General features: G+C 45.2%; 91 protein-coding genes, 2 tRNA genes and 3 pseudogenes (1 of these 96 running past the window's edge). 42 read left to right on the forward strand and 54 right to left on the reverse strand.

The features are described from left to right. Positions 1-466 precede the first annotated feature (466 nt). Positions 467-892 (reverse strand): annotated as a pseudogene (locus R7040_RS13525) (Tn3 family transposase); the annotation flags it as partial. Positions 893-947: 55 nt separating this feature from the next. After that, positions 948-1652, reverse strand: coding sequence for an IS6-like element IS26 family transposase (locus R7040_RS13530; RefSeq protein WP_001067855.1), 705 nt, complete (start codon positions 1650-1652; stop codon positions 948-950). A 185-nt stretch (positions 1653-1837) separates the two neighbouring features. Here R7040_RS13530 and R7040_RS13535 point away from each other — a divergent pair, with 185 nt between their 5' ends. Together R7040_RS13535 and R7040_RS13540 are read left to right on the forward strand one after the other, a co-directional pair. After that, the gene (locus R7040_RS13535) at positions 1838-2479 is read left to right on the forward strand and encodes a type A-2 chloramphenicol O-acetyltransferase CatII (RefSeq protein ID WP_011751353.1); all 642 of its coding nucleotides are present in this window, start codon (positions 1838-1840) and stop codon (positions 2477-2479) included. 673 nt (positions 2480-3152) lie between these two features. Next, positions 3153-4085: an IS5-like element ISKpn13 family transposase gene (locus tag R7040_RS13540; protein ID WP_004235553.1), complete on the forward strand. Its 933-nt coding sequence runs from the start codon at positions 3153-3155 to the stop codon at positions 4083-4085. A gap of 470 nt (positions 4086-4555) precedes the next feature. Here R7040_RS13540 and R7040_RS13545 read toward each other — a convergent pair whose 3' ends face one another. Together R7040_RS13545 and R7040_RS13550 are read right to left on the reverse strand one after the other, a co-directional pair. Continuing rightward, entirely contained in the window at positions 4556-5260 is a 705-nt protein-coding gene (locus R7040_RS13545; RefSeq protein ID WP_001067855.1) for an IS6-like element IS26 family transposase, read from the reverse strand. 70 nt (positions 5261-5330) lie between these two features. Further along, positions 5331-5531: pseudogene (locus tag R7040_RS13550) on the reverse strand (Tn3 family transposase); the annotation flags it as partial. A gap of 274 nt (positions 5532-5805) precedes the next feature. On the opposite strand from R7040_RS13550, the gene umuC reads away from it, so the two are divergent. Continuing rightward, the gene (gene umuC / locus R7040_RS13555; RefSeq protein ID WP_001142611.1) at positions 5806-6978 is read left to right on the forward strand and encodes a translesion error-prone DNA polymerase V subunit UmuC; all 1173 of its coding nucleotides are present in this window, start codon (positions 5806-5808) and stop codon (positions 6976-6978) included. Between the two features lie 10 nt (positions 6979-6988). Here umuC and mobI read toward each other — a convergent pair whose 3' ends face one another. Next, the gene (gene mobI / locus R7040_RS13560; RefSeq protein ID WP_000348526.1) at positions 6989-7432 is read right to left on the reverse strand and encodes a conjugative transfer protein MobI(A/C); all 444 of its coding nucleotides are present in this window, start codon (positions 7430-7432) and stop codon (positions 6989-6991) included. Between the two features lie 464 nt (positions 7433-7896). On the opposite strand from mobI, the gene R7040_RS13565 reads away from it, so the two are divergent. The 3 genes from R7040_RS13565 to R7040_RS13575 are packed head-to-tail and all read left to right on the forward strand — an operon-like array spanning position 7897 to position 10386. Then, a complete protein-coding gene (locus R7040_RS13565) occupies positions 7897-8871 on the forward strand; it encodes a ParM/StbA family protein (RefSeq protein ID WP_000497805.1) in 975 nt (324 codons plus the stop codon). Between the two features lie 2 nt (positions 8872-8873). Further along, entirely contained in the window at positions 8874-9143 is a 270-nt protein-coding gene (locus tag R7040_RS13570) for a hypothetical protein (RefSeq protein WP_049874722.1), read from the forward strand. A 1-nt stretch (position 9144) separates the two neighbouring features. Further along, positions 9145-10386: a tyrosine-type recombinase/integrase gene (locus R7040_RS13575; protein WP_008845652.1), complete on the forward strand. Its 1242-nt coding sequence runs from the start codon at positions 9145-9147 to the stop codon at positions 10384-10386. Positions 10387-10402: 16 nt separating this feature from the next. On the opposite strand, the gene R7040_RS13580 is transcribed toward R7040_RS13575, so the two are convergent. The 4 genes and pseudogenes from R7040_RS13580 to R7040_RS13590 all read right to left on the reverse strand — a co-directional run bounded on the left by R7040_RS13580 (position 10403) and on the right by R7040_RS13590 (position 12426). After that, entirely contained in the window at positions 10403-10597 is a 195-nt protein-coding gene (locus R7040_RS13580; RefSeq protein ID WP_040523226.1) for a helix-turn-helix transcriptional regulator, read from the reverse strand. A gap of 596 nt (positions 10598-11193) precedes the next feature. Next, positions 11194-11271, reverse strand: a pseudogene (locus R7040_RS30620) (peptide chain release factor 3); the annotation flags it as partial. Between the two features lie 285 nt (positions 11272-11556). After that, on the reverse strand, positions 11557-12012 hold the full coding sequence (gene rimI / locus R7040_RS13585; protein WP_005386430.1) for a ribosomal protein S18-alanine N-acetyltransferase: 456 nt from the start codon (positions 12010-12012) through the stop codon (positions 11557-11559). A 12-nt stretch (positions 12013-12024) separates the two neighbouring features. Further along, positions 12025-12426, reverse strand: coding sequence for a DNA polymerase III subunit psi (locus tag R7040_RS13590; protein ID WP_005380121.1), 402 nt, complete (start codon positions 12424-12426; stop codon positions 12025-12027). 159 nt (positions 12427-12585) lie between these two features. Between R7040_RS13590 and R7040_RS13595 the strand changes: the two genes are divergently transcribed. After that, positions 12586-13032 carry a hypothetical protein gene (locus R7040_RS13595; RefSeq protein ID WP_054574829.1) on the forward strand — a complete coding sequence of 149 codons (447 nt, stop codon included), beginning with the start codon at positions 12586-12588 and terminating at the stop codon, positions 13030-13032. A 62-nt stretch (positions 13033-13094) separates the two neighbouring features. Here the strand turns inward: R7040_RS13595 and R7040_RS13600 are convergent, their stop codons facing one another. Beyond that, the gene (locus R7040_RS13600) at positions 13095-13598 is read right to left on the reverse strand and encodes a GNAT family N-acetyltransferase (protein ID WP_005380119.1); all 504 of its coding nucleotides are present in this window, start codon (positions 13596-13598) and stop codon (positions 13095-13097) included. Next, positions 13582-14109 (reverse strand): ubiquinone anaerobic biosynthesis accessory factor UbiT, encoded by a 528-nt coding sequence (locus R7040_RS13605; protein WP_054574856.1) that lies wholly within the window; start codon positions 14107-14109, stop codon positions 13582-13584. The genes R7040_RS13600 and R7040_RS13605 overlap by 17 nt, the downstream gene beginning before the upstream one ends. A gap of 363 nt (positions 14110-14472) precedes the next feature. Between R7040_RS13605 and R7040_RS13610 the strand changes: the two genes are divergently transcribed. The 3 genes from R7040_RS13610 (at position 14473) to R7040_RS13620 (ending at position 18558) form a co-directional block, all read left to right on the forward strand. Next, entirely contained in the window at positions 14473-16512 is a 2040-nt protein-coding gene (locus R7040_RS13610) for a bifunctional diguanylate cyclase/phosphodiesterase (protein ID WP_005380112.1), read from the forward strand. Between the two features lie 133 nt (positions 16513-16645). Further along, the gene (locus R7040_RS13615; protein ID WP_005380110.1) at positions 16646-17659 is read left to right on the forward strand and encodes a ubiquinone anaerobic biosynthesis protein UbiU; all 1014 of its coding nucleotides are present in this window, start codon (positions 16646-16648) and stop codon (positions 17657-17659) included. Positions 17660-17679: 20 nt separating this feature from the next. Next, a complete protein-coding gene (locus tag R7040_RS13620; protein WP_064354271.1) occupies positions 17680-18558 on the forward strand; it encodes a U32 family peptidase in 879 nt (292 codons plus the stop codon). Positions 18559-18609: 51 nt separating this feature from the next. On the opposite strand, the gene R7040_RS13625 is transcribed toward R7040_RS13620, so the two are convergent. The 17 genes from R7040_RS13625 to rlmE all read right to left on the reverse strand — a co-directional run bounded on the left by R7040_RS13625 (position 18610) and on the right by rlmE (position 36668). After that, the gene (locus R7040_RS13625; protein WP_170890505.1) at positions 18610-19956 is read right to left on the reverse strand and encodes an MATE family efflux transporter; all 1347 of its coding nucleotides are present in this window, start codon (positions 19954-19956) and stop codon (positions 18610-18612) included. 103 nt (positions 19957-20059) lie between these two features. Then, complete coding sequence (locus R7040_RS13630) at positions 20060-20482, reverse strand: MarR family winged helix-turn-helix transcriptional regulator (RefSeq protein ID WP_005380103.1); 423 nt, start codon at positions 20480-20482, stop codon at positions 20060-20062. Between the two features lie 99 nt (positions 20483-20581). Continuing rightward, the gene (gene nlpI, locus R7040_RS13635) at positions 20582-21502 is read right to left on the reverse strand and encodes a lipoprotein NlpI (protein ID WP_064354273.1); all 921 of its coding nucleotides are present in this window, start codon (positions 21500-21502) and stop codon (positions 20582-20584) included. 178 nt (positions 21503-21680) lie between these two features. Continuing rightward, positions 21681-23816 (reverse strand): polyribonucleotide nucleotidyltransferase, encoded by a 2136-nt coding sequence (gene pnp / locus R7040_RS13640; RefSeq protein WP_054574827.1) that lies wholly within the window; start codon positions 23814-23816, stop codon positions 21681-21683. Between the two features lie 292 nt (positions 23817-24108). Further along, positions 24109-24378: a 30S ribosomal protein S15 gene (gene rpsO / locus R7040_RS13645; protein WP_005380094.1), complete on the reverse strand. Its 270-nt coding sequence runs from the start codon at positions 24376-24378 to the stop codon at positions 24109-24111. A gap of 141 nt (positions 24379-24519) precedes the next feature. Then, positions 24520-25473, reverse strand: a complete 954-nt coding sequence (truB, locus tag R7040_RS13650; RefSeq protein ID WP_017820421.1) for a tRNA pseudouridine(55) synthase TruB — start codon at positions 25471-25473, stop codon at positions 24520-24522. Further along, complete coding sequence (gene rbfA / locus R7040_RS13655) at positions 25473-25868, reverse strand: 30S ribosome-binding factor RbfA (RefSeq protein WP_005380087.1); 396 nt, start codon at positions 25866-25868, stop codon at positions 25473-25475. Before rbfA ends, truB begins: the two co-directional genes overlap by 1 nt. Before the next feature lie 114 nt (positions 25869-25982). Beyond that, positions 25983-28694, reverse strand: a complete 2712-nt coding sequence (infB, locus tag R7040_RS13660; RefSeq protein WP_005380086.1) for a translation initiation factor IF-2 — start codon at positions 28692-28694, stop codon at positions 25983-25985. Positions 28695-28716: 22 nt separating this feature from the next. Further along, positions 28717-30204 (reverse strand): transcription termination factor NusA, encoded by a 1488-nt coding sequence (gene nusA / locus R7040_RS13665; RefSeq protein ID WP_005380084.1) that lies wholly within the window; start codon positions 30202-30204, stop codon positions 28717-28719. Positions 30205-30240: 36 nt separating this feature from the next. After that, positions 30241-30696, reverse strand: coding sequence for a ribosome maturation factor RimP (rimP, locus tag R7040_RS13670; RefSeq protein ID WP_005386424.1), 456 nt, complete (start codon positions 30694-30696; stop codon positions 30241-30243). Positions 30697-30921: 225 nt separating this feature from the next. Then, positions 30922-30998, reverse strand: a tRNA-Met gene (locus tag R7040_RS13675). A 56-nt stretch (positions 30999-31054) separates the two neighbouring features. Continuing rightward, positions 31055-31138, reverse strand: a tRNA-Leu gene (locus tag R7040_RS13680). 16 nt (positions 31139-31154) lie between these two features. After that, positions 31155-31493: a preprotein translocase subunit SecG gene (secG, locus tag R7040_RS13685; RefSeq protein ID WP_318081468.1), complete on the reverse strand. Its 339-nt coding sequence runs from the start codon at positions 31491-31493 to the stop codon at positions 31155-31157. A gap of 220 nt (positions 31494-31713) precedes the next feature. Then, on the reverse strand, positions 31714-33054 hold the full coding sequence (gene glmM / locus R7040_RS13690) for a phosphoglucosamine mutase (RefSeq protein WP_005388992.1): 1341 nt from the start codon (positions 33052-33054) through the stop codon (positions 31714-31716). A 19-nt stretch (positions 33055-33073) separates the two neighbouring features. Then, on the reverse strand, positions 33074-33904 hold the full coding sequence (gene folP / locus R7040_RS13695) for a dihydropteroate synthase (protein ID WP_064354275.1): 831 nt from the start codon (positions 33902-33904) through the stop codon (positions 33074-33076). Positions 33905-33956: 52 nt separating this feature from the next. Next, positions 33957-35930, reverse strand: a complete 1974-nt coding sequence (gene ftsH, locus R7040_RS13700) for an ATP-dependent zinc metalloprotease FtsH (RefSeq protein ID WP_017635895.1) — start codon at positions 35928-35930, stop codon at positions 33957-33959. A gap of 108 nt (positions 35931-36038) precedes the next feature. After that, complete coding sequence (gene rlmE, locus R7040_RS13705) at positions 36039-36668, reverse strand: 23S rRNA (uridine(2552)-2'-O)-methyltransferase RlmE (RefSeq protein ID WP_005388985.1); 630 nt, start codon at positions 36666-36668, stop codon at positions 36039-36041. Between the two features lie 138 nt (positions 36669-36806). Between rlmE and yhbY the strand changes: the two genes are divergently transcribed. Beyond that, positions 36807-37103, forward strand: coding sequence for a ribosome assembly RNA-binding protein YhbY (yhbY, locus tag R7040_RS13710; RefSeq protein WP_005380066.1), 297 nt, complete (start codon positions 36807-36809; stop codon positions 37101-37103). A gap of 84 nt (positions 37104-37187) precedes the next feature. On the opposite strand, the gene greA is transcribed toward yhbY, so the two are convergent. Continuing rightward, positions 37188-37661 (reverse strand): transcription elongation factor GreA, encoded by a 474-nt coding sequence (gene greA / locus R7040_RS13715; RefSeq protein ID WP_005380065.1) that lies wholly within the window; start codon positions 37659-37661, stop codon positions 37188-37190. A gap of 545 nt (positions 37662-38206) precedes the next feature. Between greA and R7040_RS13720 the strand changes: the two genes are divergently transcribed. After that, a complete protein-coding gene (locus R7040_RS13720) occupies positions 38207-39229 on the forward strand; it encodes a porin (RefSeq protein ID WP_005380064.1) in 1023 nt (340 codons plus the stop codon). Between the two features lie 186 nt (positions 39230-39415). Further along, entirely contained in the window at positions 39416-40837 is a 1422-nt protein-coding gene (gene dacB / locus R7040_RS13725; RefSeq protein ID WP_213896076.1) for a serine-type D-Ala-D-Ala carboxypeptidase, read from the forward strand. Here the strand turns inward: dacB and R7040_RS13730 are convergent. Continuing rightward, positions 40816-41661 carry a magnesium transporter gene (locus tag R7040_RS13730; protein WP_005380062.1) on the reverse strand — a complete coding sequence of 282 codons (846 nt, stop codon included), beginning with the start codon at positions 41659-41661 and terminating at the stop codon, positions 40816-40818. The two genes, dacB and R7040_RS13730, sit on opposite strands and share 22 nt — an antisense overlap. 418 nt (positions 41662-42079) lie before the next feature. Continuing rightward, a complete protein-coding gene (tyrS, locus tag R7040_RS13735) occupies positions 42080-43267 on the reverse strand; it encodes a tyrosine--tRNA ligase (protein ID WP_017820416.1) in 1188 nt (395 codons plus the stop codon). Between the two features lie 130 nt (positions 43268-43397). Between tyrS and R7040_RS13740 the strand changes: the two genes are divergently transcribed. Then, a complete protein-coding gene (locus tag R7040_RS13740) occupies positions 43398-44690 on the forward strand; it encodes a peptidoglycan DD-metalloendopeptidase family protein (protein WP_005386530.1) in 1293 nt (430 codons plus the stop codon). A gap of 64 nt (positions 44691-44754) precedes the next feature. Here R7040_RS13740 and vmeK read toward each other — a convergent pair whose 3' ends face one another. The 3 genes from vmeK to erpA form a co-directional block, all read right to left on the reverse strand. Then, a complete protein-coding gene (gene vmeK, locus R7040_RS13745) occupies positions 44755-47859 on the reverse strand; it encodes a multidrug efflux RND transporter permease subunit VmeK (protein ID WP_017820415.1) in 3105 nt (1034 codons plus the stop codon). A gap of 9 nt (positions 47860-47868) precedes the next feature. Continuing rightward, positions 47869-48984, reverse strand: coding sequence for an efflux RND transporter periplasmic adaptor subunit (locus R7040_RS13750; RefSeq protein WP_318081470.1), 1116 nt, complete (start codon positions 48982-48984; stop codon positions 47869-47871). 105 nt (positions 48985-49089) lie between these two features. Next, positions 49090-49431 carry an iron-sulfur cluster insertion protein ErpA gene (erpA, locus tag R7040_RS13755; RefSeq protein WP_005380031.1) on the reverse strand — a complete coding sequence of 114 codons (342 nt, stop codon included), beginning with the start codon at positions 49429-49431 and terminating at the stop codon, positions 49090-49092. A 246-nt stretch (positions 49432-49677) separates the two neighbouring features. Between erpA and hemL the strand changes: the two genes are divergently transcribed. The 14 genes from hemL (at position 49678) to R7040_RS13825 (ending at position 72449) form a co-directional block, all read left to right on the forward strand. Continuing rightward, the gene (gene hemL / locus R7040_RS13760) at positions 49678-50973 is read left to right on the forward strand and encodes a glutamate-1-semialdehyde 2,1-aminomutase (RefSeq protein ID WP_054576317.1); all 1296 of its coding nucleotides are present in this window, start codon (positions 49678-49680) and stop codon (positions 50971-50973) included. Positions 50974-51318: 345 nt separating this feature from the next. Further along, a complete protein-coding gene (locus tag R7040_RS13765) occupies positions 51319-52404 on the forward strand; it encodes an AI-2E family transporter (protein ID WP_005386541.1) in 1086 nt (361 codons plus the stop codon). A gap of 76 nt (positions 52405-52480) precedes the next feature. Beyond that, positions 52481-53506 (forward strand): 16S rRNA (guanine(1207)-N(2))-methyltransferase RsmC, encoded by a 1026-nt coding sequence (rsmC, locus tag R7040_RS13770; RefSeq protein WP_017820412.1) that lies wholly within the window; start codon positions 52481-52483, stop codon positions 53504-53506. Positions 53507-53731: 225 nt separating this feature from the next. Beyond that, complete coding sequence (locus R7040_RS13775; RefSeq protein WP_005380036.1) at positions 53732-57118, forward strand: response regulator; 3387 nt, start codon at positions 53732-53734, stop codon at positions 57116-57118. 782 nt (positions 57119-57900) lie between these two features. Further along, positions 57901-59583, forward strand: coding sequence for an ABC transporter substrate-binding protein (locus tag R7040_RS13780; RefSeq protein WP_005380037.1), 1683 nt, complete (start codon positions 57901-57903; stop codon positions 59581-59583). Between the two features lie 167 nt (positions 59584-59750). Further along, positions 59751-60737, forward strand: a complete 987-nt coding sequence (locus R7040_RS13785) for an ABC transporter permease (protein ID WP_005380038.1) — start codon at positions 59751-59753, stop codon at positions 60735-60737. A gap of 2 nt (positions 60738-60739) precedes the next feature. Then, complete coding sequence (locus tag R7040_RS13790; RefSeq protein ID WP_047102642.1) at positions 60740-61765, forward strand: ABC transporter permease; 1026 nt, start codon at positions 60740-60742, stop codon at positions 61763-61765. Between the two features lie 2 nt (positions 61766-61767). After that, a complete protein-coding gene (locus R7040_RS13795) occupies positions 61768-62751 on the forward strand; it encodes an ABC transporter ATP-binding protein (protein ID WP_005386550.1) in 984 nt (327 codons plus the stop codon). Between the two features lie 47 nt (positions 62752-62798). Beyond that, positions 62799-63794, forward strand: coding sequence for an ABC transporter ATP-binding protein (locus tag R7040_RS13800; protein ID WP_005380041.1), 996 nt, complete (start codon positions 62799-62801; stop codon positions 63792-63794). A gap of 63 nt (positions 63795-63857) precedes the next feature. Beyond that, on the forward strand, positions 63858-65597 hold the full coding sequence (locus tag R7040_RS13805) for a glycoside hydrolase family 9 protein (protein ID WP_318081473.1): 1740 nt from the start codon (positions 63858-63860) through the stop codon (positions 65595-65597). Positions 65598-65599: 2 nt separating this feature from the next. Then, positions 65600-66490, forward strand: a complete 891-nt coding sequence (locus tag R7040_RS13810; protein WP_206959606.1) for an N-acetylglucosamine kinase — start codon at positions 65600-65602, stop codon at positions 66488-66490. A gap of 8 nt (positions 66491-66498) precedes the next feature. After that, on the forward strand, positions 66499-68418 hold the full coding sequence (locus tag R7040_RS13815) for a beta-N-acetylhexosaminidase (protein WP_025768196.1): 1920 nt from the start codon (positions 66499-66501) through the stop codon (positions 68416-68418). Positions 68419-68502: 84 nt separating this feature from the next. Beyond that, the gene (locus tag R7040_RS13820; RefSeq protein ID WP_193838121.1) at positions 68503-70911 is read left to right on the forward strand and encodes a GH36-type glycosyl hydrolase domain-containing protein; all 2409 of its coding nucleotides are present in this window, start codon (positions 68503-68505) and stop codon (positions 70909-70911) included. A gap of 125 nt (positions 70912-71036) precedes the next feature. Then, a complete protein-coding gene (locus R7040_RS13825; RefSeq protein WP_005380053.1) occupies positions 71037-72449 on the forward strand; it encodes a phosphoglucomutase/phosphomannomutase family protein in 1413 nt (470 codons plus the stop codon). Positions 72450-72606: 157 nt separating this feature from the next. Here R7040_RS13825 and R7040_RS13830 read toward each other — a convergent pair whose 3' ends face one another. The 10 genes from R7040_RS13830 to hrpB all read right to left on the reverse strand — a co-directional run bounded on the left by R7040_RS13830 (position 72607) and on the right by hrpB (position 88933). Next, positions 72607-73638 (reverse strand): ABC transporter ATP-binding protein, encoded by a 1032-nt coding sequence (locus R7040_RS13830; RefSeq protein WP_005380055.1) that lies wholly within the window; start codon positions 73636-73638, stop codon positions 72607-72609. Continuing rightward, positions 73638-75263 carry an ABC transporter permease gene (locus R7040_RS13835; RefSeq protein ID WP_025768193.1) on the reverse strand — a complete coding sequence of 542 codons (1626 nt, stop codon included), beginning with the start codon at positions 75261-75263 and terminating at the stop codon, positions 73638-73640. Before R7040_RS13835 ends, R7040_RS13830 begins: the two co-directional genes overlap by 1 nt. A gap of 99 nt (positions 75264-75362) precedes the next feature. Next, the gene (locus R7040_RS13840) at positions 75363-76376 is read right to left on the reverse strand and encodes a Fe(3+) ABC transporter substrate-binding protein (protein ID WP_005386566.1); all 1014 of its coding nucleotides are present in this window, start codon (positions 76374-76376) and stop codon (positions 75363-75365) included. A 152-nt stretch (positions 76377-76528) separates the two neighbouring features. Next, positions 76529-77758: an ammonium transporter gene (locus R7040_RS13845; RefSeq protein WP_005386568.1), complete on the reverse strand. Its 1230-nt coding sequence runs from the start codon at positions 77756-77758 to the stop codon at positions 76529-76531. Positions 77759-77785: 27 nt separating this feature from the next. Beyond that, positions 77786-78124, reverse strand: coding sequence for a P-II family nitrogen regulator (locus tag R7040_RS13850; RefSeq protein WP_005386570.1), 339 nt, complete (start codon positions 78122-78124; stop codon positions 77786-77788). A 188-nt stretch (positions 78125-78312) separates the two neighbouring features. Beyond that, positions 78313-78681: a YacL family protein gene (locus R7040_RS13855; RefSeq protein WP_064368753.1), complete on the reverse strand. Its 369-nt coding sequence runs from the start codon at positions 78679-78681 to the stop codon at positions 78313-78315. 99 nt (positions 78682-78780) lie between these two features. Further along, positions 78781-81378: a bifunctional aconitate hydratase 2/2-methylisocitrate dehydratase gene (gene acnB / locus R7040_RS13860; RefSeq protein ID WP_318081475.1), complete on the reverse strand. Its 2598-nt coding sequence runs from the start codon at positions 81376-81378 to the stop codon at positions 78781-78783. Between the two features lie 268 nt (positions 81379-81646). Continuing rightward, the gene (locus R7040_RS13865; RefSeq protein ID WP_033905586.1) at positions 81647-83977 is read right to left on the reverse strand and encodes a patatin-like phospholipase family protein; all 2331 of its coding nucleotides are present in this window, start codon (positions 83975-83977) and stop codon (positions 81647-81649) included. Positions 83978-84099: 122 nt separating this feature from the next. Beyond that, the gene (gene mrcB, locus R7040_RS13870; protein WP_318096889.1) at positions 84100-86472 is read right to left on the reverse strand and encodes a penicillin-binding protein 1B; all 2373 of its coding nucleotides are present in this window, start codon (positions 86470-86472) and stop codon (positions 84100-84102) included. Further along, complete coding sequence (gene hrpB, locus R7040_RS13875) at positions 86465-88933, reverse strand: ATP-dependent helicase HrpB (protein WP_318081476.1); 2469 nt, start codon at positions 88931-88933, stop codon at positions 86465-86467. Before hrpB ends, mrcB begins: the two co-directional genes overlap by 8 nt. A gap of 66 nt (positions 88934-88999) precedes the next feature. On the opposite strand from hrpB, the gene sfsA reads away from it, so the two are divergent. The 7 genes from sfsA (at position 89000) to panC (ending at position 94946) form a co-directional block, all read left to right on the forward strand. After that, positions 89000-89716 carry a DNA/RNA nuclease SfsA gene (gene sfsA, locus R7040_RS13880; RefSeq protein ID WP_017635909.1) on the forward strand — a complete coding sequence of 239 codons (717 nt, stop codon included), beginning with the start codon at positions 89000-89002 and terminating at the stop codon, positions 89714-89716. A 136-nt stretch (positions 89717-89852) separates the two neighbouring features. Beyond that, positions 89853-90299, forward strand: coding sequence for an RNA polymerase-binding protein DksA (gene dksA, locus R7040_RS13885; protein WP_005386584.1), 447 nt, complete (start codon positions 89853-89855; stop codon positions 90297-90299). 95 nt (positions 90300-90394) lie between these two features. Further along, positions 90395-91258, forward strand: a complete 864-nt coding sequence (gluQRS, locus tag R7040_RS13890) for a tRNA glutamyl-Q(34) synthetase GluQRS (RefSeq protein ID WP_005386586.1) — start codon at positions 90395-90397, stop codon at positions 91256-91258. 102 nt (positions 91259-91360) lie between these two features. Further along, on the forward strand, positions 91361-92728 hold the full coding sequence (gene pcnB, locus R7040_RS13895; RefSeq protein WP_005386589.1) for a polynucleotide adenylyltransferase PcnB: 1368 nt from the start codon (positions 91361-91363) through the stop codon (positions 92726-92728). After that, positions 92725-93210, forward strand: coding sequence for a 2-amino-4-hydroxy-6-hydroxymethyldihydropteridine diphosphokinase (gene folK, locus R7040_RS13900; protein WP_054579080.1), 486 nt, complete (start codon positions 92725-92727; stop codon positions 93208-93210). The genes pcnB and folK overlap by 4 nt, the downstream gene beginning before the upstream one ends. Before the next feature lie 24 nt (positions 93211-93234). Then, entirely contained in the window at positions 93235-94029 is a 795-nt protein-coding gene (panB, locus tag R7040_RS13905; protein WP_054579079.1) for a 3-methyl-2-oxobutanoate hydroxymethyltransferase, read from the forward strand. An 11-nt stretch (positions 94030-94040) separates the two neighbouring features. Next, positions 94041-94946 (forward strand): pantoate--beta-alanine ligase, encoded by a 906-nt coding sequence (panC, locus tag R7040_RS13910; RefSeq protein ID WP_053304121.1) that lies wholly within the window; start codon positions 94041-94043, stop codon positions 94944-94946. Between the two features lie 53 nt (positions 94947-94999). Here the strand turns inward: panC and R7040_RS13915 are convergent, their stop codons facing one another. The 4 genes from R7040_RS13915 to R7040_RS13930 all read right to left on the reverse strand — a co-directional run bounded on the left by R7040_RS13915 (position 95000) and on the right by R7040_RS13930 (position 99665). Further along, on the reverse strand, positions 95000-95929 hold the full coding sequence (locus R7040_RS13915; protein ID WP_053304122.1) for a Kdo(2)-lipid IV(A) acyltransferase: 930 nt from the start codon (positions 95927-95929) through the stop codon (positions 95000-95002). Between the two features lie 127 nt (positions 95930-96056). Next, positions 96057-96827 carry an ABC transporter permease gene (locus tag R7040_RS13920; protein WP_005386598.1) on the reverse strand — a complete coding sequence of 257 codons (771 nt, stop codon included), beginning with the start codon at positions 96825-96827 and terminating at the stop codon, positions 96057-96059. Then, positions 96828-97745: an ABC transporter ATP-binding protein gene (locus R7040_RS13925; RefSeq protein WP_206954813.1), complete on the reverse strand. Its 918-nt coding sequence runs from the start codon at positions 97743-97745 to the stop codon at positions 96828-96830. A gap of 249 nt (positions 97746-97994) precedes the next feature. After that, positions 97995-99665: a SulP family inorganic anion transporter gene (locus R7040_RS13930; protein ID WP_054579101.1), complete on the reverse strand. Its 1671-nt coding sequence runs from the start codon at positions 99663-99665 to the stop codon at positions 97995-97997. A 281-nt stretch (positions 99666-99946) separates the two neighbouring features. Here R7040_RS13930 and can point away from each other — a divergent pair, with 281 nt between their 5' ends. Further along, complete coding sequence (can, locus tag R7040_RS13935) at positions 99947-100615, forward strand: carbonate dehydratase (protein WP_005379996.1); 669 nt, start codon at positions 99947-99949, stop codon at positions 100613-100615. Positions 100616-100693: 78 nt separating this feature from the next. Here can and hpt read toward each other — a convergent pair whose 3' ends face one another. Next, positions 100694-101224, reverse strand: a complete 531-nt coding sequence (gene hpt / locus R7040_RS13940; RefSeq protein ID WP_005379995.1) for a hypoxanthine phosphoribosyltransferase — start codon at positions 101222-101224, stop codon at positions 100694-100696. A 319-nt stretch (positions 101225-101543) separates the two neighbouring features. Here hpt and opaR point away from each other — a divergent pair, with 319 nt between their 5' ends. Beyond that, a complete protein-coding gene (gene opaR, locus R7040_RS13945; protein ID WP_005379994.1) occupies positions 101544-102158 on the forward strand; it encodes a transcriptional regulator OpaR in 615 nt (204 codons plus the stop codon). Between the two features lie 138 nt (positions 102159-102296). On the opposite strand, the gene lpdA is transcribed toward opaR, so the two are convergent. The 5 genes from lpdA to ampD form a co-directional block, all read right to left on the reverse strand. After that, on the reverse strand, positions 102297-103724 hold the full coding sequence (lpdA, locus tag R7040_RS13950; protein WP_005379993.1) for a dihydrolipoyl dehydrogenase: 1428 nt from the start codon (positions 103722-103724) through the stop codon (positions 102297-102299). Positions 103725-103991: 267 nt separating this feature from the next. Next, positions 103992-105896, reverse strand: a complete 1905-nt coding sequence (gene aceF / locus R7040_RS13955; RefSeq protein ID WP_318081477.1) for a pyruvate dehydrogenase complex dihydrolipoyllysine-residue acetyltransferase — start codon at positions 105894-105896, stop codon at positions 103992-103994. A 19-nt stretch (positions 105897-105915) separates the two neighbouring features. Further along, a complete protein-coding gene (aceE, locus tag R7040_RS13960; RefSeq protein WP_318096890.1) occupies positions 105916-108579 on the reverse strand; it encodes a pyruvate dehydrogenase (acetyl-transferring), homodimeric type in 2664 nt (887 codons plus the stop codon). A gap of 48 nt (positions 108580-108627) precedes the next feature. After that, the gene (gene pdhR / locus R7040_RS13965; RefSeq protein WP_005379989.1) at positions 108628-109395 is read right to left on the reverse strand and encodes a pyruvate dehydrogenase complex transcriptional repressor PdhR; all 768 of its coding nucleotides are present in this window, start codon (positions 109393-109395) and stop codon (positions 108628-108630) included. Between the two features lie 405 nt (positions 109396-109800). Continuing rightward, positions 109801-110352, reverse strand: a complete 552-nt coding sequence (gene ampD, locus R7040_RS13970) for a 1,6-anhydro-N-acetylmuramyl-L-alanine amidase AmpD (RefSeq protein ID WP_167415436.1) — start codon at positions 110350-110352, stop codon at positions 109801-109803. A 92-nt stretch (positions 110353-110444) separates the two neighbouring features. On the opposite strand from ampD, the gene nadC reads away from it, so the two are divergent. The 5 genes from nadC to R7040_RS13995 all read left to right on the forward strand — a co-directional run. Further along, a complete protein-coding gene (nadC, locus tag R7040_RS13975) occupies positions 110445-111332 on the forward strand; it encodes a carboxylating nicotinate-nucleotide diphosphorylase (protein ID WP_054700461.1) in 888 nt (295 codons plus the stop codon). A gap of 262 nt (positions 111333-111594) precedes the next feature. After that, on the forward strand, positions 111595-112038 hold the full coding sequence (locus tag R7040_RS13980; protein WP_064354289.1) for a pilin: 444 nt from the start codon (positions 111595-111597) through the stop codon (positions 112036-112038). 6 nt (positions 112039-112044) lie between these two features. Continuing rightward, positions 112045-113730: a type IV-A pilus assembly ATPase PilB gene (gene pilB, locus R7040_RS13985; protein ID WP_064354290.1), complete on the forward strand. Its 1686-nt coding sequence runs from the start codon at positions 112045-112047 to the stop codon at positions 113728-113730. Between the two features lie 23 nt (positions 113731-113753). Beyond that, positions 113754-114977, forward strand: a complete 1224-nt coding sequence (locus tag R7040_RS13990) for a type II secretion system F family protein (protein WP_017635918.1) — start codon at positions 113754-113756, stop codon at positions 114975-114977. Positions 114978-115041: 64 nt separating this feature from the next. Beyond that, on the forward strand, positions 115042-115343 hold the start of the coding sequence (locus R7040_RS13995; protein ID WP_171345765.1) for a prepilin peptidase. It continues 568 nt past the right edge of the window; the window shows 302 of its 870 coding nt (coding positions 1-302); the start codon lies at positions 115042-115044; the stop codon falls past the right edge of the window.

Consider the following 115343-nt stretch of genomic DNA (forward strand, 5'->3'; position numbering starts at 1 on the left):
GACCAGTATCCCGATCCCGGCTGGCCGTCCTGGCCGCCACATGAGGCATGTTCCGCGTCCTTGCAATACTGTGTTTACATACAGTCTATCGCTTAGCGGAAAGTTCTTTTACCCTCAGCCGAAATGCCTGCCGTTGCTAGACATTGCCAGCCAGTGCCCGTCACTCCCTGTCGTCTGGGCGTTCCTCTGGGCTAAACATCGACATGATCCGGCGCTTAATATCGCCGTCCTTGTTGACCAGCGTCTTGGTCACGAAGGCCGCGTATTCTTTGGCGTTGTCGTACCCTTTCCAGACCTCGTGGGGGTCAAGAGCGTAGGCGCAAACCCGCCCAGCGACTGGGATTCTGACCAAGGCGCGTTCTGTCTCAAGGTGGGGTTCTAGGGATTTTCCCCTCTAAAAAGACATAATCCTCTGTAGACCACACCAATAAATGGCTGCGGAGGTGGTTTACTTTCAGCTTGGAGCCTAATCATCCACTATCGGCCTTGTTATTTCGCCAATATTGGGCAATTTCCCAGTATTAGTGAAGTTATACGTTCCGCTTAAGTTGATATTTTGCCACGCAACGGGCGAAACAGCACGAGTGATACCCGCTTTCTCTTCATCTCCTCTCGCTTCAAAGTGTCCCAGAAGATGACTCAGTATCGCGGAGTTGAAGTAGATGATCGCGTTGGCAAGCAATCTTGCGCATTCATTCCAGATAGCGATTTCAGACTCGTTTTTGCCACGGAACTGATCACCATTCACCGACGCAATGGCTCGTCTAAGGAAGTGCCATGCTTCTCCCCGGTTCAGGGCACGTTGCACGTACTGCCGCAAACTGGCATCGTCGATGTAGTCAAGTAAATATTGCGCTTTAACCAGTCGATTATACTCCGTCAGAGCCTGTAATATGGCACTGTTGCAAAGTTAGCGATGAGGCAGCCTTTTGTCTTATTCAAAGGCCTTACATTTCAAAAACTCTGCTTACCAGGCGCATTTCGCCCAGGGGATCACCATAATAAAATGCTGAGGCCTGGCCTTTGCGTAGTGCACGCATCACCTCAATACCTTTGATGGTGGCGTAAGCCGTCTTCATGGATTTAAATCCCAGCGTGGCGCCGATTATCCGTTTCAGTTTGCCATGATCGCATTCAATCACGTTGTTCCGGTACTTAATCTGTCGGTGTTCAACGTCAGACGGGCACCGGCCTTCGCGTTTGAGCAGAGCAAGCGCGCGACCATAGGCGGGCGCTTTATCCGTGTTGATGAATCGCGGGATCTGCCACTTCTTCACGTTGTTGAGGATTTTACCCAGAAACCGGTATGCAGCTTTGCTGTTACGACGGGAGGAGAGATAAAAATCGACAGTGCGGCCCCGGCTGTCGACGGCCCGGTACAGATACGCCCAGCGGCCATTGACCTTCACGTAGGTTTCATCCATGTGCCACGGGCAAAGATCGGAAGGGTTACGCCAGTACCAGCGCAGCCGTTTTTCCATTTCAGGCGCATAACGCTGAACCCAGCGGTAAATCGTGGAGTGATCGACATTCACTCCGCGTTCAGCCAGCATCTCCTGCAGCTCACGGTAACTGATGCCGTATTTGCAGTACCAGCGTACGGCCCACAGAATGATGTCACGCTGAAAATGCCGGCCTTTGAATGGGTTCATGTGCAGCTCCATCAGCAAAAGGGGATGATAAGTTTATCACCACCGACTATTTGCAACAGTGCCCCCGAATCTGATATCATTATTCTGTACCAAGCGGCTTACGGAGGACGGGATGCTGCCCATTGAGACAACCAGACTGCCTTCTGATTATTAATATTTTTCGCTATTAATCAGAAGGAATAAACATGAATTTTACCAGAATTGATCTGAACACCTGGAACCGCAGAGAACATTTTGCTCTTTATCGTCAGCAGATAAAATGCGGATTCAGCCTGACCACAAAACTCGATATTACAGCTTTGCGTACCGCACTGGCGGAAACGGATTATAAATTTTATCCGGTGATGATTTATCTGATCTCCCGGGTTGTTAATCAGTTTCCGGAGTTCCGGATGGCAATGAAAGATAATGCACTGATTTACTGGGATCAGACCGATCCTGTATTTACTGTTTTTCATAAAGAGACTGAAACATTTTCTGCGCTCTTCTGCCGTTATTGTCCGGATATCAGTGAATTTATGGCGGGCTATAATGCGGTGATGGCAGAATATCAGCATAATACTGCATTGTTCCCGCAGGGAGCGTTACCAGAGAACCACCTGAATATATCATCATTACCCTGGGTGAGTTTTGACGGATTTAACCTGAATATCACCGGTAATGATGATTATTTTGCTCCGGTGTTTACTATGGCGAAGTTTCAGCAGGAAGATAACCGCGTATTATTACCTGTTTCTGTACAGGTACATCATGCCGTTTGTGATGGCTTTCATGCAGCCAGGTTTATTAATACACTTCAGATGATGTGTGATAACATACTGAAATAAGTTAATTAATACTTTATTTAAGCCACTGTATCCGGAAGGAATGGTGGCTTTTTTTTATCTTTTCGTCGTGATGTGTAATCTCGTTTCAGAATGGTTCAGGATCACTGTACGATAATGCTCCCGTAGTTTGGTAATATCCTTAATAAGAAAAAACAAGCAAAGACGAACAGCAATAGTAATAAAGAAAGCAGTAACAATAACAGTAATAAGTTAGTAACAACACCAGATGCAGTTATAACAATAATAGTATTTATAGTAATAGCACTTACAATAATAGTATTTACAACACCAGAAAGACTGCTGCGACAGTCGTTTTAAACAATACCAGAATGCTGTAAAAGCACCTGTAGTATTAACATTAGTATTAATACCAGTAGTAACACCAGTGAAAACATCATGATGGTATAGAAATATGCCTGAATATGTTTAATTAAACAATAAATAAACCGCCATGTATAACAGAAGATAATATTCTGGTTGGCATTCTTTCTGTTCAGTATAAACATATCGTCCGGCTTCATCAGGAAGGTATATAATAAGTTAAGCTGAACAGGTATATATTTTAGTTTTATTTTTTGATGTTATAAATAAAGTAAGACGATCTGCTAAGGAAGGTGCGATTTAATCGTCATATGTGAGAACATAAAGCTTTCTTTATCATGAGCTGTTTACAATGCCTGCCATTTCCAGCTATTCCTCCCGTAAATCCCGTTTTCTTGACCGTATGAATGTTCTGGTGCCGTGGCAGGATATTGCTGATAAGCTGCTTCACGTCTATCCGTCATCCCGTCGCGGCCGACGGCCTTTCCCCCTGGTGCTTATGCTCCGTATCCACTGCCTGCAACTCTGGTTTGACCTCAGTGACGGAGCGGCTGAAGACGCCCTGCATGATGTCCTGCCGTTCCGTCAATTTGCGGGGATCTGTGACACGGTGCCAGATCGCACAACCATCATGAATTTCCGCCATTTTCTGGAGAAACATCATGCAGGAGAACAGATACTGGCACTGATTAACCAGAAACTGAAGCAGGCCGGACTGATGTTACGTCAGGGCATCATTATCGATGCGACCATTATTTCCGCTCCCTGTTCCGTAAAAAATAAAGCCGGTCAACGGGATCCTGAAATGCATCAGACCCGCAAGGGAAATCAGTGGTACTTTGGTATGAAAGCTCATATTGCTGTTGATGCGGCCACAGGCTTGACGGAAAAAGTAGTGACCACGGCGGCAAATGTGCATGACCTGAATGCGGCGGATAGCCTGATTACGGAGCCGGTAGCAATTGTCTTCGCCGATGCCGGATATCGCGGGGCAGAAAAACGGGACTCTCTGACACATCGGGTTAAAGAGTGGTTTATTGCCAAAGGTCCTCATGCCGTAAAAAAGCTCAGACAGCATCCCCGGCTGAATAAGCAGGCGCTGCATGATGAATATGTGAAAGCAGGTATTAGGGCAAAGGTTGAGCATCCTTTCCGGATACTGAAGTGCCAGTTTGGTTTCAGCAAAACACGATTACGGGGACTGATGAAGAACCACAACCGGCTTTCAATGCTGTTTGCAATGTGCAATTTGGTGCGGGCGGGACAACTGGCGGGGATGTCGTGAAAATCATTGTAATATCAGTGGAGCAGTGACATTTTGCTTACCCTGAGTTGATGGGGGAGATTAAATATTGTCCAAACTGGGGTGCTTACTTTGCCGCGTAAGGAGGATATCCAGGCTCTGGATCGTCATGACTGATTAAATCGCACCTTCCCTAAGATCTGAAATCCTGATTTGCATTAGCCTGGCCGTATCTTCCAAACCCAATAATTGCTCCCAATAATCGCCAGATGCCCTAGAACGCCTTCCAATCTCTGACAATGCCTTTCCATCAATGGAACCCATTAAGCAACCTCCCTGGTAATTAAAGAGTGTTTACCATGTCAGCCGGTGACAATAGGCCGAGCAGCAGATCATAAGCCCAAGCCAACAAAGCGGCGGTGACTCCCATCATCACGAACCCCGGCAGCATTGAATAATCGGCACTGTTGCAAAGTTAGCGATGAGGCAGCCTTTTGTCTTATTCAAAGGCCTTACATTTCAAAAACTCTGCTTACCAGGCGCATTTCGCCCAGGGGATCACCATAATAAAATGCTGAGGCCTGGCCTTTGCGTAGTGCACGCATCACCTCAATACCTTTGATGGTGGCGTAAGCCGTCTTCATGGATTTAAATCCCAGCGTGGCGCCGATTATCCGTTTCAGTTTGCCATGATCGCATTCAATCACGTTGTTCCGGTACTTAATCTGTCGGTGTTCAACGTCAGACGGGCACCGGCCTTCGCGTTTGAGCAGAGCAAGCGCGCGACCATAGGCGGGCGCTTTATCCGTGTTGATGAATCGCGGGATCTGCCACTTCTTCACGTTGTTGAGGATTTTACCCAGAAACCGGTATGCAGCTTTGCTGTTACGACGGGAGGAGAGATAAAAATCGACAGTGCGGCCCCGGCTGTCGACGGCCCGGTACAGATACGCCCAGCGGCCATTGACCTTCACGTAGGTTTCATCCATGTGCCACGGGCAAAGATCGGAAGGGTTACGCCAGTACCAGCGCAGCCGTTTTTCCATTTCAGGCGCATAACGCTGAACCCAGCGGTAAATCGTGGAGTGATCGACATTCACTCCGCGTTCAGCCAGCATCTCCTGCAGCTCACGGTAACTGATGCCGTATTTGCAGTACCAGCGTACGGCCCACAGAATGATGTCACGCTGAAAATGCCGGCCTTTGAATGGGTTCATGTGCAGCTCCATCAGCAAAAGGGGATGATAAGTTTATCACCACCGACTATTTGCAACAGTGCCCAAAAAACACCTTTTTCATTTTCGCGTATCGAGGGGCGAATGTGTAACCAAAGAAATCTAATATAGCGAAGTTAACATTATTGGTACCATGCGTATCGGTCGATAAGGTATTAGGCTGTATATCTGAAGAGTTGTTATAGAGTAAGTCAAAAGCAAAGTGACCTTCATATTCGTTAGCGCCAATGACTTGCGTACTCACCGGAACATGACGTGGTCAACCAAAATTGACCAACCCAGTTAAGCTACTTTTTTCAATTTCTTCATGTCCGCCTCATATTGATTTGAAATTTCCATACTTTATCTAATTCATGTTTTTCTAAATTAGCTAAAATGCAACTCAGAAATGTCCAGAAGTGAGTTGTGTGGTGTCGAGTGGAGATTGTACGATTAAGCCCCTAAGTAATTAGTCCGTCAGTCTCCCTCGGTAATCAAATTAGTACATCTTAGCGATCAAATTGGTAAAAAATTAGACATGTAGATGAATGCCCACCTTAAAAAATAGACAGCGGGTTGGGCTGGGTGATTTTTCTGGTGTTAGACGCCAGCAACCCATGCGGCAGAATGGTTGCTCACTTACTCGTCTATTTTTAGCGGGAATTCTTAGCCAACTGTATGAGCTGTATGCGGATTTAAGCAGTCGAGTGATGCGCACTTTGGAGGAGATGGCACCACGAGTAGAGGTTTACTCCATTGACGAAGCGTTTTTGGACTTAACCGGTATTGAGTCTGCCATATCTCTTGTCGAGTTCGGACAACAAGTGCGAGAGCGCATAGGCCACTGGATTGGGATCACCGTCTGTGTAGGCATTGCACCGACTAAAACACTCGCCAAACTGGCAAACCATGCCGCTAAAAAGTATCCAGCCACTCAGGGCGTTGTAGACCTGACCAATCCAGAACGGCAACGTCGATTGCTCGCATTAGTTCCGGTTGATGATGTTTGGGGCGTTGGTAGACGGCTTTCTAAGCGTTTAAATGCGTTGGGTATCACCACAGCCTTAGATCTCGCCAATGCCTCTCCTAGAGCCATCAGAGACCAGTTTTCGGTGGTTTTAGAAAGAACCGTCAGAGAGCTCAATGGTGAGTCGTGCATTGAACTTGAAGAGATCCCGCCAACTAAGAAGCAAATCGTCTGTAGCCGTTCATTTGGCGCAAAAGTAACGCAATTTGAATTGTTACGTGAGGCCGTATGCGAATACGCAACCCGCGCCACTGAGAAGCTACGCAAAGAACAGCAGCAAGCCAAAGTGATGACCGTGTTTATACGAACCAGCCCCTTTAAGGACAACGAGCCGCAGTACAGCAATTCCGCATCCGGTGAGTTACTGATCCCCAGTTGCGATACGCGGGATTTTATCGAGCTGGCCAATCACTTACTCAAGCGAATTTGGAAGGATGGTTTTCGTTATGCCAAAGCGGGCGTCATGCTGTCTGACTTTTACGATCCTGGCATGTTTCAACCAGGACTATTCGATGACGTATCGACCCGCGCTAATAGCCAACAGTTAATGTCTGTATTGGACACCATTAACCAAAGTGGTGCCGGAAAGGTTTTCTTTGCTGGACAAGGTACGAAGAAAGATTGGTCGATGAAGCGAGAGCATTTGTCTCCCGCTTATACAACACGCTGGGACCAGTTACCACGAGTGAAGTAGCGCAGTTGACTCAATATGCATTCACTCTGCGACGCAGCATGTTGAGCTTATCAACCTGGCGTCGAATATCACTGAAGAATTCTTCTTTCTCCATGGCCAGCGCTAACTCCCATTCTTTGGCTAGACCTTGGCAGTCCAAAAATGCGTATCTCAGCTTCGTCTTTGATATACGCAGCCCCTTGCTAAAGACTACGCGCTTGCCTCGTTGACCGTGAAAACTGTTGATGTACCACTCTATGCCAAAGCCATACTTAAAGTCTCTGATACGGACACCAAGCAGACCCCAGTCTTTAAAGGGCTCATTCTCTCGAACCTTGTAATGGGTAACCCAAAAGTCATCAACTTCAGCTCGTGCCAGCGCTTTTAGCCTGTCTGTTTCTTGCTGAAGTAAATCTGATACCTCTGCTTTCCATTGTTCATTGACGATTTCTACCAAACCAATTTCCCCATCCAATTAACCCCAAAAGCCAAAACCACTATCCGTTTGGCTTTTGGATCGAAACGCCAAACGTAAAACTGCCGTAACAATCACTGTTTGGCGTCTCGATATAAATCAACTCGCGCAATCCCATACCTGACAAGGGATACAGCCCGATTTCACTTAAAAACGCCTAAAACGACGTATCGTCATGAAGATACAAACCGTTTGGCGAGTTCAGGCCAGAATGCAAACGACGTTTGGCGTCTCGATTTTTTTGACTAGGTCATCCGCCGCCAAACAGAGCCTATTCTCATACTTTTGCGAAAATGCAACAGGCAGATAGATGAAAGGATTTGTCACCTTTCTGCCCACCGCCAGTGCACCGAATCCTGATAATGACATTTGAGTGAACCGCCAGAGCACTTGGAAATGCCCAAGCGTGGCCAGTGCGGTTGATTGAAAACCGTTAGAGCACTTTGAGTGCACAGGAGATAAGTATGTTTGTACTAGGCGTAGATATCGGTTACTCAAACCTGAAGCTGGCAATTGGCCAATCAGGCAGTGAACCGAAAACCATTATTCTGCCTGCGGGTGCCGGTCCTGCGGATCGTATGCCAGAGCGTATCGGTGGAGGCGATGATGAAACTTGTTTGTATGTGTCAGTCGATAATGAGCGCTGGGCCGCTGGTGTTCCTGCTGGACGCCTTCAAGGCTGGGAACGAGAGCTTCACCCGGAATATCCCACCACAAAAACCTATAAGGCACTTTTTCATGCCGCCTTGTTAATGGCTGAAACAGAATCCATCGATTTGGTTGTCACTGGATTACCGGTTTCCCAGTTTCATGAACCACAACGTAAATCTGACCTTGTGAAGCGCCTAAAAGGTGTCCATCAAGTGACGCCTAAACGCAGCATCACCGTTCATGACGTCAAAGTGCTGCCGCAGCCTGCCGGTGCCTATATGGATCTAGTTCAAACAGGTGGTGATTTGGGCTTGATTGAAGAAGGTCGCGTCGTCGTCATAGATCCAGGCTTTTTTTCTGTTGACTGGGTTGCCCTTGAGGCCGGAGAAATTCGCTACAGCTCATCAGGAACCAGTCTTCAGGCAATGTCCGTGCTACTGGAAACCATCGATAAGCTGATTTCAGAAGATCACGGTGCCAAAGTCGGAATGGATCGACTTGAAAAAGCCATGAGAACTGGCGACTTACAGGTCCTGCTATTTGGAGAAAAAGTCGATATTTCACCTTATCTGAATGCTGCCATGAAAAAGGTAGCGCCTGTTGCTCTTACAGCCATGCGCCAATCCATGCGTGACGAAAGCATCAATGCGGACTTGGTATTGATCGCCGGAGGTGGAGCCATGGCTTATAAGGAAGCGGCCAAGGAGATTTTTTCACGAAGCAAGATAATCGTGCCGGAACAGTCTGTTTTGGCGAACGTCCGAGGCTTCTGGTTTTATGGGGCCTGATTATGAGAGTTGTCGTCAACATTCCCCCAGGGAGCCACCCTGAACTACTCAAAGAATTGGAAAAGACGCCGCCACGGGAACGCGCTGAGCGTCTGCGGATGCTGGCCACCTTTGGGTTAATTCAAATGAGCCAACCCAATCTATCCACGACATCTGCACCGGTGGATGGCCATGCACCAGATGGTGAAGTGACTTCTATGAGTACAGCGCCAGAACCCAAAGCAGAATCACGTAAACAATCATTAAAATCAAAACTAGGGCTGGGCTTATAACATGGCGTTATCAGTTAGCTGGCTCGATGCCAGGTTAAATAAAGAAGCAAAAGAAACCGTAGTAAAAGCCGACCGAGATGGGCTAAGTGCTCGGGTATCACCCAAGGGCAAAATTGTTTTTCAGTTTCGTTATCGTTTCGATGGCAAGCAACAACGGGTAGACATAGGTACTTACCCACTTATGAAGCTTGCTGAAGCCAGGAATGAGCTAGATAGGTTAAGGGCAGTACTTGATCAAGGCCGAAACCCCAAGCTCTACCTACAGCAAGAACGGGCCAAGTATTCTGCCAATCAAAGCTTCGAATCGATTTTTCGAGACTGGATAGACTCTGCCGGTAAGCAAGGGCTAAAGGAGAAAACGTGGCACTACCAAAAACGCAGCAGTGAAATATATTTGCTGCCCCGACTTGGTAAGTACCCATTAACTGACATCAATGAATTGTCCTTAAGAAACTGTCTTCGTGAGGTTTCGGAAGCGTCTCCGTCAAACACAGAACGTCTAGTGTCTGTGCTGCATAAGTTTTATGACTGGCTGATAGATGAACAGATTTTGGAAATTAACGCTGCCGCTGGGATCACTGCAAAGAAGGTCGGCGGTAAGAAAGGCAAACGAACTCGGGTGCTAAATGACAACGAGATCAGGATACTTTGGCGCTATTTGCATGAGTCAAAAATCACTGAGAAGAATCGCATCTACATAAAACTGCTTCTCTTATTGGGAGGGCGCAAGGGCGAACTCATTCAAGCTGAAAAGCATCACTTTGACTTGCAATCTGCAATGTGGACAGTGCCCATAGAGATCCGCAAACAAGGTGAGAAAATTGGAGCGCCGATCATGCGGCCATTGATTAAGCCAGCTATTGAGCTGATTGAACTAGCGATGCAGATGAGCAAATCAACTTACTTGTTTCCCGCGAACGGACAAGAAGAGCTTGCCACAAATGGCTTTGATACCACTATTCCTAACAATGTGAAAATCTGGGCTCGCAGATCGCTTAGTGTTGAGATGGAACATTGGTCTATGCATGATCTTCGCAGAACGATGCGAACGCGAATGTCAGCCATCACCACGCAAGAAGTTGCCGAGTTGATGATTGGCCACAGCAAAAAAGGGTTGGATGCTATCTACAACCAATATCAGTACCTGGATGAAATGCGTCATGCTTACGACGTTTGGTATCAACAGCTAGAGACCATCATCGAGCCGACAGGCTTTTCATTCAACTGGCGTTTCGGACAATAAAATAAAAGAAAGAGGCTCAGTCCTCTTTCTTCTCATACTCCTCCAAGTCTTCAATGTGCCACAGCTTGTTTCGTGTATTTCGGTTGATGCGAGGTTGCGGCAAGCTGCCATCTTTTATTCTTCGCCAGAGCGTCGTATAGCTAATGTGGTAACGAGCCATCACTTCGTAAGATGTTAGAAAAGGGGTTGCCTGGTGCGCTACTGCTGTCATCTGCATTCTCCTGAAAATCAATGTAAAGCTATCATCGCCTGATTCATCACTAGTTGATGGTCAGAAAGATGCATGATTTGTTCAGAAGATCAGCCTTATCGAAACACAAATGTTGCTATTAGGTACTTTTCAGCTCAAACCTATGAATAACAAGGGCTACAAGGCGGTTTGTGTCATGAATAGCAATCAACATGCCTAACGAGAAAAATTTGTACACACTGTTTGTACACTCGCAACGATGACACATCAAAAACCACAATGACGAACCCTTTAAATTCATAAGCTTACAAACATAAAACTAGAGATGATCGCATTTATTCCGCTTTTGTAATGTCGAAACCAAAGTACCAAAAGCAGAAGGCACTTTCTTCATCAAACCCAGTAACCACAAGGCCTACAGCCAGATTTGTGTCATGGAATTTTCGCCAAAGGCCTCTAAAACGGAATTTGTACTCAAGTTTGTACACACTTTCCGAGGTTACGCTTGAACATCATTGAAAAGCAAAGAAACGAGAAAAAGACAAAAAGCCTTTAAATTCAGTACGTAGAGATGTGATTGTGGTGTGCAATGAAAGGTGGTTTTAAGCGTTGAAAGGCTGGGCGGCATCAGGGTGCGAAATAATAGCGAACGTTCTGCGCTTAGACACTTCGCCTAAAAAAAGGGGATTTGACATTAGTTAATCTTCTAAATTACTTTCATGCTCACAAAATAGGCAAGCATATCTACTATTCGATATTGTGCGGTATTCTCGCTTATTATCGCTGTGCTAGCAAACTGGAAAGACATGAACTGAATTTACTCGGCTCACCAGCCTTTACCTGCAACTAACAAGGGAAAGCCAGCTCCACACAAAGAGATGTAAAAATTCAAAAAATTATTATTACATATTCAAAAGCCTCGAATCCGGATACGCATTTAAAGCATAAGTGTTGATGAGGTAATTAGTAACGGCCTAAAACTAACTCAAAAATAAGTAACTCATGATAATGGCGTCTTCCTTACCATTTCCCGATTTAGCTGGGTAATAGTTGTAACGACGGTCCACTTCATTAAAACCTGCTTGCTCATAAATATGGATAGCTGGGTGATTACTTTCACGCACTTCTAACCAAGCACTCTCTGCTTTGGCTTGTTCACAGTGTTCAATAAACGCGTCCAGCAATTTTTGCCCTAGCCCTCTGCCCTGTTGAGAAGGCGCTACTGCAATATTTAATAGTGTCACTTCTCCAACAATATTCTGTCCATAGAAGTAACCAACCACTTGAGAGCCTTCCAGCATCACATGATGGCAAGCACCGCGACTGGATAAGTCACGAACCAAAGATTCGGCCCAAGGGTGAGAATGTGCTTGCTGCTCGATTTGCCAAACTTGGTCGAGGTGCTCTGCACGCATCGGCGTAATTTCAATTGTCACGCATTAGCTCCGTTAAGAAGAGTACGAACAGATTTGTTGCCACAATGCGCGGCGCTGTTCGTTATTACCATCAATATCTTGTAATAGTGGCGAGGTCAGGTGCTTTGCCTTGATGCTTTGATCAGCCTCACAGCCTGCAAACCACACCCACTCTAGCTGATGTTCACCCAGCATGGATAAGCGCTCAGGCTCTAGGTGTAGCGCATCATCAAGCGTGAGCTTAATGCTTTTTAATACGCGCTCAAACATCAATGCCGTCTCGTTTTCTGGACATATTGGCGATACCAATAGGAGTTTACATGAACTTTGCAAATCCAATAATGGCGATTGATAGCCTTCCAGTCTTTCAGGGTGTACCAGCTCCCATGTGCTGATCCCCATTTCACGTAAATACTGTTTCTCGTTAATTGACATTTTCCGTCACCTATTTGAACGAGGGCAATCCTATCAAATTATCGCGATTATACCTAAAGGACTTCAAGGAACACCTGAACACAATGAGATGATTTGGATATTCCTGAACATAGCGTTTTGCCAACGGCCACACATTGGGTATGACATATGAGGTACATTATGAAATTCTTAAATACGCTACTACTTTGCACACTGGTAGCCGCCACCAGCGTGAGTGTTTTTGCTAATAACAGCGATGAGTGGGAGCTGATTGCAACGAAAACCGTTAACTTTCATACAGAAACAGATACCGTGACACCAAATAGCCTATTCCGAAACCGAAGCTTCAGTAAAATAAAACTAAAATGTGTGCAAGGAACGGTAGACATGAATGGTTTAAAAGTCGTCATGACAGATGGTAGTGAGAAAAAGCTTTCCTCTATGGGCGTACTAACAAGCGGATTGTCGACTCGTGCCTGGAGCCTTCCAGGTACAAAAGAAGCCAAGCTAAAACAGATTGAAATGACTTACAGTAGCTGGGGAAGCACAAAACTCAGCCTGCTAGGGGTAAGTAAAAAAGCGAAAATAGAGGTCTGGGGCAAAAAGAAAAGTAACCAGTCATCCTAACCTCCCTATCTCAGTTTTCAGTGAATAAGAAAGAAGCCCACTTAGTCGTGGGCTTCTTTCATTTACAGTTCAGAGAACTCTGGCGCATAGTCTATGCGTCCGGAGCGTCCAGCACATTGACCTTCGACCAACTCTGCGACTCGAAATGCACCTTTAGGGACATCCCAAGCACATTCAAAGCCCATCTCGTCGCATGATTGAAAACCCTGGCGCGCGTAATAATCAGGATCGCCCAACACCACACACACTGGGTAGCCAAAATCACGCAGTGAATCGAAACCTTCTTTGATCAACTCTGCAGCGATGCCTTGGCGACGGTAATCTTCATGAACAGCTAATGGCGCTAGCCCTTGCCATGACAAATCTTCACCATTTAAGGTCACAGGGCTAAATAAAGCATGGCCTATCACCTCTCCCTCATCTGTACACGCGACTAAGGAAAGTGTGAATTTGCTGTTTTCGCGCAAACGCATCACAAGCTCAGCTTCAGCTTCCGTTGGGAAGGCGTGTTTCAATAAGCGGTCAATGGTAAGAATGTCCGCAGGGGCTTCAGTTCGAATAAGCATTCGCTACTCCGGTTGGTTGTGCAGGCGCTTGAACTCCTTTCTGAACAAAATCAGCCAATTGATTCAAAGCGACTTGCATTGCTTTCGGTAACTGCTCTAAGTCGACACTGTCCATTAAGTTTTTCACTTCTAAGCCAAGCTCAGTATCACCTTCAATTGAAAGGCGACGTTGGAAGAACAGTGTGTCAGGGTCTTCTTTACGACCAGCAATCAGTACTAGGTCGTTTAGATTACCACTAAAACTCACATCTTCCTGAACTGGTTTTTCAGCTACCACCAATTTTTCGTCTTGATAGCTGATGTACCATGCTAAGTTCAAGTCTTTAATCGCAACTTTTAACCACTTGTCTTCAAGGAACTCAAAGTCACCATCTTCCAAGGCTTCTTTAAACACCATTTTTAGCCCTTCCAGCAACGCTTTTTGCTGAATTGGCTGTGGAAATAACTGGACTGGAGAACGCAAAATATTAGCTGCGTTCTTTACTAGTTGACTGCGAATCTTGTTTAACACGTTCATTATCCGTTACTTTGTCATTAGGTTGCTTATATTAAGCAATCGTGGCGATGAGATTACTGTTATGTATCAATAAAGTGCTTATTTTAGATTGGTGGTTTATTGCTCACTAACGCTTCTTTTTTTGAACTTACGTGTATTATTGATGCGAACAGGTGGATAAACACTTTTACAACCGTATTTTCAAAGTTATAGTTATCTGAGCGTATCCATGTGATTGTCGACTGCACAGCTAAAACCGCGAGCCCTTTAATGGCAAGTAACACTTTAGCTTGGTGGTAGACCGCCGCAGGCTTATCAGGGTGTCGCTTTTTATACACGGACGAATAATCTGGCTCATTGGAGATCGGTAATACCCTAATGCCTTCCCAGCAATTAAAACATTGGTTTGCCACGCTAACCTCAAATAGCCCTTTCTTCTTTGCCATTCTTGATAAAAAACACAATTATCGAATGGTAAGTGACCGTTACTGCGATATCGCAGGTTTAAGTCATGAGGAAATCGTCGGCTTAAACGATTGCCAAGTGCTGGGTGAGCAGTTTTATAAGAAGCTTGCACCATACTATCAGCGCGCGTTCAAAGGGGCACATGTCGAAGCCGAAATCACGCTCGATGAAACCGACCTTGAAACCAGCCTTCACTTTAGTCTTTCGCCAGTTTTTGAAGGTAACGACATTCGCTTTGTTGTTTTTCACGCTGTCGATACTTCAGAAAAGCAGATACTCGTTCGCTCCTTAGAAGAGTCCGAAAGTAAGTTTGCGAAGTTAACACAACTGCTACCAGACGGCTTACTGCTTATCGAGGATGATATTGTCATCTCTGCGAACCCCGCATCAGCGCGCCTTCTCGGACTTAACTCTCCTCATGAATTGTTGGGTGAAGAGCTAAGTCGTTTATTCATCGATGAAAACAGTAAAAAGGTATTTAGTCATCGATTGAGTACATTAATTTCTGACAAACCTTTTGTCTGCTTAACCAGCGCAAGATGCGGCTTTGAACGGAAAGTTCAGCTACACGCGGATTCCACGGCGATATTAGGTAGCGAATCTCAAATTATCCTAATCCAAGATGCTGATGATGCGCCCAAAAACCTGTCTTCTGCATCGAATGAAGACATACACATTGACTCGCTCACCAAACTCTACAACCGCTTTGGCTTCACCAAACGTTTGGAACAGCTGATCAAAAAGCAAACACCGCTTCTGGTATTCTATTTGGATATCGATAACTTCAAAAACATTAATGACTCACTTGGTCACCATATTGGCGATAAAGTGATTCAAGAGGTATCGGCCCGTCTTAAACGGTTACTGCCAAACCAAGCGATTATTGGTCATTTGGGTGGCGATGAGTTTGGCGTCATTCTGCCGGAGCCAGAAAACACCCGCATGGCTGAAATTTTGTCCGATCGCATTATCTCGTTGATCAACCAACCTTTCGACTTGCACCACTTCAGTAAACGCCTTGCGTGTTCAATTGGTAGCGTTCGATACCCTGAAGACGGACAAGATGCGCGAATCCTACTACAAAATGCCGATACTGCGATGTATGAAGCCAAAGATCGTGGTAGAAATCGTCTGATCAAATTTAACGATCAAATGAACAAAGAAGCGCGTATGCGTTTGTGGCTTGAAATCGAACTGCAAAAAGCATTGCAGCAGAACGGTTTGGAAGTGTGGTATCAACCTAAGGTTAACGCGCGAGACTTCAGTATCAACGGCGCAGAAGCGCTCGTTCGTTGGAAGCATCCAGTCGAAGGGTACATTAGTCCTGGCTCATTCATTCCTGTCGCCGAGCGCGCTGGGTTAATAGAACACCTTGGACGTGTCGTGATGCGTGATGTTTTCAATACGGTAAAACGTTGGAAGCAACAAGGCATACTGCCAGGCCGTGTCGCCATCAACCTCTCTCCCGAGCAATTTGGCAACCCACAGCTGATCGACTTTATGGAAAAGCTGCTTCGCACTACCGAGCTTGATCCAAGCTGCATTACCTTCGAGCTAACCGAAAGTGCCGTGATGAGTGATAGCGAACATACACTGCAAATGTTGAATGCGATTAAAAAGCTTGGCTTCGCTCTCTCTATCGATGACTTTGGTACCGGCTACTCTTCTCTTTCTTACTTAGCGCGTTTCCCTATTGACGAGCTAAAAATCGACCGCGCTTTTATTAATGATATCGACACACTACCGAAACAAGTCACTGTGATTGAAAACATCATTAATCTGGGTAAGTCGCTCGACTTAACTGTCGTTGCCGAGGGGGTGGAAACCCATCAGCAAGCGACCCTGCTCTCTAACCTTCAATGTAATGCGATTCAAGGATTCCATTTTTATCGCCCACAGCCAAAACACGAAATTGAAGAGCTGTTTGTACAGAATCGTCGTCACAAGAACTAACCCCGACCCGATACCCTTACTCGCAAGGGGTAAATATCGACTTTATTGAGCTAAACCTAACTTAGGTCAATTTCGCTATTCATAATTCTTCATAAAATGCGGACACCTTTTTATTCTCAATGATTGTGAGCATATGGAACTCTTGTGTCCCGCGGGTAACCTGCCTGCGTTAAAAACTGCGATTGATTGCGGTGCCGATGCCGTCTACATTGGTTTCAAAGATGATACCAACGCCCGTCACTTTGCTGGCCTCAACTTTAACGGCAAAAAGTTAGAAAAAGCGGTGCAATACGTTCATGACCGCAATAAAAAAATTCATGTCGCGTTGAATACCTTCGCTCATCCCAATGGCTTCGAGCGCTGGACGAACGCAGTAGACAATGCAGCGGCACTGGGTGTAGACGCGCTGATTGTTGCAGACATTGCAGTGCTGGAGTACGCGGCTCGCAAATATCCCGATCTGGAACTACACCTTTCAGTGCAAGCATCAGCGACCAACGTCGCAGCCATTGATTTTTACAAACAAAACTTCAACGTAAAACGGGTAGTGCTACCCCGCGTTTTATCGATTCATCAGGTCAAACAGCTCTCACGCAACATCACTAGCGATGTCGAGTTAGAAGTCTTTGCTTTTGGTAGCCTTTGCATCATGTCTGAAGGTCGCTGCTACCTATCGTCATACATGACAGGCGAGTCTCCAAACACTGTGGGAGCATGCTCTCCAGCTAAGTACGTTCGCTGGCAAGAAACAGAAAATGGTCTGGAATCCCGCCTTAACGACATTTTGATCGATCGCTACAGCACCGGTGAAAATGCGGGCTACCCTACCTTGTGTAAAGGTCGTTTCGAAGCAGAAATCGAAGGCGAGAAAAAACGCTACCACGCACTGGAAGAACCAACCAGTTTGAACACCCTCTCTATGCTGCCAGAACTATTTGCTGCAAATGTGGCTTCTGTAAAAATTGAAGGTCGCCAACGTAGCCCTGCTTACGTAGAACAAGTCACTCGAACATGGCGAGCCGCGATTGACCGTTACCAAGCAAACCCAGAAGCTTACCAAGTCGAAGCGGCTTGGGATGCCGCATTGGCAAACGTGTCTGAAGGTACGCAGACCACACTTGGTGCTTATCACCGCAAATGGCAGTAGAGGTTAAGATGGATAATTCAATGAAATACGCGCTTGGCCCGCTGTTGTACTTCTGGCCAAAACAAGACATCGAAGCGTTTTATGAACAAGCGAAATCAAGCTCCGCGGACATCATCTATCTTGGGGAAACCGTATGTTCAAAACGTCGAGAAATGAAGCCTTCGCATTGGCTTGAAATCGCAAAAGAGCTGTCTGCATCTGGCAAGCAAGTGGTGCTATCAACAATGGCACTACTAGAAGCTCCGAGTGAAGTAAACATAATGAGGAAGTACATCGACAACGGTGACTTCGCGATTGAAGCAAATGACGTATCTGCTGTTCAATTGGCATCAGAGCATAAAGTGCCTTTCGTCGTTGGCCCTGCAATCAATACTTATAACGCACACACGCTCAACTTATTTTTGAAGCAAGGTATGATGCGTTGGTGCATGCCTGTCGAACTCTCTCGCGAATGGTTAAACGATACTTTAGTTCAGTGTGACGAGCTTGGTATTCGTAACAAGTTTGAAGTTGAGGTATTTAGCCACGGTTATTTGCCTTTAGCGTATTCCGCTCGCTGTTTCACAGCCCGAGCTGAAAACCGAGCGAAAGACGATTGCGAAACCTGCTGTATCAAATACCCTACGGGTATCCAGGTCAGCAGCCAAGAAGGGCAAGAAGTCTTTAACCTTAACGGCATTCAAACACAGTCAGGGTATTGCTACAACCTCATCAATGACTTACCAAGTATGAAAGGGCTGGTTGATGTGGTCCGGTTAAGCCCTCTTGGTATCGACACTTTTTCAGAGTTAGAGCGTTTTCGCTCAAACGAATACGGCGATAATCCTGAAAAGCTCGAAAGCCGCCAATGCAATGGCTATTGGCATCAACTAGCGGGCTTAGAAGTAAAAACCATTTAATCCTTAAAGATAAAAGCGAGGCCTAGCCTCGCTTTTATCTGTTAGCTTTTGTTAGCAGGCTTGCACCCTTGGTTCGACAGAACTCTCATTAAGCAGCTTTTTCACATCTCGCCACAACATACTGATCACGACCAAACTCAATGCAATGTTAGACAATGGGAAAGCTAACCAAATACCTGTCACGCCGAAAAGTTTCGGCATAATGAATAAGAATGGCAACTGGACCAGCATGTTGCCTAGTGTTACAAACATAGCTTTGCTGCCTTTGTTTACTGATTGATAGTACGCGGCCGCCACAACTAAAAAACCATCTAAGAACAACGCAAACATGTGTAAACGAATCCCGATTACGGTGCTATCAATCAACTGTTGGTCTGCATTATTAAACACCGCAACCAGTTCGTACGGGAAAAGGTTCATCAAAACAACGAACGCCACCCCGCCAAGCACAGATGTCCCCATCGCGACCTTTAATAACTTTCTAATGTTCTCCTGATTACGCGCACCGTGGTTGAAGCTCACTAAAGGCTGCATACCATTCGCAATTCCTTCTGCTATCAGATAGTAAACCGTCACGATGTACCCCAAAATGGCGTACGCTCCGATCAACATTGCACTTCCGTATTGAGAAAATAACGCGTTGTGCAGTGCCACCATCACAGAGCCGTAGGCGTACATAAAGAAACTTGATGTACCTATCATGATAATCTTTGGTGCAGCATCAACCTGAACTTTGAAGTCGCGGATACTAAGGCGTAATGTTGCTTTTGAAGTAAAGAAGTAACCAATACCTAGCACAGTGACCACTAATTGTGCAAGTGCAGTGGCAATAGCGGCTCCGGTTAACTCCCACTCCAACCAAGCAATAAATACGTAGTCTAATACAATGTTAATAACGGCACCGATGACCATCAAAATCGTTGCTAAGTTCGGGCTGTCGTCATTGCGTAATAAAAACGGAACTGCGATAGAACCCAACGTGAATACGCACGCGACAATCAGAATATGCAAATATTGCAGCGCAAGTTCAAACACTCGCCCTTCCGCACCTTGCCAGCGAATAAATTCATCCGAAAACAAGAACAATATTGTAGCAACGATCGGCATCAATGCCGCTAACAACGTCAATCCGGTCGTTAGGATTCGCTTAGCGCCTTCATGATCGTTCTCTCCTTGCTTGATCGAAGTCAGCGCGCCAGTCCCCACCCCAATCATCATTCCTATACCGAGGATCGAACCGATAATAGGCCACGCAACATTGATCCCAGCTAATCCGTCAGCGCCAACATAACGGCCAATAAAAATGCCATCAACTATTTGATACAAACCGTTTACGAGCATTGCTGCGACGGTTGGAATCGTATATTTCCAAAACTGTCTATAAATTGAGTTTTGCATGACTGTCACCAGTAGTTAGCAAAGCTAACTAAATGGTTAAATTAAATAAAAGAAAGATGAAACAACAAAAACTAAACCATACAGCTGAGGCCTTTGCTTCAGTTTAAAATGACTTATTACTCAATGCTTTATTCAATAAAGCTTGTAACTGTTCAGCTTCTTGCTGATTTAATTGTTGCATCATTTGGTCAGAGATATCTTTGTACACTACCTGCTCCAAAGACATTTTTTCTGCGACTTCTTCCGTAAGCAACACACGCTTAGCACGAGCATCCTCATTACATGCGATGCGTTTCACCAAACCCTTTTTTTCCAAACGCACAACCATTGTCGATGCGGAAGGCTTAGTCACTTGCAGCTCTTCTGCAAGATCGGTTATTCGCACACCCTCAGGGTAAACCTGAATCACACGTAAATAATCGAACTCATTAAAGCTTAGATGTGATAATGGATCTTCTTTGGCATAGACACGCCAAGCTTTGGCGCAAAAACGCTCTAAATCAATCAAGCTTTCTTCTAATGCCATAAAAGCCACCACCACTTAGTTAGCAAGACTAACTATTTTAAATGAGTCACTCATCAAGTTCAATCATAAAAAAAGCCGCTCTCATCGAGCGGCTCTAAATCATTCAATTTCCAGCTTCTTGGCAGCCTTTAACTTGGCCAATCTATCTTGCTGTAATTGATCGTAAATTTGCGCCAACTCCAAGAAAGAATAGCGATGCTCAACATAATCGTAAACGTTGAACGAAATCGCGAGCTTATAAAGTGAGATGGCACTTGCGATATCACCTTCAAGCTGATTACGCTTTCCAAGGTAGAAATACGTTTCCGTCAATCGTTCAGCTAGGCGATAGTTCTCTCTCGTTCCATCCATAATTGCTTTAAGCGCGTCTTCGTCCGAGACGTCTCGCAGGATGATAGCAACAAGAACCCACCCCCACTCTTCACTACGATCTCGTAAATAACGCTGTTGAAGATTGGCTTTTGCTTGCTCTGGATTTTGCTCAGCTTCGATGATGTACAGCCATAATGAACGAAAAGGATCCGTTGGCATTTCTTGATAATGCTTGGTCATATCTTCTAAAGCGAGATCGATTCGGCCACCATAATACAGTGCAATCGCACGGTTGCGCTCAGCATAGGTATTATCAGGAGCCAACTCTATGGTCGAGTCAAACGCTTCATATGCCGCATCAAACTCTCCTACTTGGGTAAAGTATACTCCCAAAAGATTGAAGATGTCCGGCTGAGCAGGATTCAACTGCAAAGACTGGTTAAAGTCCAAACGGGCAAGATCACGTAAACCAACGCTGTCGTAGTAGCTACCGCGCTCATAATGCATTTTAGCGCGCACTTCATCACTAAGGTCGGGACGTTGTAGCAACTGCGAGAGACGCGCGATTTGTACTTCTTGTTGAACACTAGGCTGAAGTGGCACCGCCATCGGTGGATATAACCACTTTTGTGCTGATTGTTGAGAAGTATTTGCACAACCGGTCAGCGCGATAGCAACACATAAAATTGCGGTTTGAAACCATTTCACTAATTGATACTCCTGTTTGGACCGCTCAAGATTTATTTCTCTTAATGCAATATAGGCGATAACCTCGTTTGAGGTTAATACATCGAAACAAACCAAAAAAGGGGAGCGAAAATGCTCCCCTTTTATAACATGCTTTCAGGCCCTTAATCTAATAAAAGGCTGAAAGTCTCATTTTGTCTTACTCGTCTTTAGCAGCTGGTGCTTCAGCAGCAGCTTCTTCAGCTGGCTTTTCTACCGCTTCTTTCATGCTTAGACGTACACGGCCTTGGCGGTCGATTTCAAGAACTTTAACTTGAACTTCTTGACCTTCAGCTAGGTAGTCAGACACTTTCTCTACGCGTTTTTCTGCGATTTGAGAAATGTGTACAAGACCATCTTTGCCTGGAAGAACCGTTACGAATGCACCGAAGTCTGCTAGACGTGCAACTTTACCTGTGTAGATACGGCCCACTTCAACTTCAGCAGTGATCTCTTCGATACGGCGGATAGCTTCTTTCGCAGCAGTGCCTTCAGTTGCCGCAATCTTGATAGTACCGTCGTCTTCGATTTCGATAGTTGTACCAGTCTCTTCAGTTAGAGCACGGATAACTGCACCACCTTTACCGATAACGTCTTTGATCTTCTCAGCGCTGATCTTCATCGTGTGAATACGCGGAGCAAATTCAGAGATGTCTTCACGAGCACCAGAGATTGCTTCATCCATTACAGATAGGATGTGCTTACGTGCGCCTTGAGCTTGGTTAAGCGCAATTTGCATGATTTCTTTAGTGATGCCTTCGATCTTGATGTCCATTTGAAGTGCAGTGATACCAGTGTTAGTACCTGCTACTTTAAAGTCCATGTCACCTAGGTGGTCTTCATCGCCAAGGATGTCAGAAAGTACAACGAAATCGTCACCTTCTTTAACAAGACCCATTGCAATACCAGCAACAGATGCTTTGATTGGTACACCTGCGTCCATAAGCGCAAGAGAAGTACCACATACTGAAGCCATTGAAGATGAACCGTTAGATTCAGTGATTTCCGATACAACACGTACTGTGTATGGGAACTCATCAACAGAAGGCATTACTGCAGCAATACCACGCTTCGCCAGTTTACCGTGGCCGATTTCACGACGCTTAGGAGAACCTACAAAACCAGTTTCACCTACACAGTATGGAGGGAAGTTGTAGTGCAGTAGGAAGTGATCTTTACGCTCACCAGTTAGCTCATCGATGATTTGAGCATCACGCTGAGTACCTAGCGTTGCAGTAACGATCGCCTGAGTTTCACCACGAGTGAATAGCGCGCTACCGTGAGTACGAGGAAGAACACCAGTACGTACATCTAGTGCACGAACCATGTCTTTTTCACGGCCATCGATACGAGGGTTACCAGCAATAATACGGCTACGTACTACTGTCTTCTCTAGATCATGGAAGATAGTGTGGATTTCTTTTGTGTCTGCTTCAGGATCTTCAGCAAGAAGAACTTCATTTACTTCCGCAGCGATCTCATGGATGCGGTCGTAACGAGCCATTTTCTCAGTAATTTGGTAAGCTTCAACAAGTTTAGCTTCTGCTAGATCAGCAATCTTATTTTTAAGCGCTGTGTTCTCTTCAGGAGCAACCCAATCCCAAGCAGGAGTTGCAACTTCTGCTTTGAATTCGTTGATAGCTTTAATAGCAACTTGTTGTTGGTCATGACCATAAACAACCGCCGCTAGCATTTCTTCTTCAGTTAGGTTGTCCGCTTCTGACTCAACCATCAATACTGCTGACTCTGTACCTGCAACAACAAGGTCAAGCTTAGAAGTTTCTAGTTCAGTTTGGCTAGGGTTAAGTACAAGCTGACCATCGATATGACCAACACGCGCCGCACCGATAGGGCCGTTGAATGGAATGCCAGAGATAGCAAGAGCAGCAGAAGTACCGATCATTGTAACGATATCTGGCTGAACATCTGGGTTTACAGACATTACTGTCGCGATAACCTGAACTTCGTTTTTAAACGCGTCTGGGAATAGCGGACGGATTGGACGGTCGATTAGACGAGCTGTTAGCGTTTCGCCTTCAGAAGGACGACCTTCACGTTTGAAGAAGCCGCCTGGGATTTTACCCGCAGCGTAAGTACGCTCTTGGTAGTTAACCGTTAGTGGGAAGAAGTCTTGACCTGCAACGGCTTCTTTTTTACCTACAACAGATACGAATACAGACGTATCATCCATTGTGACCATAACTGCTGCTGTAGCTTGACGTGCAATAACGCCAGTTTCTAAAGTAACTGTGTGGTTACCGTACTGGAACGTTTTAACAACTGGTTTTTCGAACATTGTTATTCCTTGTTTCTAATCTTCCTTTAGTGCTTAAAGAAATCTTAGATGTGTTAATTGACACTCAAGGCATTACGAATCGCGACTAGTAAAAAGAAACTCGGAAGTTCCTTTTGAATAGTCGCGACCTTTTGGTCGACGTGGTTGACTGTAATGCTATGAGCTTTTGAGAAAACCTCTTACAAGGTTTAGCCGCCAGTATTATAACGGCATAAGTCTAATTTGGCTAAATTTAGGCAACAAAAAAGGGGCATAAAGCCCCTTTTTAGACAAACTGCTATGCAGTCGCTGATTAGCGACGTAGGCCTAGACGTTTGATTAGGTCTTGGTAGCGAGCTAGGTTTTTACCTTTTAGGTAATCTAGAAGCTTACGACGACGAGAAACCATGCGTAGAAGACCACGACGGCTGTGGTGATCGCCTTTGTGCGCTTTGAAGTGACCTTGTAGGTGGTTGATAGAAGCTGTAAGTAGAGCTACTTGAACTTCTGGTGAACCAGTGTCGCCTTCGCCTTGTGCGTATTCTGCAACGATTGCTGCTTTAGTTTCTGCATTCAGAGACATAATTCTCTCCTAATAAGAGTAGGTTTAAAGTTGTAGCAGCCAATCTCTGATTCAGCCGCTACGCGAAGCGCGGATTATAGGGAAATTTCCTATCTCGTGCAATATAAAAATACCGACACTCAGGTCGGTATTTTCAATCATTTACTTGGATGCAACGTCATCTCGGAACACGACCAATCGCTTAGGAGCGATTTTGCCATCTTCGTTCATTTCGCCAACGCCAATAAATAAGCGTTCTTCACCCATAGTAAGGCGAAGTGAGCCCTCTGTCGGAGCACCAAATACTTGAACGGGCTGCCCATGTTGGACCATATCCGCCAGTTCAGGCACCAAGTTGACTTCTGGTAAGTCTTCTACCGCTGTATCCATTGGCAAAAGTAGCGGGTCCAGTAGTTCTCGAGGCGCTCGTTCCTCGCGGTGAGCTTGCTCTAGCAACTCATTTAGTTGCTCAAGTGTTACCATATTCTCGTAAGGGTATTTAGCCACACCAGTACGACGAAGCATAGTTACGTGCGCACCACAACCTAACATTTCGCCCAGATCATCAACGATAGTACGAATATAGGTACCTTTAGAGCAGTGCACTTCCATCTCTACTTCATCGCCTTCAAAACGGTGAAGAACAATCTCATATACCGTGATCTTACGAGATTCACGCGGAACTTCGATGCCTTTACGAGCGTATTCATACAAGGGTTTACCTTGATACTTCAACGCAGAGAACATGGAAGGCACTTGATCAGATTCACCACGGAACTGATCGATGCACGCTTCTAGCTTGTCTAACGTAACATCGACTGGACGCGTCTCTACAACTTCACCATCCGAGTCAGACGTATTGGTACGTTCACCCAGCTTTGCGATCACGCGGTAGCGTTTATCAGAATCAAGAAGAAACTGAGAAAATTTTGTCGCTTCACCCAAGCAAATTGGCAGCATGCCTGTCGCTAATGGGTCCAAGGCTCCAGTGTGGCCTGCTTTCTCGGCAAAGTAGATTCGCTTTACTTTTTGCAGTGCATCATTGGAAGAGATACCTGTTGGTTTGTCCAACAGTATAACGCCATTAATTGGACGACCTTTACGACGACGAGCCATTATTCTTCGTCCTCACGACCAGAATCTTTTTGCTTTTGTTTGTCTGAACTAACGACTTCAGACACTAGGTTAGACATACGCATACCTTCAACAAGCGTATTGTCATAGTGGAAGCGGATTTCTGGCGTTAAACGTAGACGAATACGCTTACCTAACATCATGCGAATGTGCACTTCGTGCTCACGTAGCGCTGCTAGACATGATTCAGGTGTTTGCTCACCCACACATAGGAAGGTCACAAATACTTTTGCGTAAGCTAGGTCACGAGAGACTTCTACGTCTGAGATCGTCACCATGCCAAGGCGAGAGTCACGAACTTCACGTTGAAGGATCATCGCTAGTTCTTTTTGCAGCTGCTGTGCAACGCGCTGCGTGCGGCTAAATTCTTTTGACATATCTTTACTCTTATATAGAAAGAATGGGGGGTTGGTCAAAGCCAGCCCCCCATGGTGTATTCAACAACCAATTACTACTTATCTTTCAAAGACAATATTAGTAATTTTAGTCAATTAGTCTAGAGTACGTTTAATTTCAACGATTTCGAAGACTTCGATTTGGTCACCAACGCGAACATCATTGTAGTTCTTAACGCCGATACCACATTCGTAGCCATTCTTAACTTCTTGAACGTCATCTTTGAAACGACGCAGTGACTCTAGTTCACCTTCGTAAATAACAACGTTATCACGTAGTACACGGATTGGGTTGTTACGCTTGATCACACCTTCTGTAACCATACAACCAGCGATAGCGCCCAGTTTCGGTGACTTAAACACGTCACGAACTTCAGCAAGACCAATGATCTCTTGCTTGAATTCTGGAGCAAGCATACCGCCCATTGCTTGTTTCACTTCGTCAATCAATTGGTAAATGATTGAGTAGTAACGTAAGTCAACAGCTGCGGCTTCAACAGCACGACGAGCAGAAGCATCTGCACGAACGTTAAAGCCAAGGATGATTGCGTTTGAAGCTTCCGCTAGTACTACGTCAGTTTCCGTAATACCACCAACACCAGAACCAACGATGTTCACTTTAACTTCGTCAGTAGATAGCTTAACTAGTGAGTCTGCGATTGCTTCTACAGAACCTTGAACGTCTGCTTTAAGTACAACGTTAAGTTCAGCAACTTCACCAGCAGTCATGTTAGAGAACATGTTCTCTAGTTTAGATTTCTGCTGACGAGCAAGTTTCACTTCACGGAACTTACCAGCACGGTAGTTAGCTACTTCACGCGCTTTACGCTCGTCACGAACTACTGTTGCTTCATCACCTGAAGATGGTACACCTGAAAGACCTAGGATCTCTACAGGGATAGATGGGCCAGCCGAAGTAATTTCTTTACCTAGCTCATCACGCATTGCACGAACACGGCCGTATTCTTGACCACAAAGAACGATGTCGCCTTTGTTTAGTGTACCTGATTGAACAAGTACTGTTGCAACTGGACCACGACCTTTATCTAGGCGAGATTCAACAACAACACCAGATGCCATGCCTTCAGCTACAGCTGTAAGTTCAAGAACTTCAGACTGAAGAAGGATTGCTTCTAGAAGACCATCGATGTTTGTACCCTGTTTAGCAGAGATGTGAACGAACATGTTCTCACCGCCCCACTCTTCAGGAATAACGTCGTATTGAGCAAGCTCGTTCTTAACGTTATCTGGGTTCGCGTCTTCTTTATCGATCTTGTTCACAGCAACAATTAGAGGAACGCCTGCCGCTTTCGCGTGCTGAATCGCTTCTACTGTTTGTGGCATTACGCCATCGTCTGCTGCAACTACAAGAACAACGATATCTGTTGCTTGAGCACCACGAGCACGCATTGCAGTAAACGCTGCGTGTCCAGGAGTATCAAGGAACGTGATCATGCCGTTGTCTGTTTCAACGTGGTACGCACCAATGTGCTGAGTAATACCACCCGCTTCGCCAGAAGCAACGTGTGTGCGACGGATGTAGTCAAGTGTTGACGTTTTACCGTGGTCAACGTGACCCATGATAGTAACAACTGGAGCACGTGGAACTGCTTCCGCGTTAGTGTCACGGTCAGATAGTACCGCTTCTTCCAGTTCGTTCTCTTTACGAAGAACTACTTTATGGCCCATTTCTTCAGCAACAAGTTGTGCTGTTTCTTGGTCGATCACTTGGTTGATAGTCGCCATAGCGCCCATCTTCATCATTACTTTGATAACTTCTGTCGCTTTAACCGACATCTTGTTAGCAAGTTCTGATAGAACGATCGTTTCGCCAATTACAACGTCTTGCTTAGCAACCGTTGCTGACTTATCAAACCCGTGCTGCATTGAAGTCGGCTTAGCAAGTTTGCCCTTACGACCTCTACCGCCACGTTGGTTGTTACGGCCACCGCGAGCTTGGTCGTCTTTACCCGAAGCTGCTTTTTTCTTCTTACGACGACCGCCTTCTACTTTGCGATCTGCTTCATCTTCGGCTTCACGTGCGTATTGTGAAGTCGTTACATGGTAATCTGTATCTTCCATATCACCCTTTTTCTCTTCTGCAGCAGACCAACGCTCTTTATTCTTTTCAGCCAATTCGCGAGCTTCTTCAAGCTTGCGCTGACTTTCCTCTTCAGCCTTACGCTTAGCTTCTTCTTCCTGACGACGTTTAAGCTCGTCGGCCTCTTTTCGCGCTGCTTCTTGCTTAATTTTCTCTTCAGCATCACGCTTTGCTTTTTCTTCAGCATTACGTTGTGCATTCGTATCTACGTCTCGCTTCGCTTTTTCTTCAGCTTCACGTTTCGCTTTTTCTTCCGCTTCACGTTTTGCAGCTTCTTCAGCTTCACGTTTCGCAGCTTCTTCAGCTTCACGTTTTGCAGCTTCTTCTGCTGCACGTTTTGCTGCTTCTTCTGCTTCACGTTGTGCTGCTTCTTCAGCTTCACGTTTCGCTTCATCTTCAATTGTGCTGCGCTTCACGTATGTACGTTTTTTGCGCACCTCAACCTGAACATTCTTACTCTTACCACCACCCGCGTTCACACTAAGTGTACTACGAGTTTTACGCTGAAGCGTAAGGCGAGTCGGCTCTGAATCACCTGATTTATCACCGTGTTCTTTCTTTAAATGAGAGAGAAGCTTCTGCTTCTCTTCATCAGTAACATTGTCAGAGCTCGCCTTTTTAATGCCAGCGTCAGCAAGTTGTTCAATCAAGCGGTCGACTGGCGTACCAATCTCATCACTCAGTGCTTTAACTGTTAATTGTGTCATGCCGCTTCCTCCTTGCCGAAAATTATGCTTCTTCGCCGAACCAACAGATGTTACGTGCGGCCATAATTAGCTCACCTGCACGTTCTTCGGTCAGGCCTTCGATACCTTCTAAATCGTCAATACCTTGGTCAGCAAGATCTTCCAGTGTCGCTACACCTTTCGCTGCCAATTTAAATGCCATCTCACGCTCAAGACCTTCAAGTGCAAGTAGGTCCTCAGCTGGTTCTAGACCTTCAAAAGACTCTTCTTGTGCTAGTGCGATCGTCGTTAGTGCATCTTTTGCACGTCCACGAAGCTCTTCGATTAGTTCTTCATTCAAACCATCGATTTCTAGTAGCTCGTTAACTGGCACGTATGCGATTTCTTCTAGCGTTGAGAAACCTTCTTCAACAAGAAGTTGAGCGAAGTCTTCTTCAATATCTAGGTACTTCATGAAGTTTTCAATAGATGCTTGTGATTCTTCAGCGTGTTTCTTCTGAAGATCAGCAACTGTCATAACATTCAGTTCCCAACCTGTTAGTTGAGATGCTAGACGCACGTTTTGACCGTTACGACCGATAGCTTGCGCTAGGTTGTCAGCTTCAACTGCGATGTCCATTGAGTGTGCATCCTCATCAACGATGATAGAAGCAACATCAGCTGGCGCCATTGCGTTGATAACGAATTGAGCTGGGTTATCATCCCAAAGCACAATATCGATACGCTCCCCACCAAGTTCGCCAGAAACAGCTTGTACACGTGCACCACGCATACCAACACACGCACCTACAGGGTCGATACGTTTGTCATTTGTTTTGACAGCGATCTTAGCGCGAGAACCAGGATCACGTGCCGCGCCTTTCAACTCGATAATATCTTCTGCGATTTCAGGCACTTCAACACGGAACAGTTCTGCCAACATTTCTGGCTTAGAACGAGTGATGAACAATTGGAAACCACGTGCTTCAGGCGCGACTTTGTAAAGAAGGCCACGTACACGGTCGCCTGGACGGAAGTTTTCACGAGGAAGTTGGTCATCACGCAGGATTACCGCTTCAGCGTTATTACCAAGATCAAGCACGATTGTGTCACGGTTTACTTTTTTCACGACACCAGTGATTAGATCACCTTCATTGTCGATGAACTGTTCAACGATTTGTGCGCGCTCAGCTTCACGAACTTTTTGTACGATAACTTGCTTAGCAGTTTGAGTCGTAATACGGTCAAACGTTACTGATTCGATTTCGTCTTCTACGTAGTCGCCAAGCTCGATTGAGTCATCTTCGTATTGCGCTGCTTCTAGTGAGATCTCTTTTGTAGGGTTCTCAACGTCATCAACAACTAACCAACGGCGGTAAGTTACAAACTCACCGGTTTTACGGTCAATGGCAACACGTACGTCGATTTCGATTTCGTATTTTTTCTTTGTAGAAGTTGCTAGAGCAATCTCAAGAGCCTCAAAGATACGCTCACGAGGTACCGCTTTTTCGTTCGATACCGCTTCTGCTACCGCTAAAATTTCTTTACTCATTGTATTTAGCCTCTAAGCTTAAACTTTTTTAGGGAACTAAAATTTAGGGATCAGGTTAGCTTTGGAAATGTTACTTAGAGCAAACTCTTCTTGCTGACCGTCTACAGTAATTGTCACTGTTTCGCCATCAACACCGTGGATAATACCTTTCCACTTACGACGGTTTGCTACAGCCATTTTCAATACGATGCTGACCTCGTGACCAATAAATTGCTCGTAATGTGCTGCTTTAAAAAGTGGTCTTTCTAAACCTGGAGAAGACACTTCTAGGCTGTAAGCAACAGAAATTGGATCTTCAACGTCTAAAACTGCACTAACTTGGTGGCTAACTTCTGCACAGTCGTCTACGTTAATACCATTTTCATGGTCAATGTAGATACGTAACGTTGAGTGCGCGCCTGCACGAATGAATTCTAATCCAACTAACTCATAACCTGATGCCGCTACTGGCGCGTCAAGCATTTCAGTAAGTTGTCTTTCTAAACCAGTCATTTAACCACTCCAGAAACAAAAAAAGGGCTCAGAGCCCAATCAAAAAACCAAGCAGTATCTGAGCTATTTCAAAAAGCTCAGATAACAAAAAACCCCGATAGTCGGGGTTTTATGCTGCTGGACCCTGATACGTTAAGAATAGCCAACAATTGCTTTTCTTAACTCGTAGTGTGGTTAGCACTACGCAAACTTGCCAATCTACGATTTCCTTTTAAAGAAAGAGATTGGTTGCGGGGGCCGGATTTGAACCGACGACCTTCGGGTTATGAGCCCGACGAGCTACCAAGCTGCTCCACCCCGCGTCCGACTTGCTGAGCATTATACTCGCAAACAAGTGATTTACAAGTTTGTAAATACATGGTGCCGAGAGAGGGACTCGAACCCTCACACCTAAGGCACTAGCACCTCATGCTAGCGTGTCTACCAATTTCACCATCTCGGCATCAAAACCTTACAGCTTATTGAGGAATTTCATCACCCGCTGGGGCAGGAACTTCACTCGCTGCATCCTCAACTTGTTCAACAACTGGTTGACCTAACGTTGGGTCTACCCATTGTGATTCAGTCTGGTGCGTAGACATACGACCAAGTAACAAGCTAACGATAAAGAATACGGTTGCTAAAATAGCAGTTGTTCGGGTTAAGAAATTACCTGAGCCGCCAGCACCAAACACTGTGTTTGAAGCACCAGCACCGAACGAGGCTCCCATATCTGCGCCTTTACCTTGTTGAATCAACACAAGGCCAATCACACCAAGCGCTGCCAACAGGTAAATCACAAGTAGAACTGAAAACATTTTTTCCACCTATGTTCCAAATTGTTGAGCCAGCGCCGTTCAAAAGAATAAATCATTATGAACAAGGCTAGCGACCTCCTAACGGGAGGCGGAGCAATACTAGCGAAAGCCAGTAACGCTGACAAGGGAAAATTAGTAAAAAATCAATGCCAATGCGTTAAGCGCTCAAAAAAAGGGCAAAAGATGCCCTTTTCATTCAAGACATGCTTTAACGCAATGATTAACAACTTGCTTTAACAGCCTCAGCGATTTTCAATGCTGAGTGTTGAACTAGTTCACCATCTTCGCCTTCCACCATAACGCGGATCAAAGGCTCAGTGCCAGACTTACGCAGCAGTACACGCCCTTTATCACCAAGTGTCGCCTCTACTTCAGCGACAGCGTTTAATACAGCTGTAGCTTCAAGAGGGTTACTTTCTCCTGAGAAACGGACATTTTCTAAAACCTGAGGATATAGTGTCATTCCTTGCGATAGTTCATATAAAGACATATCGCTGCCAATTACAGAAGCAAGTACTTGAAGTGCAGCAACAATCGCATCGCCGGTTGTGACTTTATCTAATAAGATCACATGGCCTGAGTTTTCAGCACCAATTTTCCAACCTTTTTCTAGCAGTTGCTCCATGACATAACGGTCACCAACAGCAGCACGTACAAACGGAATGCCTAGCTGCTTTAAACCATTTTCCATACCCAAGTTAGTCATTAGTGTACCAACAACACCACCCTTTAGCTCACCACGACGAAGTGCATCACGAGCGATGATATAAGCAATTTGGTCACCATCAACTTTGTTACCTAGGTGGTCGACCATAATGATGCGGTCACCATCACCATCAAATGCGAGACCAAGATGCGCTTGCTCTTCAACAACACGCTGTTGAAGAGCTCGTACGTCTGTTGCGCCCACTTTTTCATTAATGTTGATGCCGTTAGGCTCTACGCCCATAGCGATAACTTCTGCCCCAAGTTCTTTGAAAACATTTGGAGCGATGTGGTACGTTGCACCGTGCGCACAGTCTACTACGATCTTAAAGTTCGCAAGGCTCAACTCAGATGGGAAAGTACTCTTACAGAATTCGATGTAACGACCAGCTGCATCATTTAGGCGGGTTGCTTTACCAAGCTCAGCAGACTCCACACATTCAATTTCTTTATCTAACTCTGCTTCAATCGCCAATTCAATATCGTCAGGTAGCTTAGTACCCTCAGAAGAAAAGAATTTAATGCCGTTGTCGTAATATGGGTTATGTGATGCAGAAATCACAATACCAGCCTCGGCACGGAAAGTCTGAGTTAAATATGCCACAGCTGGAGTTGGCATGGGACCAGTAAATGTTGCTTTAAGTCCCGCAGCTGCAAGGCCAGCCTCTAGTGCAGATTCAAGCATATAACCTGAAATACGTGTATCTTTACCTATGATAACTTTCTTTGTGCCTTGTTTCGCTAGTACACGACCAGCAGCCCAGCCAAGCTTAAGTACGAAGTCTGGAGTGATTGGGTATTGTCCTACTTTACCGCGCACACCGTCAGTACCAAAGTAACGTCTTTCATTCGACATAAACTTTCCTTTATTATTTTTAAATATTGTTTTTCGTCATCTCAACAACTTTCATCGCTTCGAATGTCTCTTCAAAGTCATGCACGCGAATGATCTGCGCGCCTTTCATCGCGGCAATCGTAGCACAAACGACACTTGCGTTCGTACACTCTGCCGCTGGCTTGTCTAACAGTTTGAAGATCATGGATTTACGAGACATGCCAGCCAAAATAGGCAGGCCGAATTCATGAAACTTTTCAAGATGAGCAAGCATATGATAATTGTGTTCGATTGTTTTGCCAAAGCCAAACCCAGGATCGAGAATCAGTTGAGATTTATCAATCCCTGCTGCTTCACACGCCGCGATACGTTCTTCTAGAAAAGCCGACACGTCCCCCATTAAATCATCATAATGAGGGTCAACTTGCATGGTCCTAGGCTGACCTTTCATATGCATCAGACAAATTGGAAGGTTTGCTTCTGCTGCGACTTCCAGAGCACCTGGCTCTTGCAGCGAGCGGATGTCATTGATCAAATCAGCCCCAGCATCAATTGCTTGACGCATCACTTCTGCTTTACTGGTGTCAACGGAAATCCACACATCATACTTTTCACGAATGGCTTTGATTACTGGGACAACACGCCTAAGCTCTTCTTCCAAAGACACATCCGGTGCACCAGGTCTTGTCGATTCACCACCAACATCAACAATACTTACACCAGCCTTTATCATTTTATCAACTTGAGCAAGAGCAAGTTCAATTGAGTTGTATTTACCGCCATCCGAAAAGGAATCCGGTGTCACATTTAGAATGGCCATGACATGTGGACGCGAAAGGTCCAAAGATTTGTTATTTGCTGTAATCATCATCATAAACACAAAAACCCCGAGATAACTCGGGGTTTAATATTATCGATACTCTTTATTCAGAGTCTTTCTTTTCAGGCGCTTCGTTAGAAGTTGTTTCAGAAGAGCTAGGCTGTTCTGCATCTTTCGCAGTCTCCGTTGCTTCTTCTTTAACTTCTTGCTTTGCTTGAGGCTTGTCGCTGTCTTCTGGTTTGCTTGCTGAGTTATCACTCCAGCCCGCAGGCTCACGAATTTCAGCTTTGCGCTCCATTAAGTCATCAATCTGGCGAGCATCAATGGTTTCATACTTCATCAGCGCATCTTTCATCGCATGCATGATATCCATGTTCTCTTGAAGAATTTTCTTCGCACGATCGTAGTTGCGGTCAATGATCTGACGAACTTCGTCATCAATCAACTTCGCTGTATCGTCAGACACATGTTTAGTCTGAGTTACACTACGTCCTAAGAACACTTCGCCTTCATCTTCTGCATACAGCAGAGGGCCAAGCTTTTCAGAGAAACCCCATTGAGTAACCATCTTACGAGCAATATCTGTTGCGCGCTCGATATCATTAGAAGCACCGGTTGATACTTTGTCAGCACCGTAGATAAGTTCTTCTGCTAAACGACCACCGTACAAGCTAGAAATCATTGATTCTAGGTGTTGGCGAGACATGCTCACGCGGTCCTGCTCTGGAAGGTACATTGTTACACCCAACGCACGACCACGTGGAATGATAGACACTTTGTACACTGGATCGTGTTCAGGAACCAAGCGACCAACAATCGCGTGACCCGCTTCGTGGTATGCGGTTGACTCTTTCACTTCCTCAGACATCACCATTGAACGGCGCTCAGCACCCATCATGATTTTGTCTTTCGCCAGTTCAAACTCAACCATAGAAACGTTGCGCTTGTTACCGCGCGCAGCAAACAGGGCTGCTTCGTTAACTAAGTTTGCTAGGTCAGCACCAGAGAAGCCTGGAGTACCACGTGCGATGAGAGAAGGCTCTACATCACCCGCTAGAGGGACCTTACGCATGTGAACTTTTAGGATCTGTTCACGGCCACGTACATCTGGAAGACCAACTACCACTTGACGGTCAAAACGACCAGGACGCAGTAGCGCAGGGTCTAGCACGTCCGGACGGTTAGTCGCAGCGATAACGATAATACCTTCGTTACCTTCGAAACCATCCATCTCAACGAGCATTTGGTTTAGTGTTTGTTCACGTTCATCATGACCACCACCAACACCTGCGCCACGTTGACGACCTACCGCATCGATCTCATCGATAAAGATGATACAAGGTGCAGCTTTCTTTGCTTGTTCAAACATGTCACGCACACGAGATGCACCAACACCAACGAACATTTCTACGAAATCAGAACCAGAGATAGTAAAGAATGGTACTTTCGCCTCACCGGCAATGGCTTTCGCTAGAAGCGTTTTACCCGTACCAGGAGGACCAACCATTAGAACACCCGTTGGAATCTTACCGCCCAGTTTTTGGAAGCGGCTTGGATCGCGTAGGTAGTCCACCAGCTCTTTCACGTCTTCTTTTGCTTCGTCACAGCCAGCAACGTCAGCAAAAGTTGTCTTGATTTGTTCTTCGCTCATCATTCGAGCTTTGCTCTTACCAAAAGACATGGCGCCTTTACCACCGCCGCCTTGCATTTGACGCATGAAGAAAATCCATACACCAATTAGTAAGATCATTGGGAACCAAGAGATGAAGATAGTACCAAGCAAGCTTTGCTCTTCTGGAGGCGTGCCTTGTACTTTCACGTTTTGGTTAATTAGGTCATCTAGAAGCTTTTGGTCATACACTGGCATGTAAGTGACCATTTTGGCACCGCCGCCACGACGAACAAAGCTAATTTCACCGTCTTTAAAAGTTGCTTCTTGAATCTGGCCTTGGCCAACTTCCTGTACAAACGTGGTGTAATCCACGGTTCTGCCATTGCTTTCTCCAGGGCCAAAGCTCTGGAATACCGACATCAATACGACGGCGATAACAAGCCACAGAATTAAATTTTTTGCCATGTCACTCAAGGTGTAAGCCTCTCGATAACTAATTGTAATTAAAGGTAGGGTACTACAGTTCATTAACTGTAGCTATAGTGTTAACACGCTCTCAAGAGAGCAAAATGGTTAACCTTTGTAACCAGTGGCTACGACGAAGACCTCTCGAGAGCGAGCTCGCGATGAGTCTGGTTTTCTAATTTTTACGGCTTTAAACATGTCTCGGACTTCTTTCACATACTGATCGAAGCCTTCCCCTTGGAAAACCTTTACGACAAAGCTACCATTAGGCGCTAGAACTTGTCGACACATATCTAAAGCTAATTCAACTAAATACATAGCGCGAGGTTGATCAACAGAATTGTTTCCCGCGATGTTAGGCGCCATATCAGACATTACTACGTCTACCATGGAAGGTTGGATCCTTTCTAGCAAAGCTTCCAATACCGCATCATCACGAAAGTCGCCTTGTAAAAAGCTAACGCCAGCAATCGGGTCCATAGGAAGCAAGTCACACGCGATGATCTGACCACTGTCCCCTACTATCTTAGCAGCATATTGAGACCATCCGCCCGGCGCAGCCCCCAAGTCGACGACTGTCATTCCAGGCTTTAACAATTTATCTTTCGTTTGAATCTCATCGATCTTGAAATAAGCACGTGAGCGGTAGCCTTTTTTTCGGGCTTCATTCGCGTATTTATCATCAAAGTGTTCTTTCAACCAACGACCAGAACTAGCCGAATGTTTTTGTTTACTCATTTTAATCCCAACAAGGCACAAATTGGAGCTATTGTTTTAATAGGCGCTACCTATTACTCAATAAATTATAGTCTTCAGCAATAGATGGCGTTAAAATAGCTTTTTTCAACCCTTATTTTAAAGAAAATTGGCCGCGTAATGAACCTAAGCACCAAACAAAAGCAGCACCTTAAAGGCCTAGCTCACAGTTTAAAACCTGTTGTGCTAATGGGCGCAAATGGACTTACAGAAGCCGTGCTAGCAGAAATTGAAATCGCTCTTAACCATCACGAACTTATCAAAGTAAAAGTTGCTTCGGAAGATCGTGAAACAAAACAGCTAATCATCGACGCTATCGTACGTGAGACGGGCGCTGAAAAAGTTCAGACTATTGGTAAAGTGCTTGTGCTATATCGCCAGTCTGAAGAGCGTAAAATCGAAATCCCTCGTAAGTAACTCTACTTACGTTGCTGAAGAAAAAAGGTCGCCTGAGGCGACCTTTTTGCGTTTTATCAGAGTAGTAATGCTACTCCAAACGACTTAGATATATTCTACTCGGTCAATTTCGAAGTCTTTCGCGCCACCCGGAGTTTGAATAGCAACTTCATCGCCTTCCATCTTACCAATCAGGCCACGAGCAATAGGTGAGCTCACTGAAATGCGACCTGCTTTGATATCGGCTTCGTCATCACCAACGATTTGGTACGTTTTTTCTTCTTCGGTGTCAATATCAATCAAGGTTACGGTTGAACCAAAAATAACTTTACCCGTGTTCTCCATCTTCGTTACATCAATAACTTGAGCAACTGACAGTTTGTATTCAATGTCACGGATTTGTGCTTCACAAATGCCCTGCTCTTCACGAGCGGCGTGATATTCAGCATTCTCTTTTAAATCACCTAGCTCACGAGCTTCAGCAATTGCCTCTGAGATCTGAGGACGTAGTTTAAGTAGACGATCGAGTTCTGCACGTAGCTTTTGCTCGCCACGTAGTGTCATTGGAACTTTTTCCATTTTATAACCTCAAGCCCAAATGGGTCTTTGGACAAAAAAAGCCCACCCTGTCATAGGACTGGGTAGTGCGCTTAAAGATGTATTTCGTTTAGTGTAAACAAACTCCCGGACGAAATCATCTTAATTCGAAAGACAGCAAGACTATGCCTTTTCGGCATAGTGATATAACTCACTTTTAGAGCGGTTCTAGGGCGAATCACCTTCTCAATTTATTGAAAAACAACACTGTTCATTACACCAAAAACCTCAAAAAAGATAAAAACTAATCAATGTCAGGCTAATGTCATTGCCAATAATTTCAATCAAAAACAGTAGTTTAAATAAAAACAACGCACAATTGAACAGTGTTCATCAATGGGATTTATATCATTTTACTAACTCATACGGAAACTTTAGCAGTAAAACATGTCCAGCGAGTTGTTAGATCAATGGCTTACAAGTGCGAACTATATCGCTCAATTAGCCAATTTTGGACCAACAACTTGTGAGAGATCACCTCTCCCCCATACAACAATGATTATGGACAGCTAACTAGGACAAATAAGATGAAAAAGACTCTAATTGCTCTTTCTGTATCTGCAGCAGCTATGGCAACTGGCGTAAACGCAGCTGAACTTTACAACCAAGACGGTACTTCTCTAGAAATGGGCGGCCGTGCTGAAGCACGTCTATCTATGAAAGATGGCGACGCTCAAGACAAATCTCGCATCCGTCTAAACTTCCTTGGTAAACAAGAAATCAATGACAACCTATACGGTGTTGGTTTCTGGGAAGGTGAATTTGAGACTGCTCAAAACGGTACTGTAGACGGCGACGACAAGAGCGATCTAGAAACTCGTCTTGCTTACGCTGGTCTTGGCGGTGCTTACGGTGAGTTCGCATACGGTAAAACTGAAGGTGCACTAGGCGTTATCACTGACTTCACAGATATCATGGCTTACCACGGTAACTCTGCAGCAGACAAACTAGCTGTATCAGACCGTACAGACAACATGATGGCTTACAAAGGCCAGTTTGAAAACCTAAGCGTAAAAGCAAGCTACCGCTTCGCTGATCGTATGGAAAACAAAAACACTGGTGAGTACTACGACAACAAACAAGACGGTTACTCTCTATCTGCAATCTACGCTCTAGCTGACACTGGTCTTGAGCTAGGTGCTGGTTACGCAGATCAAGACAAAGCTAACGAGTACATGCTAGCTGCATCTTACACAATGTCTGATCTTTACTTCGCTGGTGTATTCACTGACGGCGAGAAAATGGAAGATTCAAACAACAGTAACACAGTTGATTACACTGGTTACGAGCTAGCGGGTGCTTACACTCTAGGCCAAACAGTATTTACAACATCATACAACAATGCAGAAACTAACAACGAAACTTCTGCAAACAACTTCGCTGTTGATGCATCTTACTACTTCAAGCCTAACTTCCGTGGTTACATTTCTTACAACTTCAACCTGATTGATGCAGGTGACAAGTTTGGTTCAACTGACACGAGCAAAACAGTTGCAACTAAGATCGATGCTGAAGACGAGCTAGCTCTAGGTCTACGTTACGACTTCTAATTCCGGTCTTTGACTAGAATATCGAATGCCCGCTTTAAGCGGGCATTTTTTATACTTCATTTTAAGCAGCGCGCCTTTCTCTCGTGTCTCATTCATGAAGACATTTGAAGCATTTCTTTAGTTACCTAGCATATTGAAAGGACTTGCGTATACTCAATCACATAACTCACCTTAGAAAGTATCATTATGCGTTTACGTTGGCCCTTGCTCATATTCTTTTCATTACTTTCTGCTTCTTCACAAGCGTACCCTCATCAAGAGGTGTTGCCTGAAGGCGCCCGCATCAGTTTAGTTGCGGAAAAACTCAGTGAAAATGCTGAGCTTGACGGTGTTCATCCTACCGAACAACTGTTCCCACCAGCGAGTACATTAAAAATCGTCACCGCATTAGCCGCAAAGCTAGAACTGGGTGATAACTTCCGGTTTCGAACCAAGCTGGAAACGTCGAACTCAGATGCAGTGATTTACTTTGTCGGCGACCCAACACTCCAAACCAACGACTTAAAATCACTTCTCACTCTAGCTAAGAAAAATGGCTTAAAACGGATTAACGGTGACCTATGGCTCGATAACAGCGCATTCACTGGTTATAACCGTGCGGTGGGCTGGCCGTGGGATATCTTGGGAGTTTGCTACAGCGCTCCGGCATCGACCATCACACTCAATAACAACTGTGTACAAGCCTCTATCTATACACAAAAAGATGGTGGAACGCGGGTCTACGTACCAGAGCATCAACCTATTCGTGTCACAAGTACCGTAGAAACAGTTTCTAAAACCATTAAGAAAAGTCGTCATTGTGACTTAGGTTTAGTTGCAAATCCCGATAACAACTTCAAGCTAACAGGGTGCTTGGTTGAAAGAGACAAACCATTGCCACTGAAATTTGCGGTTCAAGACCCTGAGCGTTACACCAGTCAAAGGTTGGCGACTTTGCTCAAGGAGCTCAACATTGGGGTATCAGGAAAGATTAGGGTCGGTACGGCGCCAGAAAAGCAGCGAAAGCTCATCGCAATGCATCAATCAAAGGCCTTACCAGACATTCTTGAAGATATGCTCAAAAACTCTGACAACTTGATTGCCGACACATTAACCAAAACACTTGGTGCTAAATTTTTCGTTCAGCCAGGCAGTTTTACTAACGGTACAGAAGCGATCAAGCAGATCATTTTCGCCAACACTGGTATTGATATTCGTAATGCGCGCCTAGAAGACGGCTCAGGACTTTCGCGAAATAACCGGATCTCCGCGACCAAGATGGCTGAAATGCTGCGCTATATTTGGAAGCATGAAAACGAACTCAAATTGATTGCCATCATGCCGAAATCAGGTGAATCCGGCACATTAAAGTACCGACAAAGTATGCGAAAACTTCCAATTAAAGGACAGCTGATAGCGAAAAGTGGCTCTATCTACGGGACTTACAATATGGCTGGATATGGCTTGGATAAAAATGGTCAACCTAACACCATTTTTGTTCAGTTTGTTTCAGACTACTTCCCAGAAAAACGGGACGACAACACACCTGTCATCGCCCCGATTACACATTTTGAGCAGCTTTTTTACAATGACATTGTGAACTTTAGTCAGGCAATACCTAAGAAATAGTTCACCACGTTAAAGTAAATCCACATTCCTGAAATATCGACGATAGACGCAAGAACTGGACTCACCAATACGGCTGGGTCCAACTTGCAAGCTCGTGCAATAATTGGCAACAGCCCGCCCAATGTTGTAGAAATGGTGACTTGAATGAACAGCGCAACTGCTATTGCCAGTGCGATATCGGTCAGTTCAAAGCCTCCTGTTGATTGTCCTGCACTAAATAACATAATGCGTCCAATCATCACGATAGCGATCGCTAGCGCAATAAATAGAGCGACTCGGCTCTCTTTCCACAAAACTTCTAACCATTGGCGTTTTTTTAACTCTCCAGTAGCAAGAGCACGAATCACTAAAGTTGCTGCTTGTGTTCCTGTGTTACCACCAGCAGCTGCAATCACTGGCATGTACACTGCAAGTAAAACAAGCTGACTAAGGGTGTCCTCATACTGAGCAATGATCAAGCCTGACACTATCCCTAAAAGAGCCAGTGCAATGATCCACCCAATACGCTGCTTCACGTGCCCCAAAACACTAGTCGATAAATAACCATCAGGTGTATCAACTTCAGACATATGCAGACCTAATTGGTGAGCATAATGACGTGCGCGTTTGTCATGGCCTGCTTGCTCAAGTTGAGCAATAAGACTATTCACATAGCCGACAGAGCAATGCTGTAAAATACCTACAGCCTCATCAATCGGCATAACCGTAAGCAAATGGACTTGTTGCTCTTGCTCGTACTGCAAGAATGCATTGCGAGCTGCACCAATTTCTACTTCAGAAAAGTTTGGTGTTGTTTCAATAAAAGTGTTGTTCATTACCGTCATGGCGAATCTCCCGATTGGCATTGGTAACGACCATCGACAAAGCATGAAAAGCCACTCTTGCACGCTAAAAGTCAGACAACAAATAAGATGCACAGAGAAAACCAATGCGAATGCACTGTCTATTCAGAATGTATGAAGGAAATAACGAGAAAAAAATTAGAAAAGATGCCTCACCACTTAGGTAAGGCGGAGATCGCCAATACCGAAGCGGGTTATTTCGCTCCCTTAATCTTACTCACCCAACGACTGGGAGGATGGTCGGTATTGTTCATGTAAATCTCCGATAGCGCTGCCATTATTGGCAGCGCAAGTATAGTAGCAAAGTTCATCAGGTATGGAAGTTTTACTTTGCCGTTTTTGCTAAATTTTCATACAAAAAAAGCGCCCTTCGGACGCTTTCATTTGCAGTCATTATGGATTACTGAATAGTAATACGAGCAAATTTACGTTTACCTACTTGGAACACGTAAGTACCCGCTTCTGGAGCAAATTTGCTGTCCGCAATTTTTTCACCATCAATCTTCACAGCGCCCTGCTTAACCATGCGCATCGCATCTGACGATGATGGACATAAGCCTGCTTCTTTCAACAGATTACTCACTGGGCGACCTGCGTCAAAGTCAAACTCTGGCATTTCATCAGGAATTTGGTTCTTCGCAAAACGGTTTACGAATTCTTGCTCTGCTGCATCGGCATCGGCTTCACTGTGGAAACGAGCAATAATTTCTTTTGCTAGCAATACTTTGATGTCACGAGGGTTTTTGCCCGCTTCTACATCAGCTTTGAATTGAGCAATCTCTTCCAGAGGACGGAAAGAGAGCAGCTCGTAGTAGCTCCACATTAGGTCATCAGAAATAGACATGATTTTACCAAACATTTCGCTTGGCGCTTCGCTGATACCGATGTAGTTGTTTGCTGACTTAGACATCTTCTTCTCGCCATCAAGGCCCACTAGAAGCGGCATCATCAGTACAACCTGAGGTTTTTGACCGTGAGACTTTTGCAGTTCACGACCCATTAGAAGGTTGAACTTCTGGTCTGTACCACCTAATTCAACATCCGTTTCCATTGCTACTGAGTCCCAGCCTTGTAGAAGTGGGTACATGAACTCATGAATAGCAATTGGCTGACCACCCGCGTAACGCTTTTTAAAGTCGTCACGCTCTAGCATACGAGCAACGGTTTGGTTTGCCGCAAGGCGAATCATACCTTCTGCGCCCAGTTCAGACAGCCACTCAGAGTTAAACTGAATTTTAGTCTTTGCAGGATCGAGAATTTTGAACACTTGCTCTTTGTACGTTTCAGCGTTACGCAATACGTCTTCGCGACTTAGCGGTGGACGAGTTGTGTTTTTACCTGTTGGGTCACCAACCATTGCAGTGAAGTCACCGATTAGGAACGTCACTTCATGACCTAGTTCTTGGAACAAGCGAAGCTTATTGAAAATAACCGTATGGCCTAGGTGAATGTCAGGTGCTGTTGGATCAGCGCCCAATTTAATACGTAGAGGACGGTCTTCTTTTAGTTTTGCGATTAGCTCTTCTTCTGGAATCAGCTCTTCAACACCGCGCTTAATCTCGGCTAGTGCAGCTTCAATGCTCGCCATTCTTGTTCACTCCCACAGATTTGGCAAAAATATAATAGCTGAACATATTACTTGAATAGCGATGCATTTTGAAACACGTTAGACTAGGTAGTTGTCACTTTTTCCGTTTAATTTAGCAATCAAGTACCTCATGCATTCGATTTTTGTCCGACTTCCACTCTTGCACAAAGTATTGATCGGTTTTTTTAGTGCGCTGATTATCTTCGCGCTCTTCTTTTTACCTGATCCGCAAGACCTAGACCCGCAGCAGAGCCGATTAAAAGTTGGTCAACATTATCCTGTGCCAGTTTCCCTCGAACTCAGTGCACTAAATAGTTCATCGCCTGCGGTTCCTGCCGTGCTGCGCTGGGAAACATACAAAGTAAAAAATGGCGAGAGTGCTGCCATCTTATTTAGTCGCGTAGGGCTTTCTGCTCGTCTATTACATGAACTGGTGTCATCAGACAAAGAAGTGGAAAAACAGTTAACTCGGCTTCGACCTGGTGACCGATTGCAATTTGGTTTTGACGAAAATAACGACTTGGTGCAGCTAAGAAGGACACTAAGCGCGTTCGAGACTTTTCGTATCACATTAAAAGACGGCAAGTACGTTTCTGAAGTTGATAAGAAAGAAGTCGACTTCCAGTACAACTACGCAGAAGCCACCATCAAATCAAACTTTTGGAATGCAGGAATATCTTCTGGATTAAATGGTAACCAAATCATGGAACTGGCTGGCATATTTGGTTGGGACATCGACTTTGCTTTAGATATTCGTAAAAACGACAGCTTCCGAGTACTTTACCAAGAGGAAGTGGTAGAAGGTGAAGTAATCGGCCGTGGAAAAATCATTGCTGCGATCTTTAAAAACCAAGGCGATACCTTTACCGCAATATTGGATCAGAAAAGTGGCAAGTATTACGACGAAAATGGGCGTGCAATGAAAAAAGCATTCTTACGCGCGCCGTTGGACTTCCGTCGAGTTTCGTCTAATTTCAACCCACGCCGCTTACATCCAGTGACGGGACGCGTTCGTCCTCATAGAGGCACGGACTATGCGGCACCAGTGGGCACCCCGATTTGGGCGGCTGGTGATGGCGTTGTTCAAAAATCGTCTTACAACAAATTTAATGGTAACTACGTTTTCATTAAACATAGCAATACTTACATTACCAAGTACCTGCACTTAACCAAACGTACTGTACGAGCTGGTCAACGCGTTAAGCAAGGCCAAACCATTGGTACGCTTGGCGGAACTGGCCGTGTAACTGGCCCTCACCTGCACTATGAGTTCCTTGTGAATGGTGTCCATAAAAACCCGCGCACGGTGAATTTGCCACAATCTAAATCCCTGACAGGCAAAGCGAGACAAACTTTCATGGCAAACGCGAAAATTAGCATGGACAAGCTTGAACGCTACAGCAAACTGCTAGCAATGAAGTAAGCCAGGTATTGAAAAGGGCAGCGAAGCTGCCCTTTTTGTTTTGTCGATATCATCACGATAAAGCTTACTGTTCAGAGTGATGCTCTCTCCCGAGCATAAGCAAACACGGTGTCAGAACTAACGTTAGCAAAGTCGCAAATGCCAAACCACCCGCGACAGCGGTCGCAAGCTGAGACCACCATTGAGTGCTTGGTGCGCCAAACTCCACTTTCTGATTAACTAAGTCGATGTTCATTTCTAACACCATTGGCAATAAGCCTAATATGGTGGTCACCGTCGTGAGTAAAACGGGTCTTAAACGCTGCACACCCGTACGCAAAATAGCCTCAGATTTTTCTAAGCCACGTTTACGCATCTGATTATAAGTATCGATTAAAACAATATTGTTGTTTACCACGATACCAGCCAACGCAATCACTCCAATTCCCGACATAATGATGCCAAATGGCTTTTGGAAAATAAGTAACCCAGCGAAGACACCAACGGTAGAAAACAGCACTGCACTAAGGATTAAGAAAGCTTGATAAAAGCTATTAAACTGCGTAATTAAAATCAAAGCCATCACACCAAGCGCGACAATAAAAGCATTTTGCAAGAATGCTGATGAGTTTTCCTGCTCTTCATTTTGACCCCGAATCTTATATTCAATGCCTTCTGGTAAGTCGAGCTGTTCCATTCCAGCGGCAATCTTAGGTAACTCAAGCGCCAAATTGTAACCTTCCACCATATCCGCTTTAATATTGATAACTCGATGACCGTCGACCCGACGAATAGTGTCTTGCTTATGATCTGGTTTGATTTGAGCAAAATTCGTAATCGGAACCAGACCAGCTGCCGTTTTCACTCTCAGTTGATCAAATCGACCTATGTCGCGCTTATCTTGCGGATAGCGCACCAAAATATCGACTTCTTCATCCGCATCATCGGGCAAATAATCGCCTATTTTCAAGCCGTTCGTAACAAACTGGACGGTATTCCCGACTAAAGTAGCATCCGCTGCAAAGCGAGAGGCGTCATCTCGCTGGATATCAATTTGCCAATCAATCCCTTCCTTATTAGTGGTATCACTCAAGTTGGTCAGTGCAGGATTACCATCAGCCCAATGTCGTACTTTTTTGGCTGCTTCATCTAACGCACTAACACTCAAATTTCGTGATGACACTTCAATCACGAGATCATGCTCGACAGGCGGTCCTGCGTCCGGGAATTTATACTCAAGTTCAACACCATAAAAGCGGTCTGTCGTCTCTTTTAGTTCCTCAATAATGGTTTTCACTTTGCGTCGATACTGCCAATCCACAGGCGTTATTTGAATCTGGCCAATCTCGTCCCCATTATCGCTCGATCCTGTGCGCGTGTAGACACTTTCAAACTCGTCATGACCGAGCATCACCTTCTCGATTTCGCGCATAACAACATCTTTTTCGTGAATAGACAGGTCACCATAAGAACGAACTTTAACGGTAAAAAAGGCAGGGTCCACCTCAGGGAAAAACTCTGCACCCAAGCCAGCTTTGTTGTAAGTGAAGCCGACACCTGCCGCTAGCAGTATCGCGCTGAGTAAGACTTTCCATGGATGACGAATCGCTACCGACAGAGTCTGGTAATAAAGCTTGGTAATGCCTGTCGCTTTTTCAAAGTTGCCGTTATGCAGCTCCACCATTTCTCGCTGAGCTTTCTGATTGACTACTTGAGGCTTGCCAATGATCCCACCGATGACAGGAACGAACAATAAAGCCATCATCAGCGAAGCGGCCAAGGTAGCAATTAAAGTAAGTGGTAAGTACTTCATGAACTCACCAGTGATGTCTGGCCAGAAAAGTAACGGAGCAAACGCAGCCAATGTGGTTGCTGTGGATGCGGTAATAGGCCAGGCCATTCGCTTTGCTGCATCTCGATAGGCTTCTTTACGTGGCGTTCCTTCTTGCATGCGCCGATCTGCAAACTCTGTCACCACAATGGCACCATCCACCAACATGCCTACCGCCATAATTAAAGCAAACAGTACGACGATATTGACCGTCAGCCCAAATACCGATAACACCAACAACCCAGTCAAGAACGATCCTGGAATAGAAATCCCCACGAGAAGCGCGGTCCTAACCCCCAATATGGCAATAATGACGATAACTACGAGGATAATTGCGGATAAGATATTGTTTTGTAGATCACTGAGCATCAATTTGACATCGTCGGATTGATCCCAAGTATATTTAACTTGCAAATTGTCGGGCCACTCGGCGCGCTTCTGTCCCAGAGCCAGTACTTCTTTTACCAGCTCAACCGTTTCAATGATGTTTTCCCCTGCCCGTTTTTTTACGTCCAAAACGATGGCAGATTCGCCATCTAAACGAGCAAAACTTTCAGGATCGCGAAATGCACGTCGTACTGTCGCCACATCGCCAAAAGTGATCACCTCTTTGCCATTCACCTTGATCGGTAGTTCAAGCACATCTTTCAGTGAATCAAAAACCGATGGGACTTTTACCGAAAAGCGTCCATACCCAGTATCGACAAACCCCGCAGCCACAACTCGGTTATTCAAGGCAATTAAATTATAGATGTCCGCTTGATCGAGACCGTAGCTTTCCATCAATAGCGGATCGACAACTATCTCCACGATGTCTTCGCGATCTCCTGCGATTTCAACCTCAAGAACCTGACGGAAACTTTCCAAACGATCACGTAACGTTCTGGCAATCTGAACAATGGTTCGCTCTGGTACGGTGCCATAGAGCACAACGGTCAAAACAGGCTCTTCAGATGCAAACGTGACTTCGTTTACCGTCGGCTCATCACTGTCCTCTGGTAACTTTGGCTTCGCAAGATCAACCGCATCACGCACATCTGCCATCGCTTTATCAAGATCCACTCCGACACTAAATTCCAGCGTCACCGAAGCATGACCTTCTGATGCCACAGAGGTCATCTCTTTTACGCCTTCAATTGAACGCAGCTCTTGCTCTATTGGACGAACCAATAAACGCTCGGCATCGACAGGAGAAATGCCTTGATGCCCAACAGAAACGTAGATAATAGGAATGGTAATATCAGGGCTCGATTCCTTGGGGATTGTGACGTAAGTAATGACACCTGCAATTAATATCATCACCAACAATGTCAGCATAGTGCGAGCACGAGATAACGCAGCATCAATCAGAGTGTACATAGGTGCTCCTTACTGCTCATTAGCCGCTTCAATAACTACGTCATCAACTTTATTGGCCAGTACTTGATCACCATCTCGCACAAAACCTTGTCCCAGCACGATAATGTCTACACGCTCTCCTAACCCAGAGAGCCACACACCATCATCCTCGGCCTTAACGAGTTGAATTGGAACAAACTCAACATGCTCATTACGCAGTGTCTTGACACCTAAGTTACCTTCTTCATCTAGTGCTAACATGGCAGCCGTAATCTTTACTGCCAACACTTCACTCAACGGCAGCTGTACTTCTGCGCTCATACCGGCAGGAATTCTTGCGTCTTGATTATCAATTTCGATTTCAATTGGAAATGTATTAGTAGAAGCAGAAGAAACACGTCCAATGTAGCGCACACGACCTTGATGATGCTGTTGGTTAATGGTTCTTACGTCGGCTTCTAGGCCTTCCTTAAGGTATTGTATATGCCGTTCACTGACATCGGCTTCAATCACTAAAGTATCCAAATCAATGACCGTCGCAATAGGGTCGCCAATCCCGACAAAATCACCTAACTCAACAAAGTGGTGCTCTACGATGCCATCAAATGGCGCTTTAACTTCAGTATTTCTTAAAGCCGTTTGCACGTTACTCAAATTCGCACGTGCATCTACCAACGCTGCTTGCGCTGTCGCAAATGCAACCTCACCTTGCAGTCCTCGACTTTTTAGCGATTTAGCTGCATTAAACTCTTTTTCTTTAACCAACAGCATCGCCTGGGCTCGTTTAAGTTGAATGCCAAGGTCGCGCTTATCGATGTTTGCGATCACTTGTCCCTGTTTGACCGCTTGGCCTTTCTTTATGTTAAGACTGACTATTTTACCGGCAACTTCAGCGCCAAGACGCGCTTGACGATTGGGCGCTGTTCGTCCATACAATTCAATGGTTTTACTAGTAGGTTCGGCAAGAAAAGTATCAAACATCACCTTTGCAAGTGGTGTCGTGTTCGTGGATGTTGAAGAGTTAGGATGATCATCTTGTGCTTTGAGTTGGCCGATGGTTAGCCATGCAACAAGAAGTAAGACGAGGATAAGAGATACTAGCCAAGGGCGCTCGACAATTCGGCGCCCAAAAGAAAGTCCAGACATATAAAGTCCTTTTTATTATTTCTCTGCATATCTGCGAGCGTGCGCTTTACGTGACATCCTTCTACATAAAGCACAGGCAGCCATTAGCTGCCTGTTAGGTGTTAATTACACACTGAACGATGCACCACAACCACATGTTGTCGTTGCATTTGGATTATTTACGAAGAAGCGCGCTCCTTCCAACCCTTCTGTGTAGTCAACAATACCGCCAACGAGATATTGCAGACTCATAGGGTCTACAACCAGTGTTACACCACTGTTTACGATTGTCGTATCGCCTTCGTTTACATTTTCATCAAAAGTAAAGCCGTATTGGAAGCCGCTGCAGCCGCCGCCAGTAATGTATACGCGCAGTTTCAATGCTGGGTTTTCTTCTTCAGCAATCAATGCTTTAACGCGAGATGCTGCTGCGTCAGAAAAAGATAATGGTACGTTTACTTCGCTCACGAAGACCTCTCTCACTCGTGTAATGCGTCAAGCCTGAAGCAAGACGTCAAATTTGTGCTAATTGAGACGATTATCCAATACCTGACAAACTCGTTCAAGTATTCGCCGCCGATTCTTTATAACAGATGCGGATATATAAGATTACACTGCGAAACAACACATAAATTAAGCAAAACGTTTCTAACTTGATTATAGCTAGGTACAATGCGCTCCACTTGGTCCGAGCAATCAAAAGAGGATAACCCCATGACCAAATCATCAGAGCTGTATCAAAAAGCTCAGCAAACCATCCCTGGCGGTGTCAATTCACCAGTTCGTGCATTCAACGGCGTTGGCGGCTCTCCGCTATTTATCGAACGAGCAGACGGTCCACTGATTTTTGATGCCGATGGTAAAGCGTATATTGATTACGTTGGCTCTTGGGGTCCAATGATTCTTGGTCACAACCACGCGGTTATCCGCGAAGCAGTAATTGATGCAGCGCAACGCGGTCTTAGCTTCGGTGCGCCAACAGAACTTGAAATCGCGATGGCAGAATTAGTTTCTGAGCTTGTTCCATCAATGGAGCAAATCCGCATGGTAAGTTCTGGTACTGAAGCTACGATGAGCGCGATTCGCCTTGCACGTGGCTTCACCGGTCGCGACAAGATCATGAAATTTGAAGGTTGTTACCACGGCCACGCTGACAGCTTGCTAGTAAAAGCAGGTTCTGGTGCACTAACTCTAGGTCAGCCAAGCTCTCCTGGCGTTCCTGCAGATTTTGCTAAGCACACGCTAACAGCAACATTCAACGACCTAGATTCTGTACGCGAGCTATTTGCTGCTAACAAAGGCGAAATTGCTTGTATCATCGTTGAGCCAGTAGCAGGCAACATGAACTGTATTCCACCAGTGGAAGGCTTCCACGAAGGGCTACGTGAAATCTGTGATCAAGAAGGCGCGCTACTAATTTTTGATGAAGTAATGACAGGCTTCCGTGTTGCTCTAGGCGGCGCGCAAGCACACTACAACATCAAACCCGACCTAACGACACTGGGTAAAGTGATTGGTGGCGGTATGCCAGTAGGTGCTTTCGGTGGCCGTAAAGAAGTGATGCAATACGTTGCACCTACAGGCCCAGTTTACCAAGCTGGTACCCTTTCCGGTAACCCTGTCGCAATGGCAGCAGGCTACGCATGTTTGAACCTTCTAAAAGAAGAAGGCAACGAAAAGCGCCTAGCTTCTAAAACGAAACAACTTGCTGAAGGTTTTAAGTCTCTAGCAGAAAAACACGGTATTCCGCTAGTTGTTAACCAAGTGGGCGGTATGTTCGGCTTCTTCTTCACTGACCAAGAAAAAGTAACTTGCTACGAAGACGTAACGAAGTGCGATATAGAACGCTTCAAGCGTTTCTTCCACTTAATGCTAAAACACGGTGTCTACCTTGCGCCATCTGCGTTTGAAGCGAGCTTTACTTCACTCGCTCATGGTTCAAAAGAGATTGATGCCACACTAGAAGCTGCTGACCGCTGTTTTGCTGTTCTTGCAGAAGAAGCGAAATAATCGCTAAAAACGGCGATAACGCATTTAGAAAAGGACCGTAACGGTCCTTTTTTATTGCCAATTCAAAATAACCAATATCGCTAATACCCCAACGACAATGCCAAACCACGGTATTCGCTTAGCTTTTTTCTCGGTTTGACACTTTTTATCACCGTTGCAACAACCCATAGCTCATCTCTTGATTGATAACCGACTGATTTGTAGTCATTATAGCAAGGTACATCGCCCTGCTCTAATTCGGCATTGTCATAAGCTTGAAAGAGTTAAGAGTGCAAAGTAATAAAGGTTACACGCCATCATTGAAGGCATAAACCGTAAACGTCACCTGTAAGTTGGACTAATACCATGCCAAATAATGTAAAAATAACGTCGAGTCACCGAGTACTAATGGTTGCTTTACTCGCCGCTGCTTTTGCTTGCTACTTATTGGTTGAGCCATATATCAATTCCATTGTGATGGCTTTTATCATTTCTTTGCTCATGTTTCCGATACACGAATGGTTTGAGCAGAAAATTCCCAAGCACCCCAATATGGCGGCACTGCTGTCATGTGTCGTCTTGACGTTTATTATTGTTATCCCGCTTTTATTTGTGTTTGCCGCCATTGTTCAGCAAGGCTCTGTTTTCTCACAAAATACATATAATTGGGTTACCAATGGTGGTATCCAAGATATATTCCAACATCCTTTCGTTATCAAAGGCTTAGCGATTGTTAATGAGTACTTACCTTTTGATAAAATCGAGCCCAAAGCCATTGCTGAGAAAATTGGTCAATTTGCCACATCGTTTGGCTCTAACTTAGTCGCTATCAGCGCAAAGATTTTAGGAGACGCAACCAACTTCCTAATGAACTTCTTCCTAATGCTGTTTGTGCTGTTTTTTCTGCTTCGTGACCACGACAAAATTATCTCTGCGATTCGTCATATCCTGCCACTCTCACGTAGCCAAGAAGACCGCATATTGACAGAGATAGAGCAAGTTTCTAAATCAGCCGTAATGGGCTCATTCATGACAGCGATTGCTCAAGGTCTGGCTGGCGGTATCGGTATGTGGCTAGCAGGCTTCCCTGGGTTATTTTGGGGAACGATGATGGGCTTTGCATCATTCATTCCAGTGGTAGGAACCGCGCTAATCTGGATTCCTGCAGCAGCGTACTTGTTCTTAACAGGCGATATGACTTGGGCTATCTTCTTGACGGTGTGGAGTGTAGTTGTCGTTGGCTCTATAGATAACCTATTGCGCCCGTTGCTAATGCAAGGCAGCGCCGGCATGAATACCCTTATGATTTTCTTCTCATTACTGGGTGGTCTGCATCTGTTTGGTTTGATTGGTCTTATCTACGGCCCACTTATTTTTGCCGTGACCATGGTACTGTTTAATATCTACGAGGAAGAATTCAAAGACTTCCTTAACCAACAAGACAACAGCTAGTCACCGCTTAATCACTTCAAGCTTGGGGCAGATTGTGCGAAAATCTGCCCCAAATTATTTCTGATGAACCAAATTTATGTCTGCTTATATCGCTCCTAGCCAAATAGCTCAGCGCCAACTTGAATACTTCAACGGAAAACACGTTTTAGTCGCTGGTGAAGTTGAAGACCTATTTCCTCTTGAGTTAGTGGCTCATTGTGAGTCTGTTGAAGTGTTTACTTCCAACTATAGCTACTACCGCCAAATTCAAACCTCTGACAAAGTGAAAAGTCATTTTGGCTCTGTGTTTGATGTTGAAACAAAAGCAGACATGGTCCTTTTATACTGGCCAAAAGCAAAAGCCGAAGCAGAATACTTGCTGGCGATGTTGATGGCGAAACTGGGCATTAACACCGAAATCGTCATCGTTGGTGAAAACCGCTCCGGCATCAAGAGCATCGAGAAGATGTTCCAAGAATACGGCCCTGTGAACAAGTACGACTCTGCTCGTCGCTGCTCATTTTACTGGGGTAATTGCCTCAATGAGCCAAAACCTTTCAACCAAGCAGATTGGTTTAAGTCTTACACTGTTACACTCGGTGAGCAGTCGCTAGCGGTTAAGAGCCTACCTGGCGTATTCAGCCATGGCGAGTTCGACTTAGGTAGCCGATTGCTGCTTGAAACCTTACCTAAGCTGTCGGGCAAAGTGCTCGACTTTGGTTGTGGTGCAGGTGTACTCGGTGCGTTTATGGCGAAAGCGAATCCAGAGATCGCGATTGAGATGTGTGACATTAATGCTTATGCGATCACTTCTAGCCAAGCCACATTAGAAGCGAATGGTTTATCCGGACGCGTATTTGCATCAGATATATACTCGGATACCGCAAAAGACTACCGCTTTATCGTCAGCAACCCGCCATTCCACAGTGGTTTAGACACAAATTACAACGCAGCGGAAACCTTGTTGGGTCAGGCACCACAATATCTAACCAAAGATGGCGAAATGGTGATTGTCGCGAATAGCTTCTTAAAATACCCACCAATTATCGAGCGGGCGTTTAATAATTGCGAGACGCTAAATAAGACCAATAAATTTTCTATCTACTACGCGAAAAAATCATAACTTCCCCCGCGCAGGCATAAACCTGCGCGATTTTTTCTCATAAATTCAACACTCATAAGAAAAACTGCGTCACCCTGCACGCTTTACAACTAACTTTCTTGTCAAAGAAAAAAAACTCGTTAATTTTGTTAATTCTATCTAGTTGAACATCTTATCCGTTTTTAACGAGAACCTCGGCAGCGAAGTATGTTTTAGAACTGCCCATTATGAGTTGTAATCTTATCCATGTTTAAATTCTACAAAAAACAGAAATTTAAGCGCCTTCAGAGTACACTGATGACCGCATTTCTGGTGCTCAGTATCACACCTCTTACCATTACTGCGATCTTTTTCTTGCAGTCCCACAGTAAAGATCTGCAAGAACAAAGCACCTCGCACTTACTGTCTGTTCGAGATACAAAACAGCAGCAAATCATCGACTACTTTGAGGCACGAGAAACCGAAGTCATGGGCTTTGTGCGCTCAGAGCTGGCTTACGCCAGTGGTGGCCGATTCTATGGTCTCGTCAATGCCTTTAGTCGTTTAGGCAATGATATTGAAGAGTCTCGTAAAAACGCCCAACAGCGCTACATCGAGGGCAGCGGAGACCAAATCAAAACCTCAACGTTACCCGAGTCATCCAACTATGTAGGAAGTGAACGTTACCGACTTTTACATAAACGCTATCATTGGGCCTACTTAGAGCTCCTCAAGCGCTCTGATTTTAATGACATTTTGCTGGTCGACATCAATGGTAACGTCACCTACTCGATCAACAAAGACGATAACTACGGAACGAACTTGTTATCAGGCCCCTACAAAGACTCGGCACTTGGCAAAACTTTCAAGCGTCTCGCCGATGATGTGACTGAACGTCGAAAAGTAAACGAAGACTACACTCCTGTGATTGTGTCTGACTTCGAGCTGGAAGGGGGGAAATCAGTCGCTTGGCTAGGTGCACCAATTGTTCAGCAAGGTTATCTACACAGCTATGCCATGTTCCGCTTGCCAAATAATGGCATCACTAAGTTAGCCGCAGACGCCAACCGAGAGTCATCAATTAACACCTTGCTGGTTGGAAATGATCACCAACCTCGCACAATTAACACGAAACAAGACGACATTAAGAACAGTTTAGAAGTGATCGATAAAGCACTCTCTGGTGCATTTGGTGTCGGCACTTACACAAACGGTTTAGGTGAAGAAATCATCGCGGCTTATGCACCGATTGAAACTCGTGGTGTGATTTGGGCGCTCGTCGTACAGTTACCAGAAAACGAAGCTTTCGCTCGTATCCATCAACTCGAAAAACTATTCGTTATCGCTATGTTGATCGCCATTATCCTTGTGGTGATCGCTTCTCACTATTTATCAAACTTTATCACTTCTCCGTTGCTGAAATTGACTTGGGTTGCCGAAAAGGTCTCTGCAGGGGATCTTGATGACACGTCTTTTAATACGGTTCGTAAAGATGAAATTGGTCGGCTTGCGTTAAGCTTTGAACGAATGCAACGCTCTATTCGAGAGAAGATTCAAACCATTAAGAAGCAAAATGAAGAACTAGAAAGCAACATACAGATCATTCAGAAACAGAATGAAGAACTGCAATTGGCCGATAAATTAAAAGATGAGTTCTTAGCCACGACTTCTCATGAACTTCGTACACCGTTACACGGCATGGTCGGGATTGCTGAAACCTTAGCGTCCGGCGCCAATGGTGCGATCCCCGCTAGCCAGAAATATCAGCTTGATATCATCATTAAAAGTGGTCAGCGTCTCGCTAATCTAGTCGATGACTTGTTGGATTATCATAAAATGCGTTATGGAAGCATGGATATCCAGAAATCAGCAGTGAGTTTGGGCAGTGCAACACGATTGGTTTTAGAGCTTTCTAGCCATTTACTCGGAAGTAAAACCATCCGCATCATCAACCAAGTCCCAGCGGATTTAAAAGCAGTGTCGGCTGACCCGCAACGCCTTGAACAAGTGCTATATAACCTGATTGGCAATGCGATTAAATACACCTCAGAAGGTAAAATTGTTATCTCCGCTAATGTGGTAGATGATCATGTACGCGTACAAGTCGTGGATACTGGACAAGGAATTCCCGCAGAACAACTTGAACATATTTTTGAACCACTCATCCAAGCAGGGCAAGACGCGAGCCGTTATCGTCAAGGTGCAGGACTTGGGCTTTCCATTAGCCGTCAATTGATCGAATTAATGGGAGGCTCGTTATACGTCAGTAGCCAACCAATGGTCGGAACTACCTTCAGTTTCACTTTACCGCTCGCCAGTGAAGAAGAAATCCAAGCAACCCAGACTCTAGCTGCGCACGGACACTTCCAAATCCCTGAAGTTAATGTAGAGAACAGTGAAGACTTATCACTTCCAGAGAACCCAGACGGCCCGTTACTGTATGTTGCTGACGATGAACCAGTAAACTTACGCGTGCTTGAAAGCTTTTTACGTTTAGAGGGCTATCGTGTGCGTACCGTCTCCGATGGGCCAGAAACGTTAGCGCTCGTCGAGCAAGAGAAGCCGGAACTTCTGTTATTGGATATCATGATGCCAGGCATGAGCGGCTACCAAGTTTGTAGTGAACTACGTGAAACCTATGATCATGCCGAGTTGCCAATCATTATGCTCACCGCACTCAGTCAAACAGAAGATCGTGTAAGAGGTTTTGAAGCAGGAGCCAACGACTATTTATCGAAACCATTTAATAAACAAGAGTTGGCGGCACGTATCCAAGCGCATTTAACGGCAAGCAAAGCAGAAATGCGCCATATGGAAAACAAAGTGCTAGAGTCTGAACTTAGACAGCGAGCAGTCGTTGAAGCAAGCTTACTTGAGACTCAAGGTCGTTTGTTGGAACAGCTAGAATCGGCTCCTGAAGCTATCATCTGTCTACGTGAAGACAAGCGTATTCGCTTTGCTAACGAAGCTGCTTGTAAGCTATTCAAGCGCAGCTTAGAACAGCTAAAGCGCTCATCTGCTGATGAGCTGATTGCCCCTAAATATCTAACCGTCAAACAACCTCATTACTGTGGCAAGATTGATATCTATATTGAAGATATTCGTCAGAACATCGAAGCAGACATTCTTAAGCTCCCTGAAGGTTCAGGGTTAGATATCATGTACATCTTTAATGTCGGCGGTGGAGCCAGTGCCGCTCGCATACATAATCTAGAAACCGCCGTAGAAGTGCTTTCAAGTTATGCATTTGATGGTGACAAAGACCAATTGCAAAAGCTAAAAGAGCTTGGCGGAGAATTTACGCGCCTTGCAGACAAAGCACTCGGTAATAAAAAGGACAAGCAAGAACTTATGCGGGAAGTTCTAGTCGACGCAATGACACATGCTTTAGAGTATTGGGAATCTGTAACGGGTGAAAGTAAATTCGCATTTGCAGAGCAAAGTGGCTTGTGGCGCGTTTATCTAGACCGAAGTACTTTACAAACACGCACCTTAGATAAATACATGCGTATAGAAACATTACCCAAAACACCACGTTGGAGAACGGTGCTAAGCTCGATAGAGTTCATTCTCGAACACTGCAAAGAACAGAGCCCCGAGAGAGCATACATAGAAGCACAACGAGATAAACTACAGCGACTATTGACCAGCTAATATTTATCAAAAAAACTAGCCCAGCGTGCATGCTGGGCTTTTTTGTTATTCGAGTATTCCCTTCCTAGAGATAAAAGAGACCGCCTCTTCCTACCCCATTACCATATTTCCAATAACGAACATTCGGTTAGACAACGCTATCTATTGTTGGTCTTCAAAACGTACGACCTTATCCATTTAACTTGTCTTAACTAGGTAAGTTCGAGCAACCGAAAAAACTTCATTCATATAATAAAAAAAGGACAACAAACGGAAGAAAACTGTCGATAAAAAAGGCCATTTTTCAGATAACAAGCGGATTTTGACGAACTATTGATAGAGATTGCGAACTTAATCACAACAGAACGGCAGATTAATTTTTAGCTGATTAATTAACACCATTTCTGCATGTGAGCGAGATCTCCGAACCTAGAAAACAAGCAGGAAACGTATATTTAAAAAGGACCAGCAGGTTAGTAATCACCAACACTTGTTATTAACAAGGATATAAACTGCGACGCATATCAACGTTTATTTTTTGGCCCAATGCTGGTTAAAATTAGCCAAAATAACGTTTATAACGGAGAGCTCAGAGATTTTAACGTTTTTAACGGGAATCAAGTTTGATTATTTTATGGATAAGGTGTTTTCTTACTCCTACCTAAGGCCTACAGGCCACTCTTGGCGAAACTCAATGTTGTAATGAGTAAGGCATGTACAAGAGGTAGGTCTTAGAGAGTGTTTATCAATTGATGACATTCAATTCCATTTAGTGAAATGAAAGCAAATAGTAAGGAACAGCTATGCTTGCCAATATTAAAAAAACAGCACTAGCAACAGCAATTATTGCAACGGCTACTACAGGTTTTGCATCGGTAGCTACTGCGGCTGAACGCAGTGAACTGACTATCCACCCTAAAGAGTTTACAACTTTCGTTCGTAACTTTAACCCTTTCTTGGGTGCAACTAACCTGCACACAACAACCGACTTTATTTACGAGCCGCTCGTTGTTTTTAACGAAATGCACGGTAACACGCCTGTATTTCGTCTAGCAGAAAACTTTACCATGGCTGATGACCTGATGAGCGTAACCTTCGATATCCGTAAGGGCGTAAAATGGTCTGATGGCAAAGCGTTTACCGCTGATGATGTTGTTTATTCTTTCAACCTAGTTAAAGAGAAGCCAGAGCTAGACCAATCTGGTATCAACTCTTGGGTGACTGGCGTAGAAAAAGTTAACGACTACCAAGTTAAATTCCGTCTAAGCGAAGCAAACTCAAACGTTCCTTACGAAATTGCGAAAGTACCAGTCGTACCTAAGCACGTATGGAGCAAAGTAAAAGATCCAGCAACATTCACAAACGAAAATCCAGTAGGCAGTGGTCCATTTACTGAAATCGACACTTTCACACCGCAGCTATATATCCAGTGTGAGAACCCGAATTATTGGGATGCTGACAACCTAGATGTAGATTGTCTGCGTGTGCCACAAATCGCGAACAACGACCAATTCTTGGGCAAAATCGTTAACGGCGAAATGGACTGGACGTCTTCATTCGTACCAGACATCGACCGTACGTACGCTGCAGCAAGTCCGAATCACCACTACTGGTACCCACCAGCGGGTACTCAAGCATTTGTAGTGAACTTCAAAAACCCAGACGCTGCGAAAAACGAAGCACTAACTAACGTTGACTTCCGTCGTGCGTTCTCTATGGCGCTAGACCGTCAAACTATCATTGATATCGCTTTCTACGGCGGCGGTACAGTGAACGACTTCGCATCTGGCCTTGGCTACGCATTCGAAGCTTGGTCTGATGAAGAGACGCACAACAAGTACAAGGGCTACAACACATACAACGCGGAAGGTGCGAAAAAGCTTCTAGCTAAAGCTGGCTTCAAAGATGTAAACAAAGATGGCTTTGTGGATACACCATCTGGCAAGTCTTTCGAGCTCCTAATTCAATCACCAAACGGTTGGACTGACTTCAACAACACAGTACAACTAGCCGTTGAGCAACTAGCAGAAGTGGGCATTAAAGCTCGTGCTCGTACACCAGACTTCTCGGTATACAACCAAGCAATGCTAGAAGGTACTTACGACGTTGCTTACACCAACTACTTCCACGGTGCAGATCCACACTTGTACTGGGATAGTGGCTACAACTCGAAGCTACAAGCTGGTGACGGCATGCCTCGCTTTGCAATGCACTTCTACAAGAACGATAAGCTAGACGGTCTTCTTAACAGCTTCTACAAGACAGCAGATAAGCAAGAACAGCTAGAGATCGCTCATGGCATTCAGAAGATCATTGCTCAGGACCAAGTAACTATTCCTGTGCTATCTGGCGCGTACATGTACCAATACAACACAACTCGCTTCACTGGTTGGTGGAACGAAGAAAACCCTAAGGGCCGTCCAAACATTTGGGCAGGTATCCCAGAGCGTCTACTTCACGTACTGGACCTAAAACCAGTTAAATAAGTAGAAGTTCATTTCAAGCGGCATACATCCCGTGTGCCGCCTATAAAAATCCCTTGTTAACGAAACCATGTGGCGCTCGTCGTCAGGGGATTTTTCGCTCTAAATTTCGCTAGGAGCGACCTGAAACCAGAAACAGGGAAAAAATCTGGGTGAGTAAGGTGTGAGTTATGGGTTATTTTTTAAGACGTTTGTCGTTCTATCTTGTCGCGCTCTTAGTTGCAGCGACGTTAAACTTTATTATTCCGCGAGCAATGCCTGGTGACCCAGTTACCATGATGTTTGCTAATGCTTCAGTACAGGTGACTCCAGAACGAATCGCAGCAATGAAAGAACTGCTCGGTTTCGTTGATGGGCCAATTTACATTCAGTACTTCTCGTACATTAAAAACATTCTAAGTTGGGAATTGGGCACCTCAATCCAGTTCTACCCACTTTCAGTTAATTCTTTACTAGGTAGTGCATTTGGCTGGTCACTATTTCTAGCTGGTACTGCGGTTGTACTTTCTTTCTCCATCGCTTCTGTCCTTGGTATTTTTGCCGCCTGGAAGCGCGGTAGTAAGTACGATGCATTCGTAACGCCTGGTACATTGATCATTCAAGCTATTCCACAAATGGTTATCGCAATGTTAGCGCTGTTTACCTTTGCGATTGGCCTGAAATGGTTCCCATCTGGCTATGCTTACACGCCAGGTACTATTCCTGATTGGACAAGCTGGGAGTTCATCAAGAACGTGGGTTACCACGCTGTATTACCTCTATTCTGTGCAACCATCGTTCAAATTGGTGGCTTCCTAGTTAACATGCGTAACAACATGATCAACCTTCTCGCCGAAGACTATATCACGATGGCTAAAGGTAAAGGGCTGAGTGAAAACCGCGTCGTCTTTAATTACGCCGCACGTAACGCACTACTTCCAAGTGTTACCGCACTGTCTATGTCTTTAGGTATGGCCATTGGAGGTCAATTAATCATCGAGATGATTTTCAACTACCCAGGCCTAGGTACTGTTCTATTGAACGCAATTCACGCTCGTGACTACCAAGTACTTCAAGGTCAGTTAATTATCATGACGATGTTCATGCTGTGCTTCAACTTAATGGCTGACATGCTGTACATGATTCTAGACCCTCGCCTACGTACGGGAGGCAAATAATCATGAAAGAACTATTCAAACTTATTTTAGGTAACGCATTTGCTCGCATTGGTCTTGGCATTGTTACGCTGTTCGTGTTCGTTGCGATTGCCGCTCCTTTACTTACAAAGCATGCGCCAGACAAGCGAACCGGTAACCCACACGAATACCCAAGCTTTGTTGTAAAACAGGCACAAAACAACCCTGATGGTTGGGTCGCTAAAAACCTAGCAGACGATCGTCGTACACTGCTTATGTCTAAAAAGGCCGACCACGTATTAGGTACTAGCCGAATGGGTCGCGATATCTGGTCGCAGGTGGCTTACGGTGCACGAGTATCACTGGGTGTAGGCTTTGGTGCTGGCATCATCGTGTGTTTCTTAGCAACAGTCATTGGTATATCGGCAGGTTACTTCGGCGGTAAAGTGGATGACGTATTGAGTGCCGCGATGAACATCATGTTAGTAATTCCGCAGTATCCATTGCTATTCGTGTTGGCGGCCTTTATCGGTGAAGCAGGCCCACTCACCATTGCCTTGATTATCGCTGGTACTTCTTGGGCATGGGGTGCACGTGTTGTCCGCTCTCAAACTATGGCACTACGCGAGAAAGAGTTCGTTAAAGCTGCCGAAGTATTGGGAGAGTCTTCATTCCGCATCATCTTTGTTGAGATTTTACCAAACCTTATCCCAATTGTCGGTGCGAGCTTCATTGGCTCAGTAATGCTGGCGATCAACACTGAAGCGGTCATTTCGTTCCTAGGTTTGGGTGATGCCAACACGATCAGTTGGGGCATCATGCTTTACAACGTGCAAACCTCATCAGCCATGCTGATTGGCGCATGGTGGGAAGTATTAGCACCTTGTATTGCCCTAACATTACTGGTTACTGGTCTTGCTCTGTTGAACTTTGCCGTTGACGAAATTGCGAACCCTCAACTTCGTTCTCACAAAGGCATGAAACGCTGGAAAAAACTAGCAGCAAAAGACAAGAAAGAGCGTGAGCCTGAACTGGCACCACAAAATGCACTATGGAGCGGAGATAAATAATCATGACTGCACCACTAATTTCCATCCGTAACCTATGCGTAGACTACATCACAGACGCGGGCGATGTCCGCGCCTGTAACAACGTGAGCTTCGACATTGCACCCGGTGAAGTATTCGGTCTGGCTGGTGAATCTGGCTGTGGTAAATCCACTGTTGCCTTCTCACTAATGCGCCTTCATAAGCCGCCAGCGTTTATCACAGGTGGTGAGGTTATCTTCAACGGTGAAGATATCCTTCAGTACAGCGATGATCGCATGCAAGCGTTCCGCTGGAGTGAAATGTCGATGGTATTCCAGAGTGCGATGAACGCTTTGAACCCTGTTCTAACCATGGAAGAGCAGTTCTGTGACGTCATCATGCGTCATACCAATATGACTCGCGCTCAAGCAAAAACACGCGCTGAAGGTCTATTGGAAATCGTTGATATCCACCCTAGCCGACTAAGCGATTACCCACACCAATTCTCTGGCGGTATGCGTCAACGCCTGGTTATTGCTATCGCTTTGGCTCTGAACCCAAAAATGATCATCATGGATGAACCTACAACGGCACTAGACGTGGTAGTTCAACGTGAGATTCTACAAAAAATTTACGCGCTTAAAGAAGAGTTTGGTTTCTCAATTCTGTTCATCACACATGACTTGTCATTGATGGTCGAGTTCTCGGATCGTATCGGCATCATGTACTCAGGTGAGTTGATTGAAGTCGCGCCTTCTAAGCAAATTCTGGAAAGTCCTTACCACCCTTACACCAAAGGTTTGGGTAGCTCTTTCCCTCCACTAACTGGACCAAAGACCAAATTGACTGGTATTCCAGGTAACCCGTTGAACTTGCTAGAAGTACCACAGGGCTGCCGCTTCCAAGCTCGTTGCGACCGCGTACATGAAGCATGTACACGTGTACCAACCCAATTACGTCAAATTGAACCAGGTCGCCTCTCAAATTGCCATTTGTACGGCGACACCATTGCTCAAGCTAAGGTTTAACAACAAAAAAACGCTAGCTAAGAACAAAAATTACACTGGAGAGAATTATGAGCAAACAATTCGGCGAACTGCTGATTGAGGGTAAAAATGTCGTTAAGGACTTCCCTTTAAACAGTAACTCAATCAAACAATCTAAGATGCGCGCAATCAACGACGTCTCTTTCAAAATGTACAAGAGCCGCGGCTTGTCAGTGGTAGGTGAATCTGGTTCAGGTAAGTCTACTACTGCAAAAATGATTGCAAAAATGTACGCACCAACCGATGGCATCATTGAATACAAAGGTCGTGATATCCAAGACATCACCTCTCGTCACGATTTAATGACCTACCGTGAAGGTGTACAAATGGTGTGGCAAGACCCGTTTGGCTCGCTAAACCCAACGCACAATATCTTCCACCATATTGCGCGCCCGCTGCTGATTCATAAGAAAGTAGCACCGGGCAACAAGAAAGAACTGGAAGAGCGTGTGTACGACCTACTTGAACAAGTTGGTCTTATTCCACCAAAAGAAACGGCGCAAAAGTTCCCGCACCAGCTATCTGGCGGTCAGCGTCAACGTGTAAACCTAGCTCGTAACATCGCAGTTGGTGCTGAAGTGGTATTGGCGGATGAGCCAACATCGATGCTCGATGTATCAATCCGTGCCGGTGTTCTGAACTTGATGGAAGAGATGAAGTTCGAGAAACAAATGTCTCTGCTTTACATCACTCACGACATCGCAACAGCGCGTTACATTGCTGAAGATCTCGCGGTCATGTACGTAGGTCACATGGTTGAATGGGGCGATACTGAAGAAATCATTCACGATCCTCAACACCCATATACGCAACTGTTGGTATCTGCGGTTCCAGATCCATCGAAGTCTATTCACGAGAAACTGAAAGGCAACAAAGGGGAAATCCCACTTTGGACACCAGAATCTGTCGGCTGTCCATTTGCTGGACGTTGTGTACACGCTACCGACAAATGTCGCGAACGACTACCGGGCGTCACTCAACTGTCCGACAACCACTTTGTCCGCTGTTACTTATTTGAAGATTAATCATAACGAGGGTCAGGTTCAGCCTGACCCATTCCTGTTTTTATCGTTTCCCGGAGACATTGAATGCTGCTACTGACTAACCACATTGGTTATGAACGTCTGGGCCCAAAGAAAGCCATTATCCAGACCGAACAACCACACTTGTCTTCTTACACTGCTCAATTGATTTGTGCCACTAGCGAGCAAACCGTGGCAACTTTTGCGGTTGAAGAACAAGGTAAAGTGGCGAACTGGCATCAGGGCTATTTCTACCTCATCGACTTTTCCTCTTTCACAACGTCAGGTGACTATTTCTTGCAAGTAGAAGATACGCGCTCTTCCTCTTTCATCGTTGGCGAACACATTCTGTTGGATCAAACTTTGTCAGATGTGATCCACTACTTCAAATCGCAACGTTGCGGCGGGATCTTCGATAAACAAGATCGACAACTTCCAGTACTAAACTCCAATAAAAAGGTTGATGTACACGGCGGCTGGTACGACGCATCAGGAGACGTTAGCAAGTATTTAAGTCACCTTTCATACGCGAATTATTTGAATCCTCAACAAACCCCAATGGTGGTTTGGAACATCCTAAAAGGGGTTTCATTGCTTGAAGGAAGCGAAGACATTGCAGCTTTCACACGTACACGTCTGATTGAAGAAGCCCTGTTCGGTGCAGACTTTCTTGTGCGTATGCAAAACGAAAAAGGCTTTTTCTACATGACGGTCTTTGACAAGTGGAGCAAAGATACTGCGCAACGCGAGATTTGCGCGTACGAAACTCAACTTGGTCACAAATTTGACGACTATCAAGCAGGCTTTCGACAAGGTGGCGGTGTCGCCATTGCAGCGCTAGCGGCAGCGTCGCGTTTAAGTGTTCACGGTGAATACGATCAACAAAAATACCGCAACGCTGCCGAAAATGGTTACTGGCACTTAAAAGAGCACAATACGCAGTACCTCAATGATGGGGAAGAAAACATTATCGACGAATACTGTGCGCTACTGGCTTGTGTAGAACTGTTTAAAGCAACCAAAGAAACTCGCTACTTGGAAGAGAGCCGTTTGTGGGCGCAACGTTTAGTTGCACGCCAAATGAGCGACGAGCAGATTCAACACTTTTGGTCAGCAAACCAAGACGGCAGCCGTCCATACTTTCACGCAGCCGAAGCTGGTCTACCAGTTATTGCCCTATGCGAATATCTATCTATTGAAGACGACTCAGCACGAGCGGAATCAGTAAAACGTATCGTCAACCTAGCGTGTGAGTTTGAGATCACAATATCGAATAAAGTGATCAACCCATTCGGTTACCCTCGCCAATATGTTAAAGGCGTAAATGAGTCAAAACGCGAGGCATTTTTTGTCGCACACAACAATGAATCCGGCTATTGGTGGCAAGGCGAGAATGCTCGACTTGGCTCACTCGCGACCATGGCGTACCTTGCTCAACCGCATATAGCGTCGCAAGAAGTACAGCAACAACTTTCTGTGTTTGCTCAAGATGCATTGAACTGGGTTGTAGGCTTAAACCCATACGACATGTGCATGCTAGATGGCCATGGTCGTAACAACCCTGATTACCTCCCTCAATATGGTTTCTTCAACGCAAAAGGTGGCGTGTGTAACGGAACCACTGGCGGCTTTGAAGACGAGGAAGACATTGCATTTAACCCACCAGCACAAAAAGAAGACGTGTTACAAAACTGGCGCTGGGGCGAACAATGGATCCCGCATGGCGCTTGGTACTTACTCGCGATAATCAGTCAAGCTCAGCATGTTTCTCAGTTGGCGACCTCTAAAAATATGAAGGAAGAATAATCATGGGAATGTATTTTGTCGGTATCGATGGTGGCGGCACGTCATGTCGAGCCAGGATTAAAGATTCACAAGGTAATTTTCTTGGCGAGGCCAAAAGCGGCAGTGCCAACATCATGCTAGGTGCTGAAATAGCAATGGCTTCGATTCTTGAATCCATCACTTCGGCTACCGAGCAAGGCGGTCTAACACAACAAGATTTCGCGTCGATGCACGTCGGCTTAGCCCTTGCTGGCGCAGAGCACAAAGCATCTTGGCAAGCCTTCATGTCTCTTCCTCATCCATTTGCCAGTATAACTCTGAATACCGATGCTTACGGTGCGTGCGTTGGTGCGCACAATGGCGAAGATGGCGCAATCATGATTGCGGGAACCGGTTCTTGTGGCATCTACCTTAAAGGATTGGAGCAACACGTTGTCGGTGGTCGTGAGTTCCCTATTTCGGATCAAGGTGGCGGCGCAGTGATGGGGCTACGCCTAGTTCAGCAAGTTTTGTTAGCTGAAGATGGCATCAGAGAAAAAACGCCCCTAGCACAACACGTTATGACGCATTTCGGAAATGAGGTCGACAACGTGGTGGCGTGGTCAAAACAGGCGCTTCCTCGTGATTATGGGCAGTTTTCTCCGGCTATTTTCCAACATGCGGAACAAGGCGATGCACTGGCCATTGAAATGCTGAAGCAAACCGCAGCGGATATAGAAATGTTTCTCGTGGCATTAAACAAGCGCGGCGCAACACGTATTTGTTTAATGGGCAGCATAGCTGAACGCATTGTACGTTGGCTTTCACCACCAGTTCAGCAATGGATTGTTGAGCCACAGTTTGACGCGATTGAAGGCGCAATTATGTTTGCTGGCAAACCAGAACATAACCTTTACTCGCTCAGTGCGGCGTAGGAGTAGATATGGAATATCGTGTTGATCTCGTAGTCCTTTCTGAGCAGAAACAAAACTGCCGCTTTGGCCTCACCTTTCATAACTTGAGCGACCAAGACCTAAACAGCTGGAGCTTAACTTTCGCTTTCGATCGTTACATTCTTCCAGACAGCGTTTCAAATGGTCAACTGACTCAAATTGGTAGTTTTTGCACACTTAAGCCAGAAGGGCTGGTACTGGCTGCCAACCATCACTATTACTGTGAATTCAGTATTGGTTCGAACCCATTCCGTTATTACTCGGATGGCTTTAACGAAGCGATGATCAACTTTGTCGTTGATGGAAACCCACAGCGCGCACAAGTGGATGTCACGCCTATCGTATTAGCTTCACCATACCGTGAACGCAGTGAGATTCCTGCAAGTTTAACCCATGCACAACCCTTGCTGCCAAAACCAAACCATATTGAGGTCAGCGATCACTATTTTAGCTTTGACCATCATGCTGGCGTCGCGGTTTATTCAAGCCTGGCCAATTCAGCTAAAGAATGGCTACTTGAAGAGCTTAAGCGCATTCACCAATTTGAGTTCGCATCAGACAATGGCAGTCAGATCATCTTCAAAGGCAACCCAACCTTGGATGAAGGTGCTTACAAACTGAAAGTAGCCGAAGAGTCAATCAAAATTGAAGCAGGATCTTCGTCTGGTTTTACCCATGCTTGTGCAACGTTATTACAACTAATCAAAGTTGGCGATCAACCTAACTCAATGGAAGTAGTTTGCTGTTCAATCAAGGACAGGCCACGCTTTCGTTACCGCGGTATGATGCTGGATTGTGCTCGTCATTTTCACTCCGTTGAGCAAGTCAAACGCTTGATCAACCAACTGGCTCATTACAAGTTCAATACGTTCCATTGGCATCTTACCGACGATGAGGGTTGGCGAATTGAAATCAAATCACTGCCTCAACTGACCGATATTGGTGCTTGGCGCGGATTGGATGAGATCAATGAACCACAGTACACGCACTTTGATGAACGTTACGGCGGCTTCTACACACAAGAAGACATCAAAGACGTTATCGAATTTGCATCGCAACGCGGCATCACCATCATTCCTGAAATTGATGTACCTGGTCATTGCCGAGCCGCCATCAAGTCGTTACCACACCTATTGGTAGAAGCGGAAGATACCACCGAATACCGCAGTATTCAGCATTACAACGACAACGTCATTAACCCTGCTCTGCCGGGGAGTTATGAATTTATCGACAAAGTGCTAGAAGAAGTCTCTGCGCTTTTTCCTGCGCCTTACGTTCATATTGGTGCCGACGAAGTACCTAACGGCGTATGGTCAAAAAGCCCAGCATGCCAAGCACTAATGGAACAACTGGGTTACAGCGACTACAAAGATTTGCAAGGACACTTCTTGCGTTATGCCGAAGACAAACTTCGTAAATTGGGCAAACGCATGCTGGGCTGGGAAGAAGCTCAACACGGCGACAAAGTCAGTAAAGATACGGTGATCTACTCATGGCTAAGCGAAGAAGCGGCCTTGAACTGTGCTCGCCAAGGCTTTGATGTGGTGCTGCAACCAGCACAAACCACTTACCTAGATATGACCCAAGACTACGCACCTGAAGAACCGGGCGTGGACTGGGCAAACCCACTGCCACTAGAAAAAGCTTACAACTACGAGCCGCTCGCTGAAGTGCCTGCTGACGACCCAATACGTAAGCGCATTTGGGGCATTCAAACAGCATTATGGTGCGAAATTATCAATAACCAACCTCGCATGGACTACATGATCTTCCCTCGTTTAACTGCAATGGCAGAAGCATGTTGGACAGACAAACAACACCGAGATTGGACCGACTATTTATCACGCTTGAAAGGCCATCTACCTCTGCTTGATTTGCAGGGAGTGAATTACCGTAAACCGTGGAAGTAATACAAAACTGATGTCGAAACATCACGCTTGAAGAGTTTTTAAATTTTGGCTGCTGATGCAGCTTCGTAAAAAGGAAAGACACAAATGAAATACGGCTATTTCGATAACGAGAATCGCGAATACGTCATCACTCGCCCTGACGTACCAGCACCATGGACCAACTACCTAGGTACTGAGAAGTTCTGTACGGTTATCTCGCACAACGCGGGTGGCTACTCGTTCTACAACTCTCCAGAATACAACCGTGTTACTAAATTCCGTCCAAATGCGACATTCGATCGCCCAGGACACTACGTTTACTTGCGTGATGATGAGACAGGTGATTACTGGTCAATCTCTTGGCAACCAGTTGCGAAGAGCCTAGACGAAGCAAACTACGAAGTTCGTCACGGCTTGTCTTACTCTAAGTTCAAATGTGAATACAGCGGTATTACCGCAACAAAAACTCTGTTCGTGCCAAAAGGCGAAGACGCTGAAATCTGGGATGTAGTGATTAAAAACACCTCTGACAAACCACGTACGATCAGTGCATTCTCATTTGTTGAGTTCTCATTCAGCCACATTCAATCTGATAACCAAAACCATCAGATGTCTCTGTACTCGGCAGGTACGGCTTACAACGAAGGCGTGATAGAGTACGACCTGTACTACAACACCAACGATTTCGAAGGCTTCTACTACCTAGCTTCAACATTTGCCCCAGATTCATACGACGGCCAACGTGACAGCTTCCTAGGCCTATACCGTGACGAAGCAAACCCGTTAGCGGTAGAACAAGGTAAGTGTTTCAATACAGCGCAAACTTGTTACAACCACTGTGGCTCTTTGCATAAGCAATTTACTATTCAGCCGGGTGAAGAAGTTCGCTTTGCTTACATTCTCGGTATCGGTAAAGGCAACGGAGAGCGTCTGCGTGCTAAGTACCAAGACCTTGCAGAAGTCGACAACGCATTTGCGGGTATCAAAGCACACTGGGATGAGCGTTGTGGCAAGTTCCAAGTGAAATCACCAAACGAAGGTCTAGATACCATGATCAACGCTTGGACGTTATACCAAGCGGAAACGTGTGTGGTGTGGTCTCGCTTTGCTTCATTCATCGAGGTGGGAGGCCGTACTGGTCTTGGTTACCGCGATACAGCGCAAGATGCAATCTCAGTTCCTCACGCTAACCCAGCAATGACGCGCAAACGTATCGTTGACCTACTGCGTGGCCAAGTAAAAGCGGGCTACGGTCTACACCTATTCGATCCAGATTGGTTTGATCCAGAAAAAGCTGATGTTAAACCATCGAAGTCTCCAACCGTAGTTCCAACACCTTCTGATGAAGACAAAATTCACGGCATCGAAGACACTTGTTCCGATGACCATCTATGGCTAGTTCCAACCATCTGTAAGTACGTGATGGAAACCGGTGAGCACAGCTTCTTCGACGAAGTGATCCCTTACGCCGACGGTGGCGATGCAACGGTTTATGACCACATGAAAGCCGCGCTAGACTTCTCGGCTGAATACGTAGGTCAAACCGGTATCTGTAAAGGTCTGCGTGCAGACTGGAACGACTGTCTGAACCTAGGTGGCGGCGAATCGTCAATGGTGTCGTTCCTACATTTCTGGGCACTGCAGGAGTTCATCGACCTAGCGAAATACCTAGGTAAACAAGCCGACGTTGAAAAATACACGGTGATGGCAGCAAACGTTCGTGAAGCGTGTGAAACCCACCTTTGGGATGACGAAGGCGGTTGGTACATCCGTGGTCTGACGAAGAATGGCGACAAGATCGGTACTGCGCAACAAGCGGAAGGCCGAGTACACCTAGAGTCAAACACACTTGCGGTACTTTCTGGTGCGGTATCTCAAGAGCGCGGCGAAAAAGCGATGGACGCTGTCGATGAGAACCTGTTCTCTGAATACGGCCTTCACCTAAACTCACCATCTTTTGCAACACCGAATGATGATATCGGCTTCGTAACTCGTGTTTACCAAGGCGTAAAAGAGAACGGTGCGATATTCTCGCATCCAAACCCATGGGCTTGGGTAGCTGAAGCGAAACTGGGTCGTGGTGATCGTGCAATGAAGTTCTACGATGCGCTAAACCCATACAACCAGAACGACATCATCGAAAAACGTATTGCAGAACCATACTCATACGTTCAGTTCATCATGGGTCGTGACCACCAAGACCACGGTCGTGCAAACCACCCATGGTTAACAGGTACGTCAGGCTGGGCTTACTTCGCTGTTACCAACTTTATTCTTGGTGTGCGTACAGGCTTCGATGGCCTAACTATCGATCCATGTATCCCAACGAACTGGCCTGGTTTCGAAGTGACTCGCCAATGGCTAGGAGCAACGTACAACATCAAAGTCGTTAACCCAGACTCAGTAAGCAAAGGCGTTAAGTCGATTACCGTGAACGGTGAAGCTGTAAATGGTGCATCTGTACCAGTTCAAGCGGAAGGTTCAGTAAACGAAGTTATCGTTACTCTAGGTTAATCATCTTTTGGGGGAGTCCTTCTCCCCTTTTGATTTATCCGGTGCATTTATGTTTTACAAGTGCATCGGTTCGCTAGCAAAGATTTAAGACGCGGTGGGATGCCGCTCTTATCGAGGATCGAATCATGATCAAATTTGGTACAGGCGGTTGGCGTGCATTTATTGGTGAGGAGTTCACCAAAGATAACGTACGCTTGGTTGCCCAAGCAGTTGCAAACATCACGAATAACGAATCGGTTGCTGATCGCGGTTTTGTGATTGGCTATGACCGTCGTTTTCTTTCCGATAAAGCAGGTCGTTGGTTCGCTGAAGTTCTAGCAGCAAACGGCATTATGGTTAGCTTTATCGACAAATTTGTCCCAACACCTATCGTAATGTTTAAAGCGAAAGAAATGGGCTGCGCATACTCGGCATGTATTACCGCATCACACAACCCTGCCGATTACAACGGCATTAAAGTCTTCATTGAAGGTGGTCGTGACGCAGATGAAATCATCACCCAAAAAATCGAATCACAAATAGACGCGCTCACTGCGCAAGATGTAAAAAGCGTCGACTTTGAACAAGCGGTTGAAGATAAGCTGATTGAAATCATCAATCCGATGAACGAATTCGTTGACTCAATCATCGACTTTATCGACATCGGAGCGATCAAGAAGGCGAATTTACGTGTTTTGATCGACCCAATGTTTGGTGTCGCGAAAAACGCACTGCAAACCGTATTAATCAACGGCCGCTGTGACGTTGATGTGATTAACGATGGCAAAAACCCAGACTTCGGTGGGTTAATGCCTTCGCCAAGCGCTGCAACACTCTACCGTTTGATGCACCTAGTGAAAGAGCAAGGTTACGATATTGGCATCGGTACTGATGGCGATGCGGACCGTCTTGGTATTATCGACGAAAAAGGTAACTTCATTCATCCAAATGAAGTGCTACTGCTGCTTTACTACTACCTACTTGAATACAAAGGCTGGAAAGGCTCCGTGGTACGTAACATCGCAACCACCCACCTTCTCGATAAAGTCGCCGAAGATCATGGCGAGAAATGCTTTGAGGTTCCTGTAGGCTTTAAGCACATCAGCTCCCAAATGGAAGCGGATGACTCACTGATTGGCGGGGAAAGCTCTGGTGGCCTAACCATTCGCGGCCACATCAAAGGTAAAGACGGCGTATTCGCATCAAGCCTATTGGTAGAAATGATTTCAGTAACCGGCAAGAAGCTGTCTGAGTTGCTGGATGAAATCTACGGCAAGTACGGCTATGCCTACATGGCAGAAGGCGATTGCAAGTTCAAACCAGCGCAAAAAGACGTACTGTTCAACAAGATTTATGTTGAAAAGCAGTTGCCTGAGTTTGAGTTTGAAATCGAAAAAGTCAGCTATGAAGATGGTGCGAAAGTCTACTTCAAGAACGGCGGTTGGATCATCGCTCGCTTCTCTGGCACTGAGCCACTGCTACGAATTTTTGCAGAGATGCAAGATAAGGACACTGCGGAACGTGTTCTTCAACAGTTTAAAGACTTCTTGTCTTTATAACTGAACCTTGTGCCCGCTTCGAGCACTATGATGAGAGTCAACGCTGTCTGAAAAGGCGCTCATCAACAGGAGAAGAGCACTTGCCCGGCTCCACAGCCGGGCTTTTTTATTGTATGTTGGGAAGTCGTAAACGAGATAGAAAAGATACTCAGGAGCGTTAAGCAAATGCCAGGACGCCTTGCGTTTCAATTTTCACCGCGACGGACTCACCTATATTTAATGCTTGCGAAGCTGTAGCTAACAAACGGTCACCATTCGCGTTAATCACATAACGGCAGTGATCACCCATAAAATGCTGTTCCAATACGGTTACCGAACTATCTTCATCGGATTGAATTTGCACATGCTGCGGTCTTAGCAGTAAAGAGCACTCCGCCTGTACTGGAATATCTTGTTGAGCCGTGGCTTCAACCACGCCCAAGTGGGTTTCATATTCTGAATTCGAAACCCGTTTAGCAGCAAGGTAACTGCCACCACCTAAGAAATCAGCGACAAATTTACTTGAAGGCTGGTAGTAAAGCTCAGATGCTGTGCCATATTGCTCGATGACTCCATTGTTCATCACTGCCATTTTATCGGCGAAAGCAAAAGCCTCTTCACGGCTATGCGTAACAAAAATGGCAGTCACACCTTGGGCCTTAAAAATCTTACGGATCTCACTTATCAACTCATGGCGAACTTGCGTATCAATATTAGAAAACGGTTCATCAAGTAACAATAAGTCTGGGCTGTAAGCTAATGAGCGAGCAATCGCAACACGCTGCTGCTGTCCACCAGACAATTGATGAGGATAACGATCGCCATAACCTTGAAGATGCACGAGTTCTAACATCTCTTGAACTTTGGCATTTTTCTCTTTTGTCGAGCACTGCTTTAAGCCAAAGGCAATGTTTTGCTCCACCGTCAAGTGAGGAAAAAGTGCGTAATCTTGGAAAATCATCCCGATATTACGCTGTTCTGGCGGCAACCAGTTTTCCCCATCATCAATTGTGACGCAATTTAGACTCATTTCGCCTGACGTTAACGGCAATAATCCCGCAACGGCCTTTAATAGTGTTGTTTTCCCACAGCCACTGGCTCCTAGCAAACAGACAATCTGCCCTTGTTCTACCTCAAGAGACAATGATTCGAGTACAGTTTGATCGTCATATTGGCACGTTAGGTTTTTAATTGATAATGCACAGCTCATCAGTGATTTTGCTCCAGTGAACGGTTAACAACAACAAGCGGGATCAACCCAACAAGAACCAACAGAACCGCTGGCAAAGCGGCCAATTCTAAATGCTCATCCGAGGCGAAGTTATAAACGTATGTGGCTAGTGTTTCAAAGTTAAACGGACGAAGTAACAAAGCCGCATTAAGCTCTTTCATCGACTCGATAAACACTAATAAAGCCGCAATCAGTGCACCGCGCTTAACCAGCGGAAAGTGCACGCGCCACAGCATGGCATTGGGCTTACAACCCATAGTGCGCGATGCCATATCTAACGACGGAGAAATTTTATTTAAATTACTTTCGATACTACCAATCGCTACCGCGGAAAAGCGCACAACCATGGCAAATACTAGTGCGAACATGGAACCAGAAAAGATAAGTCCCGGCCTTCCCCACTCCATGGCTTTAGCAACATCGTTGACACGATGATCCATAAACAGCACAGCGACCATCACACCGATGGCTAGTACCGTTCCTGGTACTGCATAGCCCATAGAAGAAAGACGCATAAATGCCAAGCTTTCTCGTTTACCACTGACTCGATGGGTAAAGTTAACGATCAGTGCGACAGCAACACCAATAATCGCAGCAATAACAGACACAACTAAGCTATTCCATGCGTATTCACGAAACTCTGAGGTCCAACTCTGCGCAAAATAAGTGATCGCATAATCAATCAGCTGTAGTAGCGGCAAAATAAAAGCGACTGAAACCAAGCCCCAACACCAAACCAGTGCGGTCCACTTTTTCCAGCCCGTCAACTCGTAACGAAAATCTTCGTGACTGTTAAATTGGCTTTGAAAAAGCTTTTGTTTACGGCGGCTGTATCGTTCGGCACTAAGAAGCAGTACTACAATGACGAGCATCATGGCAGAAATCTTGGCTGCCGCATTAAGATTAGAGTACCCCAACCAAGTATCGTAGACCGCTGTGGTTAACGTATTCACCGCGAAGTAACTTACCGTACCAAAGTCACCGATGGTCTCCATTGCGACCAATGATAAACCTACTGCGATAGAGGGTCTTACTAACGGCATCGAGATGCGCCAAAAGCTTTCCCATGGAGAGCACTTGAGCAAACGCGCGCTTTGCAATAAAGATACATTTTGCTCCATAAACGCAGCCCGGCACAATAAATACACGTAAGGATACAACACCAAAGCCAACACAAAGGTCGCACCAGGCAACGTACGAATGTCAGGGAACCAATACTCGCCAGGTCCCCATCCGGTTACATCACGCAAAAAGATCTGAATCGGGCCTGCAAAATCAAACCAATCAGTAAAAATATAACCAATGATATAACCTGGCATTGCAAGAGGTAGCACCAATGCCCACTGCAACCATTTTTCGGTCGGCAGTTTACACATGGCCATTATCCAAGCGCTTGGAATACCAAGAATTAAGGACAGCACCATTACGCCAACAGTTAGCGCAACCGTGTTAAAAATATAAGTCGGCATGACCGTTGCCATTAAATGAGCAAACAAATCATCCGTTTCACCAATTGCGGTGTAGAAGATCGCTAAGATCGGCAAAACCAGTAGCAGAGTTATTACCCCACTACTGGTTTTCCATAAAGAGTGTTTATCTTTCATCGCCTAATTACTGCAAGGCTGTATGAAATACAAATGCTGTTGCAAATACATCTCATATCCTTTAATCAAATGGGGGTACTGTTATACCCCCACAAGGAATTAAAGGTCAAATTTCACTTCATCTAATAGCTTAATTGCCGCTTCGTGGTTGGCTGCAATATCGTCTAGAGAAAGCTTGTCTGCTTTAAAGTCACCCCAAGATTCCACAAGCTCAGAACGCTTCACGCCTTCTTTAACTGGGTACTCGTAGTTAACTTCTGCGTACATTTGCTGCGCTTTGTCACCCGTTAGGAATTCCATTAGCTTCACAGCATTGTCTTTGTTTGGAGAGTACTTAGCCATCGCCATACCAGAGATATTCACGTGAGTGCCTGTAGTCTCTTGGTTAGGGAAGTTGATGTAAACTGCATCAGCCCAAGCTTTTTGCTCTTTGTCGTTAACCATTTTACCTAGGTAGTAGCTGTTACCCAGAGAAACATCACATAGGCCTTCTTTGATCGCTTTAACTTGTGCACGATCGTTGCCTTGTGGTTTGCGAGCAAGGTTTGCTTTCACACCTTCCAACCACTCTTTGGTTTCTGCTTCGCCATTGTGAGCAATCATTGCTGAAACTAGAGAAACGTTGTACGGGTGCTTACCGCTACGAGTACAAATTTTACCTTTGAACTCTGGCTTAGCTAAGTCTGCGTAGTTGAAATCTGCGCCTAGTTTACCTACGCGATCACGTGATGAATAAACGCTACGAGAACGTAGAGTTAGAGCAAACCACTCATTCTCTTTATCTTGGTATTGAGCAGGTACGTTTTCTTCAATGATTTTGCTATCGACTTTCTGAACTAAACCTTTGTTTGTCAGTTCAGCTAGACGGCTGATGTCTGTCGTAAGAATAACGTCAGCAGGGCTGTACTCACCTTCTTGAGCTAGCTTTTCTGCTAAGCCTTTTTTAGCAAATTTTACGTTTACTTTGATGCCAGTTTCTTTAGTGAACTCATTGAACATAGGTTCAACTAGGAAAGGTTGACGGTAAGAGTAGACGTTCACTTCTTCAGCAGCCATTGCTGTTGGAGCTAGAGTAGCGCAAGTTAGTGCTGAAAGAGTTAGCAGTTTTTTCATTGTTTAATCCTTTACCATGCTAATGATAACGTTTATCAGTTGCGTTATTATATGTATGTTCAATAAGAAGACAATGACGAATATTAAAAAACCTGCTCATCGGAGCAGGTTTTATTGTGTTAAGTGTGTAACCATTTATTACAAGCTAATGATTATTTCACCGTAACAAACTCTGGGTAAGCACCAACACCACAATCATGCATGTCCATACCTTCCATTTCTTCATCTTCTGTAACGCGAATCCCAACGGTTGCTTTCAAGATTGCCCACACAACTAGGCTGGCACCAAATACCCAAGCAAAGATAACTACGGCACCTAAAAGCTGTGCACCAAACGTTGCATCACCGTTGCTCAGTGGCACTACCATTAGGCCGAAGAAACCACACACACCGTGAACTGAGATAGCACCTACTGGATCGTCAATTTTAAGTTTATCTAGAGCAATGATACTGAATACAACTAGTGCACCCGACACTGCACCAATCGCAACCGCGTACAGTGGTGATGGCGATAGAGGGTCTGCAGTGATGGCAACCAAGCCAGCTAGCGCGCCATTGAGAATCATCGTTAAATCGGCTTTACCCCAAGTAGTTTTACAAACGAATAGCGCCGCAATTGCACCGGCAGCCGCTGCTGCGTTAGTGTTTAGAAAGATCTGACCAACCGCTGTAGCATTCTCAAAATCTGAAACCATCAACTGAGAGCCACCGTTAAATCCAAACCAGCCAAACCAAAGGATAAAAGTACCCAACGTTGCCAAAGGCATGTTAGAACCTGGAATCGGATAAATTTCACCATTTTTACCGTACTTACCCTTACGCGCGCCAAGCAGTAACACACCAGCTAGAGCAGCAGAAGCACCTGCCATATGTACGATACCAGAACCCGCAAAGTCACTAAATCCAGCTTCTGCTAGGAAGCCTCCACCCCATGTCCAGTAACCTTCCATTGGATAGATAAACGCAGTTAAAATCGCAGAGAAAATCAAGAAAGACCAAAGCTTCATGCGCTCAGCTACCGCACCAGAAACGACGGACATGGCAGTTGCAACGAAGACAACTTGGAAGAAGAAGTCAGACTCTAAAGAGTGGTCGGCCCCTTCACCTTGAGTACCAATTAGCGTACCAAATGAAGGTAACCAGCCTCCTTCTCCATTATCGACATACATGATGTTATAACCGACGATCAGAAACATCGTACATGCGATGGCGTACAAACAGATGTTCTTCGTAAGAATTTCTGTTGTGTTTTTAGAGCGCACAAGGCCAGCCTCTAGCATCGCAAAGCCTGCTGCCATCCACATTACCAACGCACCGGAAATGAGGAAGAAAAAGGTGTCAAGTGCGTAACGTAACTCGGTTACTGTTGTTGTTAATTCCATAATAAGTATCTCCAATCCTTTGAATTCTTAAAGTGCTTCTGCGTCCATTTCGCCAGTTCGGATACGCACCGCTTGGTTCAGATCGTAAACAAAAATTTTACCGTCGCCGATTTTTCCGGTTTGCGCAGCTTTTGTAATTGCTTCAACAACACGATCTACATTGTCTGCGTGAGTCGCGATTTCAATTTTCACCTTTGGTAGGAAATCAACTTGATACTCTGCACCGCGGTACAATTCCGTATGACCTTTTTGACGACCGAACCCTTTAACTTCTGATACTGTCATCCCTTCGATACCGACATCAGCCAATGCTTCTCGTACATCGTCTAATTTAAACGGCTTAATAATGGCATTGATTATTTTCATTGAGTTATCTCCGAAGCTTTCATCCTGAAACACTTCTTATAATCCAATCTACGTGCCAAGTTTTTAAGTCATTGAATAATAAAAGCTAACCTCAATTTACATATCTATAAACAAAAAGAGCGCACCATATCGGTGCGCCCTTTTCACAAATTTAAAGCAACGGCAGAGAAGTTACCCAAAACTGTGCATTAAATGTTCAAAAAGTCTTTCCATTGTTCGATAAGTGTCATGAAATCCTCTATCCCACAACTTGCTGTACTTTCTGCATTGTAGAAGTCGAACTCACTTTCCATCTCGACATCATATTCATGGGCTAATGCGTTTTCTTGTACAAGAACTTCGTCGCCCTGAATCATCAAGCTAATTTCCGTGCCTGTTAGGTTATGCTCCTGAGAAGGCGCTAAAAATGACTGCTCAATTAGCTTTTCAACTTGTGCAATCTTCATCGGATCTTTGCCAATTTCTTCTTGCAACCAGCGCCCTACAATCTCATGTCCCATGCTACATTTTACGTAGTACTCGCCCATCAACGTGTTACGAATGAATTCAAATTCCACCGAGATTGCCTATTTCGTATCAATTTGGTGCGAGTATAGCGAATTGCTCCCATAAAAAAAGCACCTCATGTGAGGTGCTTTTGAATTGTGCATTTCTGATTATGCCGGCTCTTGGAAGATCACTTCGTCCGCTTTCTTGGTGTATTGATCCATTTTATGGAAGTTCAAGTAGCGGTACGTATCCGTTGCCGTAGCGTCGATTTGCTTCGCGTATTCTAGGTATTCTTCTTTGGTTGGAATCTTACCTAGAATTGCACCTACTGCAGCTAGCTCAGCTGACGACAGGTAAACATTCGCACCAGTACCCAGACGGTTCGGGAAGTTACGCGTTGAAGTCGACATTACTGTTGATTTATCTGCAACACGCGCTTGGTTACCCATACAAAGTGAACACCCTGGCGTTTCAATACGAACCCCTGCACGTCCGAAGATACCGTAGTAGCCTTCTTCAATCAGTTGGTCTTTATCCATCTTTGTTGGTGGCGCTACCCAAAGGCGCGTTGCTAACTGGCCATTGAACTTATCAAGCAATTTACCTGCTGCGCGGAAGTGACCGATGTTCGTCATACAAGAACCGATGAACACTTCATCAATCGCTGTGCCTTGTACTTCAGACAACAAACGAGCGTCATCTGGGTCATTCGGTGCACATAGTACTGGCTCATTGATTTCAGACATATCGATTTCAATCACATGTGCGTATTCAGCGTCTTTATCTGCTTGCATCAGCTCAGGGTTTGCTAGCCACTCTTGCATTGCTGTAATGCGGCGCTCGATAGTACGGCGATCACCGTAGCCTTCAGAGATCATCCACTTCAGCATCACGATGTTAGAGTTTAAGTACTCTTCGATCGACTCTTGAGACAATTTCACAGTACAACCTGCCGCCGAACGCTCTGCAGATGCATCAGAAAGCTCAAATGCTTGCTCAACCGTTAGCGTTTCTAAGCCTTCAATCTCAAGGATACGGCCAGAAAATTCGTTGATCTTGCCCGCTTTCTCTACCGTTAGTAGACCTTGCTGAATCGCGTAGTAAGGGATGGCATGAACAAGATCACGCAGTGTAATACCCGGTTGCATTTCACCTTTAAAACGAACCAAGATTGACTCTGGCATGTCTAGCGGCATAACGCCTGTCGCAGCTGCAAAGGCAACCAAGCCCGAGCCTGCTGGGAATGAAATACCCAGAGGGAAACGAGTATGTGAGTCACCACCCGTACCGACAGTATCCGGTAGTAGCATACGGTTTAGCCATGAGTGGATAATACCGTCACCAGGACGAAGAGATACACCACCGCGGTTCATAATAAAGTCCGGAAGTGTATGGTGAGTGTTAACGTCTACTGGTTTTGGATAAGCCGATGTGTGACAGAAAGACTGCATGACAAGATCAGCAGAGAAGCCGAGACACGCCAAGTCTTTAAGTTCATCACGAGTCATAGGGCCTGTAGTATCTTGCGAGCCTACTGTCGTCATCTTCGGCTCACAGTAGGTTCCAGGACGGATGCCTTCTACGCCACATGCTTTACCAACCATTTTCTGTGCAAGCGTGTAACCCTTGCCAGAATCTGCGATTTCACCAGGTTTGCGGAATACGTCCGAAGGCTCAAGACCTAGCGATTGACGCGCTTTGTCTGTCAAACCACGACCGATGATCAATGGGATACGACCACCAGCACGAACTTCATCAATCAGTACTTCTGTTTTTAGCGAGAATTCAGCTAGAACCTCACCAGTTTCGTGGTTGCAAACTTTACCTTCATATGGGTAAACATCGATAACATCGCCCATGTTGAGCTTAGTTACGTCAACTTCGATTGGTAGTGCGCCAGCATCTTCCATTGTGTTAAAGAAGATAGGGGCAATTTTGCCACCAAGCACATACCCACCAGCTCGTTTGTTTGGAACGTAAGGGATATCATCACCCATAAACCAAAGCACTGAGTTGGTTGCAGATTTACGTGAAGAGCCAGTACCAACAACATCACCAACGTAAACCAATTGATGACCTTTGTCTTTTAACTCTTCAATTTGCTTGATCGGGCCAATAGTACCCGGTTGATCAGGGTTTATTCCTTCACGCTCGTTTTTAAGCATCGCCAGTGCGTGTACTGGGATATCAGGACGAGACCAAGCGTCAGGTGCAGGTGAAAGGTCATCCGTGTTCGTTTCACCTGTTACTTTAAATACGGTTAGAGTGACTTTTTCTTCAAGCTTAGGCTTAGAAAGGAACCACTCAGCATCAGCCCATGATTGAAGTACTTTCTGTGCATGCGCATTGCCTGCTTTTGCTTTCTCTTCTACGTCATAGAAAGCATCAAACATTAGCAGCGTATGAGACAGCGCTTTTACTGCGATCTCTGCCAGTGCTTCATCATCCAATAGCTCAACTAGCGGTTCGATGTTGTAACCACCTTGCATAGTGCCTAGCAGTTCAGCCGCTTTTTCACGACTCACTAATGGTGATTTAACTTCACCTTTTGCTACTGCTGTTAGGAAACCCGCTTTTACATAAGCAGCTTCATCAACACCTGGAGGGATACGGTTTTCAAGTAGGTCAAGAATGACTTCTTCTTCACCTTGTGGGGGATTTTTCAGAAGTTCTACAAGTCCAGCAACTTGTTCTGCGTCTAGCGGTTTAGGAACAACTCCTTCAGCAGCACGCTCTTCGACGTGTTTACGGTAGGCTTCAAGCACGACTTTTTCCTCTCATTGCGGTTCCTCCTCTATTATTACTATTGTTAAAGTAAAGGAGTGAACATCCTTGGAAACTTGGCTCTCCATTGCCCTTGTTTTCATTCAATTATGATTGAGAAACAGCGCCGTAGAGGCCAAACTGTGGGCAAAATAATAGCAAATTTAACCTTAAATTAAAATCTTATCATTTTGACCAACATAGCAACTTACGACTAAAGTTCTGCTAATTTTGACCAAATATGCCAAGTTTTTGCTTTCTCATACCCGATTAATTAAACGATGTTCCTACGATCAAATACACAGCATCCAAATCTTGCTCGGTACGACCGTATGCCAACATTATTGGTCCTATTGGTGAGTCAACACCAAAGAAGATGGAGCCAGCATTGTAAAGCGGCGCTTCGTTTAGTTTCAGATCATTATCAGACCAAACACCGCCATATTCGACCGATGCGCCCAGGTAGACTGGAGCTTCAAACAATCCGAAATCATTATCAAACCACTTATATCGGTACACCAAACTGCTGAAAAATAAGTTCTGTCCGATCAGGCTATTTCTTGGGATTCCAGATAGGCTTAAAAAGCCGCCCAACTCTCTGGGATCAAGCGGTAAAGATGAGTTTTTACTCTCTACAAAACTATATTCAGCATGTCCGACTAAAGTATGACGCTGATGACTCACTGCACCTTTAAATCGTGCAGAGATTTCATAAACGGTATCTTCAATAATTTTGTCAGTTTCTAAAAGGCTAACGCCTTGAGGACTTTGATCATGAGACACTAAATATTCGAGATCGACTAAAAGCCCACGAGTCGGAAATGCGAAATCATCGAGTGTATCTAGGCGATAATTGGCAAACAGGCCACGACGTTCAAAATCCAATTTACCAGCAGAAGCCAAAGTAGAAAGCTCAATATCTCCGGTTGAGTAGCGAGCGCCAAATCGAAGTTCTTGCCACAATGTGGGTTGGATACCTATCGCTAACTCTGTTGTAAAATCATCGTAAGTGACCGGAAAAAAGTCATTTACTGACTCTAAATCTGGTGCTTGAGGCTCTGTTAAAGGTAAGTTTCGGCTCTCACTGCCATAGGAAATACGCCCCGATACAAAAAGTTCTTGGCTAGATAAAACAGGGGAATACAACTCAGCTTCAATCAGCTTATCCGTGCCCATTTCTACGTTGAACGCCAACTCCGCGCCATGAGAGTTCAAGTTGGTAAAGTTGGTTGATATCCCTATGCCGTACTGGCTATCTGTATCGAAGTCATCTTCAAGAAAAAATCGGAAGTTGAGATAATTAGGCCCCCACGACTTCTCGTTAACATCAAAAACCAACAATGTCTCACCATCAACCTCTTCAAAGTGATAAGTGATGAGCTCGAACCGATCTAACGCGTAGAGGTTTTCAACGGCTTTCTCAATTTCGGCCGTTGAAATACGACGTCCGGTTTCTAATTCAATACGATTCGTCAACAACACATCGCTGTAGTGCGTGTTATTTACAATCACAATGTCATCAACCACACGCTGATCGCCATAAATCAAAGTTTTACGAACTTCTTGTTTGCGGTCGATGTATTTTTGATAGTCCGCGTTGGACAAGCGTAACTCTTTCAGCTTGTCTTTTAATTGCTTGGTAATATCGTACCCAGCTTGAAAAGCCCAAGGCATTTTGTCGAACTCGACGGTTTCCATGGTGCCCACATTGGGACGAATATAGATATCTTGAGGTTCAAGCTCGTCCACTTGCTGTTGTGTACTACGACGAACGAGATAGTTAGAGAGTTGGTCCGCGACAGTAAACAGCCCCGTAAATTCATCTTCGGTTTTGTAGTCGGTGCTAATATCGACGGCAATAACGACATCAGCCCCCATGGCGCGAGCCACATCGACAGGCATGTTATTGACGACGCCGCCATCGACAAGCATATGACCATTGAGCTTATAGGGAGGAAGTGCTCCTGGTACAGACATGCTAGCCATCATGGCATCCACAAGGTAACCATTACCCAGTACGACTTCTTCTAGGGCAAGAATATCAGTCGCAACAGAACGATAAGGAATGGCAAGCTCATCAAAAGAATCGAATCGCCCTAAGTTCCCTGTAGTCTCACGCAATACTCGCAACATGTTCTGGCCTTGCACCACACCCGTTGGTGCTCGTACCTCACCGAACCTTAAGCCGAGGTCGGTATTAATTTGATAGCGGTCTTCATACTCTTTGTCACGAACTCGACGTTGGCTACGGTCAACACGATCTCGATAACCGCTGCCCCAATCGACGGTGTAGATAAAACTCTCAATTTCATCAGCACTCATCCCCGTGGCATAGAGCCCACCCACATAGGCGCCCATACTGGTACCGGTCACAATATCGACAGGGATCTGCATTTCTTCCAATGCTTTTAAAACCCCAATGTGTGCCGCCCCTTTCGCTCCGCCACCAGCGAGCACAACCGCCACCTTTGGTCGAGGTTCCAAGTCATCCGTTTTTGTTAGAGAGTTTGCGAGGGAAACAGAAGGAGTGATCATCAAAAAGGTACTAACCCAAAGCGCAAAGTTGCGAACCGATGGGCTTGATAACAGCTTTTTGAACATTCACTTCTTCCTTTATTGAATATCTGATCAAGTAGGGCGTGCTAGCAGTACTGTACTAACACGCCCTAATATGTACTAAGAATTAATCAGATAAACAAGCTAATGTTGTTGATTTGGCGATGCTACCAATCAAATATGCTATTTAACCAGTTTGATTTCTTCTCACACTGTTGCTTTATCTGACCGGTTTTATCCCAAACCGGCAGTTTGTAATCACTACGGCAGTTCATTTCTAAACCTCCATCAGATGTAGGCTTGAACCCTAATGTGGTGATTTCTCTTGGCCATGGGAGCTCTAAGCGCTCAGGAATACGCTGCTTCAAGTACTCTGCGTACACTCGTAATGCACCACTCGACCCCGTTAGATTCACGGGTTTATTATCGTCGCGGCCTAGCCAAATTGTCGTCACCTCACGACCATCAACACCGACAAACCAACTATCGCGGTTGTCATTACTGGTACCCGTTTTTCCTGCCAATGCAGCCCAACCAAACTGGCTTTGTAAGAAGCGGCCAGTGCCTTGAGCAACCCCTTGTTTCATCGCGTAGGTCGTTAGCCATGCAGCTTGTTCATCCACGGCTCTTGATGAACGAGGCAAGGATTGATACAGCACATTACCTTCCATATCCATGACTGAGCGCAGAGCGGTCAGTTTTGCACGCTTACCTGAATTCGTCAGAGTCTGATACATCTGTGCGACTTCGAATGGCGTCAAAGAAAACGAACCCAAAAACATCGAAGGCACTGGGCGAATTTCGTCTTTGTTCACGCCCAAACGCTCTAAAGTATTGGAGACTTCAGGAATGCCAAGTGCCATACCTAAGCGCACGGTTGGTACGTTAAGTGATTTCGCTAAAGCAATGTAAAGTGGCACATCACCACGATATTTTCTATCGTAGTTGCGCGGCGTCCACACGTTACCTTTACTGCTCTTCAGACTTAACGGCGTGTCGTGTAGCGTCGTGCCTAGGTTGTATTTATCCGGTTGTTCTAGAGCCGTTAAGTAAATCGCTGGTTTCACTAAAGAACCAATTGGACGACTGGCATTGAGCGCGCGGTTAAAGCCTTCATAACCGACACGTTTACCACCAACCATCGCACGGATTTCACCACTATGGCGATCAACGGCCACAGCAGCGGCTTCTAACTCTTTACCACCCCGTTTAGCTAGTTCTGGGATCTTTTTCGAGATAGCTTGTTCCATTTTGCTTTGCGATACTGGGTCCAGAGACGTAAACACGCGCAGTCCGGTCTCTGCTTTAAATCGCTCCCCAACTTTTTCTTTTAATTCAATGCTCAATTGTTGGAAATAAGCTGGCTGACGGCTCGCAATACGTGGCTTGCTTTGCGTATCGAGTGGACGACTTACAGCTTGTTCATACTGCTCTGAAGTCAACATGTTTTGCTGCATTAACAGGCGCAGAACGAGATCACGACGCTCTTTCGTTCTCTCAGGGTAACGAATTGGGTTGTAGTAAGACGGTCCTTTTACCATCCCAACTAACATCGCCAATTGATCGATTCGCAACTCCTGAATTGGCTGCCCAAAATAATAACGCGACGCCAAGCCAAACCCGTGGATCGCTTCACCTCCACTTTGACCTAGGTACACTTCGTTTAGGTAGGCTTCTAAGATACGATCTTTGCTGTAACGGTAATCCAAAATTAGCGCGATATACGCTTCTCGAACTTTACGCCACAGTGTTTTATCACGAGTCAAAAACAGGTTTTTTGCCAATTGCTGAGTCAGCGTACTACCACCTTGAACAGTACGACCCGCCTTAATGTTCGCAACCAATGCACGTGCAATCGCGAGCGGTGACACCCCGTCATGTTGATAAAAATCCCGGTCTTCGGTCGCAAGCAGTGCATCCACCAAAATTTCAGGGAACTGATCACGACGTAAGAAAAGGCGCTGTTCATCACGGTCTTTCTCCAGCATGCCCAACATCTTCGGTTCTAGGCGCAAGTAACCAAGGTCTCCTCGAGATTCTAAAGACTGAATACGTTGCAAGCCGGAATCAGAGAAATGCAGCATAATGTGACGATCCGGCTCGGGACCATCGGCAAACTCGAATGGACGACGAATCAATTCAATCCGAGTGGAAGAAGAGGAATATTCGCCTGGGTAACGAGGTTGACTCACTTTACGGTAATTCAACACATCTAGCTCGTTGCGCAGTTCTTGGATGGTGATATTCTCACCAGGGCTTAGATTCAAGATACGGGCATAAACCACCGTTGGCAGCTCAAACAGCTGACCTTCAAAGCGTTCTTTCACCACACTATCTAAGTAAATCCCAACAAACAGCAAAACAGCGGCAAGTGCAACGCCAGCTTTCCAGCTAAACGACCACAGAACTTTCAACCACGAACGTTTCTCGTTAGTCGGCTTTTTACTCGGCGTACGTCGAGTCTGTTTTGCGGTTCCTTTATTGGTTGTACTTTTCTTCGCTGGCGCTTTTTTCGCGCTAGGCTTCTTGCTGTCAGTCATTATTCAATTGTCTTTTTGTTTTCGTTGTTGCTACATGATTGGCAGGATCATCTGGCCAAACGTGTTTTGGGTAGCGCCCTTTCATCTCTTTTTGAACGTCTTTGTAGCTTCCGTTCCAGAAAGCCGCCAAGTCCGACGTTACTTGCAATGGACGTTGTGCCGGTGAAAGCAGTTCAAGCACCAAACGCTTGCGGCCAAGAGCTACCGTTGGGGAACCACTCTCCCCAAATACTTCTTGCATACGCACCGATAATATCGGCTCGTGGCCATATTGGTAACGGATACGCTTCTTTGAACCTGTGGGTAGTTGGTAATGCTCAGGTAACCATTCATCCAGTTGTTGATTGAGTGGCCAACCTAATAGAGCATTAAGCGCTTCGACCAAGTTTATCTTGCTCAGGTCTTTAACCGAGCTGACAGACGTCATGTATGGTTCTAACCACTCCTCTAATGAATCCAGCAAACTGGCTTCATCAAACACTGGCCATGACTGCTCAGGTAACCATTCCACCGCACAACGAATCCGAGCCAACAAGCTCTCCGCTGCCGGTGTCCAGTTTAGACTCTGTAAGCCCTGGCGGCGGACATACGTGAGTAAAGCTTGTGTCATTTTTTCTTTGCCCGGGCTTGGCAACGGCTCGCGTTCAACGACCAGCAGACCGAGTTTTGTTTGTCGCTCAGCTATTAGACGGCCTCTTTTTTCATCCCAGTCCACTACTTCTTCAGACGAAAATAGCGTATCAAAGGTCGTTCGCAATATATTGACATCCAATTCACATGCCGAATGAATTTGACTTGAATTAGAATGAGAACGCATTAAGTCAACGGCAACCAAATACTCACAGCCACCTAGCATGTCTTCCTGATGACATTCTGCACCATGACCATTAGCCAAAGTAAATCGCCCAAATTGATTTGTGCGCTGCTGCGCAATGCGATCTGGAAATGCCAAACTTAACACCAGCGGTAATGCATCTTCATCCACGCCTTTCAGGTCAAATACCGTATCCAATTTGTACGCCAGAGATTGAGCACGCTTGAACAACATCGACTTTTTTGGATGAGTACCAACAAGCCAACGATGCAAGCTATGAGCGATATTGGTAACATTTCTCTCTGGCTCTTCAATCAGTGCGACCGCCGCCAAAGCAGCATTTAACATCTTATCACTGTAAGATAGCGCTTTAATTAGCATCGCAGCCGCACGAGGCTCAACGCCTAGTTCATGCGCCTGTTTTCCTTCGGACGTTAATTGCCCTTTTTCCGTCAGTAGTCCCAATGACACCAATAGCTGCTTCGCTTGTTCCAATGACGCATTAGCGGGAACATCAAGCCACTTTAGATCGTGGATATCACCCGTTCCCCAAAAGGCAAGCTCCATAACTAAACTAGCCAAATCGGAATGCAAAATTTCGGGTAGGGGAACCAGCGGTTGCTGCTTGAACTGGCTTTCAGAATAAAGACGAACACAAATGCCCTCTTCTATTCGTCCCGCTCGTCCTGCACGCTGAATCGCTGAAGACTGTGCAATGCGTGTTTGCTCTAAGCGTGTTAAACCGTTTTTCAAATCAAAGCGGGCAATACGCTCTAACCCAGAATCAACCACGAGGCGAATGCCTTCAATCGTTAGTGAAGTTTCTGCAATGTTGGTCGCTAGAACGACTTTACGCTTACCTTGTTCTGCTGGCGTAATCGCTTTTTGTTGATCTGCAAAACTCAGTTGACCATAAAGTGGGCATATGTCGATATCATCCGCTAAATGAGACAACCGCTCTTCAGCTTGTTTTATGGCACCAACACCCGGCAGGAAAGCCAACAAAGATCCGGACTCTTTGTTCATAAGACTTTCTATTGTTTTTGCCATACTCGTAGGTAAATGCTCGTTCACACCTAACGGCTGGTAGCGCATTGCCACATCAAAGCTGCGCCCTTCAGATTCAATGTAACTGGCTTCCGGCAACAACGATTGTAATGCTTGTTGGTCAAGCGTTGCCGACATTACCACCAGCTTGAGATCGTCTCGCAATGCCTCTTGAACTTCTAAACTGAATGCCAAAGCGGTATCGGCATGAATGCTGCGTTCATGAAACTCATCAAAGATCAGTAGATCAACCCCATCCAGTTCAGGGTCAGTTTGGATCATCCTGGTCATGATCCCTTCGGTCACGATCTCCAGCTGCGTTGCAGAACTTACCTTTGCCTCGCCACGAACTCGATAACCCACGCGTTGACCAACTTGTTCTCCCAATTGCTCAGCAAGATAACGGGCAATGTTACGCGCCGCGAGTCGTCTTGGCTCAAGCATGATGATTTTTCCAGCAACCGAATGATTTAAGAGTAACTGCAAAGGGAAGTAAGTCGACTTACCGGCACCAGGCGCCGCTTTTAAGATCACTTGATGTTGATTTTTGACCGCCGTCAGCAACTCAGGCATCACGGCTTCAATCGGCAATTGTGACAAAGAAAATACCTTATGGTGTAATGGTGGCAACATTGTACATAAAAAATTTTTTGTCTAAATAAGCAAATGCATTTCACACCCGCTTTAGAGTCCGCCACTCTACTCAAACGTTATAAACGCTTTCTTGCCGATATCGAGCTCGATACTGGTGAAATCCGTACAATCCACTGCGCAAATACAGGTGCAATGACGGGTTGTGCTACGCCCGGAAACAAGGTTTGGTTTTCTACTTCCGACAACCCGAAACGAAAATACCCCAATAGTTGGGAGTTGAGTGAAACCGAACAAGGCCACCGTATTTGTATCAATACCGCGCGCGCCAATCAATTAGCCGTAGAGGCTATTGAAAATAATGTCATTTCAGAGCTTTGTGGTTATGACACACTTCAAACTGAGGTGAAATACGGCAATGAAAATAGCCGAATTGATATCTTGCTCAGCGCAGACGACAAGCCAAAGTGCTATATAGAAGTGAAAAGCGTCACTCTTCTTGATGAGACCGACTCTACTGGACAAGGATACTTCCCAGATGCGGTCACGACTCGGGGACAAAAACACCTGAGAGAGCTCACAGAAATGGCACAAAATGGAAGTAGAGCCATACTTTTATTCACTGTTTTACATTCAGGTATTGAAAAAGTATCCGCGGCGCACCATATAGACGCGAAATATTCACTATTACTCAAACAAGCACAAGACGCTGGAGTGGAAGTTCTCTGCTACAAAGCTGAACTGAGCGATACTGGAATGAAGCTGATTTCCGCTATTGATTTTATCAATTAAGAGAAAAAATGATGTCGTCTTCACATTGACGATAACTTTGCGATTCAGTATTTGCTTGCACCGCCTCTTTTTGCTATAGATACCCGCCTTAAATTGACTGCGTAGCAGTTGACTAGGTGTAAGTAGGAGATGCTGTATGCCAGAATCAAAGAAGAAAACGATAGGCATCCTAGCCATTGCCGGCGTGGAGCCATATCAGGAAAAACCTGGTGAAGAGTACATGTCACCAGAGCAGGTTGAACACTTTACGAAAATCTTAACAGCTTGGCGCGACCAGCTAAGAGCTGAAGTGGATCGTACTGTTCACCACATGCAGGACGAAGCAGCAAACTTCCCAGATCCAGTTGACCGCGCCTCTCAAGAGGAAGAGTTCAGCCTAGAACTGCGTAACCGTGACCGCGAACGCCGTTTGATCAAGAAGATTGAAAAGACTTTGGATAAAATCAAAGAAGACGATTTTGGCTTCTGTGAGTCTTGTGGCGTAGAGATTGGCGTTCGCCGTCTTGAAGCACGTCCAACCGCTGACCTTTGTATTGACTGTAAAACACTTGCAGAAATCAAAGAGAAGCAAATGCAAGGTTAATCACCCAGCATTATGATTGTTGAAGGGAGCTCAGGCTCCCTTTTTGTTTTGGCTATCTTCGCACCCTATTTGTTTACTAAATTCGAGATACACGCATGACACGCTATGTAGGTCGATTCGCCCCATCTCCTTCTGGTCCACTGCATTTTGGTTCACTGATTGCCGCTCTTGGCAGTTATTTTCAAGCGAAAGCACAAAACGGAGCTTGGTTAGTACGTATTGAGGACTTAGACCCACCAAGAGAAATGCCAGGTGCAGCGCAACTTATCCTAGAGGCACTCAAGGCCTATCAGCTGCATTGGGATGGAGAAGTGGTATACCAGAGCGAACGTCACGACCTTTACCAAGCTCAAATAAACAAATGGCTCGAAAATGGGGAAGCCTATTATTGCCAATGTACTCGTAAGCAAATTAAAGAGCATGGCGGTTTTTATCCTGGCACTTGCCGCGATAAAAACTTGAAAGACGGCGCGATTCGCCTAAAAATGACCAAGCCTGTCGCTCATTTCCTCGACCAAAAACGGGGAACCATTACTATTCCAGAGCAACTCGTTAATGAAGATTTCATTATTAAACGTCGAGATGGATTATTTGCTTATAATCTTGCGGTAGTATTGGACGACATCGACCAAGGCGTCACAGAAGTCGTGCGAGGTGCAGACTTAATCGAGCCGACAGGGCGTCAAATTAGCCTGTACCAAATACTTGGTCAGCCTGAAGTTAGCTACTTGCATTTACCATTGGCGATGGACAACAACGGCAATAAATTGTCGAAACAAAATCACGCGACGGCTATTGATATAGATACACCAAAACCTACTCTATTGCGCGCCATGACATTTTTAGGTTTCGAGATACCTGAAACCGTAAGGGCGGCCAACATAGAAGATATTCTTCGTTGGGGCTGCGAAAACTGGCGCTTGGAACAGCTTCCAGCAGAGATCGAGATCACACCGTGATTCTCAAATGGCATTGTGTAGGCTATCATTAGCCGCAAATTAGGCCCTAGAGGCGTATAAAACTAACCAAAGCAAGATTGGATTAAACCCAGTTATTGCCAGATGCACATGAATACAAACGACTATACACCAAGCGAACCTGCCACAATTCCAGAGCTCGCTCTCAATGTAATAACTCGTGAAGAGCACAACATTTCGCGTAAGCAGATCAGTGATAATGCGCTGAAGGTACTGTACCGCCTAAATGGTGCTGGTTTCGATGCTTTTCTTGTGGGTGGCGGGGTTCGAGACTTACTGCTTGGACAAAAACCAAAAGATTTTGACATTGCGACCAACGCAACGCCGGAACAGATCAAACAGCTATTTCGTAACTGCCGTTTGATTGGTCGCCGCTTCCGCTTGGCTCATATTATGTTTGGCCGAGATATCATTGAGGTTGCGACATTCCGTGGTCACCACCAAGAGCAAAAGAATAAGAGCATTTCTCAGCAATCAAAAGAGGGTATGCTGCTGCGTGACAACGTCTACGGCACCATCGATGAAGATGCTGAGCGCCGTGATTTCACGATTAACTCGATGTACTACAACATCGCAGATTACTCGATTCACGACTACGCACGTGGTATTGAAGATTTAGAAGATCGCCTAATTCGACTGATTGGTGATCCAGAAACACGCTACCGTGAAGACCCTGTGCGCATGCTGCGTGCGGTTCGTTTCGCGGTAAAACTAGACTTTGATATTGAAGAAGACACCGCAGCGCCAATCGAACACATGGCACCGTTGCTCGGTGACATTCCGTCAGCGCGTCTTTTTGAAGAGTCACTCAAATTATTGCAATCCGGTCATGGCTTAGAAACCTACCACCTACTGCGTGAGTACAACCTATTCCAGCAACTATTCCCGACGATTGCAGCGCACTTTACAGAAGATTACTCCTCTCACACTGAGCAGATGTTGGATCTTGTCCTAGATTCTACCGACATGCGCATCGAAGATGGGAAACGCATCAATCCAGCATTTATGTTTGCTGCAATGCTGTGGTACCCACTGTGTGCGAAAGCCGATGAACTGATGGAAGAGCGCAACTTAGGCCATTACGACGCCATTATGGAAGCGAGCAACATCATTCTTGACGAGCAAGTTCGCACAATTGCCATTCCAAGACGCCACACCGCAACCATTCGCGAGATTTGGCAGTTACAGCTTCGTCTTCCACGACGTAACGGTAAACGTGCATTCCGTCTTATGGAGCTCAATAAATTTAGAGCTGGCTTTGATTTTCTTGAAATGCGCGGTGAAATTGAAGGTGGTGACACTCAGAAGCTTGCCAAGTGGTGGGAAACTTTTCAAAATGCAGGCCGAGAAATGCGTCAAGCAATGGCTGCCGACTTAGACGGTCAATCACCGAAAACAGGCCAGCGCCGCCGTAAAACTTATCGCAAGAAAAAGAGTAAGCCCAAATCATGATTACAGCGTACATTGCGGTAGGCAGTAACTTGGCTGATCCTATCAGCCAAGCGAAGCAAGCGATTGAAGCATTAAAAACGCTGCCTAAATCAGAGTTTGTTCAAGCTTCTTCGCTATACAGCAGCACGCCAATGGGGCCACAAAACCAACCGGATTACATCAATGCGGTTGTGTCTATTAACACCAGTTTGACGCCTATTGAATTGCTCAATTGCACACAAGCTATAGAGCAAGAACAAGGGCGTGTCCGTAAAGACGAACGCTGGGGACCAAGAACCTTGGACCTTGACATTGTGCTTTATGGCAATGAGGTGATTAATTCCGAGAGGCTGATCGTTCCTCATTATGGAATGAAAGAGCGTGAATTCGTACTCTACCCTCTTGCGGAAATTGCACCAAGTTTACAACTCCCTGATGGGACCGAGGTCTCTAAACTACTGGAACAAGTAGATAGAAACGGCCTCAGTATCTGGCAGTCATAGCCAACTCCTAGTAAGGATAAAACCATGAAAAAAATGACCATCAACGACCTAATCAAGTGGAAGCAAGAAGGTCGTAAATTTGCTACTTCAACCGCTTATGATGCGAGCTTTGCCCAACTGTTTGAAAGCCAAGAAATGCCAGTACTTCTTGTCGGTGATTCTCTAGGTATGGTTTTGCAAGGTCACAACGATACTCTACCAGTAACGGTCGATGATATCGCTTACCATACTCGTTGCGTACGCGCTGGTAGCCCAAATTGTTTGTTGATGGCAGACATGCCATTCATGAGCTACACCACGCCAGAGCAAGCTTGCGAAAATGCGGCTAAACTGATGCGTGCTGGTGCCAATATGGTAAAAATTGAAGGTGGTGACTGGCTTGTCGACACGGTGAAAATGCTCACTGAACGATCAGTTCCAGTTTGTGCTCATCTTGGTTTAACTCCTCAAGCTGTTAATATTTTTGGTGGTTACAAAATCCAAGGTCGCGATCAAGAAAAAGCAGACCGCATGGTAAAAGACGCATTAGCGCTGCAAGAAGCAGGCGCTCAAATCGTCTTACTAGAATGCGTACCAGCTGAGCTTGCTGAACGTATTACGCAAGTGCTTGACGTTCCTGTTATCGGTATTGGTGCAGGTAACGTAACAGATGGTCAGATTCTCGTAATGCATGATATGTTTGGTATTTCTGCCAACTACATGCCGAAATTCTCCAAAAACTTTCTTTCTGAAACAGGTGATATGCGCAAAGCCGTTACTAAATACATTGAAGATGTAGCCAACGGTGTATTCCCAGACGACGCTCATACCATTGCCTAGAGGATAAATGCATGCAAACTTTTGCGGAAATCTCAGCAGTTCGTGAACAACTTAAAACCTTTAAACGTGAAGGTCGTAAAGTGGCGTTTGTCCCTACCATGGGCAACCTTCACGAAGGCCACTTAACTTTAGTGCGTAAAGCACGCGAATACGCTGATATCGTTGTCGTAAGCATCTTTGTTAATCCGATGCAGTTTGATCGTGCAGACGATTTAAATAATTACCCACGCACGCTAGAGGAAGACTTAAGCAAGTTAACCTCTGAAGGGGTCGATGTGGTATTTACGCCAACACCAGAAGTTATCTACCCAGAAGGTCTGGATAAGCAAACCTTCGTCGATGTCCCTGGCCTATCAACAATTCTCGAAGGCGCGTCTCGACCAGGTCATTTCCGTGGCGTGACGACGATTGTGAATAAGCTGTTTAACATCGTACAACCGGATGTCGCGTGCTTCGGCGAGAAGGACTTCCAACAACTTGCTGTTATCCGCAAGATGGTTGATGACCTAGCAATGGACATTGAAATCATCGGTGTACCAACCGTACGTGAAATGGACGGTTTAGCAATGAGTTCACGCAATGGCTTGCTTACGCTGGACGAGCGCCAACGTGCTCCTGTACTTGCTCGTACAATGCGTTGGATCAGTAGTGCCATTCGCGGTGGCCGCGATGACTACGCATCGATCATCGAAGATGCAAGCGACCAACTTCGAGCTGCAGGTCTGCACCCTGATGAGATCTTCATTCGTGATGCTCGTACATTACAAGTGATCACACCAGAAACGACACAAGCTGTCATTCTGATGTCTGCGTTCCTAGGCAAAGCTCGTCTTATCGATAACCAAACGGTAGATATGGTTGTCGAAGCGAAGGAAGAAGCTGAATCTAACAATACAAACTCAGAGAACGCAGAGTAAGCTCTGAGCCATAAAAGTAAAAAGGTCGACTCTTAGTCGACCTTTTTTATACTCTACGTATAGACGCAATCTAACCCTTCAGGACGAGTTTTAAACCGCTTGTGCAGCCACATCCACGCTGGAATATCACGTTTTATCATTTTCTCAAGCTCTTGGTTCAAGATGCTTGCCGCTTTAACCGCATTACGTCTCTCGAAACGCTCGCTAATGTCTTTTCCAATGTACAGCGTGTAATGGTGATTTTTACTCACTGTAACGCCAGATATAACCGCGCACTTTGTTGCATCAATGAGAACACTAGACCCGACGGTACTCGCCGCTTGTTCAACAGCAAAAAACGGCGCAAAAACAGAATGGCTAACGCCATAATCATGGTCGGGCAAATACCAAAGTCGATGACCATTCTTCAGAACTTTGAGCATTGATTTCACGTCTTTTCGATCAATCATTTGATGTCCAAAACGAGTTCGACCTCGATGTTGAATAAACTCATAAGCAGGATTCGAATTTGGGCGATAAACGCCATAACCTTGGGCAAACTGGCTAAAAATACGAGCGGTTATCTCCAAGTTTAAATGGTGACTGCACACCACCAACACACCACGTCCATTCTTTTCCTCAGCGAGTAAACGATCTTTTCCAACAATAGAGGTTATCCGACGTATCCGCCAATCTGGCCAAAACCAGGCGATACCAGTTTCGATGATCGCCATTCCAGTATATTGAAAGTTTTTTCGTACTACGTCCTTACATTGCCAATCCGTAAAATCAGGGAAACACAGCTGGAGATTACGCAGAGCGATCTTGTGTCGGCGCTTCATTACATGCATCGCAATACAGCCGATGCTTCTACCTAAGATTCGTAATACTACGTATGGCAGTACATTAACAAGAATCGCTAAAGATCCAAATGCCAGCCATACAGACCAATATTTGGGCTTAAGTAATTGATAGGAGAAAGGCGGCGGCGGGACAATATTCATAGGATCACTCATTTATTACAAATGATTGAAACCTACCATGATAAAAACCGAAAAATTGTATGGGTATGTATTGTTATGCACGCGAAAGAGCAGCATGAGTCGCTGCTCTTTGCTTTATGAGAATGGCTTAGCTTCTTAGGCCAATCCCTTTGGTTACTAGGTAATGCGCAATGGCATACAGTGCAACAACAAACACTGCAAGTACACTAAATGAAGTGACAATGCCCACATCCGAGACACCTAAAAAGCCGTAGCGGAACGCATTCACCATGTAGACGATTGGGTTGATCTTAGAAACGCCTTGCCAAAATTCAGGCAGCAGACTGATCGAATAAAAGACTCCTCCCAAGTAAGTTAAAGGAGTCAATACAAACGTAGGGATGATCGAAATATCATCAAACGTTTTTGCGTAAACCGCATTGATCAAGCCACCGAGAGCAAATACAACCGAAGTCATGAAGACAGTCGCGACAATAATGCCCCAGTGCTCCACTTGCAAATCAACGAACAAAAGTGACACACAAGTAACAATTGCACCGACCAACAAACCTCGAGTCACGCCGCCCATCACATAGCCAGCAATAATCACATAGTTTGGTACCGGTGCCACCAGCAGTTCTTCAATATTCTTCTGTAGCTTTGCACTAAAGAATGACGACGCCACGTTCGAGTATGAGTTGGTGATCACCGACATCATGATCAAACCTGGAACAATGTACTCCATGTAACTAAAGCCGCTCATCTCACCAATTCGAGAGCCAATAAGATTACCGAAAATGATGAAGTACAACGTCATCGTAATGGCTGGCGGCACTAAGGTTTGCACCCAAATACGTGTAAAACGAGTGACTTCTTTGCTCAGCAAGCTGCGAAATGCCGTCCAATATAAACCGTACATTTAATTACTCCCCTCTCTTACAATGCTGACAAACAACTCTTCAAGTCGGTTGGCTTTGTTACGCATTGAGAGAACTTTAATGCCATGCTCGGTTAACTGACTGAATACCGAATTCAATCCTTGGCTTTTATCTAGTTCTATCTCTAAAGAGCCATCAACAATACTTTGTCGATTAACACCTTCAAGCTCAGGCACCTCGACTTCTGACTCAACATCCAAGATAAATGTTTCGACGCGTAGCTTACCTAGTAACGCCTTCATGGTGGTGTTTTCAATCAGCTCACCACGATTGATGATGCCGATATTTCGACACAGCATCTCTGCTTCTTCTAGGTAGTGTGTCGTTAAAATAATCGTAATTCCTTGCTCTTGGTTGATCTCTTTCAGAAACCCCCACATTGAGCGGCGTAGTTCAATATCCACTCCAGCCGTTGGTTCATCTAAAATGAGTAATTGCGGCTCGTGCATCAAAGCTCTTGCGATCATTAAACGACGCTTCATCCCACCGGATAGGTTACGAGCACGCTCTTGGCGTTTTTCCCATAAATCCAATTTTTTCAGGTATTTTTCTGCTCTTTCTTTGGCTAACACTTTAGACACACCGTAATAGCCAGCTTGCTGCATCACAATTTGCTCAACGGTTTCAAACTGGTTGAAGTTGAACTCTTGTGGCACCAAGCCTAAATTCTGCTTGGCCAATTCGAGGTCGGTATCAATGTCATAACCGAAAACTTTCGTCGTTCCGGAGGTTTTATTCACTAAGGAGGAAATGATGCCAATCGTGGTCGATTTTCCTGCACCATTGGGACCCAGAAGCGCGTAGAAGTCACCCTTTTTCACTTGGAGACTTATACCTTTTAACGCCTCAAAGCCACCTGCATACGTCTTGCGCAGTTGTTCAATTTCTAATGCGTACATAAGGTCTTGATTGCCGTTTGTTTGTGATTACTAATACCGACTCATATTTAGCAGCGGTTTACTACAAAATCGCCTTGGGTATCGTATTGGAGGTCCATCAGTTTATCGTTGAATAACGATGATTACAAATAAACCTTTCGATAATATTGGAAATATAGCCCTTACCTCGTAAAGGTTATCTCTGAGTAAGACAAAATAGAGCATAAAAAACGCAACAGGACACTGTTGCGTTTTTAACTGTCAGAATGATTACGCCGTTATGCGCTGATACTGGTCTGCCTCAACATGTGCCACCGCCGCATTCAATGCTTCGTAACGGAATTGGTACATATTTTCATCAGGCACAAGGTCAATCACATGGAATTTCTCTAGCTGTTCTCGTGTTCGCTCATTCGGGCATAATAAATACACGGCACAATTGGCATCGAGAGCATCCTTAATCGCATTCTCTAACGCCAAACCGACGGTCACATCAATCATTGGTACATCCGTAAGATCGAGAATCATCACGTCATAGTCCGAAATACTAGAGTGCTGACGTGAAATGGCTTTAGAAACACTAAAGATCATCGGACCGGAAAGATAAAAGAACAGCACTTTTCCATTCGCACGATCCAACAAACCACGCTCGCTGTCAGTCAACGGCACATCATCTTCATCCGCGTCGCTGATCGCTTTTACTTGTCGTGCCTGCTCTCGGCTCAAACGCTCGATGATGATAATGTTCGAGATAAAGACGCCTAAACCCACCGCAACGATAAGATCAACGAATACTGTAAGCAGCATAACGCCATACATCACCGCCATTCCGGAAAAGCTTACCTTATGTGCCCTCTGAATAAAGCTCCAGTCTAGGATGTTAAAGCCAACATACACCGCAATGCCTGCTAACACAGCCATCGGGATTGGCTCTGTTAGCCCACCAGCAACCAGTACAACCAACGCCAACATTAGTGCGCGAATCACACCAGATAATGGCGAACGAGCCCCAACTTGGATATTCGTTACCGTCCCCATGGTAGCTCCCGCCCCCGGCAGCGCACCAAACAAGCCAGAGATCATGTTAGCTAACCCTTGACCTCGCAGCTCTTTATCTGAGTCGTGTTCTTTACGAGTTAATGAGTCACCGATAACCGCCGTTAACAAAGTATCAATACAACCTAACGTGCCGAGCACTAATGCATCAATGACCATCTCGACAAACATATCTGTGTCAATATAAGGGGCGACGAGAGAAGGTAACCCAGCAGGAATTTCACCGATACGACGAATATCTTCTATATCAAAGAGAATCACAGACAATAAAGTTACCGCGACCAATGCCACGAGCTGTGCAGGAACGTATTTACGATATTGCTTAGGGAAGAAAAAAAGAATCCCCAAAGTCAGTAGTCCCAAAAACAACTCACTGAATTTAAGGTTAGAAATGGTCTCCGGCAAAGCAGATAACGTTCCGAGTACTCCCCCTGAAGGCGCAGCATGTCCCATCAAAGGCGATAACTGCAGAATGATAAGAATCACACCAATGCCAGACATAAACCCGGAAATAACGCTATAAGGCATTAAGGTAACGTATTTACCCAGTTTTAACGTCCCCAATAGGATTTGGAATGCGCCAGCCATCATGACAACCGTGAAAGTCATAGCCATGCCCGTTTCTGGGTATTTCGCCATCATACTGGTTAATACTGCGGTCATGATTACCGTCATTGGCCCTGTCGGTTCTGATATTAACGTATTAGAACCACCAAATAACGAGGCAAACAAACCGACCATTATTGCCCCCCAAAGGCCGGCCTCAGCACCGGCTCCGGATGCAACACCAAACGCTAACGCCAGAGGGAGAGAGATAATCGCCGTGGTTACCCCGCCAAATACATCCCCTTTGAAATTGATATCTTCAAAACGACTACCGAACACTGCTGATTTTCCCTGCATTCAATTTTAAAAAGTAAAATATCACTACTTTAACGAGCTAGGCGAAAATTTAAACCATAAATAGATTAAGGCTAAATTCACACCACAAATAGTTTCACCAGATTTTACTTTTTTCTTAATGAAAACTAGTCAGATGAGTCCTATCTGACGAATATTTAACGAGATCGAAATTGTAACATTGTGTATAGTTACAACACTGATCGCTTGCATGTGCACACAAACAGCGGCAGCGATTTTGTCTTTTAAGGGAAGTAGTTTGCAAAATGCCGGAAATAAAACAGTTATTTGAAAACAATTCGAAATGGTCTCAAGAGATCAAATCTGATCGACCTGAATACTTCGCAAAACTCGCTGAGGGGCAAAAGCCTGATTTTCTTTGGATTGGCTGCTCTGATAGCCGCGTTCCTGCCGAGCGACTAACCGGGCTATACTCAGGTGAACTCTTTGTTCATCGGAATGTTGCAAACCAAGTTATCCATACTGATCTCAACTGTCTATCTGTCGTCCAGTACGCCGTAGACGTTCTTAAGGTTAAACACATCATTGTCTGTGGACACTATGGATGTGGTGGCGTAAACGCAGCCATTGATAACCCTAAGCTAGGTCTTATTAATAATTGGCTGTTACATATCAGAGATATCTATTTCAAACACCGCACTTACCTAGATCAAATGCCGCAACAAGATCGAGCGGATAAACTAGGCGAGCTTAATGTTGCAGAGCAAGTGTACAACTTGGGTAACTCAACCATCCTGCAAAACGCTTGGGAGCGTGGGCAAGATGTTGAAATTCATGGTGTGGTATACGGAATTGAAGATGGTCGCTTAGAGTACTTAGGCATTCGTTCTAACTCTAAGGAAACCGTAGAAGCGTCTTACCAGAAAGCTCTTTCGACGATTCTAAATACAGATAACAAGCTGCTTTGTCGCTAAGTCATATCTAAAAGTTGAACAAAAAACGCCCATCTTAGATGGGCGTTTTTTTTATATTTTTAATGCTGCTCTCAATGATTATTCTTGAGGTACAACTTTACCGATGTATGGTAAGTGGCGGTATTTCTGCGCGTAATCAATACCCACCCCAACGACAAATTCATCTGGAATTTCGAAACCAATCCAATCCACAGGAACATTCACTTCACGACGAGATGGCTTATCTAGGAGCGTACAAATAGCGATAGACTTCGGCTCACGTAGCGAAAGAATCTCACGGATTTTATTTAGTGTGTTACCAGTGTCAATGATGTCTTCAACAAGCAGAATGTCTTTACCTTTGATGTCATCATCCAAATCTTTCAAGATACGAACGTCACGTGAGCTTTCCATCGTATTGCCGTAGCTTGACGCTGTCATAAAATCAACTTGGTGAGTCAGTTCGATAGCACGTGCCAAGTCTGCCATAAATACAAATGAGCCACGCAATAAGCCTACCAACACAAGATCTTCACTACCTTGATAACGCTCTGTAATTTGTTTGCCTAATTCACGAACTCGCTCCTGAACTTCTTGCTCAGAAATCATGACTTCTATTGTATGTTTCATACTGTGCTCAATCTAAATTTGTGGGTTGAGGTAAGTCGCACGCAAACGATCACCTAATCTTACGGCGTGTAGTGTATCACCACGTTCATTGGGTTGAAAGTCACATCCTGTTGCCAAAAAATCTTGGAAGAAGGTCTTAGTTTTATAAAGTTCATAGCTAAATTTATCAATAATAATGACATTACTGTATATAAATTGTTCTACAGATGTTGACCTTGTGCATATGCACCATTACACTCATCACTGCTTTAAGCAACTATTAAAATAATCAATTAGGGGGTTACCCCCAATATCAACTCAAATGGCAAGGAAAATGGACATGGACTCAATTGCAAAGAGACCTAGAACTAGGCTTTCTCCAATTAAGCGTAAGCAACAGCTAATGGAAATCGCATTGGAAGTATTTGCGCGCCGCGGCATCGGTCGTGGTGGTCACGCAGATATCGCAGAAATTGCTCAAGTTTCTGTGGCGACTGTTTTTAACTACTTCCCTACACGCGAAGACTTGGTGGATGAAGTTCTCAATCACGTCGTACGTCAGTTCTCAAACTTCCTATCGGATAACATAGACCTAGACTTACATGCACGTGAAAACATCGCCAATATTACGAATGCGATGATCGAGCTTGTCAGCCAAGACTGTCACTGGCTAAAAGTATGGTTCGAGTGGAGTGCTTCAACACGTGACGAAGTATGGCCATTGTTTGTTTCAACTAACCGTACTAACCAGTTGCTGGTACAAAACATGTTCATTAAAGCAATTGAACGCGGTGAGGTGTGTGACCAGCACGATTCAGAACACTTGGCAAACCTGTTCCACGGTATTTGTTACTCACTGTTTGTCCAAGCGAACCGCGCTAAAGGTGAAGCGGAGCTGAAACATCTAGTGAATTCATACTTAGATATGCTTTGCATTTACAACCGTGAACACTAAAGCTTAGCTCGTAATATATGTCAGCCCACCGTTTGGTGGGCTTTTTATTGTCTGCTAAGCACACATTTATATTCCTATATAACAAGCATAAAAAAACCGCTGCAATGCAGCGGCTTCTATCATTCAGTCAGAAAAAGCTTACTTCTTCTTAACTGCTTTTTTGTTTGGCAGGTCAGTGATTGAACCTTCAAATACTTCAGCAGCTAGACCTACAGACTCGTGTAGAGTTGGGTGAGCGTGGATAGTCAGAGCGATATCTTCTGCATCACAGCCCATCTCAATTGCAAGGCCGATTTCACCAAGTAGTTCACCACCGTTAGTACCAACGATAGCACCACCGATTACGCGGTGAGTTTCTTTGTCGAAGATTAGCTTAGTCATACCGTCTGCACAGTCAGATGCGATTGCACGACCTGATGCTGCCCATGGGAATGTTGCTACTTCGTACTTGATGCCTTCTTCTTTCGCTTCTTTTTCAGTCTTACCAACCCAAGCCACTTCTGGCTCAGTGTACGCAATTGAAGGGATAACTTTAGGGTCGAAGTAGTGCTTCTTACCAGAGATAACTTCAGCAGCTACGTGACCTTCATGCACACCTTTGTGAGCAAGCATTGGTTGACCAACGATATCACCGATCGCGAAGATGTGAGGAACGTTAGTACGCATTTGCTTATCAACGTTGATGAAGCCGCGCTCGTCAATTTCTAGACCCGCTTTTTCACCGTCGATTAGCTTACCATTTGGTACACGACCGATAGCAACTAGAACCGCATCGTAACGCTCAGCTTCAGCTGGCGCTTTCTTGCCTTCCATTGAAACGTAGATACCGTCTTCTTTTGCTTCAACTGCTGTTACTTTCGTTTCTAGCATTAGCTTGAACTTGTCTTTGATACGCTTAGTAAATACTTTCACGATATCTTTGTCTGCTGCAGGAATTACCTGGTCAAACATTTCAACAACTTCAACTTTAGAACCTAGAGAGTGGTAAACCGTACCCATTTCTAGACCGATGATACCACCGCCCATGATAAGCAGTTTTTCTGGCACTTCTTTTAGTTCAAGAGCGTCAGTAGAGTCCCAAATACGTGGGTCTTCATGCGGGATAAATGGCAGTTTGATTGGACGAGAACCAGCCGCAACGATTGCGTTGTCAAAGTTAACAACTGTTGGCTCACCTTCGCCTTCTACAAGGATAGAGTTAGGGCCAGTGAACTTACCGTAACCGTTAACTACTGTTACGTTACGCATCTTAGCCATACCGCTTAGGCCGCCAGTTAGTTGGTTAACAACCTTTTCTTTCCAGATGCGGATTTTGCTGATGTCTGTTTGAGGCTCACCGAACACAACGCCGTGGTCAGCCATCGCTTTCGCTTCTTCAATTACTTTAGAAACGTGAAGCAGTGCTTTAGATGGGATACAACCCACGTTCAGACATACACCGCCAAGCGTGCTGTAACGTTCAACTAGTACAGTTTCAAGACCTAAGTCCGCACAACGGAATGCAGCGGAGTAACCAGCAGGACCAGAACCAAGTACAACAACTTGGGCTTTAATTTCTTTGCTCATTTTGACCTCTTGTAGTCATTATCCCTAACAGGCTGAGTGGGTATCGATTTTTTATGTTTAAGAGAGATTTGTTTTAAACAGTTATTTTCAGACCGCTAACAGTTTACAGAGATGTTAATGGTGTGAAAAGTAAATCAATTTAGCCTGTGAGCTAGACAACAATTCGATTGTGAAAACCCTGAACGAAGCAAGGCTGATAACCAAATTGTCGGTAATTATGATTAGCAGAGGCGGCTAAGTTGCCGCCTCTCATTCATCTAATTTCTATTACAGAACTAGACGACGAATGTCAGATAGACATGAGTTTAGGTAAGTGATGAAGCGCGCACCTTCAGCACCATCGATCACACGGTGGTCGTATGATAGAGACAGTGGAAGTTGTAGACGCGGTTCGAACTCTTTACCGTTCCATACCGGTTTCATTTCTGACTTAGACACACCTAGGATACCAACTTCTGGCGCGTTTACGATTGGAGTAAACGCCGTACCGCCGATACCGCCTAGGCTAGAGATAGTGAAACAGCCACCTTGCATGTCAGCAGCTGTTAGCTTGCCTGCACGTGCTTTCTTAGAAACCGCCATTAGCTCTTCAGATAGCTCGTAGATGCCTTTCTTGTTCACGTCTTTAAATACAGGAACAACTAGACCGTTTGGTGTATCTACCGCGATACCAACATTCACGTATTTCTTCAGAATTAGGCTCTCACCGTCTTCTGATAGAGAAGAGTTGAACGCTGGGAAGGCTTCAAGCGCTTTAGCTACCGCTTTCATGATGAACACAAGTGGTGTGATCTTCATGCCAGTGTCTTTCTTCGCTTCAATCGCGTTTTGCTCTTTACGGAATGCTTCAAGAGCCGTGATGTCTGCGTTATCCCACTGTGTAACGTGCGGGATCATTACCCAGTTACGGTGTAGGTTTGCGCCAGAGATCTTCTTAATGCGAGATAGCGGTTGAACTTCTGTCTCACCAAACTTGCTGAAGTCCACTTTTGGCCATGGTAGTAGACCAAGAGCCGCGCCGTCGCCTTTGCCAGATGCTGCTGCACCTGCGCCAGACTCAAGACGCTTAAGTGCATCTTTCACGTAAGCTTGAACGTCTTCTTTTAGGATACGGCTCTTACGACCAGAACCTTTAACCTTAGAAAGATTAACGCCAAATTCACGCGCTAGACGACGAACAACTGGAGACGCGTGAGCGTACTCATCATTTTCTTTGAAATCGCCAGTCGCTGCTGGAGCTGCTGCCGCTGGAGCTTCTGCTTTAGGAGCCGGAGCTGCAGGTGCTGCCGCTTGAGCTGGAGCTGGAGCTGGAGCTGCTGCAGGAGCAGGTGCTGCACCCGCCACTTCGAATACCATGATTAGTGAGCCAGTAGACACTTTGTCGCCAGCTGCAATCTTGATTTCTTTAACTGTGCCAGCGAATGGTGCAGGAACTTCCATAGAAGCTTTGTCACCTTCAACAGTGATTAGAGATTGCTCTTCTTCCACTGTGTCGCCAACCGCAACCATGATCTCAGTAACTTCAACTTCGTCGCCGCCGATATCTGGAACGTTCACTTCTTTTGCCGCAGACGCTGCTGGAGCTGCTGCCGCAGGAGCTTCAGCTGCCGCTGGTGCTGCTGGAGCGCCTGAACCTGCTGTTTCGAATACCATGATAAGTGAGCCAGTCGATACTTTATCGCCTGCTGCAACTTTGATCTCTTTTAGAGTACCTGCGAATGGCGCTGGAACTTCCATAGAAGCTTTGTCGCCTTCAACAGTTAGAAGAGATTGCTCTTCTTCGATGCTGTCGCCAACGGCAACCATGATTTCGGTAACTTCTACTTCATCACCACCGATGTCTGGTACGTGAACTTCTTTTAGTTCTGCCGCTGCTGCTGGAGCTGGAGCTGCTGCTGGAGCTGCTTCTGCCGCAGGAGCAGGTGCAGCGTCAGCTGCACCCTCGGCTTCGAAAATCATGATTAGAGAACCAGTAGAAACCTTGTCGCCTTCTGCAACTTTGATTTCTTTAACGATACCCGCTTGAGAAGCAGGAACTTCCATAGAAGCTTTATCGCCTTCAACTGTGATCAGAGACTGCTCTTCTTCAACCTTGTCGCCAACGCTTACAAGAATCTCAGTAACTTCAACCTCATCCGCACCGATGTCTGGTACATTAATTTCGATTGCCATTTCTTATCTACCTTCTTAATTAAGCGTATAGCGGGTTTGTTTTCTCTGTGTCGATGTCGAATTTCTTAATTGCTTCTGCAACTACAGATTTCTCAACTTCGCCACGTTTCGCTAGTTCAGTTAGCGCTGCTACTACTACGTAACCTGCGTTCACTTCGAAGTGACGACGTAGGTTTTCACGGCTGTCTGAACGACCGAAGCCATCAGTACCAAGAACTTTGAAAGACTCAGCAGGAATGTATGCACGAACCTGCTCTGCGTAGTTCTTCATGTAGTCAGTTGCTGCGATAGCAGGTTCAGTACCCATTACTGTTTGGATGTAAGGTACTTTCGCTTCCGCTTCTGGGTGAAGCATGTTGAAACGCTCTGCATCTTGGCCATCGCGAGTTAGTTCGTTGAATGACGTTACAGAGTAAACATCAGAAGCAACACCGTAATCTTCGCTTAGGATTTGAGCTGCTTTACGTACTTCATTCATGATAGTACCAGAGCTCATTAGCTGAACTTTCGCTTTGTCGCCCGTGTAAGTTTCTAGCTTGTAGATACCTTTACGGATGCCTTCTTCAGCGCCTTCTGGCATTGCTGGCATTGCGTAGTTTTCGTTCATTAGCGTTAGGTAGTAGAACACGTTTTCTTGTTCTGGACCGTACATGCGACGGATACCGTCTTGCATGATTACTGCTACTTCGTACGCGAATGTTGGGTCGTAAGAAATACAGTTAGGAACCGTACCCGCCAAAATGTGCGAGTGGCCGTCTTCGTGCTGTAGACCTTCACCGTTCAACGTTGTACGACCCGCAGTTGCACCTAGTAGGAAACCACGTGCTTGTTGGTCACCAGCCATCCACGCCATGTCGCCAACACGTTGGAAGCCGAACATTGAGTAGTAGATGTAGAACGGGATCATTGGTAGGTCGTTTGTCGAGTATGAAGTCGCAGCAGCAACCCATGAAGACATAGCACCTAGCTCGTTGATACCTTCTTGTAGAACCTGACCTGAAGTCGCTTCTTTGTAGTAAGAAACAACGCCACGGTCTTCTGGTGTGTAAGTTTGGCCGTGCGGGTTGTAGATACCGATTTGACGGAACAGACCTTCCATACCGAATGTACGTGCTTCGTCAGCAATGATAGGAACGATGTTCTTACCAATGTTCTTGTTCTTAAGTAGAACGTTTAGCGCACGTACGAATGCCATAGTAGAAGAGATATCACGCTTCTGTTCTTCTAGTAGTGGCTTGAATTCTTCTAGCTCAGGAACGATGAATTCTTGAGTGAATTTTGGTAGACGCTGTGGCGTGTAGCCGTGTAGCGCTTTACGACGAGCGTGTAGGTATTCGTACTCTTTTGAACCTTCTTCAAGTTTCAGGTACGGAAGCTCTTTCACTGCTTCGTCAGTTAGGATGTCTTGAAGACCTAGACGATCACGTAGGTGTAGTACGTGAGTCATGTCCATCTTCTTAACTTGGTGCGCGATGTTCTTACCTTCAGCCGCTTCACCCATGCCGTAACCTTTAACAGTCTTAGCTAGGATTACTGTTGGACGACCTTTAGTTTCTGCCGCGTTTTTGTATGCCGCGTATAGCTTAGAAGACTCGTGACCACCACGCTTAAGTGCGAAGATTTCGTCATCAGTCATGTCAGCAACAAGTGCAGCTGTCTCTGGGTACTTACCAAAGAAGTGCTCACGTACGTACGCGCCATCTTTTGATTTGAATGTTTGGTAGTCGCCGTCGATCGTTTCATTCATAAGCTGTAGAAGCTTACCAGTCGTATCTTTAGCTAGTAGTGAATCCCAGTTGTTACCCCAGATTACCTTCACTACGTTCCAACCAGCACCTTTGAACAGACCTTCAAGTTCTTGAATGATCTTACCGTTACCCATTACAGGGCCATCTAGACGCTGTAGGTTACAGTTGATTAGGAAGCATAGGTTGTCTAGTTTCTCACGCGCAGCGAAAGAGATAGCACCACGTGATTCTGGCTCATCCATCTCACCGTCACCTAGGAACGCGTAAACGCGCTGCTCTGAAGTATCTTTAAGACCACGGCCTTCTAGGTACTTAAGGAAACGAGCTTGGTAGATAGAAGCGATTGGACCTAGGCCCATCGATACTGTCGGGAACTGCCAGAATTCAGGCATCAGTTTAGGGTGCGGGTATGAAGGAATACCTTTGCCGTCTACTTCTTGACGGAAGTTGTCTAGCTGCTCTTCAGTTAGACGACCTTCAACGAATGCACGTGAGTAGATACCTGGTGAAATGTGACCTTGGTAGTAAACTAGGTCGCCACCATCCTTCTCGTTTGGTGCACGGAAGAAGTGGTTGAAACATGTCTCGTAGAACGCAGCAGAAGACTGGAAAGACGCCATGTGGCCGCCTAGCTCTAGGTCTTTCTTAGATGCACGTAGAACGATCATGATAGCGTTCCAACGAATAATTGAGCGAATACGACGCTCAAGTGTTGTGTCACCTGGGTATGCTGGTTCTTGGTCTGCAGGAATCGTGTTGATGTAGTTAGTTGTGATACCTGTTGGCATATCAACACCGTCTAGACGTGCTTTATCTAGAACTTGCTCTAATAGGAATTGAGCACGCTCTAGACCTTCTTCACGTACAACTGACTCAAGCGCTTGTAGCCATTCATGAGTTTCCAGTGCATCTACGTCATGCTTCATATCAGACATGGCGATCTATCCTTCTGTTGGTTGGATCTACTTATTTAAGTAACGCTCTTACGAGTCGTTACCCTGCTGAATTCGACGTAGAGAACGCTCTCGTCGAGACTCTTCTCGAGTCAAATCCAACAATGTTTCTTCGATGTAAGCCAAGTGCGAGTGGGACATTTCTCGCGCCTTTTCAGGCTGACCAGAAACAATCGCATCCACGATATTGGCTCGGTGTTTACTGACTTTCTCGACCGCTTCTGGGCGGCGACGTAGTAATTTAAAATTTTGTAGAATATTTTGCTCAAGCAAAGGTGCTAAGCTTCGAACAATGTGCAACAAAACCACGTTGTGCGCGGCTTCTGTCAAAGCGATCAAAAATTGCATCACTTCCGCAGATTCAGCTTCGATATCGTTGTTTGCTTGCTCTTGGCTAATGCGTTCAAGGCAACCTTGAATACGCGCAAAATCTTCTTCGGTACCACGTAAAGCTGCAAAGTAAGCTGAAATTCCTTCCATTGCATGACGAGACTCAAGCACATCAAGCTGGGTTTCAGAATGACTAGACAACAAATTCAACAAGGGATCTGAAAAGCTCTTCCAGATATTCTCACTTACGAATGTTCCGCCACCTTGGCGACGAGTCAACAAACGCTTCGCTTCCAAGCGTTGAATGGCTTCTCGGACTGAAGGACGAGACACATCGAACTGTTTTGCCAGTTCACGCTCTGGAGGCAGTTGTTGCCCCGGAGACAATGTTCCTTCCACTATCAACCTTTCTAACTCTTGTTCTATAACATCAGAGAGTTTTGGCTGACGAATCCTTTGATAAGCCATAATTTATTGTTCTTCTACTCTTGCAGGTAATTGGTAATACCAATTTTAAGTTGGTGCAGAAATTAACATAATTAAAACGCCACTGTCCAGCCGAAAATTGACCTAAATCATAGAACGAGCTTACTTCCAACACTCTGATAACAATCGACTGTTAAAACAGCAATAGAATTGGTATGACCAATTACATAAAGCATACAAATGGGAAGTCGACGTGCTAGCAGTTTTGGAAAAGAAATACAGAAAATGACAAAATTATCAGTCTATTTATTCACCAAAACGGCATGTACGAGCGTAAAAATGTAGTTAACTTTTAACAATCATTAATATTTCTGGTATCAAAAAAAGGCATACCTGATCGTATGCCTTATTTATTTCGCTTTTTTGAATTTACACTTTCGCTACAAATCAACGCTGTATAAGCAGTCTATATTTCACCCAATCAAAGCTTAGACCAGGATCGCTTTTTCTCAAGGGCGCAATATATTGATGACCGGTAATTCGTGGCGGGGTGATTTGAGGATAAGACTGCATAATCACCTCAGTGATCTCTGCAAGTGATTGATATTGCGCTTCTGTGTAGGCAGTAAATTCTGTCCCTTCAAGCTCGATACCAATGGAATAGTCATTACAACGCTCCCTGCCCGCGAAACTGGATTGACCGGCATGCCATGCTCTATCGAGAAAAGAAACAAATTGAACAACCTCGCCGTTTCTTTTAATCAAGCAATGTGCAGAAACGCCCATTTTGTGAATAACTTCAAAAAATGGATGTGCATTTGGGTCTAGCTTGCCAGTGAAGAAGTCCTCAATATACGGTCCACCAAACTGCCCAGGAGGCAAACTGATGTTGTGTACCACCAGCAGAGAGATGTCGTTTGTATCAGAGCGAGCATCAAAAAATGGTGACGGAACATGCTTTGCCTGTGTCAGCCAGCCATTCTCGATAATTGGGCGCATATCAACCTCTCTACTTTGCAAATTAACTGCTGAAATTATTGACACCGGAGAGTATCATTCGTTGCCATCTCCCTTTCAAGACAAGATTTGCGATGAAGAACACACACAACATTCAAGAACGCCTAGAATACCTTAAACAACAACTCCCTTTAGAGATCACTCGCTCTGTCGCTGATACCTTAAAAGAAGATCTAGGTGGCAGTGTCGACGCAGATAACGACATTACTGCATCTTTGATCCCTGCCGATGCGGTTAATACCGCAACGATTATTACTCGTGAGCATGGTGTGTTCTGTGGTCAAGCATGGGCTGATGAAGTTTTTAAACAGCTCGGTGGCAAGGTCAGCATTGAATGGCACGTAAAGGACGGCGATAAAGTCAAACCTAACCAAACCCTTTGCACGCTGACAGGCCCTGCTCGTGACCTGTTGACTGGTGAGCGTAACGCAATGAATTTCATCCAAACGCTGTCTGGCTGCGCAACAGTTACCGCAGAGTACGCTGAAAAAATCGCGCATACTGAGTGCCGTCTACTAGACACACGCAAAACCATTCCTGGTCTGCGTAGCGCACTAAAATACGCCGTGACCTGCGGTGGTGGCTTTAACCATCGCATCGGTGTGTTCGACGCTTACCTTATTAAAGAAAATCACATTATTGCTTGTGGTGGCATCACTCAAGCCATCCAAAAAGCGAAAGAGCTTAACCCAGGCAAACCGGTAGAAGTAGAAACGGAAAGCTTAGAAGAGTTGAAACAAGCGATAGAGGCTGGTGCCGACATCATCATGCTCGATAACTTCACAAAAGAAATGATGCGTGAAGCCGTAGCGATTAACGCAGGTCGTGCCGCTTTAGAGAACTCCGGCAACATTACGCTAGAGACCATCGCAGAATACGCAGAAACCGGTGTCGATTACATTTCGGTAGGCGCGTTGACTAAGCATCTACAAGCGATGGATCTTTCGATGCGCTTCAAATAATAAAAGCAACAAATCTTAAATTACTTCAACTAACTCAGTGAGTTGTGAGCAATTCATCATTTAAAAGGGCCAATTGGCCCTTTCTTTTTATCCACTAAAAAAATAGTACTACTCGCAAAACCCTGCATGCGATATGCAACTTTTCACCAAAGAGTTTTATCTCACTCGAGAGCCCATCTCTTCCCCATTTTCAACCCACCTTAACTCTCCATAATCTTTCGCCAATGCAAGAGCATTATTAATTTTTAGGAAAGGGTTAAAAATGAAAAACAGTAAACAGAAAAAACAGCAAGGTTTTACGCTAATTGAATTGATGATTGTGGTAGCAATTATTGGGGTGCTATCAGCTATCGCGATCCCTGCTTATCAAAACTATGTAAAAAAGTCAGAAGCAGCTACTGGGTTAGCAACCGCTAAATCTCTTATCACTAATATAGATATGCATATTCAAGAAGTCGGTGCTTTCCCGACTAATGATTCAGCGGGCTTTACTGCTGTTGGTGCAACGTCAGGAATGAACAAACTTGGCACTCTATCATTCGAGAGTATCAGCGGTGCAAATGGAACCATTAAGTTCCTATTTGGTAATACTTCTTCTATAAGCACGGCCTTTGTAGAAATTGCCAAGTCAAATAGTGGGTGGGCATGTACATTTACAACTAATAGCAAATTAACAAGCAATGAAGTACCAAAAGCTTGTAGATAAAACCTAATGTTAACAAACCTCTCAACCATTCTTCGTCAAAAAGGAGTACTGACCTTTTCCCAAGAAGAATCGTTAATAGAGCAAGTCAAAGCTTCTGGCATTTCGATGCCGGAAGCTTTACTCAGTTCTGGATTCTTCACGTCAAGTGAGCTCGCTGATCACTTAAGTTCTCTCTTTGGTTTAAATCAGCCCGAGTTATCTCAGTACGAGTACGCTTCGCTTTGTCAACAACTCGGTCTACGTGAATTAATCACACGACATAACGCACTCCCACTCCAGCGTACGTCTTCAACGTTATTACTCGCCGTTGCCGACCCCACCAACCAACAAGCAGAAGATGATTTTCGCTTTGCCACTGGTTTACAGGTTGAATTGGTCTTGGGGGATTTTAGTCAACTCAGCGCGGCAATTCGACGCTTGTATGGTCGTTCATTGAGTCATGAGAAGTCCGGGTTAAAAGAGATCAACCAAGAAGAGTTAGCCAATCTGGTTGACGTGGGCGCAGATGAAATCGACAACATTGAAGACTTGAGCCAAGATGAGTCTCCTGTTAGCCGTTACATCAACCAAATTCTGTTGGACGCTGTGCGCAAAGGCGCATCCGATATCCACTTTGAGCCTTATGAAAAGATGTACCGCGTGCGCCTACGCTGTGATGGCATCTTAATTGAAACACAGCAGCCACCAAGCCACTTAAGTCGCCGCTTATCCGCTCGTATCAAAATCCTCTCTAAACTTGATATTGCAGAGCGACGTTTACCACAAGATGGGCGTATTAAGCTCAAGTTGAATCAAGACACCGCAATTGATATGCGTGTATCCACGCTACCGACTCTATTCGGAGAGAAAATTGTACTACGACTGCTCGACAGCAGCTCTGCGTCATTGGATATCGACAAGCTTGGTTATAGCGAACAACAAAAACAATTGTACTTGGATGCGCTGCGTCGCCCACAAGGCATGATTCTGATGACAGGCCCAACAGGGAGCGGTAAAACCGTTTCTCTATACACTGGGCTAAGTATCCTCAATAAGCCAGAAATCAACATTTCCACGGCAGAAGACCCAGTAGAAATTAACTTATCGGGCATTAACCAAGTTCAAGTTCAGCCTAAGATTGGTTTTGGTTTTGCCGAAGCCCTGCGCTCTTTCTTACGTCAAGACCCGGATGTGGTAATGGTCGGTGAGATTCGTGACTTAGACACCGCCGAAATCGCTATAAAAGCATCGCAAACCGGTCACTTAGTACTTTCAACCTTGCATACCAATTCTGCGGCTGAAACGGTTATTCGTTTATCAAACATGGGCGTAGAAAGCTTTAACTTGGCCTCATCTCTTAATTTGATTATTGCCCAGCGCTTGGCCCGTAAACTGTGCTCGCACTGTAAACAATCACAAGAGCTTACCGTTCAGCTACAACACCTTGGAATTCAAGCAAGCGACAACATTTTTAAAGCCAATCCCGATGGATGTAATGAGTGTACCCATGGTTATTCCGGCCGAACGGGGATTTATGAAGTGATGCGCTTTGATGAATTTCTTTCCGAAGCGCTTATTAAAGGTGCCTCGGTACATGAACTAGAAAAACTCGCCATCGCAAATGGTATGAGCACGTTACAAATGTCGGGCATAGAAAAACTCAAACAAGGGATCACAAGTTTTAGTGAACTACAGCGTGTACTTTATTTTTAATCCTTTAATCAGCAGTCTCCTCTATGAAAAGCACTACACCACAACTTAAAAACTTCCGCTGGAAAGGCATCAACAGTTCAGGCAAAAAGACGTCTGGACAAACCCTCGCGATGACAGAAATTGAAGTACGCGAGCGTCTAGACGCACAGCACATCAAGATCAAGAAGTTAAAGAAAAGCAGTATCTCGTTTCTCACTAAACTCAGCCATCGCGTGAAAGGCAGAGACATTACGGTGTTCACCCGTCAGATTTCGACGATGTTGATAACTGGTGTGCCCTTAGTTCAGGCTTTAAAATTGGTCTCAGAAAACCATAAAAAAGCAGAGATGAAATCCATTTTGATGAGCGTGACACGCGCCGTTGAAGCGGGTACGCCCATGTCAAAAGCCATGCGCACTGCAAGTGAACACTTTGACCCACTCTATACCGACCTTATCGCCACAGGTGAGCAATCCGGTAACTTAGCAGAAGTATTCGAGCGCTTAGCCACCTACCGAGAAAAAAATGAACAACTCCGTGCGAAAGTGATCAAAGCCCTGATTTACCCAGCCATGGTAGTGCTAGTAGCCTTAGGCGTCTCGTTTATCATGCTCACCAAAGTCATTCCCGAGTTTGAAAAAATGTTTGTTGGTTTTGGTGCTGACTTACCTTGGTTTACCAGGCAAGTATTAGATCTTTCCGCCTGGACACAAAACTGGAGTCCGTTTATCGCACTAGGCTCCATTAGTTTATTCATCTCGGCGAGAATCCTCTCTAAGCGTTCAGATTCTTTTCGCTTAATGCTCAACCGCTCTGTGCTTAAATTTCCTGTTCTGGGCCCTGTATTATCAAAAGCTGCTATCGCCAAATTTAGTCGAACACTCGCAACAAGCTTTACAGCGGGTATTCCAATTCTAACCAGTTTAAAAACCACATCAAAAACCTCAGGAAACTTACACTATCAACTCGCCATAGAAGAAGTTTACCGTGATACCGCCGCAGGTATGCCAATGTATGTTGCCATGCGTAACTGTAATGTGTTCCCTGAATTAGTGTTACAAATGGTCATGATCGGTGAAGAGTCTGGTCGACTTGACGATATGCTCAATAAAGTTGCAACGATCTACGAGTTTGAAGTCGATAACACCGTCGACAACCTTAGTAAAATTCTAGAGCCGCTAATTATCGTTTTTTTAGGCATCGTTGTTGGCGGATTAGTGACAGCAATGTACTTGCCAATCTTTAACTTAATGAGTGTATTGGGCTAGAATGAGCTGTTAACTCCTTTAAAACAGCATCTTGCTGATTTCACTCATCGCTCAAGAGACAAATATGGAAGTATTCCAGTACTACCCTTGGCTATTCGTTGTGTTTGCCACCATCTTCGGTCTGATCGTGGGTAGCTTCCTCAATGTGGTTATTTATCGACTACCTAAAATCATGGAACTAGAATGGCGACGCGAATGTGCCGAGTCATTTCCTGAATACAAAATAGAACCTCCTAAAGAAGTGCTGACCTTGAGCGTCCCACGCTCCTCCTGCCAGAAATGCGCAACACCGATACGTATTCTCGACAACATTCCTGTGATTAGCTGGCTGCTTTTAAAAGGCAAATGTCACAACTGTCAGGCAAC

The organism is Vibrio sp. 1069 (assembly GCF_033340555.1).

Bases quoted from the DNA above. Each gene is read 5' to 3' on its own strand.
- R7040_RS13530 (WP_001067855.1), bottom strand. From the start codon at position 1,652: ATGAACCCATTCAAAGGCCGGCATTTTCAGCGTGACATCATTCTGTGG.
- R7040_RS13535 (WP_011751353.1), top strand. From the start codon at position 1,838: ATGAATTTTACCAGAATTGATCTGAACACCTGGAACCGCAGAGAACAT.
- R7040_RS13540 (WP_004235553.1), top strand. From the start codon at position 3,153: ATGCCTGCCATTTCCAGCTATTCCTCCCGTAAATCCCGTTTTCTTGAC.
- R7040_RS13545 (WP_001067855.1), bottom strand. From the start codon at position 5,260: ATGAACCCATTCAAAGGCCGGCATTTTCAGCGTGACATCATTCTGTGG.
- umuC (WP_001142611.1), top strand. From the start codon at position 5,806: ATGCCCACCTTAAAAAATAGACAGCGGGTTGGGCTGGGTGATTTTTCT.
- R7040_RS13565 (WP_000497805.1), top strand. From the start codon at position 7,897: ATGTTTGTACTAGGCGTAGATATCGGTTACTCAAACCTGAAGCTGGCA.
- R7040_RS13570 (WP_049874722.1), top strand. From the start codon at position 8,874: ATGAGAGTTGTCGTCAACATTCCCCCAGGGAGCCACCCTGAACTACTC.
- R7040_RS13575 (WP_008845652.1), top strand. From the start codon at position 9,145: ATGGCGTTATCAGTTAGCTGGCTCGATGCCAGGTTAAATAAAGAAGCA.
- R7040_RS13580 (WP_040523226.1), bottom strand. From the start codon at position 10,597: ATGACAGCAGTAGCGCACCAGGCAACCCCTTTTCTAACATCTTACGAA.
- R7040_RS13590 (WP_005380121.1), bottom strand. From the start codon at position 12,426: ATGTCAATTAACGAGAAACAGTATTTACGTGAAATGGGGATCAGCACA.
- R7040_RS13595 (WP_054574829.1), top strand. From the start codon at position 12,586: ATGAAATTCTTAAATACGCTACTACTTTGCACACTGGTAGCCGCCACC.
- R7040_RS13600 (WP_005380119.1), bottom strand. From the start codon at position 13,598: ATGCTTATTCGAACTGAAGCCCCTGCGGACATTCTTACCATTGACCGC.
- R7040_RS13610 (WP_005380112.1), top strand. From the start codon at position 14,473: ATGCCTTCCCAGCAATTAAAACATTGGTTTGCCACGCTAACCTCAAAT.
- R7040_RS13615 (WP_005380110.1), top strand. From the start codon at position 16,646: ATGGAACTCTTGTGTCCCGCGGGTAACCTGCCTGCGTTAAAAACTGCG.
- R7040_RS13620 (WP_064354271.1), top strand. From the start codon at position 17,680: ATGAAATACGCGCTTGGCCCGCTGTTGTACTTCTGGCCAAAACAAGAC.
- R7040_RS13625 (WP_170890505.1), bottom strand. From the start codon at position 19,956: ATGCAAAACTCAATTTATAGACAGTTTTGGAAATATACGATTCCAACC.
- R7040_RS13630 (WP_005380103.1), bottom strand. From the start codon at position 20,482: ATGGCATTAGAAGAAAGCTTGATTGATTTAGAGCGTTTTTGCGCCAAA.
- pnp (WP_054574827.1), bottom strand. From the start codon at position 23,816: ATGTTCGAAAAACCAGTTGTTAAAACGTTCCAGTACGGTAACCACACA.
- rpsO (WP_005380094.1), bottom strand. From the start codon at position 24,378: ATGTCTCTGAATGCAGAAACTAAAGCAGCAATCGTTGCAGAATACGCA.
- truB (WP_017820421.1), bottom strand. From the start codon at position 25,473: ATGGCTCGTCGTCGTAAAGGTCGTCCAATTAATGGCGTTATACTGTTG.
- rbfA (WP_005380087.1), bottom strand. From the start codon at position 25,868: ATGTCAAAAGAATTTAGCCGCACGCAGCGCGTTGCACAGCAGCTGCAA.
- infB (WP_005380086.1), bottom strand. From the start codon at position 28,694: ATGACACAATTAACAGTTAAAGCACTGAGTGATGAGATTGGTACGCCA.
- nusA (WP_005380084.1), bottom strand. From the start codon at position 30,204: ATGAGTAAAGAAATTTTAGCGGTAGCAGAAGCGGTATCGAACGAAAAA.
- rimP (WP_005386424.1), bottom strand. From the start codon at position 30,696: ATGACTGGTTTAGAAAGACAACTTACTGAAATGCTTGACGCGCCAGTA.
- secG (WP_318081468.1), bottom strand. From the start codon at position 31,493: ATGTTTTCAGTTCTACTTGTGATTTACCTGTTGGCAGCGCTTGGTGTG.
- glmM (WP_005388992.1), bottom strand. From the start codon at position 33,054: ATGTCGAATGAAAGACGTTACTTTGGTACTGACGGTGTGCGCGGTAAA.
- folP (WP_064354275.1), bottom strand. From the start codon at position 33,904: ATGATGATTACAGCAAATAACAAATCTTTGGACCTTTCGCGTCCACAT.
- ftsH (WP_017635895.1), bottom strand. From the start codon at position 35,930: ATGGCAAAAAATTTAATTCTGTGGCTTGTTATCGCCGTCGTATTGATG.
- rlmE (WP_005388985.1), bottom strand. From the start codon at position 36,668: ATGAGTAAACAAAAACATTCGGCTAGTTCTGGTCGTTGGTTGAAAGAA.
- yhbY (WP_005380066.1), top strand. From the start codon at position 36,807: ATGAACCTAAGCACCAAACAAAAGCAGCACCTTAAAGGCCTAGCTCAC.
- greA (WP_005380065.1), bottom strand. From the start codon at position 37,661: ATGGAAAAAGTTCCAATGACACTACGTGGCGAGCAAAAGCTACGTGCA.
- R7040_RS13720 (WP_005380064.1), top strand. From the start codon at position 38,207: ATGAAAAAGACTCTAATTGCTCTTTCTGTATCTGCAGCAGCTATGGCA.
- dacB (WP_213896076.1), top strand. From the start codon at position 39,416: ATGCGTTTACGTTGGCCCTTGCTCATATTCTTTTCATTACTTTCTGCT.
- R7040_RS13730 (WP_005380062.1), bottom strand. From the start codon at position 41,661: ATGACGGTAATGAACAACACTTTTATTGAAACAACACCAAACTTTTCT.
- tyrS (WP_017820416.1), bottom strand. From the start codon at position 43,267: ATGGCGAGCATTGAAGCTGCACTAGCCGAGATTAAGCGCGGTGTTGAA.
- R7040_RS13740 (WP_005386530.1), top strand. From the start codon at position 43,398: ATGCATTCGATTTTTGTCCGACTTCCACTCTTGCACAAAGTATTGATC.
- vmeK (WP_017820415.1), bottom strand. From the start codon at position 47,859: ATGTACACTCTGATTGATGCTGCGTTATCTCGTGCTCGCACTATGCTG.
- R7040_RS13750 (WP_318081470.1), bottom strand. From the start codon at position 48,984: ATGTCTGGACTTTCTTTTGGGCGCCGAATTGTCGAGCGCCCTTGGCTA.
- hemL (WP_054576317.1), top strand. From the start codon at position 49,678: ATGACCAAATCATCAGAGCTGTATCAAAAAGCTCAGCAAACCATCCCT.
- R7040_RS13765 (WP_005386541.1), top strand. From the start codon at position 51,319: ATGCCAAATAATGTAAAAATAACGTCGAGTCACCGAGTACTAATGGTT.
- rsmC (WP_017820412.1), top strand. From the start codon at position 52,481: ATGTCTGCTTATATCGCTCCTAGCCAAATAGCTCAGCGCCAACTTGAA.
- R7040_RS13775 (WP_005380036.1), top strand. From the start codon at position 53,732: ATGTTTAAATTCTACAAAAAACAGAAATTTAAGCGCCTTCAGAGTACA.
- R7040_RS13780 (WP_005380037.1), top strand. From the start codon at position 57,901: ATGCTTGCCAATATTAAAAAAACAGCACTAGCAACAGCAATTATTGCA.
- R7040_RS13785 (WP_005380038.1), top strand. From the start codon at position 59,751: ATGGGTTATTTTTTAAGACGTTTGTCGTTCTATCTTGTCGCGCTCTTA.
- R7040_RS13790 (WP_047102642.1), top strand. From the start codon at position 60,740: ATGAAAGAACTATTCAAACTTATTTTAGGTAACGCATTTGCTCGCATT.
- R7040_RS13795 (WP_005386550.1), top strand. From the start codon at position 61,768: ATGACTGCACCACTAATTTCCATCCGTAACCTATGCGTAGACTACATC.
- R7040_RS13800 (WP_005380041.1), top strand. From the start codon at position 62,799: ATGAGCAAACAATTCGGCGAACTGCTGATTGAGGGTAAAAATGTCGTT.
- R7040_RS13805 (WP_318081473.1), top strand. From the start codon at position 63,858: ATGCTGCTACTGACTAACCACATTGGTTATGAACGTCTGGGCCCAAAG.
- R7040_RS13810 (WP_206959606.1), top strand. From the start codon at position 65,600: ATGGGAATGTATTTTGTCGGTATCGATGGTGGCGGCACGTCATGTCGA.
- R7040_RS13815 (WP_025768196.1), top strand. From the start codon at position 66,499: ATGGAATATCGTGTTGATCTCGTAGTCCTTTCTGAGCAGAAACAAAAC.
- R7040_RS13820 (WP_193838121.1), top strand. From the start codon at position 68,503: ATGAAATACGGCTATTTCGATAACGAGAATCGCGAATACGTCATCACT.
- R7040_RS13825 (WP_005380053.1), top strand. From the start codon at position 71,037: ATGATCAAATTTGGTACAGGCGGTTGGCGTGCATTTATTGGTGAGGAG.
- R7040_RS13830 (WP_005380055.1), bottom strand. From the start codon at position 73,638: ATGAGCTGTGCATTATCAATTAAAAACCTAACGTGCCAATATGACGAT.
- R7040_RS13835 (WP_025768193.1), bottom strand. From the start codon at position 75,263: ATGAAAGATAAACACTCTTTATGGAAAACCAGTAGTGGGGTAATAACT.
- R7040_RS13840 (WP_005386566.1), bottom strand. From the start codon at position 76,376: ATGAAAAAACTGCTAACTCTTTCAGCACTAACTTGCGCTACTCTAGCT.
- R7040_RS13845 (WP_005386568.1), bottom strand. From the start codon at position 77,758: ATGGAATTAACAACAACAGTAACCGAGTTACGTTACGCACTTGACACC.
- R7040_RS13850 (WP_005386570.1), bottom strand. From the start codon at position 78,124: ATGAAAATAATCAATGCCATTATTAAGCCGTTTAAATTAGACGATGTA.
- R7040_RS13865 (WP_033905586.1), bottom strand. From the start codon at position 83,977: ATGTTCAAAAAGCTGTTATCAAGCCCATCGGTTCGCAACTTTGCGCTT.
- mrcB (WP_318096889.1), bottom strand. From the start codon at position 86,472: ATGACTGACAGCAAGAAGCCTAGCGCGAAAAAAGCGCCAGCGAAGAAA.
- sfsA (WP_017635909.1), top strand. From the start codon at position 89,000: ATGCATTTCACACCCGCTTTAGAGTCCGCCACTCTACTCAAACGTTAT.
- dksA (WP_005386584.1), top strand. From the start codon at position 89,853: ATGCCAGAATCAAAGAAGAAAACGATAGGCATCCTAGCCATTGCCGGC.
- gluQRS (WP_005386586.1), top strand. From the start codon at position 90,395: ATGACACGCTATGTAGGTCGATTCGCCCCATCTCCTTCTGGTCCACTG.
- pcnB (WP_005386589.1), top strand. From the start codon at position 91,361: ATGCACATGAATACAAACGACTATACACCAAGCGAACCTGCCACAATT.
- folK (WP_054579080.1), top strand. From the start codon at position 92,725: ATGATTACAGCGTACATTGCGGTAGGCAGTAACTTGGCTGATCCTATC.
- panB (WP_054579079.1), top strand. From the start codon at position 93,235: ATGAAAAAAATGACCATCAACGACCTAATCAAGTGGAAGCAAGAAGGT.
- panC (WP_053304121.1), top strand. From the start codon at position 94,041: ATGCAAACTTTTGCGGAAATCTCAGCAGTTCGTGAACAACTTAAAACC.
- R7040_RS13915 (WP_053304122.1), bottom strand. From the start codon at position 95,929: ATGAATATTGTCCCGCCGCCGCCTTTCTCCTATCAATTACTTAAGCCC.
- R7040_RS13920 (WP_005386598.1), bottom strand. From the start codon at position 96,827: ATGTACGGTTTATATTGGACGGCATTTCGCAGCTTGCTGAGCAAAGAA.
- R7040_RS13925 (WP_206954813.1), bottom strand. From the start codon at position 97,745: ATGTACGCATTAGAAATTGAACAACTGCGCAAGACGTATGCAGGTGGC.
- can (WP_005379996.1), top strand. From the start codon at position 99,947: ATGCCGGAAATAAAACAGTTATTTGAAAACAATTCGAAATGGTCTCAA.
- hpt (WP_005379995.1), bottom strand. From the start codon at position 101,224: ATGAAACATACAATAGAAGTCATGATTTCTGAGCAAGAAGTTCAGGAG.
- opaR (WP_005379994.1), top strand. From the start codon at position 101,544: ATGGACTCAATTGCAAAGAGACCTAGAACTAGGCTTTCTCCAATTAAG.
- lpdA (WP_005379993.1), bottom strand. From the start codon at position 103,724: ATGAGCAAAGAAATTAAAGCCCAAGTTGTTGTACTTGGTTCTGGTCCT.
- aceF (WP_318081477.1), bottom strand. From the start codon at position 105,896: ATGGCAATCGAAATTAATGTACCAGACATCGGTGCGGATGAGGTTGAA.
- aceE (WP_318096890.1), bottom strand. From the start codon at position 108,579: ATGTCTGATATGAAGCATGACGTAGATGCACTGGAAACTCATGAATGG.
- pdhR (WP_005379989.1), bottom strand. From the start codon at position 109,395: ATGGCTTATCAAAGGATTCGTCAGCCAAAACTCTCTGATGTTATAGAA.
- ampD (WP_167415436.1), bottom strand. From the start codon at position 110,352: ATGCGCCCAATTATCGAGAATGGCTGGCTGACACAGGCAAAGCATGTT.
- nadC (WP_054700461.1), top strand. From the start codon at position 110,445: ATGAAGAACACACACAACATTCAAGAACGCCTAGAATACCTTAAACAA.
- R7040_RS13980 (WP_064354289.1), top strand. From the start codon at position 111,595: ATGAAAAACAGTAAACAGAAAAAACAGCAAGGTTTTACGCTAATTGAA.
- pilB (WP_064354290.1), top strand. From the start codon at position 112,045: ATGTTAACAAACCTCTCAACCATTCTTCGTCAAAAAGGAGTACTGACC.
- R7040_RS13990 (WP_017635918.1), top strand. From the start codon at position 113,754: ATGAAAAGCACTACACCACAACTTAAAAACTTCCGCTGGAAAGGCATC.